A 113,862-nucleotide genomic window follows, 5' to 3' on the forward strand; every position below is an offset into this window, starting at 1 on the left:
CCCCAGGCCGCCGAGCCCACCGCGGACCCGAGCGCGCCGCCGACGAAGTACGTCGTCATGTAGACGGAGTTCAGCCGGGAGCGGGCCGCCGGGCGCAGGGGGTAGACGACGTTCTGGTTCGAGACGTGGACGGCCTGCAGGAACATGTCGGCCAGCCCGAACCCCAGGACGAAGAGCAGCAGCGACGTCAGCCACGTCGAGGCGGACAACCCCAGCAGCCCCCAGGTGAGCACGAGCCCGACGGCCCCGATCCCCGTGGTGAGCTGACCGCGACCGGCGTCGGCCATCCGGCCGGCGACCGAGGCCATCGACGCCCCCGCCACCCCGGCGAGGCCGACGAGGCCGATCTCGAGCTCCGACATCCCGAACCGCGGACCGGCCAGCAGGAACGTCGTCGTCGCGAACAGCACCGAGATCCCGGCGAAGCCCAGTCCGCCCAGCAGGGCGCGGGTCCGCAACCGCGGGAGCTCCGCGACGAGACGGGCCCCGGACCGCAGCGTGGCGAGGTAGCCGCCCGTGGCCTGCGGGACGCTGCTGGGCAGCTTGCGCCGCAGGACCACCGCGATGACCACCAGACCGACCGCGACCACGGCGTAGGGCGCGTGCCAGCCCGCGACCTGCGCCAGCGCACCCGAGACGCTGCGCGCCAGCAGGGCCCCGATGAGCAGCCCGCTCATGACCGTCCCGACGGCGCGACCCTCCCGGCCGGGTTCGGCCAGTTCCGCCGCGAAGGGGACGAGGACCTGAGCCGCGACGGAGAACACCCCCGCGATCGCGGTCCCGAGCACGAGCACGGCGTAGTTCGGGGCGAGCGCGCAGACGGCGTGCCCGGCCGCCGCGAGCAGCGCCAGGACGGTGAGCAGCCGGCGACGCTCCAGCAGGTCCCCCAGCGGGACGACGAGCAGCAGCCCGAGGCCGTAGGAGACCTGGGCCACGGTCACCAGGGCCGCGGCACGGCCGTCGCTGACGGCGAGGTCGCCCGCGATGGTGTCCAGCAGCGGCTGGTTGACGTAGTTCCCCCCGACGGTGAGTCCGGTGGCGACGGCCATGACGAGCAGGAGCGGTCGGGTCAGCACGACCCCATCGTCGTCTGCCCCGGGTACGACTGTCCAAGCGGTCGAACCGGCTCGATCGATCGCACATCGCGATCGACGGGTGCCGCCGGGGGTACCGTCGGCCGGTGACCCCCCTGCAGCTGCGCTGCGTCCTCGCCGTCGCCGACGGCCTGCACTTCACCCGGGCCGCCACCGACCTCGGCATCGCGCAGTCGGCCGTCAGCCACCAGGTCGCGACCCTCGAGGAGGAGCTCGGGACCCCGCTCTTCGAGCGCACCAGCCGACGGGTCCGGCTCACCGCGGCCGGTGAGGCGGTGCTCCCCCGCGCCCGCGCGGTGCTCGCGGAACTCGACCGGTTGCGCACCGACGTGGTCGCGGCCTCCGGCGCGATCGAGGGCCGGCTGCGGATCGGCACGATCCCCACGCTGCCCGACCTGCGGATCCACGAGGTGCTCGCCGCGCTGCACCGCAGTCACCCCGGGATCCGCGCCACCGTCACCGTGCACAGCAGCGAGGTGTCCCTGGCCCAGGTGGCGGCGGGGACCCTGGACGTCGGCGTCGCCGGGTTCCCGCTGGACTCCCCACCCACGGGCGTGGAGGTCGAGGTGCTCGCCACCGAACCGCACGTCGCCGTCGTCGCCGCCGGGCACCCGCTGCGGACGCGCCGACGGGTCCGCCTGCGCGACCTCGCCGGCCTGCCCTTCGTCGACTTCCCGGCGGGTACGGGCGGACGGCGCCAGAGCGACGAGGCCTTCACCGCGGCCCGCCTCGCCCGCGACGTCGTGGTGGAGACCGACGACCTCCCGCTGCTGCTGGACCTCGTCCGCTGCGGCCTCGGGGTGGCCCTGCTCCCGGCCTCCGCGGTGGGCCCGGCCCAGGGGGTGCACACCCTGGCCGTCACGGACGGGCCCGCCCGGCGCAGTTGCGTCCTGCACGCGGGGCCCGGGTCGTCGGCCGCGACCCGGGCGTTCCTCGCCGAACTCCGTGGGCACCTGAACCGCGAGGGTGGTTGACCACTCGCAACTCACGGTGAGAACGTTCTCAGGCCTCGACACCGACGTCTGGAGTGCTCCGTGCAGAACCTCACCCGGAAGAACCTCACCCGACGCACGATCCTCACCGGCATCGCCGCCACCACGGCCACCGGAACCCTCGCCCCCGCGGCCCGGGCCGCCGACCGGGGTTCCCCCTGGGCCGACCGGGCCGGGAGCGCCTGGCGGGCCCTGCTCGACCGCTTCAGCGTGGACGACGGCTCGGGACTGTTCCGCGAACAGCTCCCCGTGGGTCCCGACGACCCGGCGTACTCCTACGAGTGGCCGTTCTCGCAGGCCCACGTGGCGGCCCTCGACCTGATGGGGATCCCCGGCGGCGCGGGCCGTCGCTACCGCCACGACCTGCGCGATCTAACTGCGGCGCAGCAGCTCTACTGGACGAGCGCCGGAACGACCGGTCTCCCCGGGTTCGCCTCCGCCCCGCTCCCCCCGTACGCCGGCGGCGGCGACCTGTTCTACGACGACAACGAGTGGGTGGGACTGCTCGACGTCCAGGCCCACGGGATGGCACCGAACCCCACCGCCCTGCGCGAGGCGCGCAGGATCTCCGACCTCGTCGAGTCCGGCTGGGACGTCGACCCAACGCACGCCGATCCCGGCGGGGTGTTCTGGACGCAGGCGCCGTGGAGCACCGACCGCAACACCGTGTCGAACATGCCCGGGGCCGAACTCGCGCTGAGGTTGTTCCAGTTCACCGGCGAACGCCGCTACCTGGACCGCGCGCAGAAGTACTACACCTGGACCAACCGGTACCTGCAACGTCCCGACGGCCTGTACTCCGACCACCTCGGCCTCGACGGGACGATCGAACCGACGGTCTGGTCCTACAACCAAGGGGTTCCCGTCGGGGTGAACACCCTGTTCCACCGGGTGACCGGTGAGCGCAGGTACCTGCGCGAGGCGCGCCGCGTCGCCGACGCCTCGATCGCCTACTTCGTCGACGGCGGTCGCGTCGACGACCACCCGCCGTTCTTCAACTCGATCTGGTTCAAGAACCTGATGCTGCTCGAGTCCGTCGTCGGCGGCTGCACCTACCGGAACGCGATGGCGGCCTACGCGGAGCGGGTCTGGCGCCACCGCCGCGACCCCGCCACCGGGTTGTTCCACTTCCCGCACGACGGCGTGCTGGACGGTTCCACCCAGCTGCTCGAGCAGGCCGCGGTGGTGCAGGTGTTCGCGGTGCTGGCCTGGGACCCCGCCGACCACGCGACGCTGTACTGACGCGAGGCCCCTCCGGGGTGACCGGTCCGGGAACGAGAAGACCCCCCACCGCACGGTGGGGGGTCGCTCGGCGCTGCGGGGTCCTCAGGGGACGATGAGGCCCACGGTCTGGGTGCGCGCACGCTCGAAGCGCGAGGCCGCGTCCGCCCAGTTCGCGACGTTCCACCAGGCCTTGACGTAGTCCGGCTTCACGTTCTTGTAGTCCAGGTAGAAGGCGTGCTCCCACATGTCCAGCACCAGCACCGGCACCAGACCCAGGGCGATGTTGGACTGCTGGTCGTAGAGCTGGACGTTGACCAGCTTCTGCCCGATGGAGTCCCAGGCCAGGATCGACCAGCCGGAGCCCTGGATGCCCAGCGCGGTGGCGGTGAAGTGCTTCTGGAAGCCCTCGAAGGAGCCGAAGCTGTCGTCGATGGCCGCGGCGAGCTCACCGACCGGCTTGTCGCCGCCGTCGGGGGAGAGGTTGGGCCAGAAGACGGAGTGGTTGACGTGGCCGCCGAGGTTGAACGCGAGGTTCTTCTCGTGCAGGTTCACGGTGGCGAAGTCGTCGCTGGAGCGGGCTTCGGCCAGCTTCTGCAGGGCGGTGTTGGCCCCGGCCACGTAGGTGGCGTGGTGCTTGTCGTGGTGCAGCTCCATGATCGCCCCGGAGATGTGGGGTTCGAGCGCGGAGTAGTCGTAGGGAAGGTCCGGAAGCGTGTAGTCAGCCATGCGTTTCCTCTTCACTCCTCGTCAACGTGACGTGCGTGGGACGAGAGCCGGCGGCACCGACCCCGCCTCGCACCGTGACCATCGCGCAGCCACGAGGCGTGCGCAACCGGCGGTGGAAAGCGTCTCACCGCGTGATCACCCCCGGCGCGCCGGGGTCGGCCCGGGACGAGCACCTACGCTGGGGCCATGAGCACCGTGCCCGAGGCCGTCGGGGACCCGAGCCGGGACGCCCCCGCGGCCGGCGTCCCGGTCGTCGGCTTCGACCTGGACATGACGCTGGTCGACTCCAGCGACGGGATCACCGCGACCCTGCGGGCCGTGCTCGCCGAGGTCGGCATCACCGTCACCGCCGCGGACACCTGGCCCTACGCCGGGATGCCGCTCGAGCTCATCCTCGCGGGCCTCGCCCCGGGGACGCCCGCGGCGACGATCGAGACCCTCACCGCGCGCTACCGACAGCTCTACCCCTCCCTGGGGATCGCCTCGGTGCGCGCCTACCCCGCTGCCGCCGCGGCCCTCGCCGCACCGGCTGCGCACGGTGGGCGCAGCGTCGTCGTCAGCGCCAAGCACACCCCGAACGTGCACCGCGTCCTCTCGGTCACCGGCCTCGCCGGGGCGGTCGAGGACACCGACGTGACCGGCGACCTCTTCGCCGAGGCCAAGGGGCAGCGGCTCGCCGAGCTCGGAGCGACGGCCTACGTGGGCGACCACCCGGGCGACGTCCGGGCCGCGCAGGTGGCCGGAGCCGTCTCCGTGGCGGTCACGACCGGCTCCCACGACGGGGCCGCGCTGCTCGACGCGGGAGCCGACGTGGTGCTCGCCGGCCTGGAGGACTTCCCCGACTGGCTCGCCACCCACGCCGCCGACCTGCAGAACGGGAAGCGCGCGGTCCCCCTCCCCCGTTAACCTGGGGGGGACCGCCGGTACGGCGCGTCCCGGGCTCCTCGCCCGCGGGTGCACCGCAGCCGGCTCTCACGACACCGAACGCACACCCGCCGGAGCGCGCGGACACCCCGCAGCGCCCGCACCGCAAACTGGAGAAGGTTCCTGTGCCGACTGGCAAGGTCAAGTGGTTCGACGCCGACAAGGGATTCGGCTTCCTCGCCGCCGAGGACGGCGCCGAGGTCTTCGTGCACGCCTCCGCGCTGCCCACGGGCACGGCGACGCTGTCCAAGGGCAGCCGCGTCGAGTTCGGCGTCGTGCAGGGCAAGAACGGGACGCAGGCACTCTCGGTGCGCCTGCTCGACCCGGTGCACTCCGTCGCCCGCGCCACGCGGAAGAAGCCCGAGGACATGGTCCCGATCGTGGAGGACCTCATCAAGCTGCTCGACGGCGTCTCCGGCACGCTGCGCCGGGGTCGCTACCCCGACAAGAACGCCGCGGGGAAGTTCGCGACCGTCCTGCGCGCCGTCGCCGACGACCTCGAGGCCGGCGCGTGAGCGAGGACACCGCGGACACCGCGGACACCGCTCCCGGGGCGAAGAGGGCGAAGCGCGCCCGCAAGCCCTCCCTCGACGCCGCTGCCGGCGGTGCCGTCGAGCTCGCGCGCGCCGCGGCCGAGGACGTCGCCGAGGCGGGCAGCGTGGGTGAGCACCTCGACGCCTCCGCCGAGGGCGACCGCATCGTCAGCCACGCCTTCGCGTGCCTGCTGCCGGGCTACCGCGGCTGGCGCTGGACGGTCACCGTGACCCGCGCCTCCCGCGCGAAGAACGTGACGGTCAACGAGGTCTGCCTGCTGCCCGGCGAGGACGCCCTGCAGGCGCCGACGTGGCTGCCCTGGGACCAGCGCATCGCCCCCGGCGACGTCGGCCCGCAGGACACGCTGCCGCTCCGGGAGGACGACCCCCTCCTCGACCCGGGCTACGAGTGGACCAGCAACGCCGACGCCGACGAGCTCGCCCTCTGGGAACTCGGTCTGGGTCGCGAGCGCGTCCTGAACCTGGCGGGCCGCGACGAGGCCGCGACCCGCTGGTACGAGGGTGACCGCGGCCCGAAGAACGAGATCACCGAGCACGCCAAGGCGCCCTGCTCGACCTGCGGGTACTTCCTCCCGCTCGCCGGCTCGTTGCGTCAGGTCTTCGGCGTCTGCGCGAACGAGTGGTCCCCCGAGGACGCACGGGTCGTGAGCCTGGACCACGGCTGCGGCGCGCACAGCGAGACCGACGTCGAGGTCACCGCGGACGCCCCCGCCGTCCCGCTGATCGACGACCTCGACCCGGAGGGGCTGGAGCTGGTTCCCTCGGGGACGGGCGCCGACGAGCCGCTCGAGGACGGGCTCACCGCCGGAGCCGGCAGCTGACCGACGCCCACGGGGTCGATCCGTTCGGCACTGCCACCCTGCGCGCCCGCGTCCTCGCCGCCTGGAACGACTCCCCCGCGCGGCTGCGCGAGGACGCCAACGCCGAGGAGGACGCCTCCCTCGGCGCCTACCGCGACCGGCTCGTCGTCGAGCTCGCCCAGAACGCGGCGGACGCCGCGTCGGCCGCGGGCGTCGAGGGCCGGCTGCTGCTGCGCCTGCTCGACGACCCGGCCGGGGGTCCGGGCCGGTTGCTGGCCGCGAACACCGGCACCCCGCTGGACGCCGCCGGCGTGCAGGGTCTCGCGACGCTGCGGGCGAGCGCCAAGCGGGACCCGGCCACGACGGTCGTCGGCCGGTTCGGCGTGGGTTTCGCCGCCGTGCTCGCGGTCTGCGACGATCCCGCGATCCGCTCGGTCCAGGGTGCCGTCCGCTTCTCCCGCAGCGCCTCCGCCGACCTGCTGAGGTCACGGGGCTCCGCCGCGCTGGTCGCCGAGGTGGACGGTCGTGACGGTCACGTCCCGGCCCTGCGGCTGCCGTTCCCCGCTCCCGACGCAGCGGCCGTCCCCGCGGGCTACGACACCGTCGTGGAGCTGCCGCTGCGCGACGCCGACGCGCGGGACGCGGTCGAGGCGCTGCTCACGGGGTCCCTCGGGGGTGTCGACGACGTGCTGCTGCTGGCCCTGCCGGCGCTGGCCGAGATCGTCGTGGAGGTCCCGGGTGCGGCCCCTCGTCGCCTCGCCGACGTCCACGAGCGGTGGCGGGTCCTGCGCCGCAGCGGTCGCCACGACCCCGCCGACCTCGCCGACCGCGGGGTCGAGGACCGGCGGCGCCTCGGCTGGCAGCTGACCTGGGCGCTGCCCACCGTGGCGGCGGCCCGCACGCCCGGGGTCGTGTGCGCCCCGACCCCGACCGACGAGGACCTCCCGTGGCCCGCGGTGCTGGTGGCCACGTTCCCGCTGGGTCCCGACCGGCGCCGGATCGCGCCGGGACGGGCCGCGGACGTCCTCCTCGACGCCGCCGCCGACGCCTTCTGCGCGCTGCTCAGCGAACTCGCCGGCGACGGCGGGGACGCCCTCGCCCTGCTGCCCTACGGCGCCGCGGCGGGTCGCGTCGACGCCGAGCTGCGGCTGCGCGTCCTCGACCGCGCCCGGGACGCCCCCGTGCTGAGTGCGGTGGAACGCGTCGACGGCGCACCGATGCTGCTGCGGCCGAGTTCCGCGGTGGCGCTCACCGGTGCAGGAGCGGACGACCCCGCCCTGCTCGGGGCCCTCGCCCCGGCGCTGGCCGGTCTCGTGGCGGCACCGCGCGCGGTGGACCGCCTGCTCACCGAGCTCGGGGTGACGCGCCTCGGTCTGGCCGACGTGCTGGACCTGCTGCCCGGTCTGGACGCCGAGGGCAGCCGCGAGCTGTTCGCCGCGCTGGCCCCGCTCGCCGCGGACCCCTCCGCGCGGGAGGCGATGTCCGGGCTGCCCGTCCCGCTGCTCGACGGGCGACGCGTCCACGGGGCCCGCGGGACGGTCCTGCTCGACGACCCCGACCTCCTCGGGACGCAGGCCGCGCAGGTCTTCGCCGCGCACGGTCTGCGGGTCGTGGACCCGGCCGCCTCGCAGGGGCCGGCGCGGGAGCTGCTGGTGCGGCTCGGGGCCCGTGAGGGCGGGGCGTGGGCCGTGCTCACCGACCCGGCGGTGCGCGCCGCGGTGGCGACCTCCCCCGACGCCGAGGACCCCGACGAGGTCGCCGCGGCGGTCCTCGACCTCGTCGCCGCCGTCATCGGCTCCCACCCGGGCTCCGCGGCCGAGGAGGAGACGGTCCTGCGGACGGCGCGGGAACTGCCCTGGCTGGCCGACCTGGCCCTGCCCGACGTCGAGGACGACCTCGCGCCGGCCGGCGCGCTGCTGCTGCCCGGGACGCTGGCGGAGCGGGCCTTCGACCCCGACGACGTCACCCCGGTGGCTCCGGAGACGCTGCAGGAGTGGGGGTCCGACGTCCTGCGGGCCGTCGGGGTGCTGTCCGGCCCGGCCCTCACCCACGTCGCCGAACTCGACCTGAACGACCTCGAGGGAGCCGACGACGCGGGGCTGGCGGGTTTCGCCGACTACGTCGAGGACGTCTGGGCGGACCTGGTGGAGGAGGGCGAGGCCCTCGTGGCCGACGTCGTCGTCGTCCGCGACCTGGACCTGGTCCTCGACGCCTGGCCCGAGGTGCTGGCCGACCTCGCGGGGTCACCGACGGGGCTGCAGGCCCTGACCGGTCCGTGGACGCTCGGCGCGCACCGGCGTCAGGGTCTGGTGGCGTGGTGGCTGCGCCGTCACGGCCCGCTGCCCGACGTGTCCCGCGCCCCCGACGGTGCGGCCCCGCCGTGGCTGCCGCTCGCCCCGGAGTGGGTCGCGCCGCTGCCCCCGCTCGCCCGGCGTGCCCTCGGCGTGCTCCCCGACCTGGCGAGCGCGAGCGCCGACGACCTCCCCGGGTTGCTGCGGGCCAGCGCCGACTCCCCCCCGGCCGCCGTCGACCTGATGCTGCTCTGGGCCCTGCTGGGTCACTCCGCGCAGGAGGCGGTCTTCGCTGCGCCGCAACGGTTCGCCGCCCTCGACGCGGCCGGTGCGGTGGTCGTGGCCGAGGCGGACGACGTCGTCGTGGTCGACTCCCCCGCGTGGGCCCAGCGCACCGACCTGGGGCCCCGGCTGCTGGTCCCCGCCGCCGCGGCGACCGCGGTCGCGGACCTGCTGGAGATCGACCTCAGCTCCGACCGCGGCGCGGGCCGTCTGGAGCACCCTGCCGGGGAGTCGCGCCCGGTCCCCGCGACGGTCGGCGTCCTCGCCGCGGGCGTCCCGGCGACCTGGTCGCAGGTGACCTCGTTGCGGTGCGACGGACAGCCGGTGCGCTTCTGGGTGACCGCGCAGGACGAGGTGATCGCGGTCGACCCGGCCGCCGCGGCCTGCGGGCTGGCGCAGGTCGCGGGTGCGTGGCCGTTGCGCGGGGCCCTCACCGAACTCCTGACCACCGACTCACCGGCCGCCGTGCTGGGCGTGGAGCTCCCCGGCCTCCCCTGAGCGACGTCAGGCCGACGGGGGCGGGGTCCGCTTGTCGCGGCGGTGCAGGAAGGCCAGGCCGATGACGCCGAGCAGCAGACCCGCCACGCACGAGCCGAGCCAGCGTCCCTCGCCCGTGCCGCGGACCTCGGGCACCGCGAGGGCGACGACGAGCAGGACCGCCCACACCCCGAGTCCGACGAGCACGGCCCGACGGTCGTCGGTGCGCAGCGGCGGAGGCGGCGGTTTCGCCTTGGACGGCGGGAGGAACAACGGCACGGGGCCAGTGTCCTCCCCCCGCGCACGATCTGCTGGGATGACCCGCATGGCGCTTGCACCGCAGACCACGGAACCTCCCACCCAGCGAACCGCCCTCGTGACGGGAGCCAGCAGCGGCATCGGCGCCGCCACCGTGCGCGCGCTGGCGGCCGCCGGGTTCTCGACCATCGCCGCCGCCCGTCGCGTGGACCGCCTCGAGGAACTGGCCGCCGAGGTCGGTGGCCGTGCTGTCGCCCTCGACGTGACCGACGACGCATCGGTGGCCGCGATGGCCGCGCAGGTCGGCGACGTGGACGTCGTCGTGCACTCCGCCGGGGGCGCCTTCGGTTCCGACACGGTCGAGAACGGTGACCCCGAGGGCTGGAAGGCCATGTACGACATCAACGTCGTCGGGGTCCTGCGCGTCCACCAGGCCCTGCTGGACGGGATGCGCCGCGGCGGCAACGGCCACGTCGTCGTCCTGGGTTCCATCGCCGGGTTCGAGGTCTACCCCGGCGGCGGCGGCTACACGGCGGTGAAGCACGGGGTGAACGCCCTGTGCCGCACCATGCGCCAGGAACTGCTGGGCGACCCCGTCCGCGTCACCGAGATCGCCCCGGGCATGGTCGAGACGGAGTTCTCGCTGGTCCGCCTCGGCAGCCAGGAGGCGGCCGACAAGGTATACGACGGGCTCACCCCGCTGAGCGCGGACGACGTCGCCGACGTCATCGCCTTCGCCGTCACCCGCCCGCCGCACGTCGACCTGGACAAGATCGTCATGCGCCCGGTCCAGCAGGCCGACGCCGCCCACGTGCTCCGCCGGTAGGCTCGGTCGCGAACGCTCCTCACCCCGGCCGCGTCACCGTGCGCGCCGCGCCGCGACGCCACGACCCGTCGCGCCACGGCACGAGTCCCGTCACCCGCGCCGAGGAGCTCCCCGTGACCACACGCTCGATCCCGCCCGCCCCGGTCAGTTCCCGACTGGCCGGGGTGCGTTCCTCCCCCGTCCGCGACCTGCTGGCCCTGGTCGGCGACGAGGACGTCATCTCCTTCGCCGGTGGTCTGCCCGCGGCGGAACTCTTCGACGTCGACGGCCTGCGGGAGTCCTTCGTCCGTGCGCTGTCCGGTCCGGCAGGACGGCGGAACCTGCAGTACGCGGCCACCGAGGGTGACCCGGAACTGCGGGAACTCGTCGCCGCCCGGCTGACCCGCCGGGGGGTGCCCACCGGTCCCGACGACCTGCTGATCACGACGGGTTCGCAGCAGGCCCTCACGTTGCTCACGACCGCCCTGCTGGAACCCGGCAGCGTCGTCGCCGTCGAGGAACCGAGCTACCTCGCTGCGCTGCAGACGTTCTCGCTGGCCGGAGCCCGCGTCGTGGGCATCGCCTCCGACGAGGACGGCGCGATCCCGGAGTCGGTCGAGGAGGTCTTCCGGGAGCACCGCCCGAGCGTCCTGTACCTCGTCCCCAACTTCGCGAACCCCACCGGCCGGACCCTGTCCGCGCCGCGCCGGACCCGGATCGCGGAACTCGCCGCGGAGCACGGGACGTGGATCGTCGAGGACGACCCCTACGGCGAACTCCGCTACTCCGGTGAACACGTGACCGCGCTGGCCGCCGACCCCCTGCTGGCGGACCGGTGCGTGCACCTCGGCAGCTTCTCCAAGATCGGGGCGCCGGGGTTGCGGCTGGGCTGGGCCCGGATCCCGGGGGCGCTGCGCCCGGCGGTCGTCGTCGCGAAGCAGGCCGCGGACCTGCAGACCTCCACGATCGACCAGGCCGCCGCCGCGGACTACCTGGCCCACACCGACCTCGACGCCCACGTCGCCCGGGTCGTCACCGCCTACCGCGAGCGCCGCGACACCCTGCTGGCCGCCCTGGCGGCGGAACTCCCGGCCGGGAGTTCCTGGTCGCGCCCGGACGGCGGGATGTTCACCTGGGTCCGTCTGCCGGACCCCGACGCGAGCCTGGACACGGCGACGCTGCTGCCCGCGGCGCTGGCGGCGGGGGTGGCGTTCGTGCCGGGGGCCTCGTTCTTCGCCGGGGCGCCCGACCGGGCGACGTTGCGGGTGTCGTTCACGACCCACGCGCCGGACCGGATCGCCGCGGGGGTCGCCCGGCTGGGGGCGGTGCTACGCGCCGAGGATCCCCACCGGTAGCAGCGAGGCGTCCACGGGCCGCCCGAAGAGGTAGCCCTGCCCGCGGTCGCAGCCCATGTCCTGCAGCATGGTCGCCTGGAGCTCGGTCTCCACGCCTTCGGCCGTGACGACCATGCCGTGGGCGTGGGCGAGGCTGATGAGCGCCCGGACGACGGCCTCGGCGCGGTCGGAGGTTCCCAGCGGTCGGACGAAGCTCATGTCGATCTTGAGGAAGCTGAGCGGGAACCGGTCGAGGTAGGACAACGAGGAGTACCCCGTGCCGAAGTCGTCGAGGCCGACGCGCGCGCCCATGCTGCGCAGTTCCCCGAGGCTGGCCCGGGTCGTGCTGGAGAGGTCGATGAGGGTCCGCTCGGTGACCTCGCAGAGCAGGGACGTGCCGGCGGCACCGGTGGACTCGACGCTGTGAGCGAGGCGGTGCGCGAACGCGGGGTGCTCGAGGGTCTTGCCGGAGACGTTGAAGGAGACCTGGAGGTCGACGTCGGCGCGACGCCACTCCCGCAGCTGCCGCAGCGCCTCGCCGAGGACCCAGGTGTCGACGTCGACGATCAGGCCGGTGTCCTCGGCGGTGTCGACGAAGTGCTTGGGCTCCAGCAGTCCCTCGACCGGGTCCTCGAGGCGGACGAGGGCCTCGGCGGCGACGAGCCTGCGGTTGTCGCGCAGGTCGACGATGGGTTGCCAGACCACGCGCAGCCCGTCGGTGCGCAGGGCCCGGCGGACGCGGTGCTCGGCGTCGCGGCGGGCCTGGGCCTGCTCCCGCATGGCGGAGTCGTAGACGGCGACGCGGTCCCGGCCGCCGTCCTTGGCGCGGTAGAGCGCCATGTCCGCGCTGCGGAACAGGTCGTCGGCGGTGCCCTGGTGCCCGACGGCGATCCCGGCGCTGGAGGTGCACACGAAGGGTTCCGGCAACCCGGGCAGCAGCATGGGCGAGCGGAGTCGGCGGAGCAGGTCGCGGGCCATGATCGAGGCCGCCTCGGGACGGGTGATCCCCGGGACCATCACGACGAACTCGTCGCCCCCGAGGCGGGCCAGGGTCGCCCCGGGCGGGGCGGCGTCCTCGAGGCGCACGGCGACCTGGCGCAGCAGGGCGTCGCCGATCTGGTGGCCGAGGGTGTCGTTGACGAGCTTGAAGCGGTCGAGGTCGAGCAGGACGAGGGCGACGGCGTCGACGGCGGTCGCCTTCTCGAGGGCCTCCGCGAGGCGCATGTCCATGACGGAGCGGTTGGCCAGGCCCGTGAGGGAGTCGCACTGGGCGAGCCGGACGAGTTCCCCGGTCGACTTCTCCCCCGCCGAGACGTCCAGGACGAGACCCTGCACGACGCTGGAACTCGTCGTGGCCAGGGGGACGCTCATCCCGAGGAACGTGCGCTCGGTGCCGTCGGTGGAGCGGACGCGGAAGGGGTAGGGCGCGGAGGTCCCGGCGTGCGCGGCGGGGTCCTCGACCCCGGTGAAGGGGCCGCGGTCGTCGGGGTGGACGCCGGCCCGCCAGGTCTCGAGGTCGGGGTCCGGGTCGGAGGCGTTGCGCCCCAGCATCTCCCGCAACCGGTCGTCGAGGCGGAGGACCCCCGTCACGGGGTCCCACGACCAGGAGCCGAGCCCGGCGAGGCGCAGCGCTCCGGACAGCAGCAGCTGCGCGCTGGTGGACTCGCGGTCGGCGCGCTGGGCGTCGGCGGTGGCGACGAGGGCCCGCCAGGAGGCCCCGCCGGCGGCGGCGAGCACCTCGAGCGTGGGCGTGGTGGTGTCGGCGACCCCCCAGACCGCGAGGCGCGGGGCCAGCGGGTGACCGGGGACGAGTTCGACGACGGCGGACGGGGACATCCGGGTGAGGTCGCTGCCGGTGATCCGGCGGCCCTGGACGAGCAGGATGTCCCCGCGCGCGGCCAGCACCTCGAGTTCGCGGTGGCGGGAGCGGGCGACGGTCTCCAGCAGCAGGACGCGCTGGTGGCCGCAGCGGTGGACCTCGGAGACGAGCTCCTCGGCCAGGGAGGTGAGGTCCCGGGACTCCGCGAAGCGGCGCTGGGCCCGCAGCAGGGCGGCACCGGCGTTGAGGTGGGTCGTGACCGTCGTCCGCACGACCAGGTCGGACTCCTCGTCGAGGTCGACGTGCACGGAGCCGTCGTCGTGCGCCTGCTGCTCGGCGACGGCCGCCGCGGCACGTTCCAGGGCCCGTCGTGCTCTGCGGGTGGCCGAGGCCGCCGGGGATCCACTCACTCGTCCGCTCCACCCTCCGCGCCACGGGACAGGAACGCCCGCCGAACCACTACGCAACGTCACCGACTCTAACGCGCCGTAGGCCCCCACGGAAGCTCGGTGCGATTCTCACAGGTCCACCACCCAACTGGTTGCCGTTGGTAATTAGCCGCCCTAACGACTAAGCTCGACGTCGTGCCTGCCGCCCGTACCGATCCGAACCCCACTGCCCTCGACCAGCTCGCGGTGGACCTCCGCGTCTCGCTGCTGCGGACGGCCCGGCGGTTGCGGGCGCAGAAGAGCGTCGACGAACTCTCCGACGCGCAGTTCTCGGTGCTGGCGCACCTGTTCACGCAGGGTCCGCGCACGCCCGGGGAACTCGCCGAGGCCGAGCACGTGCGCCCCCCGTCGATGACCCGCACGATCGCCGGTCTCGTCGAGCAGGGACTGGTCACCCGCACCGACCACCCCGACGACGGTCGCCAGGTCCTGATCTCGGTCACCGAGCGCGGCCGGGAGGTGGTCGAGGAGACGCGGGCCCGACGCGCGGCCTGGCTGAGCCGGCGGCTCGAGAGCCTGACCGAGGCGGAACGCGCCACCCTCGCCGAGGCCGCCCGCATCCTGCGCACGGTGATCAGCGAGTGAACCAGACCTTCCGATCCCTGCGGCACCGCGACTACCGGCTGTGGGCCGGTGGCGCCGTCATCTCCAACACCGGCACCTGGATGCAGCGCGTCGCCCAGGACTGGCTCGTCATCCAGGTCCTCACCCACGGGTCGGGCACCGCGGGCGGGATCACCACGGGCCTGCAGTTCGGTCCGATCCTGGTGCTCGCGCCCATCGCGGGGACCATCGCCGACCGCTTCCCGCAGCGCCGCACGCTGATGCTGACGCAGGCGGCGATGGGCTTCCTCGGACTCGTCATGGCCGCCCTCGTGCTGTCCGGGCGGGCCGAGCTCTGGCACGTCTACGTCCTGGCCGTGCTCCTCGGCTGCGTCTCCGCGATCGACGGGCCGGTGCGCCAGACCTTCGTCAGCCAGCTCGTCCCGCGCGAGGACCTGCCGAACGCGATCGGCCTGAACTCCGCCTCGTTCAACTCCGCCCGGCTGATCGGCCCCGCCCTCGCGGGCGTCCTGATCGCCTGGATCGGGACGGGACCGGTGTTCCTCCTCAACGCGTTGTCCTTCATCGCCCCGATGTTCATGCTGCACCTGATGCGCCCCGCCCACCCCGTCCCGCGGGAGCGGGCCGCCAAGGGGACGGGAGGCATGAAGGAGGGGCTGGCCTACGTCCGGGCCCGTCCCGACCTGCTGGCGATCTTCGCCCTCGTCGGGGTCATCGGGACGTTCGGGCTGAACTTCCAGCTGACCAGCGCGCTGATGACGAGTGTGAAGTTCCACACCGACTCCGCCGGGTTCGGCCTCGCGGGGACGGTGCTGGCGGTCGGCTCGCTGGCCGGCGCCCTCGTCGCCGCACGCCGCGAACGTCCCCGCTACCGACTGGTGATCGGGGCCGCGTTCCTGTTCGGGGTGCTCGCCTCGGTGGCCGCCCTGATGCCGACCTACGCGCTCTACCTGCTCGTGCTGCCGTTCATGGGCCTGGCCTCGCTCACCCTCATGACCTCCGCCAACGCGACCGTGCAGATGAGCACCGAACCCCGCATGCGGGGTCGCGTGATGGCGATGTACATGTCGCTCATGCAGGGCGGCACCGTGATCGGCGGCCCCGTCGTCGGCTGGATGGGCACGCGCTACGGACCGTCGTGGTCGATCCTCGTCGGCTCGATCCCCTCGATGCTCATCGCGATCGCCGTCGGGATCTACCTGCTGCGCCGCGCCAGGGTCCGGGTCAGCTACTCGCTGAAGAACACCCCGCACCTGCGGGTCGTCCCGATCGACGCCGGCACCCGCGACGCCGCCGCGGCCTGACCGCTCGCCCGGCCCGCACCTGCAGCGCGACCGGGTCAGGGCACCACGTGCCAGCGACGAGGACCGAGGCCCACCCGTTCCAGACCCCGCCGTCGGGCCTCCCGGAGACGGAACACCGTGCGGCGTCGGGCAGCGGACCTCGTGTCCAGCGACGTGAACCGCACGACGACGAGGCCGGCCTGCTCCAGACCCTCCTGGCGCACGTTGTCGACGGTCGTGACGTCGAGCAGCAGGTGCCCACGACCGTCGAACTCGCCCACCGTGCCCGCTTCCTCGTCGAGGAGGTCGGGACGCCCGAGGTGGTGACCGTCCTCGTCCACGACCCGCACGTTGACCCGGGGTTCCGGCAGCCCGGCGTCCAGGCGCCAGATCATCCTCAGCTCGGTCTCCTGGGGCGAGCGCACCCCGGCCACCGACAGGTCGGCGGCAGCCCGCGCCACGGGCGCGCCGCGCAGACGGGGGTGCTCCTCCAGGTGAGCCGTCACCTCCGGACCGGTCGTCGCGCCGGTCGCCCAGAGCGCGTCGATCGCCACCACGCCTCGACGGGGCTCCCTCGACAGGCGCGCGAGGTCCACCGCCGTCCTGGTCCCACTGGTCACCGGCACTCCCCTGACCGAGGTGACCTCGTCCGGGTCCAGGGTCGACCGCAGGGTCCTGATGCCGGGACGAGGTCGCAGCTGCCGGTTCCGCGGGAGGCAGACCAGCACGGGGAGCTCGCGACCTGCGACGACACCGTCGAGGTCACGCGCTCCGTGCAGGTGAGCCGCAGCCCAGCCACCGATGACGGCACCCGGTGGCAGCAACGGGACGACGTCGAGGATCCGCCGCTCGACGCTGAACGGCACCGACGCGTCCGCGTGCACTCCGCGGAAGGGCCTGCGCACCGCCTGGGCACGCAGCCGACTGTCGGACACCCCACGGGCCAGCAGCTCGCTGCGCCGCAGGGCGGTACCGACCAGTGGCTCGGGAACGTCGCTCCGCATGCGGCGCAGCATGTCCCGGGAGGTGCCCACCACGCTCCGTCGTTGTGGACAACTCCACCGTGTGACGTTGCGACCCGCCCGAAGGCCGCGAACGGGTCGCAACGTCACACGGTGAGGGGTCCAGGGCAGGGCCGGCCCGGGGCGAGAATGGGGGCGTGCCCACCGAGCTCACCTCCGCCCTCGCCGACGTCCGCGCCCTGCTGCTCGACACCGAGCAGCTCGCCCGGGCCGTCGCGGCAGGGCGTCGCAAGGGGCTGGAACCGCCGGCGGCGGAGCGGGTCGAGGTCCGGCCGGTGCAGCTGAAGAACGGGCCGCACCTGCAGTTCACGGCTCGCACCGGTCCCGTCGTGAGCACCCGCAACGTCGCGGTGGCCGACGCGGGGGCTGCGGTGGACGAGCTCCTCTCCCAGTCCTACGGCAACCTGCACGTGGAGACGGCGGACGAGGTCGTCCAGGTCCGGATCACCAAGAAGGGCGACGCCCAGGTGCACCGCGCCCCGGCCCGGCAGGCCGCCGGACCGCAGCAGCACGACCGGAGCAAGCAGCGCCTCGTCGACCCCGACGACCCGCTGTTCCGCGTCCTCGGCGCCGGCGGCGACAAGCGCCGGCAGGTCGAGGCCTTCGTCCGCCAGCTCGCGCCGCTCACCCCCGCGGTGGTCGAGCGGTCCGGGCCGGTGCTGCGCGCGGTCGACCTCGGCTGCGGCAACGCCTACCTGACCTTCGCGGCGCACCGCTGGCTCAGCGGGCAGGCGCACGCGAGCGAGCGGGAGCTCGTGACGGTCGGGGTCGACGTCCGTCCGGACGTCGTGGCCACGGGCCGCAAGGCGGCCGCCGACGCGGGCCTGCCGGGGCTGGAGTTCACGGTCGGCTCCATCGAGGGCGCCACCCCGTTCCCGGACGCGACCCCGGACGTCGTGATGGCGCTGCACGCCTGCGACACCGCGACCGACGAGGCCCTGGCCCGCGCCGTGCGCTGGGACGCTCCCCTGGTGCTGGCCGCGCCGTGCTGCCACCGCGACGTGCAGCGTCAGATCGCCGGGCACGCCTCGCCGCTGGTGCGGCACGCGATCCTGCGCGAACGCTTCGCCGACGTGCTCACCGACACCCTGCGCAGCCTCGTGCTGCAACTGCTCGGCTACCGCGTCGAGGTCGTCGAGTTCATCGACTCCGCGCACACCCCCCGCAACGCGATGATCCGCGCCGTGCGCGCCGGCCGTCCGCAGGGTTCACGACTGGCCGAGCTGCTGGACGAGTTCGACGCGCTGACCGGCGCCTGGGGCGTGGAACCCGCCCTGGCCCGGATGCTGGCCCCGGAACTCGCGGGAGTCCGTCAGACGCTCGCGTAGGTGAGGCACTTCGTCGCACCAGAGGCCTCGGTGCCCACCTCGATGGTCGCGGCGGTGCAGCTGAGGTCGGAGTTGTGCGAGCAGTCGCTCAGCTGGCACGCCCCGACGTGGCCCTCGGCCGTCGAACCGTGCTTGGCCGGGATGCCGAGGAAGGTCCCGCAGTGGTTCGCGCCGTGGTCGCCCACGGTGATCGTCGGGGCGTGGCAGGAGACGTCAGCGTTGAACGTGCAGCCGCTGGCGGAGCACTGGTGGATCGGGGTCAGGTCCAGGTTCACGGTCGCCATGCGTCGAACGTAGCCACGCACCCGGCGCCTGACTAGGCAGGACTGCCTGTCCTCAGCACCGGCACGACGTGGTCCACGCACCGCGTCAGGGCGCGCACGTCCTCGGGGTCGACCGCCGGGAACATCCCGATCCGCAGCTGGTTGCGCCCCAGGCTCCGGTAGGGGAAGACGTCGACGATCCCGTTGCTGCGCAGCACCTCCTGCACGGCGTTCGCGTCGATCGAGGCGTCCAGGTCGATCGTCGCGACGACGTTGCTGCGCGCCGCCGGCTCGGTCACGAAGGGCTGCGCCCACTCCCGCGAGCCCGCCCAGTCGTAGACGATCCCCGCCGATTCCGCGGAGCGGCCCGCCGCCCACGCCAGTCCGCCCTGCGCGAGCATCCACTCGACCTGGTCGGCGAGCATCACCAGCGTCGCGACCGCGGGGGTGTTGTAGGTCTGGTCCTTGCGGGAGTTCTCGACCGCGATCTGCAGGTCCAGCGACGCGGGGGTCCAGCGCCCCGACGCACCGGTCTCGCGGACCCGGTCCAGCGCGGCGGGCGAGAGCAGCGCGATCCAGAGCCCACCGTCGGAGGCGAAGGACTTCTGCGGCGCGAAGTAGTACGCGTCGGTCTGCGAGACGTCGACGGCGAGGCCGCCGGCCCCGGAGGTCGCGTCGACGACGACGAGCGGACCACCCTGCGCGGGGGTCGGGCCCTCGGGGCGCAGCACGGGGGCCATCACCCCGGTCGAGGTCTCGTTGTGCGGCCAGGCGAGCACGTCGACGCCGTCGGCGACCTCCCCCAGGCGGGGCAGGGTCCCCGGTTCACCGCGCACGACGACGGGTTCGGCGAGGAAGGGTGCTGCCGCGACGGCCGCGGCGAACTTCGAGGAGAACTCCCCCAGCACCAGGTGCTGGGAACGCTCACGGACCAGGCACAGCGCCGCGACGTCCCAGAACGCGGTGCTGCCGCCGTTGCCGAGCACGACCTCGTAGCCGTCGGGCAGCGCGAACAGCTCCGCCAGACCGCTGCGCACCCGGCGCACCAGCGACTTCACCGGCTCCTGGCGGTGGGAGGTCCCGAGGACCCCCGGGCCGGCGGCGACGAGGGCGGCCACCTGCCCGGCCCGCACCTTGGAGGGCCCGGAGCCGAACCGGCCGTCGCCGGGGAGCAGCTCGGAGGGAATGCGCAGCGCGGGGTCGTCCAGGTTCACGACGCGATCCTCCCGCACGCGCGCGCCCGGCCGCGCAGGGACACCATGGCGGAGTGGACCTCGAACGCTTCGTCGCCGCCTCCGACACCACCCACGACCGGGCCCTCGCCGAACTGCGGGCCGGGCGCAAGACCTCGCACTGGATGTGGTGGGAGTTCCCGCAGCTGCTGCTGGGGAGTTCCCCGACCTCGGTGGAGTTCGCGCTCTCCGGAGCGGAGGAGGCCCGCGCCTACCTCGCCCACCCGGTGCTCGGGGCGAGGCTGCGGGAGAACTGCCAGGTCCTGCTCGACGGTGCGGCCGACGACGCCCGCGCGGTCTTCGGAGCGGTCGACGAGGTGAAGCTCCGCAGTTCCCTGACCCTCTTCGCCGCCTGCTCCGACGAGGACCTGTTCGACCTGGTCCTGGCGAAGTTCTTCGGAGGCGAGACCGACCCGGCGACCGAGCGGCTGCTGGGCTCCGCAGGCTGAGCGGCGCCGGTCAGACGAACTCCTCGAACCGCTTGCGGGCGGTGCGGACGACGTCGTCGGGGTCCTCGGCCCACCAGTGGGAGGAGAGGATCTCCACCTCCACGGGTCCGTCGTAGCCGGCCGCGGCGACCAGTCCCGACAGCCGCGGCAGGTCGATCACGCCGTCCCCCATCATCCCGCGGTCCAGCAGCAGGTCGGTGGTCCGCGGCAGCCAGTCGGAGACGTGGTAGCCCCGGACGCGACCGTGGGCCCGCGCGAGCTGCGCGTCGAGGTCCGGGTCCCACCAGACGTGGTACGCGTCGACCACGACCCCCACCCCGTCACCGAGGTCGTCGCAGAGGTCGAGGGCCTGGCGCAGCGTCACGACGACCGAGCGTTCGGCGATCATCATGGGGTGCAACGGTTCGATGGCCAGGGAGACGCCCCGGTCGCGGGCGTACGGCAGCAGGTCGGCGATGCCGTCGTGCACCCGGCCCCGCGCGGCGGCGAGGTCGCGATCGGTCAGCGGACCGCAGACCAGGACGAGGGCGTCCGCGCCCAGCGCCGCCGCCTCGTCCACGGCGGCGCGGTTGTCGGCCCGGACGTCGGCGGGGTCACCGGTGGTGAACATCCCCCCGCGGCAGACGGAACTGACGTGGATCCCGGAGTCGGCGACGAGTCCCACGGCCCGGTCGAGGCCGACGGCGGCGATCTTGTCGCGCCAGAGCGCCACGGCGCCGACGTCGTGGCGGACGCAGGCGTCGAGGGTCTCGGGCAGGCCGAGGGAGTTCACGGTGATCTGGTTCAGGCTGAGCTGCGCGGGGTCCATCGTCACTCCGTCGTCGTTGCTGGAATGCGCTTTCCCGATCAGCCTGGCACAGGGTCTCGCGCAGGGTCAACGTCACAGCCCTCCCCTGTGACGACACGCGACCCCGGGCCTTCCGGACGCCAGCGACGAGGAGGAGTCTGAGGTGGTGCTCCGTGTCCCGTCCCGTTCCGTCGTGCGCCCCCTGGTGCCCGGCCTGCTCGTCATCGCCGCCGCCACCGCGATCGCCTTCGGGGTCGAAGGGGTCCTGCACGCGCTGACCGCCTCGACGGTGGCCGTGGCGCTGGGGGCCCTGCTGCGCAGCACGGGGACGTTCCGCTCGCAGTGGCGGCCCGCGACGGGGTTCGCCTCCCGGCGCCTGCTGCGCATCGCGGTGGTGCTGCTGGGCCTGCAACTGCCGCTGGCGGGGATCGCGGCGCTGGGCTTCGGCGGGATCGCCCTCATCCTCGGCGTCGTCGTCGTGACGTTCTTCGGGACCCAGCTCATCGGCCGCGCCCTCGGGCTCCCCCCGGCCCGGTCGCTGCTGGTGGCGACGGGCTTCTCCATCTGCGGCGCCTCCGCCATCGCCGCCGTCCGCCCGGCGACGGACGCCGACGACGAGGACACCAGCACCGCGATCGCCCTGGTGACCCTCTGCGGGACGCTGGCGATCGTCTTCCTGCCGCTGCTGCGCCAGCCCTTCGGCCTCGACGTCCAGGAGTTCGGGGCCTGGGCGGGCGCCAGCGTCCACGACGTCGGTCAGGCCGTCGCCACCGGTGACCGCGTCCCCGGCGCCCTCGCCACGGTCGTCGTCGTGAAGCTCTCCCGCGTGCTGCTGCTGGCCCCGCTCGTCGCCCTCGTCGCGCTGCGGCGTCGGCGGACCGTCGGGGCCGACACCGCGCAGCGCCCGCCCGTGCTGCCGTTCTTCGTCGCCGCCTTCGTGGTGGCCGTCGCCGTGCGCGCGACCGGCGTCGTCCCCGACGCCGTGCTGGGCGACGCCCAGCGGATCCAGTCGATCCTGCTGGTCGCCGCCCTCTTCGCCCTCGGCACCGGCATCGACGTCCCGCACCTGGTGCGCACCGGTGGGCGGTCCCTCGTCCTCGGGCTCAGCTCCTGGGTGCTGGTCGCCGGGATCGCGCTGGCCGGCGTGAAACTCCTGCACGTCGGCTGAGCACGCTCAGAACAGATCGGCGAAACCCATCGCGACGAGGTTGTCGTGGGAGGTCTGCAGCGCCTCCCAGACCGTGCGGCCGTAGAGCAGGTCCTGCTCGACGAGCAGGAACTCCGCGCCGCTCGCGACGGCGACCGGGACGATCGAGGGGAAGTCGAGGTTCCCCTCCCCCACCTCCGCGAACTGCACGACGTCGCTGAACTCGCGCATGAAGGCCGCGCGGTCGCCCGCGGCGAGGGCCTCGAAGGCCGCAGGCCGGATCTCGCCGATCCGGTAGTCCTTGAGGTGCACCATCCGGACCCGGCCGGCGTACTGCTGGATGACCGCGACCGGGTTCACCCCACCGCGCTGCAGCCAGTGCACGTCGAGTTCGAGCCCCACGTTCGGCGCCCGGTCGGCGATGACGTCGAGCATGTAGCGACCATCGAACTTGAGGAACTCGATGTGGTGGTTGTGGTAGTAGAGCCGGATGCCGCTCTCCTGCAGGCGTGCCGCAGCCGCCTCGGCGCGGTCGCAGAAGTCCAGGACCTTGCCCAGCTCCGTCATGCAGTCGAAGGGCAGCATCCCGATCCGGACCATGTCGCTGCCCAGACGGCGACAGTCGGCCACGATCTTCTCGAGGTCACCCTCGAGCGCGTCGTTGGCCCCACCCGGTTGCGGGGTCAACCCGGCCGACAGGGCCGCGATCTCGATCCCCAGCTCGTCCCGGGCCTTCTCGAGCTGGACCACGTTGTCCTCGGTCATCGGGATCTGCGAGACCTCGATCGCCCCGTACCCGATCTCACGGACCCGGCGCAGCGTCTCGAACGCGCCGATCTCGGCCACGCTCTCGCGCAGCATCATCGCCTGCACACCGATCTTCGCCATGTCCTGCTCCTTCTCGGTCGATCGGATCGTTCAGTCGCGTGCGACGCACGCCTCGACCGAGGTCACCGGCCGGTGTCCCGGGCCGGGAAGAGGCCCTCCTCGGTGATGCGCTCGTTGAGCAGCTTCAGGAAGAGGTCGTCGTCGAAGTCGAGGCCGACCTCCTGCCCGGTCCAGCTCGAGAGGTGCACTGCGTTGGCCAGTCGCACCCCGAGCAGTCCGTCCGCACCGGGCGCGAGCAGCGGTTCGTCGTGCAGGACGGCGGCCGCGAAGTTCGCGAGGACGCCGACGTGCTGCTCGCCCCACTGCGAGGCGAACTCAATGGTCTCCTGGGTGTGGAACTGCGTGGAGTCCAGCTGCCCCCGGAACAGCTGCCGGACCTGGTCCATCCCCAGGCCGGCGGACAGGTCGCGTTCGGGTTCGCGCAGCCGGGTCACGGTGGCGACCTTGCTGCCCTCGACGACGATCTTCCCCGCGTCGCCCTGGATCTCCAGCCGGTCCGTGCCCACGAGGTCGTGCGTCGCGGTGACGAACACCCCGGTGGAACCGCCGCCGAAGTCGGCGAGGACGGTCACCTCGTCCTCGACGGCGATGTCGCGCTGCAGTCCGTAGGACACCTTGGCGAAGACCGACTCCGGCACCCCGCAGATCCACTGCCACAGGTCGAGCTGGTGCGGAGCCTGGTTCACCAGGACACCGCCGCCCTCCCCGCCCCAGGTGGCGCGCCAGGCGCTCTGGTCGTAGTAGCCCTGGGGCCGCCACCACGTGGTGATGATCCAGTTCGAGCGGATGATGCGGCCGATCTCACCGGCCTCGACGATCTCCTTCAGCCGGCGGTAGAGCGGGTTGTTGCGCTGGTTGAACATCACGCCGAAACGCAGTTCCGGGTGGGCCGCGGCGACGGCGTTCATCTGCTCGACCTGCCGGCCGTAGACGCCGGCGGGCTTCTCGACGAGCACGTGGACGCCGCGCTCCATCGCCGCGATCGCCAGCTCCGGGTGCAAGTAGTGCGGCACGGTCGTCACGACCGCGTCGACGTCACCGCTGTCGAGCATGGCGATCACGTCCTCGTGCGACGGCACGTCCGGGAAGTCGGTGCCGGCGACGGCGCGCCGGGCCGGGTCGACGTCGGCGATCGCGCCCAGGGTCATCCCCTCGACGCGGCCCTCGGCCACGAACTTCGCGTACATCGACCCCTGGGTGCCGAACCCGGCGATCCCGATCCTGACGGTGGTGCTCATGCGGACGTCCTCCTGTGCGAGCTGGTCGTGGGTGTCGGGGGTCTCACGCCGGCGGCGGGAGGGGAGCGTCGCGCAGGCGGTACAGGACCTCACCGGCGTGCGGTTCCACGAACGTGTCCGGATCGGCGAGGAACTCCGCGACGTCCACGCTCGCCGGGTCGAGGTAGCCGAGGTTCACCGCCCGGGCGACGTCCTCCGGGATGCCCGTCGCCAGCGTCACGGTGACGCGGTTGCGTTCGCCGTGCTCGGCGTCCCAGGTCCCCTGCCCGCGCAGGTGGGTGGAGTGCGCGAGGTCACCCCACGGCTGGTCGGAGAACCTCTCCCACTGCCCCGTGAAGTAGTCGCGGTTGTGGTACCCGATCTCGGTGATGTGCGGGTGCATGACCGACACCTGCGTGATGTGCGGCGCGTAGAGGATGAGTTCGCCCCCGTCGGCCACGACGGGTTCGAGCTTGTAGAAACCCTTCGCGGCGGTCCAGAGGTCCTCGTACTTCTCGGGGACGATCGAGAGGACGCGCCGGAACGGCCGGTCCAGGTAGGTGACGTGGGTCTGCGTGGAGACCTCGGCGCAGGCGGCCCAGGCGTCCTCGGGCGTGCCGAAGGCCGCGGCGTGCAGCACGTCGGTGCCGGACGCGACGACGAGGCACAGGGCGAGGCGCTGCGCGGGGACCATCGCCGCGGCCTCGTTGATCAGGGCGCGCACGGGGGTGACCCCGCGGCTGCCGATCATCGCGGCGCTGGTGATGAGCGCTCCCACCCAGTGCGAGACGTCGATGACCTGCTGCCCCGACACCCCGGGGAAGAAGTACTTGTTGCCGCCGGAGAACCCCACGACCTCGTGCGGGAACACCGGCCCCACGACGAGCGCGACGTCGGCCTCGGCGACGAGGCGGTTGATCGCCACCTCGACGTCCGGCCCCGTCAGCAACCCCCCGGTGAGTTCGGCCAGGCGCTGCGCGGGGATCGTGCCGAGGGTGGTGAACGTCGCCGGGTCCCACGAGGCGTGGTTGACGACGTTCCACCCCGGGTAGACCGCCTCCGGGTCACCGACCGGGTGGCCGAGGTGGCGGGCGAGCTGCTCCTCGCTCATGCCCTGGTGGGTGCCGAGGGCGATCACGACGTCGACGCTGCTCGCCCGATCGGCCAGGCCCGCGTGCACGGCCCGCAGCAGCTGCGGCAGCGGGCAGCTCCGGGTGGCGTCGGGGACGACGAGGCAGACCCGCTTCCCGTCGACGTCGGTGCGGGTGACGACGTCGCGGACGAAGGCGTCGACGGCGGCGGGGTCGAGGCGTTCGCCCGGGCCGCCGATGACGTCGGCGCGGGTGGGATCACCCGGGTCGGTGCCGTAGCTGTCCGCCCACTCTGGTCTCGCGGTGACGTTCACCCGCCGAGCCTGGATCTCGGCACCCGGGGCTGTCGAGGGGGGACGCCCTGCGGTGGCAACTCCCGGCAACTAGTGGCCCGCGGCGCGGCGACCGGGCTCAGGTTGACCCATGTCGTCGCCCACGCCCGCTGCGCCGCTGCAGCTCGATCCCGACCGCCTGCTGCCCGCGGACCCCGTCCGCCGGGAGATCGCGCGGCGGCTGCACGCCCAGGTCTCGGGGTTGCCCATCCTCTCCCCCCACGGCCACGTGCCGGCGGCGTGGCTCGCCCACGACACCCCCTTCGGGGACCCGACGTCGCTGCTCATCACCCCCGACCACTACGTGACGCGGATGCTGCACTCCCAGGGCGTCCACCTCGGCGACCTGGGGGTGGGCACCACCCTGGACGGCGACGGGGCCCGCCGGGCGTTCCGGTTGCTCTGCGAGAACTGGTCCGCCTACCGCGGGACCCCGGTGCGCTACTGGATGCAGGTCCAGCTGGTGGAGCTCTTCGGCGTGGACGTCCGCCCCTCGGCCGACACCGCCGACGAGATCTACGACCGCATCGCCGCGACGCTCGCGACCCCGCAGTTCCGGCCCCGAGCCCTGTTCGAGCGGTTCGGCGTCGAGGTCCTGGCCACGACGGACGACCCGTGCGACGACCTCGCCGACCACCGGCTGCTGGCGCAGGACCCGACGTTCACCGGCCGGGTGGTCCCCACGTTCCGGCCCGACCGCTACCTCGAGGTCGGCGCGCCCGACTGGAACAGCCACGCCGACCGCCTGCACGAGGTCTCCGGGATCGACACCGGCGACTTCCGGGGGTTCCTCGCGGCGCTGCAGGACCGGCGCGACCACTTCCGCGCCCACGGTGCCGTGTCGGCCGACCACAGCCACGTCGACGTCCGCACCGACAAGCTCGACGTGGGCACGGCCGCCGACCTCTACGCGCTGGCGCGCAAGGGAGAACTGGCCGAGGCCGAGGCGACGACGCTGCGCCGCCACCTGCTCTGGGAGATGGCGCGGATGTCGTCGGAGGACGGCCTCGTCATGACCCTGCACCCCGGGGTGTGCCGCGACCACCACGGCCCGACCGCGCGGGAGTTCGGCAAGGACGTCGGCGCCGACATCCCCGTCCAGGTCGAGTTCACCCGCGCGCTGCGGCCGGTGCTGGAGGACTTCGGGACGAACCCCGGGTTCCAGCTGGTCCTGTTCACCCTGGACGAGACGACGCTCTCCCGCGAGATCGCTCCGCTGGCCGGTTTCTACCCCGCGGTGCACGTCGGGGCGCCGTGGTGGTTCCTCGACGCCCCCGACGCGATCGGCCGGGCCCGCGCCGCGGTGACCGAGACGGCGGGGTTCTCCAAGTCGTCGGGGTTCATCGACGACACCCGCGCGTTCTGCTCGATCCCCGCCCGCCACGACATGGCGCGCCGTCTCGACGCCGTCCACCTCTCCACCCTCGTCGCCGACGGTCGGCTCGAGGAGGACGAGGCGGCCGAGACGATCGTCGACCTCGTGACCCGCAACCCCCGGAAGGCGTTCCGACTGTGACCCGCACCCAGACCGTGCGCCTGTCCCGCGACCTGCCCGGGATCCCGCCCGCGCCCCCGGTGCGCATCGTGCACCTGGGGCTGGGGAACTTCCACCGCGCCCACCAGGCCTGGTACACCGCGCACGCCACCGACGCCGCGGAGTGGGGCATCGCCGCGTTCACCGGCCGTCGTCCCGACGTCGCGGTCCGCCTCGCCCGCCAGGACGGGCTCTACACGCTGCTCGTGCGCGGGGCCGACGGCGACCACGCCGAGGTGATCGGCTCGCTCGCGCAGGTGCACCCCAGCACCGACCACGTCACCTACCTGGACCTGCTGCGCCGCCGCGAGACGGCGATCGTCACGATCACGGCGACCGAGGCCGCCTACCTGCGCACCGGCGACGGGCACCTCGACGTCGAACGCCCCGACGTCGTCGTCGACCTGCAGGCCCTGCGCACCGACGTCACCGCCCCGGTGACCACCCTGCCGGGGCGCCTCGTCGCGGGTCTCGCCGCCCGTCGGGCGGCGGGAGCCGGGCCGGTCACGCTGCTCTCCTGCGACAACCTGGCGCACAACGGGGCCGTGACCGCGACGGTCGTCCTCGAGCTGGCGGAACTCCTCGACGGCGGTCTGCACGCGTGGATCGGGGCGGAGGTCGACTTCGCCGACTCCATGGTCGACCGGATCACGCCCGCGACGACCGGGGAGGTGCTCGCCACCGTGACCGCGCTGACCGGGGTCACCGACGAGGCGCCCGTCCCGACGGAGCCGTTCTCCGAGTGGGTCGTCAGCGGACGCTTCCCCGCCGGTCGACCGGCCTGGGAGAGCGCCGGGGTGACCTTCGTCGACGACGTGACCCCCTACGAACGGCGCAAGCTCTGGCTGCTCAACGGGTCGCACTCGCTGCTGGCCTACGCCGCGAGCGTGCGGGGCCACCGCACCATCGCCGACGCCGTCGCCGATCCGGAGTGCCGGGGCTGGGTCGAGGAGTTCTGGGACGAGGCCTGCCGTCACCTCGACCTCCCTGCCGAGGAGCTCACCGCGTACCGGGCGGCGTTGCTGGAGCGCTACGCGAACCCCGGGGTGCGGCACCTGCTCGCGCAGATCGCCGCCGGCGGTTCGCTCAAGCTGCCGTTGCGGATCGTCCCCGCCCTGCTGGCCGAACGCGCTGCCGGCCGGTCACCGGTGGGCTGCGCGACCGCGATCGCGGCGTGGGTCCTGCACCTGCGGGGCGTCGGGGCGCCCGTCGACGACCCGTCGGCGGACCGGGCGGAGCACGCTGCGGCGCAGGGGGTCCCGGAGGTCCTGGACCTGCTGCACCCCGGGCTCGGGGAGGACCGCGAGCTCGTGGAGCTCGTCGCGTCACGCCTCGCGGCGCTGACCCCGACGGACTGAGGTCGCCGGGCGCCGGCCGGGACGTGAGCCGGCGTGGGGGCCGGTGGACCCGCGCACGACGAGCCAGGCCGGCAGCAGGACGGGTTCGCCGGTGAGTCCGTCGAGAGCACCACCGACGGGGCGGACGCTGCCGGAGGCCACGTGCGCGACCCCGGTCGCGCCGATGTCCACCAGCGGGGCCGCGATCGACGTCAGTCCGACGAGGTCGGCGTCCACGATGTTGTCGAACCCGATGACGCTGACGTCCTGCGGGACACGGCGCCCGCCCGCGGTCACCGCCTTGAGGAACCCGATGGCCATGAGGTCGTTGTAGGCGATGACCGCGGTGGTGGGCCGCCTCCCCCAGACCCGCGCGGCCTCGGCCCCCCCGCGCAGGGTGGGCAGGTTCGCGCCGATGCGGACGACCCGCAGGTCCAGCTCCAGACCCGCCTCCTGCAGACCGCGCCAGCGGGTCCCGTCCGCGTAGGAGTTCTCGGGCCCGGCGAGGTAGGCGATGGAGGAGTGTCCCCGCTCCACGAGGTGCTCGGCGGCCTTCTTGACGGCCCGGACGTTGTCGCTGAGCACCGAGGTGACCGACCCGACGGAACGGTTCAGCACGACGACCGGCCGACGCTTCGCCACCGCCCGGATCGCCTGGTCGCTCAACCTGGAGGAGGCCAGGACGAAACCGTCCACCGTCGCCTCCAGACGGGCCAGGGCCTGCGCCTCGGCGTGCTCGGACTCCTGCGTCTCGACGATCGCCAGGGTGAGGTCGTTGCGGGCCGCGGTCCGCTCGGCCCCGCGGATCATCCCGACGAACACCGGGTTGGCGATGTCGGCGACCACGAAGGCGAGCACGCCCGTCCCGCGGGCGGACATCGGCAGCAGCGTCCGCGAGGACCGGTACCCCAGCCCGGTGGCCACCCGGCGGACGTGTTCGGCGGTGCGGAAGCTCACCCGCCCGGGCTTCGACAGCGCCCGCGACACCGTCGAGGCGGACACCCCGGCGGCCGCCGCGACGTCGTAGATGGTGACGCCGGCGTCGCGGGCCGGCTCGGGAGGTTCAGGGGACGCCCGGGGCGCGAGCTCGTCCACGTCGCCACCTCCGGTCCCCCGTCGCCCCGTCGCACCGCGGTTGCGGGCGACCGTAGCAACTCCTGGCAACCGTGGTGGTCCCCGCTGCCCCGGGTGGCTTGAATGGGGTGCAGGACCGTCCGCGTGCGGTCGCCCGAGCGAACCGGAAGGAACCGCGATGCCCAGCTCGTCACCCGTCCCCCCCGACCGGGACGGGGTGCCCGGCCCGCTGGCGCGCTGCTTCGAGGGCATCGAGCGGCTCGGCGTCGCGTTCTCCGGCGGGGTGGACTCCTCCGTCGTGCTGGCGGCCGCGGCGCGCACGCTGGGGGCGGCGCGGGTGACCGCCGTCCTCGGGGTGTCCCCGAGCCTGCCCGCGAGCGAACGGGTCGCGGCCCACGACGTCGCCGCCCACGTCGGGGTCCGGGTGCTGGAGGTCGCGACCCGCGAGGGCGACAACCCCGCCTACCGCGCCAACGGGCCGGACCGCTGCTTCCACTGCAAGGACGAGCTGTTCCAGCGGATCGACGACGACGTCGTGCTGGCCCACGGGCTGGACGCCGTCGCCTACGGCGAGAACGCCGACGACGCCCGGCGTCCCGACCGTCCGGGGTCGAGAGCCGCTGCAGCGCACCGGGTCCTGCGCCCACTGGCCGACGCCGGCATGGACAAGGCGCAGGTCCGCGCGCTCGCCCGGGCCTGGGACCTGCCCTGCGCCGACAAACCCGCCGCGCCGTGCCTCGCGTCACGCATCCCGCACCACCAGGAGGTCACCCCGGCCAAGCTCGCCCAGGTCGAGTCCGCCGAGGCGGCGCTGCACGCGCTGGGGTTGCCGGACGTCCGGGTCCGCCACCACGGCGAGATCGCCCGGCTCGAACTGCACCCCAAGGACCTGCTGCGCGCGGCCGGCGAGCTGCGCCCGGAGGTGCTGAGCGCCGTGCGCGGGGCGGGGTTCCGCTGGGCGACCCTCGACCTCGCCGGGATGCAGTCCGGGGCGTTCACCCTGGAGGTGCTGCAGCGTGGCTGAACCGCTCCCCGACCCGCCCTCCGACCCGCTGGCCGGGATCGCCGAGCTCGACCTGGACCGCGGAGCGCGGCGCGGGTACCCCGAGGCGGTCTACTGCGCCGGCAAGACCCCCGAGCAGGTGCGGCGCATCGCGACCGCGCTCGCCGGGCGTCCCGACGTCACGACGTTGTTCACCCGGGCCGGTGCCGGGCACGCCGCCGCCGTCCTGGACGTCCTGCCCGACGCGTTCCACGACGAGAGCGCCGCGTTGCTGGCCTGGCCGCCGACGCGGCCGGAACCGCGGGGCGGTCTCGTCGTCGTGCTCGCCGCGGGGACCTCCGACCTGCCCGCCGCGCGGGAGGCGCACCTCACCGCGGGCTACCTGGGCCGGCGCAGCGAACTCGTCGTCGACGTCGGCGTCGCCGGGCTGCACCGCGTGCTCGCGCGCCTCGACCTGCTCCGCCGGGCCCGGGTGATCGTCGTGGCCGCCGGGATGGACGGCGCGCTGCCCAGCGTCGTCGCCGGGCTCGTGAGCGCCCCGGTCGTCGGGTTGCCGACCTCCGTCGGCTACGGCGCGGCGTTCGGCGGGCTCGCCCCGCTGCTGACCATGCTGAACTCCTGCGCGCCGGGCGTGAGCGTCGTGAACATCGACAACGGTTACGGCGCAGGTCACCTGGCCGCACAGATCGCCGCACCCCAGGAGGACGGGGCATGACGCACGCGTGGATCGACGCCTCCGCCGGCATCGCCGGGGACATGCTGCTCGGCGCCCTGCTGGACGCCGGCGCCTCGCTGGGCGCCGTCCGGGGCGCCGTGGCCGCGGTCGTGGGGGACGCCGTGGCGATCTCGACGGCGACCGTCACCCGGGCCGGGTTGCGGGCCACGAAGGCGGAGGTGGACCTGCGCGACGAGGACCCGCCGCACCGCAGCTGGTCGAGCATCGAGGGGATGCTGGCCGGCGCGGGGCTCACGGACCGGGTGCGCGACGACGCCACCGCGGTGTTCGCGCTGCTGGCCCGGGCCGAGGGCCACGTCCACGGGGTGCCCGCGGCCGACGTGCACTTCCACGAGGTCGGCGCGCTCGACTCGATCGCCGACGTCGTCGGCGTCTGCGCCGCGCTGCACGACCTGGGGATCACCACCGTGAGTTCGGGAGCCGTGGCCCTCGGCTCGGGACGGGTCCGGGCCGCGCACGGCTCGATCCCCGTCCCCGTCCCGGCCGTCGTGGAACTCTCCCGGGGCCGGCGGGTGCTGGCCGGCGGTGAGGGCGAACTCACCACCCCTACCGGGATGGCCCTCCTCGCGGCGCTCGGCGAGGACGAGGACCTGCCCGGGCTGCGGGTCACGGGGTCGGGCACCGGGGCGGGGACGCGCGACGTCGCCGGGCGTCCGAACGTGACCCGGGTGGTCGTCGGGACGCGCACGGCCGCAGCGGTTCCGCGTCGCCGCGGGGTCCAGCTCGAGGCGAACGTCGACGACCTCGACCCCCGGTTGTGGCCGGGGGTCCTCGCGGGGTTGCTCGCCGCCGGCGCCGACGACGCGTGGCTCGTCCCCGTCCTCATGAAGAAGGGCCGCCCGGCGCACGTCCTCACCGTGCTCGCCGCCCCCGAACGCGCCGACGCGCTCGAGGCGGAGGTGGTCGCGAGCACGTCGACGCTGGGCGTGCGCCGCAGCGACTGCACCCGGTTCGCGCTGCCGCGGGGCTGGGTCGACGTGGCGGTCGAGGGCGGGAGCGTCGCGGTGAAGGTCGGCCACGCCGACGGGATCGTCCGGCAGGTGATGCCGGAGTTCGACACCGTCGTCGCGCTGGCCCGGGCGAGCGGCCGGCCGGAACGCACCACCCTGACCGCCGCGCTCGCCGCCGCGGCCGACGCCGGGTGGGTGGTCGGCGCTCCCCCACCCCCCGGCGCCGTCCTGCGCGACGCGCCCTGATCAGGCCCGGGCCAGGCGGAGGGTGAGGATCTGGAAGGGCCGCAGCGAGACGCTCGCCCCGCCGTCCTCCACGCTCGTCACGCCTTCCTCTCGCGGGCGTTCGAGCAGATCGACCTCGGTGACCGAGGCGACCGGGAAACCCCAGGTGAGCCGGGCCCGCTCGCGGGCCCCCAGGGACTCGTAGAGCCGGACGACGACGTCGCCCGACCCGTCCTCGGCGAGCTTCACGGCCTCCACCACCACGCCGGGGACGTCGACGGCGACGAGCGGTGCGACCGGGCCGGCGCCGGTGACGACCCGTTCCGGCAGGTTCTGCCGGTACCCCTCGCGCACGGCGTCGGCGATGTCCGCCCCCACCACGAGGGAGTACTCCAGGACGTGACGGCCCTGGTCGGTCTCCGGGTCCGGCGAGAGCGGGGCCCGCAGCAACGACAACCGCACCGTGGTGCCGGGGCGGCCGTCGGTCACGACCGAGCGGGTCACGTCGTGACCGTAGGTGGCGGAGTTCGTCACCGCGACGCCGTACCCGGCCTCCGCGACGTGCAGCCAGCGGTGCGCGCAGATCTCGAACCGGGCGGCGTCCCAGCTGGTGTTCTCGTGGGTCGCCCGGAACACGTGACCGAACTGGATCTCGGAGGCGGAGCGGTCGGCGTGGACGTCGAGGCCGAAGGCCGCCTTGAGCATCGCCTCGCGCTCGTGCCAGTCGACGTCGAGGGTGTAGGCGATGCGGGACTCCCCGCGCGGCAACCGGATCGTCTGGACGAGGGTGCTCGCACCGGTGGACCGGGTGACGACGATCCTCGCCCCCTCCCCCTCGTCGGCGTGCAGCTCGACGGAGTCGGCCTCGACGAGGTCGCGCACGACGTGGCGGTAGTGCGCGTCGACGTCCCAGGCGTCCCACTTGTTGGGGGTGTCGCGGTGCAGCTGCAGCAGACCGGCGTGCGTCCCCGGCAGCAGCACCTCCCGGTCGGCGGCGAGGTCGAGGACCGAGGTGACGTTGCCGGCCGCGTCGACGCGCACCCGCAGCACCCCGTTGTCCAGGACGGTGTCCGGACCGTCGGAAGTCGACGTCACGACGGCGGCGGAGGGTTCCGCGACGCCGAGACCGAGCGCGGGCACCCCGGTGCGCGGGTGCGGGGTGGGGTTGGCGACGAGCGCGGTCGTGCCCTCCCCCGCCACCGTCGCCAACGAGGTCGCGACGATCCCTTCGAGTTCCGCGCTGACCCGGGCGTGGGTGGCCGCGGCCTCGCGGTGCACCCACGCGATCGAGGAACCGGGCAGGATGTCGTGGAACTGGTGCAGCAGCACCGTCCGCCACAGCTCCTGCAACCTCGCCGCGGGGTACTCCGCTCCGTGCCGGACGCTCGCCGTGGTGGCCCAGAGCTCGGCCTCGCGCAGCAGGTGCTCGTTGCGCCGGTTGCCCTGCTTGGTCTTCGCCTGTGAGGTGTACGTGCCGCGGTGCAGTTCCAGGTACAGCTCACCGGACCAGACGGGCCGGTCGGGGTAGTCCGCCTCGGCCGTGGTGAAGAACTGGCGCGGTGAGTGCAACGAGACCCGCGTCGAACCCTCCAGGTCCCTGAGGCGGTCGGCGCGGGAGAGCATCTCGCGGGTGGGGCCACCGCCGCCGTCGCCCCAGCCGAACGGGACGAGGGACCAGCCGGCGCGGCCCTTCTCCTGGTAGTTCCGGGCGGCGTGGGCGAGTTCCTTCGCCGAGAGCTCGGAGTTGTAGGTGTCGACGGGCGGGAAGTGGGTGAAGATCCGGGTGCCGTCGATGCCCTCCCAGTCGAAGGTGTGGTGCGGGAACTTGTTGTCGGTGTTCCAGGAGATCTTCTGGGTGAGGAACCAGCGGACCCCGGCGAGCTTCATGATCTGCGGCAACGCGGCCGAGTACCCGAAGGAGTCGGGGAGCCACGCCTCCTCGGTGTCGATCCCGTACTCGCGGGCGAAGTACCCCTTGCCCTCGAGGAACTGGCGGACCATGGCCTCGGACCCGACCATGTTGGTGTCGGACTCGACCCACATGCTGCCGACGGGGACGAAACGTCCCTCGGCGATGCGCCGCTTCACCTTCTCGTGCACCTCGGGGCGGTGCTCGGCGATCCAGGCGAACTGCTGGGCGGAACTCATGGCGTAGACGAAGGAGGGGTGCACGTCCATCAACTGGGTGACGTTCGCGGCCGTCCGCGCGACCTTGCGGACCGTCTCGCGCAGGGGCCAGAGCCACGCGGAGTCGATGTGCGCGTGACCGACGGCGCTGACCCGGTGCGCCGAGGCGCGGGCCTTCGCGGCGAACAGCGGAGCGAGCACCGCCCGCGTCCGGGCGGCGGAGCCGGCCACGTCGTGCGGGTCGAGGGCGTCGAGCGCCAGGTCGATGCCCCGCAGGAGTTCGTAGCGCCGGGCGTCCTCGAGCGGGAGTTCCAGCATCAGCCCGCCGAGGACCTCCAGGTCGCTCAGCAGTTCGGCGACCTCGACGTCGCGCACGCAGAGGTCGGCGCGGGCCAGGACGTAGAGCGGGTCCCTCGGGGCGGTCAGCACGTCACCCATCGGGGAGGGGTCGAACGCCCGGCCGCCGCCACCGAGCACGTCGGGGTTGGCCGCGGCCTCGACGAAGAACTCGAACGTCGTCGTCCCGGCCGGCACCGGGATCCAGGTCGAGAGCGGGTTGATGGACTTCACCGGTTCGCCCGCCGACGTGTAGACGAGCCCCTCCGCCTGGAACCCCACGTTGCGGGCGTCGGTGCCCAGGTCGAACACGACCTCGACCTCACGCCCGGCCCAGTCCGCCGGGACCTCCCCGCGCAACCGGAACCAGGTGGTGCTCCAGGGCGGTCCCCAGGCCTCCCCCACGGCGAACTCGCCGTACGTGGCCCCGAGGCCCTCCTCGATCGGGACGGGTTCGCCCGGTGCGGGCCAGGCGGCCACCTCCACGGGCAGGGACAGGGTGTGCACGGCGGGCGCGATGCGCTGCACGACCGCTCGTTCCAGACGGGCTTCGGTGACCTGACGCTGGTCGTGCACGACGTCCTCCTCGACGGTCCTTCTTCAGCTGCCGAACTCCGCGAGTTCGACCGGAACGGTGATGCGGCGTGGGGCGGACGTCTCACCGGACAGCCGCTCGGTGAGCAGCCTCGCCGCCCGGCGACCGACGTCGACGGGATCGTAGGTCACCAGGGCGACCCGGTCCACGAGGACCTCGGCGAGTTCCACGGTGTCGAAACCTGCGAGGACGACGTCGGCCCGCGCCCGGTGGACGGCGAGCAGCGCACCGACCGTCATCCGGTTGTTGTCGCAGAACAGCGCGGTCGGCGGTCGCGACAGCGCGAGGAGCCCGTTCGTCGCGGTCCTGGCCTCGTCGCTGCTGTGGTGACCGAACCGGAGCAGTTCGGGCTCCTCACCGATCCCCGCCGCCTTGAGCGCCGCGCGGAACCCCGCGTACCGGCGGGATCCCGGACCGGACCGCTGGTCGCCGCCGACGTAGCCGATCCGGCGGTGCCCCCGCTCCAGCAACCACGTCGTGAGACGCCGGCTGCCGCCGGAGTTGTCCAGCAGGACGACGTCACCCCGGACCCCGCGCGGGAGGCGGTCGACGAAGACGACGGGGGCGCGCTCGGCCAGCGCGGCGTAGTGGCCGTCCGCGTCGTCGGCCCCCGGAACGATCAGGACGCCGTCCACCCGGCGGCTCAGCAGTTCGGCGACGATCTCGCGTTCCCGGGCCCGGTCCCGGTCGCCGTTCGCGTCGCGACCGGTCGAGAGCAGCAGCATCACGTACCCCGCGCCGGCCGCGACGAGTTCGACCCCGTGGGCCAGGTCGGCGGAGAAGGGGTTCGTGAGGTCCTCGACGACGAGGGCGATGGTCGCGGTGCGCTGCCCCGGTCGGAGCGTGCGGGCGCTCTCGTTGCGCAGGAACCCCAGGCTCGCGACGGACGCCTCGACCTTCTCGCGCGTCCCCGGGTCGACGTACCTCTCGGCGTTGACGACCCGCGAGACGGTGCTGACGCTGACCCCGGCGTGCGCTGCGACGTCACGCATCGTGGGCGGACGACCTGGACCCACCACGACCTCCCTGCTGCCCTGCGAACGTTTCCAGAGCCTTCGGCGACAAGGTAGCCGATGGTCGTCCGCGCGTCAGCGGGTTCGCGGCGCCCTGTCCCACCCGCGCCCGGGGCCCGCCCCCGCGCGAGCCGCCCGTGCGGCATCCTGGACGGGTGGAGGTCGACGACGTACGTATACCCGGCGAACGAGCCTCCCATCCCGGTCCGGTGACCGACGCCGAGGACGAGCGGCCGGGCGGTGCCACGACGCACGGCGGGGTGACGAGGTGATGGCGTGACGGTCCACCTCGGCGGCGGCGGGGACGAGCACGACGAGGCGCTGCTGTGGGACGAGGTGTTCCTGCCGGGTCGCCGCGTCGCCCTCTGGCCGTTCGCGATGGCTCCTGGGGCACAGCGCGACGGCAGCGTCCGCTGGTTCCGCGCCGCGCTGGCCGCCCGGGGCGAGTTCACGGTGCAGGCGTGGGGCGTGGGCGAGGACGACGGGGACGGCGACCTGACCGGGGTGGACGTGGTGGCCGTCCCGGGCGGCAACACCTTCGACCTGGCTCGGGAGATCCGGCAGCGCGGCCTCTGGCCACCGTTGCGGACGTTCCTCGACGACGGCGGGCTGGTCTACGGCAGGAGCGCGGGAGCCGTCCTGCTCGGCGCGGACATCGCGATCGCGGAGGGGCTGGACCCGAACCACGCCGGCGTCACCGACACCCACGGGTTCGACCGCGTCGCCGGGGCCGTCCTGCGGCCGCACCACGAGCCCTCGCTCACGGTGGAACTCCGGCACTGGTCCCGCAGCCGCGGTCGCGTCGTGATCGGTCTCCCCGAACGCAGCGGTCTGGTCAGCGACGGGACGCGGGCCCGCGTGGTCGGTCCGGAGCCGCTGCACCTCTTCACGCCCGACGGCGCGGACCGTGAGCTCCCCGCGGGAACCACCTGGCGACTGACGGGCGGTTGAGCCGCGGGGATACCGTGGTCCCGTGGAAGACCCCGCTGCCCGTCGTGTCGACTACGGCACCACGTCCTTCGACGAGTCGACCCTCGCCGCGACACCGCTCGCGCAGTTCCAGGACTGGTACTCCGCCGCCGTGGCCGCCGACGTGGTCGAACCCAACGCGATGGTCGTGGCGACGGTGGACGCCGACGGTGTCTCGGCCCGCACCGTCCTGCTCAAGGCCGTCGACGGCCGGGGGTTCGTATTCTTCACCAACCAGCGTTCCCGCAAGGCCCGCGGGATCGCCCACGACCCGCGGGTCTCGCTGCTCTTCGGCTGGCACGGCCTGCACCGTCAGGTCTCCGTCCGTGGTGTGGCCGAGGAGGTCCCCCGGGCCGAGACCGGGGCCTACTTCGTCAGCCGGCCCTACGGTTCCCGCATCGGGGCCTGGACGAGCGAGCAGTCGCAGACCGTCCCCTCCGCCGCGGCGCTGCACGCGCGCGAGGCGGAACTGCGGGAACGCTGGCCGGACACCGGTTCCGCGGACGACGTGCCGGTGCCCCCGCACTGGGGCGGGTACCTCGTGCGGGCCCGGGAGGTGGAGTTCTGGCAGGGCCGCACCTCCCGGTTGCACGACCGGCTGGTCTTCGTGGCCGACGCCGGTCCGGCCCCCCTGGACGACGCCGGGCCCTGGCGGGTCGAACGTCGCCAACCCTGAACTCCCCGGGGGACTGCGGGTAACGTTGCGGCATGGAGAGGACGTTGCACACCCGCCTGCACGAGGACGCGGTCGAGGACTACGACCGGTTGCACGCCAGGGTTCCCGACGACCTCCTGCATGCCCTGGCCGAGGCCGGGGTGCGCGACTGGCGGATCTGGCGCGACGGCTGCGACGTCTTCCACTGGCTCGACGTCGAGGACTACCAGGTGATGCGCGAACACCTCCGGGACCACCCCGCGAACCTGGCCTGGCAGGCGCGGGTGACCCCCCTGCAGTCGGCGGCCGACGACTACTCCGGCGGGGACGACGGCCTGCCGTTCGTGTGGAGCTTCCGGGACCAGCAGCGCGGGAACGGCTGACGTGGCGCTCACCGACGAGGCCATCGAGCAGATCAAGCAGATGATCCTCGGCGGGGAGCTCCGCCCGGGTGACCGGTTGCCCCGTGAGGCGGAACTCAGCGCCGCCCTCGGGCTGTCCCGCAACTCCCTCCGCGAAGCCGTCCGGGCGCTGGCCCTCATCAACGTCCTCGACGTCCGGCAGGGTGACGGCACCTACGTCTCCAGCCTCGAACCCGGGGTGATGCTGGACGCCGTGACGTTCGTCGTGGACGTCCAGCGCGACGACTCGCTGCTGGAGTTCCTCGAGGTCCGGCGGCTCCTCGAACCCGCCGCGACGTCGATGGCGACGACCCGCATGGACGATGCCGAGATCGCCGCACTCGCCGACCTGCTCGACGAGCTGGGTCCCGACCCCACCGTGGAGGACCTGGTCGCCAACGACCAGGAGTTCCACCGACGGATCGCCCTGGGGTCGGGGAACTCCGTCCTCGCCTCCCTCATCGAGAGCTTCTCCGGCCCGCTGCACCGGGCCCGCGTGTGGCGCGGGCTGACCCAGGAGTCAGCGACGACCCGGACCCTCGACGAGCACCGCGCCATCCAGCAGGCGATGGCCACGCGCCGCCACGACGTGGCCCGGGCCTGGGCCGAGGTCCACGTCGCGGGCGTCGAGCAGTGGTTGCGGTCGGTCAGTGCCGACCGCGGTGGCGGCGGACCGCTCCCGCCCGGCTGACCGTCACGCCAGGTCGAGGTCCACCACGACCGGACCGGGCACCGTCGTGGTGGGGACGTCGAGCACGACCCGGCCGTCCTCCTCCCGCGCCGGCACCGGGGTGCCGTCGGGCAGCCGGGCCGAGGCGGGCGAGAGCGAACCGGCGGGGACGTCGAGGGTCACCGGGCCGCTCGCGTCGACGACGGCGTGCACGACGTCGCCGCTGCGGGTGAAGCGGACCCACGGCTCCTCCGAGGCGGAACCCTCCGTCCACGTCGTCGTCCCGTGCACCGCGGTGGAGTTCAGCTCCATCCAGTCCCCGACCTGTTCGAGGCAGCGCCGCTGGAGTTCCGGGATGCGACCGGCCTCGTCGGGGCCGACGTTGAGCAGGAAGTTCCCGCCGCGGGAGACGACGTCCAGCAGGTGGCGCACCGCACCCGGCCCGTCGAGGTAGTGCGAGGCGTCCTCGACCTGGTTGTAGCCGAACGAGTAGCCGATCCCGCGGCAGTTCTCCCACACGCCCTGCGACTCGGCGTCGCGACCGGCCTGGTACTCGCTCGTCCGGAAGTCCCAGTGCGTCAGTCCCCAGCGGTCGTTCACCACCCCGTCGGGCACGGCGGCGTAGTACTGCTCGAGGATGCGGGCGAAGCTCTCCGGGCCGTCGGGTTTGCCGGCGTCGGGCCACTCGATGTCACCCCAGAGGACGTCCGGGGCGTACTTCGCGATGAGGTCGGCGACGTGGGCGAAGGCGTAGGAGTTGTACGCCGCGTCGACGGGGCGGTTCTCCAGCAGCGGGTCGCCGTCGTGCGGGGCCAGGTCGGTGAAGTGCCAGTCGAGGCCGCCGGAGTAGTAGGTGCCGAACTTCATCCCGGCGGCGCGGGCGGCCGCGGCGAACTCGGCGACGATGTCCCGCCTCGGACCACGGGCCACGGTGTTGCGGGTTCCCGTGCCCGGGGCGTCCCACAGCGTGATGCCGTCGTGGTGCTTGGTGGTCGGGACGAGGTACCCCGCACCCGCGCGCCGGAAGAGCGCCACCAGGTCGGCCGGGTCGAACTCCGACGCGGACCACTCGTCGAGGAACTCGTCGTAGGGCTGTCCGCCGTGCACCTCCGCGTGGTGCTGCTGGGCGGGCGAACCCTCGAGGCGGATGGTGTTGGCGTACCACTCGGCGTAGGGGTTGTGCTTCATCCACTCGTGGGGGTCGATCGTGCCGAGCTCGCCGATGGGTTCGGCCCAGGCCGGCACCGAGTAGGCACCCCAGTGGACGAAGATGCCGAACTTGACGTCCCGGTACCACTGCGGGACCTCGCGTTCGAACTTCCGGTACAGCTCCGGACGCTGCGGGGCGTCGGTGAACATGGCCACGGCGTGGTTCCTCTCAGAGGGGTTGCAGCTGGTAGGTGGAGACGGCGTTCCCGGCCAGGACGGCGTCGCGTTCGGAGGTCGAGAACCCGCTCAGGAGTTCCCGGGTGCGGGACACGACGCCGGCGTGGTCGTCGGCGAGGGTGCTGACCGGCCAGTCGGTCCCGAAGACCAGCCGGTCCGGGCCGAAGACGTCGACCAGGTGGGCGACGGCGACGGGGAGGAGTTCCTGGTGGTCCAGGGTGAAGAGCCCGGAGAGCTTGCCGACGACCTGCGGGCGGCGGGCGAGCTCGCGGACGCCCGCCTCCCAGACGCCGTAGTCCTCGGTACCCATCGGGGGTTTGGCTCCGTGGTCGAGGACGAAACGACCGTCGGGCACCGCGTCCACGAGCCTGGTCGCGGACGCGAGCTGGTCGAAGCGCACGAGCAGGTCGGTCACCAGCCCCGCACCCGCGGCCGACCGCGCACCGTCCAGCACCCCGGGACGGGCGAACCAGTCCGGGTCGGCCTCGTCCTCGACCTGGTGGCGGACCCCGACGAGGAGGTCGCCCCCCGGCCCGTCCCGGAGTTCCGCGACCTGCCCCGCGACGTCGCCGGTCGGTTCCACCCAGCCGACGACGCCGGCGACGAGCCCCTGCGACGCGGCCGCGGTCGCGAGGAACTCCTGCGTCTCGGCGAGGTCGGAGACGGTCTGGACGAGCACGGTGCGGTCCACCCCGGCCGACGCCGTCACCTGCCGCAGGTCCTGGAGGGTGAAGGGTTTCGCCAGTTCGTCCACCATCCACGGGTACGTGCGGACCGCTGGGTCCCAGAGGTGGTGGTGGGCGTCGATCACCGACGTCACGCGGCGGCCTCCGTCGGTACCGGCATCCCCGCGGGCAGCAGGCGTTCCCGCTGCAACGTCTCCCAGGCCTCCGGGGGCACCGGGGTGTCGAAGAGCGCCGCGTTGCGGGCGACCTCTGCCGGGGAACGCATCCCCAGCACGAGCGAGGCGACGCCCGGGTGCGCGGAAGCGGCCTGCACGGCCACCGCCGGCAACGTCGTCCCGTGCTCGCGGGCGACCACGGCGATCCGCCGCGCCTGCTCCAGCAGTTCCGCCGGTGCCGGTGCGTAGGCGTAGGTGGCCTCGGCCGGCGGGTCGTCGTGGGCCAGGATCCCCGACGCGAACACCCCACCGAGGACGACGGCCGTCCCTCGGCGCACCGCCGCCGGCAACAGGTCGACCAGTGCGCTGGCGTCGAGCAGGTGGTAGCACCCGGCGACGAGGACGACGTCGAGGTCGAACTCCTCGAGGAACCGGGTCGGGAGTTCCGTCTGGTTCATCCCGACGCCGACGCCGGCGATCAGTCCCTCCTCGCGCATCCGCAGGAGTTCCGGGAAGGCCCCGGCCCGGGCCTCCTCGACGTGGTCGTCGGGGTCGTGCACGAGGGCGACGTCGATGCGGTCCAGCCCGAGACGTTCCAGGCTCTCCTCCACCGACCTCCGCACCCCCGCCGCGGAGAAGTCCCAGACCCGCTCGAAGGCCGCGGGGACGTCGAACCCGCCCTCGTCGTCGCGCCCCCGGGCGGGTACCGGTCGCAGGAGTCGCCCCACCTTGGTCTCCAGCACGAACTCATCGCGGGGCCGCTCGCGCACCGCCGATCCCACCCGCTGCTCCGACAGCCCGAGGCCGTAGTGCGGTGCGGTGTCGACGTAGCGGATCCCGGCGTCCCAGCAGGCGTCGACGGTCGCCCGGGCGGTGTCGTCGTCGACGGCGGTGTAGAGGTTCCCGAGGGCGGCCGCGCCCAGTCCCCAGTGCCCGAGGTCCAGCACGTCACACGCTCCGCGCGGACAGACGGAGCGTGTGCATGCCACCGTCCACCGCCAGCGCGACGCCGGTGGTGGCCGAGGACCGCGGGTCGGCGAGATGGACGATCGCGTGCGCGACCTCCTCCGCGCTCACCAGGCGCCCGGTGGGCTGCCGGGCCTGCAGCGCAACCCGTTCGGCGGCCGGGTCGGCGCTGGCGTCGAGGAGGCGCTGCACCCACGGCGTGTCCGCGGTCCCCGGGTTCACGCAGTTGACCCGGATCCCGTCGGCCAGGTGGTCCGCGGCCATCGCGAGGGTGAGCGCCTGCACGGCGCCCTTGGTGGCGGAGTAGACGGCGCGCTGCGGCAGCCCCGTCCACGCCGCGATGGAGCACGTGTTCACCACGGCGGCGTGCTCGGAGGCGCGCAGGGCCGGCAGCGCGGCCCGGGTGGTGCGCACGATGCCCAGCACGTTGACGTCGAACACGCGGTGCCACTCCTCGTCGTCGTTGTCGGCGACGCTCCCGGTGGCTCCGATCCCCGCGTTGTTGACCAGGACGTCGAGCCCGCCGAGGGTCTCGACGGCCTCCGCGACCGCCGCCCGGACGGAGGCGTCGTCGGAGAGGTCGGCCACCACCGAGGTGAACCCCTCGGCGGGGTCGCGGTCGAGCACGACGACCCGCGCCCCCTCCTCCTCGAAGCGCGCGGCCGTGGCCGCGCCGATCCCCGAGGCGCCCCCGGTCACCAGCACCCGCAGTCCGTCCATCCCGCTCACGCCGGTACCTCCGTCGTGACGGGGCGCCACTCGGCGCCGTCCGGGAAGGCGAAGTGCTGCAGGGTCTCCGGGTGGATCTCCGCGCTGAAACCGGGGTTCCGCGGTGCGTGGTAGCACCCGCCGGAGACGTCGACGGGGTCGACGAAGTGCTCGTGCAGGTGGTCGACGTACTCGATCACCCGGTCCTGCGTGGTTCCCGCGACGGCGACGAAGTCGAACATCGACAGGTGCTGCACGAGTTCGCACAACCCCACGCCACCCGCGTGCGGGCAGACCGGGACGCCGAACTTCGCGGCGAGCAGCAGGATCGCCACGTTCTCGTTGACCCCCGCGACGCGGGCCGCGTCGATCTGCAGCACGTCGAGGGAACCGGCCTGCAGGAGCTGCTTGAAGACGATCCGGTTCTGCACGTGCTCACCCGTGGCGATCTTCACGGGGCTCACGGCCCGGCGGATCGCGGCGTGGCCGAGGACGTCGTCGGGGCTGGTCGGTTCCTCCACCCACCACGGGTCGAACGGCGCGAGCGCCCCGATCCACTCGATCGCGGGTCCGACGTCCCATCGCTGGTTGGCGTCGACGGCGATCCGCACGTCCGGTCCGACGGCCTCCCGCGCGATGCGCATCCTCCGCACGTCGTCCTCGACGTTCCCGCCGACCTTCAGCTTGATCTGGGTGAAACCCTCCTCGACGGCCTCGTGGGCGAGCCGCACGAGCTTCTCGTCGGAGTAGCCGAGCCAGCCGGGCGTCGTCGTGTAGGCGGGGAAACCACTGCGCAGCAGTTCCTCCCGGCGGGCAGCCCGCCCCGGTTCCGCGGCGCGCAGGATCTGCAGCGCGTCGTCGCGGGTCAGCGCGTCGGTCAGGTAGCGGAAGTCGACGAGCGCGACGAGCTCCTCCGGGGACATGCGCCCCAGCAGGTCCCACAACGGCAACCCCGCCCGTTTGGCCCGCAGGTCCCAGAGCGCGTTGACGACCGCGGAGATCGCCATGTGCATGACGCCCTTCTCGGGACCGAGCCAGCGCAGCTGGGAGTCGTCGACGAAGGACTTCCACGTGGCGCCCATGTCGTCGAGCACCGCGTCGACGTCACGGCCGAGGAGGTGGCCGGCGAGGGCTTCGATGGCCGCGACCTGCACGTCGTTGCCGCGGCCGATGGTGAACGCGAAACCGTGCCCCTGCAACCCGTCGGCGGCGTCGGTGCCGACGACGAGGTAGGCGGCGGAGTAGTCCGGGTCGGGGTTCATCGCGTCGGAGCCGTCGAGGTCGCGCGAGGTCGGGAAGCGGACGTCGTGCGTCGTGAACGTCGTGAACCGGGCCATCAGGCCGCCCCCACCGTCTGCCGCATGCGGCCGAGGCCGTCGATCTCGCACTCCACGACCTGCCCGGCCCGCAGGTACGGCTTGGGGTCCGGCCGCCCCAGGGCCACCCCCGCCGGGGTTCCGGTGTTGATGACGTCGCCGGCCTCGAGCACCATGAACCGGCTGAGGTAGCGAACGAGCTCACCGATCCCGAACACCAGGTCCTTCGTCGTACCGTCCTGACGGAGTTCACCGTCGACCCAGCACCGCAGGCCCAGCGACGTCGGGTCGGGCACCTCGTCGGCCGTGACGAACCACGGACCGAGCGGGTTGAACGTCTCGCAGTTCTTCCCCTTGTCCCAGGTACCGCCCCGCTCGAGCTGGAACTCCCGTTCGGAGACGTCGTGCGACACGACGTAGCCCGCGACGGCGGCCAGCCCCTCCTCGGCGGAGTCCAGGTAGCGTACCCGGCGGCCGAGGACGACCCCGAGTTCGACCTCGTAGTCGGTCTTCACGCTGCCCCGCGGGACGAGGACCTCGTCGAAGGGGCCGATCACGGTCGAGGGGACCTTGAGGAAGACGACGGGTTCTCCGGGCACCTGTGCACCGGTCTCGGCCGCGTGGTCGCGGTAGTTCAGCCCGATGCAGACGACGGCGCCCGGTCGGGGGATCGGGCTGCCCACCCGCTCCCCCGCGACGTCGGTCGGGGCGGCGTCCGCGAGGGCCGCGCGAGCCCGGACGAGGTCCTGATCGGTCCACGCGGTCCGCGGGTCGAGCACGTGCGACAGGTCCACGTGGCGGCCGTCCCCGAGCAGGGCCACGGGCCGTTCCGAACCCGGTGCTCCGATGCGCATGATCTTCATGGTTCTCCTAGTGCGTTGGTGGTTCAGCGGCCGCCGAGGCCGGACAACGCGATACCGCGTACGAGGTACTTCTGCAGGACGAGGACGAGCAGCACCGTCGGGGCCATGGAGATCGTCGCAGCCGCCATCAGCAGCTGCCACTCCTGCCCGTTCTGGCCGAGGAAGAGGTTGAGGCCCAGGGGGACCGTCGTCGTGGACGTGTCGTTGGTGATGATGAGGGGCCAGAGGAAGCTGTTCCAGTAGCCGATGAAGGTGAACACCGCGAGCACCGCGAAGGCCGGCGCCGCGATGGGGACGATGACCGCGGTCAGGATGCGCCAGTGACCCGCCCCGTCGATCTTCGCCGCCTCCTCGAGCTCGAGGGGGATGGTGAGGAAGAACTGGCGCAGGAGGAAGGTGCCGAAGGCGGTGAAGGCCCAGGGCAGGATGAGCGCCTGGAACGAGTTCACCCAGCCGAGTTCCTTCATGATCAGGAACATCGGGACGACGACGACCTCCTGCGGCACCATGAGCGTCCCGAGGTACAGCAGGAAGACCTGCTCGCGGAACCGGAACCGGAGCCGGGCGAAGGCGTAGGCCGACATCGCCGAGGTCACCAGCGTGATGAGCGTTCCGGCGACCGCGACGAACAGGGTGTTGAGCATGAACCGTCCGAACGGCAGGTAGTTCGCGGCCTCGGAGTAGTTCCCGAAGAGCAGGTGGCCACCCAGCAGCTTCGGTGGGGTGGAGAAGACCTCACCCCCGGACTTCAGCGAACTCGCGACCATCCAGACCAGAGGCATGAGGAACAGCAGGCCGACCAGGGTCAGCAGGACCTGCGAGACGATGCGCCGACCCCGGTGGCGCGGGCGGGAGTTCAGCGGACGCGGCGAGCGCGTCCGGACGACCGGCGGGTGCGAAGTGGAGGTGTCACTGGTCATAGTGGACCCACTTCTTCTGCCCGATGAACTGGATCGCGGTCACGATCATGATGAAGACGAAGAGGACCCACGCGATCGCGGAGGCGAATCCGAGGCGGAAGAACTGGAAACCGCTCTGGTAGAGGTACATCACCAACGTCGTCGTGCTGTTGCCCGGGCCACCGCCGGTGAGGACGTAGGACTGGGTGAACACCTGGAAGCTGGAGATGAGCGTCAGCACCGTGGCGAAGAAGATGCTCGGCGACAGCAGCGGGAGGACCACGCTGAAGAAGCGGCGCACCGCTCCGGCCCCGTCGATCTCGGCCGCCTCGACGAGGTGGCTCGGCACCGCGTCGAGGGCCGCGGAGAACACCAGCAGGTTGTACCCGAACCCCTGCCAGACCGACATCATGACGACCGCGGGCATCGCCCAGGACGAGGACCCCAGGAAGTTCGGGGCGCCGACGCCGAACAGGCTCTTCATGGTCGAGTCGATCAGCCCGTTGGGAGTGAGCAGCAGACCGAAGACGACGGCGTTGCCCACCATGGGCGTCACGGCCGGGATGAAGAACAGGACGCGGTAGAACCGCCGGCCGGCGATCCGGGGGGAGATCCAGACGGCGAGGCTCATCGAGACCACGATGTTGACTGGGACGTAGAGCACGACGAAGAGCAGGGTGTTGAGGATCGCCGTGCGGAACGTGTCGTCGGTGGTGAAGAGTTCGACGTAGTTCCCGAACCCGGCGAACGACGGTGACCCCAGGACCGGCCAGTCGAAGAAGCTCATGGCCAGCGAGGCCACGACCGGGAAGAGCGTGAAGGCGATGAACCCCAGTGCCCCCGGGGCGAGGAACCCCAGGGCCGCCCGGCCGTCACCCTTCCTCAGTCCCCCGGGTGGTCTCGCCCGACGGTGCGTCTCCTCGCCGGGGACGATGACTGCTGGAACCGCCACGTCCGCCTCCTACTTGGCCTTGCCCTGGGCCTGGACCCGGGTGAGGAGGTCGTCGACCGTGCTGTCCCCGTTGAACGCCGATACCGCGTAGCGGCTGTAGGTGTCGTTCACCTGGGTCCAGGTCGCGGTCGTCTTGTAGGGGACGGAGTTCTCGATGGAGTAGTCCATGACGGCCTTGGCGTCACCGACGTCGTTGCCGTCGTACCAGGCCTGCTGCTGCGCAGTCCGGGCCGGGAACGCCCGCCCCTGCTGCCCGAGGTAGGACTCGGCGTCGGTCCCCGTGAGGATCGAGACGGCCTTGGCTGCCTTCTTCGGGTCCTTGGCTGCGGTCGAGACCCCGAAGCCCGAACCGGCCGTCTGCGTCTTCGACCCCATGGCTCCCGCGGGGACGGGTGCGATCCCGACCTCGAACTTCGCGGTCGCCTTGGCGTTGATGAGGCTCCAGGGGCCGTCGATGTTCATCATCGCGTTCCCGGCCAGGAACTGGTTGGTGGCGGCGGCCGACGAGTTCCCCGCGGGCAGCGGGGCGGCGACCTTCTCCTTCACGATGAGGTCGCGGTACCACCCCAGCGTCGTGCGCCAGGCGTCGTTGTCGACGTCGAGCTCACCGGCGTCGTCGACGGCCGCCTTCCCGGACTCGCTGAGGACGAACGGGATGACCGCGTCGATGCTCGTGCTGGCGAAGTAGCCGTACTTCCCGTCCGTGGTCAACGCCTTGGCGGCGGTCGTGAAGTCGTCGGTGGTCCAGCCCTCCGCCGGCAGCGGGAGCCCGGCGGCCTGGAACGCGGTCTTGTTGTAGAAGACCACGTAGGGGCCGAAGTCGTAGGGCAGAGCGACGAGCTTGCCGTCCACCTTGAGCCCGTCGAAGATGCTGGACTCGAACGTGTCGTCGGCGATCCCCAGGGTCTCGAGCTGGTCGTCGAGCGGGACGAGCAGCTGGGCGAACTGCGGTGCGCGCAGGGACTGCATGCCCAGCAGGTCGGCCGAGGCACCGCTGGCGGCCTGTGAGGTGAGTTTCGTCCAGTAGTCGTTCCAGGCCGCGGTCTGGAACTCCACCTTCGTCGACGGGTCGGCCTCGGTGACGAGACCGGCGACGTGCTTCCAGGCGTCGACCTCCTGGGTCGAGCCGGACCACATGAACCAGCTGAGGGCGTCACCCTCGGAACCGGAGGAACCCTGCGACCCACCACCGCAGGCCGACAGGGCGGCGAGGGCGCCCACCCCACCGGCGGCGGACAGCAGCGATCGACGGGAGAGGGAGAAGTGCGGAGCGGACATGAGAAGACTCCATGACGTCGGTGTCACCGCGGCGAAGACCGCGCGAAGCCCCGAGCTAGACCTCGGATGTCTGAAGCCTCTACCTGGTGATCGTCACTGTCAAGGGACAGTCTTGCGCCGTTCGCGTTCCGGGACATCGGATGTCTCACCGCGAATGATCGCATCGGGAAGCCGGAACGACACCGAGCGCAGGACGTCGTAGAGGAGGGTCAGCGCCTTCCAGCGCCACCGTTCACCAAAGCGGTAGTCCGCCGCGGGCACCAGCCGCAGCGCCAGGTCCGGCCGCTGCTGCAGGAGGTAGCGGCGGGCCCGCAGCGCGTGCAGCGGAGAGGAGGCGATGGCCACCCGTCCACCCCGCTGCAGCTCCCCGAGGGTGAGCTCGACGTTCTCCCAGGTGGTGCGGGCTGCGGTCTCGAGCACGATCCGGTCGGGCGGGACGGCGAGGTCGTCCCGGGCGTGCTCGGCCATCACCGCGGCCTCGCTGCGACCGTGGTCCCCCGCGAAACCGGAGAACACCAGACGCGCAGCGGGTGCGGTCCGGACGGCGATCTCGGTGCGCCAGCGCTGCAGGGGGTGCAGCGAGCCGTCACGACGGGACGGGCAGCCGAGGACGAGGACGACGTCGGGTGCGCCTCCTCCCCCGCCCGCCGGGAACCCCCGCCGCGAGGCGATCCGGTGGGCGGCCTCGACGACGAGGAACACCCCGGCACCGAGGCCGGCCGCGGTCAGCGCTGCCTGGCGTAGGACAGGACCACCGCCCCGCTGTCGAACGTGCGCGAGCCGGTCGCGTCGAAGGCCCGGACGGAGAACCCGCCGGAGAAGACCCGGATCCCGTCACCGGCGACCACGGGGTACACCTTGAGCACCAGGTCGTCGACCTCCTCGGCCAGGGCGCCGGCGAGTCGTCCACCACCGGCCAGCCAGACCCCCAGACCGTCCTCGGCCTTCAGGCTCCGGACGGTCGCGAGCGCGTCCGCGGTGCCCTCCACCGCCGGGTCCTGCGGGCTGCGCGTCGTGGACGCGACGACCTGGCGCAGGTGGGCGTAGGGACTGCCGATGCCCGCCTCGAGCGCGGGACGGTAGGTGTCCCAGCCCATCACGACGGTGTCGAAGCGGAGGTTGGGCAGCTCGTCGATCCCCATCGCCCGCCGCGCCGCGCTCGGCAGGACCTCGGGGTGCTCGGCGACCATCTGCGCGACGTGGTCCGCGCTGACGGGGAAGAAGTCGAACTCACCCGCGGGCCCGGCGATGAACCCGTCGAGGGTCGTCCCGACGTGGTAGGTGAGGCGTCGCACCCGACCACCCTCTCCTGATCACGCGGGGAGGGCAAGGACGGCCCTCACCCCTCCTGCCGGGCCAGCACCCGCCCGAGGATCGCGAGCCCTTCGCCGAACCGCTCCGGTTCCGGTCCGGAGTAGTTCACCCGCACGAACGGCCCCGCCGGTTCGGCCGGGAACCACTCGTCACCCGCCGCGACCACCACGCCCTCCGCTTCGCACTCGCGCACCAGGCGCTGGACGTCGGTGCCCTCGGGCAGCCGGGCCCACAGGTTGAGGCCACCGGCGGGGACCAGCGCCAGGTGCGCCGAGGGGACCCGGCGCTGCAGTTCCTCGACCATCAGGTCCCGCCGGGCCCGCAGGTTCCCCCGCATCGTCCGCAGGTGGGTGCGCCAGCCGGGAGCCGTCACGACCTCCAGGGCCACGGCCTGCAGGAAGGCGCTGACGTAGACCGACTCGGCGAGGCGGTCGGTGAGGATGCGCTCGCGGGCCGGTCCGCGGGCCACCAGCGCTCCCACCCGCACGGCCGGCGACACGCTCTTGGTCAGCGACCGCAGGTAGACGACGTGACCCGCGTCGTCCCGGGCGGCGACCGGCGACACCTCACCCTCGACGGCGAAGTCGTGCGCCCAGTCGTCCTCGACGAGGAAGGCGTCGTGGGCGCGCACCACGTCGAGGACCTGGTCGGCCCGTTCCGCGCTCCACCGCGCTCCGGTGGGGTTCGCGAACGTGGGCTGGGCGTAGAAGGCACGGGCGCCGGTCTCGGTGAAGGCGCGGGCCAGGTCGGCCGGGTCCGGCCCGTCGGGGCCACCCCGGACCGGGACGACGTCCACCCCCGCCTGGGCCGCGGCCAGCAGGGCACCCCAGTAGGTGGGGGACTCCACCAGCACCGGGTGCCCGGAACCCACGAGCGCCCGGAACACCGAACTGAGTCCGCTCTGGGTTCCCGGCAGGACGACGACGTCACGCGCCGCGGGCGGGGTGGTCCCGGCCGGGGTGACCGCCGCGAGTTCCCCGGCGAACCAGGAGCGCAGGTCGGGGTCGCCCGCCACCGACGACCGCGTCCACCCCGATTCGCTCCGGCCCACCCGGGCGAAGGCGTTGCGCAGCAGCCGTTCCGGCAGCAGGTCGCGGGCCGGGTAGCCGGAGTGCAGGGCGATGGCGTCCGGGTCGGCGGAGCGCATCGGCGCCGACACGGCCGGCGGTCGGGTGTGCGGGGCCCGCAGGGCCGCCGTCTGCCAGCCGTAGTCCGCCGGGCGCACGGCGGGTCGGGCCCGGACGAAGGTGCCGACCCCCGGCCGGGTCTCGATGAGGCCGGCGGTGGTCAACTGCCGGAACGCCTTCTGGACGGTCACGGGGCTCACCCCGAACCGTGCGACGAGCTCACGGTTCGACGGCAGCCGCGATCCGGGGGAGGCGGTCGCCACCCACGCGCGCAGGCTGTCGGCCACCGTGACGGTGCTATCGTCGACCATGAGCATACAGAGTAACGCTATCAAGGTTCCGCGCCAGGTGTTACCGCGTGCGCCGGCCGCCGGTGGACTGCTCTGGGGCGGCCTCGGTGTGCTCGCCTTCTCCTTCACCGTCCCCCTCACCCGCATTGCGGTGGGCGGGCTGGCCCCGTTGTTCATCGGTTCCGGGCGCGCCGTCGTGGCGGCGGTGCTCGCCGGCCTGGCCCTGCGGGTGACCCGGGCCGCGCGCCCGACCCCCCGGCAGTGGCTGCGCCTCGCGGCCGTCGCGGGCGGAGTGGTGGCCGGGTTCCCGCTGCTCACCTCCTTCGCCCTGACGAGCACCCCCGCCGTCCACGGTGCCGTGGTCATCGCCGTGCTGCCGGCCGCGACCGCGGTGATGGCCGTCCTGCGCACCGGCGAGCGACCGCCGACGACGTTCTGGGTCACCGCCGCGATCGGAGCGGCCGCCACCGTCGGCTTCGCGGCCGTGCAGGGCGGTGGGGCGGGCGGGTTGCACCACGCCGACCTGCTCCTCCTGGGGGCCGTCGCGGCCGCGGCGATCGGCTACGCCGAGGGCGGGCTGCTGGCGCGGGAACTCGGGTCGTGGCAGACGATCTCCTGGGCCCTGCTGCTGGCCTCACCGGTGATGCTCGCGCTGACCCTCGCCTCCGCGGTGAGCACTCCCCCGGCCGCCACGGCCGGGCAGTGGGCCGCCTTCGGCTACCTCGCCGTGGTGAGCACGTTCCTCGGGTTCTTCGCCTGGTACCGCGGTCTGGGCATCGGCCCGATGACCCGGGTCAGCCAGGTGCAACTGGTGCAACCCGTCCTGACCATCACCTGGGCGGCTCTGCTGCTCGGGGAACCCCTGACCGCGACGACGGCCGTGGGCGGACTCCTCGTCATCGGCTCCGCCGCCCTCGCCGTCCGCTCGCGGACCCGATCGTGACAAGCTGTCACGAGCCGATGACCGACCCGTCCACGGAACCCAGAACAGGCGCGACGATGAACTTCGAGCAGTCCGACAAACTCGCGAACGTCCTCTACGACGTGCGCGGGCCGGCCCTCAGCCGCGCGCAGCAGCTCGAGGACGCCGGACACCGGATCCTCAAGCTGAACATCGGCAACCCGGCCCCGTTCGGGTTCGAGGCTCCCGACGAACTGCTCCAGGACATGATCGCCAACCTGCCCGTCGCGCAGGGCTACAGCGACAGCAAGGGCATCCCCTCGGCCCGCCGCGCGGTCGTCCAGTCCAGCCAGCTCAAGGGCGTCCCGAACGTCGGCGTGGGCGACGTCTACATGGGCAACGGGGTCAGCGAACTCATCGTCATGGCGATGCAGGCGCTGCTCAACGACGGCGACGAGGTCCTCGTCCCCGCCCCCGACTACCCGCTGTGGACGGCGGCGGTCAGCCTGGCCGGTGGTCGCGCGGTGCACTACCTGTGCGACGAGTCGGCCGGCTGGGAACCCGACCTCGACCACCTGCGCGCGCAGGTCACCCCCCACACCAAGGCCCTCGTCGTCATCAACCCGAACAACCCCACCGGTGCGGTGTACGGGCGACCCGTCCTCGAGGGGATGCTGCAGGTGGCCCGCGAGTTCGGTCTGCTCGTCCTCTCCGACGAGATCTACGACAAGATCCTCTACGACGACGCCGTGCACGTCTCGACGGCCTCGCTCGCCCCCGACCTGCTGTGCATCACGTTCAACGGGTTGTCGAAGGCGTACCGGGTCGCGGGTTTCCGGTCCGGCTGGATGTACCTGTCGGGACCCAAGCGGCACGCACGGGGTTTCATCGAGGGACTCGACCTGCTGGCCAACATGCGCCTGTGCGCCAACGTCCCCGCGCAGTACGTCGTGCAGGCCGCGCTGTCCGGGCACCAGTCGATCAACGACCTCGTCCTGCCCGGTGGTCGCCTCGCCGAACAGGCGCACCGCACGTGGGAACTCCTCAACGAGATCCCGGGGGTGAGCTGCGTGAAACCCCGCGGCGCGCTCTACTGCTTCCCCCGCCTCGACCCGGAGGTCCACGAGGTGAAGGACGACTACCAGCTCATCGTGGACCTGCTGGAGTCCCAGCACGTCCTCGTCGTGCAGGGCACCGGGTTCAACTGGCCCAAACCCGACCACTTCCGGATCGTCACCCTCCCCCGGGTCGAGGACCTGGAGAGCGCCATCGGACGGATCGGCACGTTCCTCACCGACCGGTTGTCCTCGATGGCGTGACCGCCCCCCGACGAACCGCCCGGCGCGGCGCACGGGTCAGCCACCCGTGCGCTGCCGCCAGGCCGTGAGGGCGAGCAGCAGCACGACCGCCTGGTCGGGCACGGTCACGTCGAGCCCCGTGCACTCAGTGATGCGCCGGAGCCGGTTGAGCACGGTGTTGCGGTGGCAGAACGTCCGCTCCGCCGTCACCGCGACGGAACCCGTCGCGGTGAAGGTGTCGAGGGTCTCCAGCAGTCGGTCGCGCTCGGGTGGGGTGAGGGCGAGCAGGTCGTGCAGCACGTCGTCGGCCACGTCGTCGCGGATCGCCCCCAGCGCGCGGGCCGCGACGGCCAGCGCGTTGTCCGCGGGCCGCACCGGTCCGGTCGCCCCGGCCGGCAGCGCCCCCGCGACCTGCTGGGCCACGCGGACCGCCCGCGGCAACCGGGCCAGTCCGCGGGCCAGCGGACCGACCCCGCAGGGCACCGAGCGCAGCACCGCGGGGACGGCGGCCCGCCCCGCGGCGACCTCGTCGGCGGGCCAGGTCCCCCGGGGCCGCGTCGCCAGGACGACGGTCCCGCCGCGCCACTCGTGCAGTCGCACACCGGCGGAGTTCCCGACGAGCCCGGCCACGGCCGTGCGGGAGGGCACGAACGCGCAGAAGACGTCGTCACCGACCCCGGCGCCCAGCACCGCGGCCGCCCGGCCCAGCAGGTCTCCGTCCTCACCGTCGGAGTCCAGGAAGGCCTCGACGATGCGCCGGCGGTCCCGGTCGCGTTCGTAGGCCAGAGCGGTCGCCGCCTCGTGGTAACCGATCTGCACGTCGTTGGAGTGCTCCTCGACGGCCTGCCACAACTGCACCGGCAACGTGACCGCGGCGACCAGCGCCTCGGGCGTCAACCGGTCGGCGAGTTCCTCCCACACGACGCGGAAGTGCAACCGCGTCCCGGTGGTGACGGCCGAGAGCGGGACGTCGATCTGCGCCCGGTGCCGGCCCACCGCGTGGGAGAGCTCCACCAGACGGTCCGGGACGGGCAGGTCCACGAGCCGTCGCAGCACCCGTTCGTAGGTGTTGACCCCGTCGTCGAGGAGCCGGGCACGCTCGACGGCGCCGTCGGCGTAGGGCACGACCTCCATCAGCTGGGTGACGAAGCGTTCGGCCAGCGCGTCGACGTCGCCGAGCAGTTCCAGCAGGACCGAGCGTACGGCCGCCGTTTCGGCCGCGTTTCCGGTGCTGTGCATGTGCACACCCTAGCGAGGTGAAACCGTGTCGCGGCGTTCTTGTGGGACGTCGGCCCGGAGGGGAATCCTCTGAACCCAGACGTTCCCCCTCGAGCAGAAGGAGCGGTGCCATGACGACGCTGCGCGTCGCACTGGTCCAGGCCGCCTGGACCGGCGACAAGGAGAGCATGATCGAGGCGCACGAGGAGTACGCGCGCCAGGCCGCCGACGCCGGTGCGCAGATCGTGTGCTTCCAGGAACTCTTCTACGGTCCGTACTTCGGGATCACCCAGGACAGCAAGTACTACGACTACGCCGAGTCCGTTCCCGGCCCCACGGTCAAGCGGTTCCAGGCCCTGGCCGCGGAACTCGGCCTCGTGATGGTCCTGCCCGTCTACGAGGAGGAACAACCCGGCGTCCTCTACAACACCGCGGCCGTGGTCGACTCCGACGGGAAGTACCTCGGCAAGTACCGCAAGCACCACATCCCGCACCTGGACCGGTTCTGGGAGAAGTTCTACTTCCGCCCCGGCAACCTGGGCTATCCCGTCTTCGAGACCTCCGTCGGCAAGGTCGGGGTCTACATCTGCTACGACCGGCACTTCCCCGAGGGCTGGCGCGCCCTGGGTCTGGCCGGCGCCGAGATCGTCTTCAACCCCAACGCCTCCAAACCCTCGCTGTCCAACCGGCTCTGGGAACTCGAGCAGCCCACCGCGGCCGCCGCCAACGGGTACTTCGTCGCCGTCCCGAACCGGGTCGGGGCCGAGACCGGTGAGTTCGGCGACGACGCGGTGCCGTTCTACGGGACCAGCTACATCGCCGACCCGATGGGGAACTTCGTGGGCGAGAAGGCCGGCAGCGAGAACCCGGAACTGCTGATCCGCGACCTCGACATGGACCTCATCCGCACGGCCCGCACCGACTGGCAGTTCTACCGCGACCGTCGCCCCGACTCCTACGGCGACCTGGTCCGGCCGTGACCACGGGACGGAGGACCCTCGTCGAGAACGGCACCCTGGTCTCCTCGACGGGGGCCGTCCCCACCGACGTGCTGATCGAGGGCGAGACCGTCGTGGCCCTGCTGGCCCCCGGGTCCTTCGCGTTCGAGGTGGACACCCGCATCGACGCGACCGGCTGCTACGTCCTGCCCGGCGGGGTCGACGTGCACACCCACATGGAGATGCCCTTCGGCGGGACCGAGGCGAGCGACACGTTCGCGACGGGAACCCGCGCCGCGGCCTGGGGTGGCACCACGACGATCGTCGACTTCGTCGTCCAGCGCACCGGCGAGGTCGTCGAGCGGGCGCTGGAGACCTGGCACGCCAAGGCGGCCGGGAACTCCGCGATCGACTACGGGTTCCACATGATCCTCGGTGGCGTGGACGAGGGCTCGCTCACGGCGATGGACTCCCTCGTCGCCCACGAGGGCATCACCAGCTTCAAGCTCTTCATGGCCTACCCGGGGGTGTTCTACTCCGACGACGGCCAGATCCTGCGGGCGATGCAGCGCGCCACCGACAACGGCGCCACGATCATGATGCACGCCGAGAACGGCACCGCCATCGACGTCCTCGTCCAGCAGGCCCTGGCCCGCGGCGACACCGACCCCGTGTTCCACGGCACCACCCGCCCCGCCGCGCTCGAGGCGGAGGCCGTCAACCGGGCCATCGCCCTCGCCGGCGTCGCCGGCGGGACCCCCCTCTACGTCGTGCACGTCTCAGCCTCCCAGGCGCTGGAACGCATCGCGACCGAACGTGCGAAGGGTGCGAACGTCTTCGCCGAGACATGCCCGCAGTACCTCTACCTGACGCTCGAGGACCACCTGGGAGCCGGCGGACCGGGGAGCTTCGAGGGGGCCAAGTACGCCTGCTCCACCCCCCTGCGCTCCAGGCACGAACCGCACGCCGCGGACCTGTGGAGAGGTCTGCGCACCGACGACCTCGCGGTGGTCTCCACCGACCACTGCCCGTTCTGCTTCAAGGACCAGAAGCAACTGGGCCGGGGGGACTTCTCGAAGATCCCCAACGGCATGGGCGGGGTGGAGCACCGGATGGACCTCGTCCACCAGGGCGTCGTCGACGGGCACCTGTCGTTGCAGCGCTGGGTCGAGACCTGTTCCACCACGCCGGCCCGGATGTTCGGGATGTACCCGCGCAAGGGCACCGTGTCTCCCGGTTCGGACGCCGACGTCGTGGTCTACGACCCGGCCGCGACCACCCGGATCTCGGCCGAGACCCACCACATGAACATCGACTACTCGGCCTTCGAGGGTTTCGAGCTGACCGGGTCCGTCCGCACCGTCCTGTCCCGCGGTGCGGTGATCGTCGACCGCGGGACGTACTCGGGCAGCCCGGGTCACGGGAGGTTCGTCCCCCGCGGCCTGTCCCAGTACCTGCGCTGAAAGGAGAACGCGATGGACTTCGGCGTCGTGCTGCAGACCACCCCACCCGCCTCCCGGGTGGTCGACCTGTCCCGGATCGCGGAGACCTACGGGTTCTCCCACGTCTGGACGTTCGACTCCCACGTCCTGTGGGAGGAGCCCTACGTCATCCACTCCGCGATCCTGCAGGCCACCCGCAAGGTGGTCGTGGGACCGATGGTCACCAACCCGGCCACCCGCGAGTGGTCGGTGACGGCCTCGACCTACGCGACGTTGAACGAGATGTACGGGCCGCGGACGATCTGCGGCATCGGGCGGGGGGACTCCGCCGTGCGGACGTTGTCGGGGAAACCCACGACGCTGGCGACACTGCGCGAGTCGGTCCACGTGATCCGGGAACTGTCCAACGGCCGGCCCGTCGAGCACCGCGGCCAGACCGTGCGGTTCCCGTGGGCGACCGACCACGGAGCCGGCCGGCAGACCGAGGTGTGGGTGGCCGCCTACGGCCCCAAAGCGTTGCAGCTCACCGGGGAGGTCGCCGACGGGTTCATCCTGCAGCTCGCCGATCCCGACATCACCGCCTGGACCATCAGGACGGTGAAGGACGCGGCGGCGGCCGCGGGCCGTGACCCCGAGACCGTGAAGATCTGCGTCGCGGCCCCCGCCTACGTCACCGACGGCAGCCGGGTCGGCCTGGACCACGCCCGGGAGCAGTGCCGCTGGTTCGGCGGGATGGTCGGCAACCACGTCGCCGACATCGTCGAACGCTACGGCAGCGACAGCAACGTCCCGACGGCGTTGACGGACTACATCGCGGGCCGCGAGGGCTACGACTACAACCAGCACGGACAGGTCGGCAACACCCACGCCGACTTCGTACCCGACGAGATCGTCGACCGGTTCTGCCTGCTCGGCTCCCCCGCCGAGCAGATCGCCCGGCTGCGGGACCTGGAGGACCTCGGGGTGGACCAGTTCGCCCTGTACCTGCAGCACGACGCCAAGGAACAGACGCTGCGCGCCTACGGCGACCTCGTCCTGCCGGCCCTGGCCGAGACCGTGACGGCGGTCTCGTGACCGGACTCCTGGCCACGACGGCGGCCACCGCGGAAGCTCCCGTCCCCGGTCGGCCCACGGACCGGGTCCGGGCCGGGCTGCGGCGCACCGGGATGGCTCTGCTCGGCGTCGTCGTGCTCCTGGCGTTGTGGGAGCTCTACCGAGCCGTCGGCCCGGTGCAGGGGGTCGAGGTCGGCGGGCAACGCGTCCTGCCCCGCGCCGACCCCCGGTCGATGCCCGGGGTCCTCGACGTGCTCGCCACCCTCGACCAGCAGGAGGTGTCCATCCCGGGCTCGCGCACCGTGGCGGTCGCCGTGGTGGCCTCGGCCTGGCGGACGTTCACGATGGCCGTCGGGGGCTGGCTGCTCGGCGGCCTCGTGGGAGTCGTGCTGGCCGTCCTCATGCAGCGCTCCCGCCTCGCCGAACGGGGACTGCTGCCCTACGTCGTCCTCAGCCAGACCGTCCCGATCATCGCCATCGCCCCGCTCATCGCCGGCTGGGGCGGCAAGCTCCAGCTGACCCCGACACTGGCCTGGCAACCCTGGATGTCCGTCGTCGTCATCTCCGGCTACCTGGCGTTCTGCCCGGTGGCACTGGGCATGCTGCGCGGTCTGCAGGCGCCCACGAGCGCCTCGGAGGAACTGTTCACGAGCTTCGCCGCGACCCACCGCCAGACGTTGCTGCGGTTGCGGTTCCCGGCCAGCGTGCCGCACCTCGTCCCCGCGCTGCGCCTCGCCGCGGCGCAGGCCGTCGTCGGCGCGATCGTCGCGGAGATCTCCACCGGCACCCGCGGCGGGATCGGTCGGCTGATCCTCCAGTACGCCCAGCAGGCCACCTCGGCCCCCGGCCGCCTCCACGCGGCCATCCTCGGCGCGGCCCTGCTGGGGTTGCTCGCCGCCGGGCTCGTCTCGCTGCTCGACCTGTTGCTCCTGCGTCACGGAGGCAAACGATGACCCCCGCGGCCCCCGCCGTCCAGATCTCGCACCTCGACCAGCGGTTCACCACCGCCCGCGGCGAGGTCCACGCCCTCTCCGGCATCGACCTCACGATCGAACCCGGCGCGTTCGTCTCGCTCATCGGACCCTCCGGGTGCGGCAAGTCGACGTTGCTGCGCTGCATCGCGGACCTCGTCACCCCGACCGCGGGTGAGGTCCTCGTGGGCGGGGTGTCGGCGCACCGGGCGCGACTCGCCCACGGCTACGGGATCGCGTTCCAGCAGGCGGGACTCCTCGAGTGGCGCACCGTGCAGCGCAACGTGGAACTCCCGCTGGAACTGCACGGGGTCGGCAAGGCCGAACGGGCCGAACGCGCCCGGTACCTCCTCGACCTCGTGGGGCTCGCCGACTTCGCCCGCATGAAACCCGCGGAACTTTCCGGCGGCATGCAGCAACGCGTCGCGATCGCCCGGTCGCTGGCGGAGGAACCCCCGCTGTTGCTCATGGACGAACCCTTCGGCGCCCTCGACGAGATGACCCGCGAACGCATGCAGGCGGAACTCCTCGCCATCCGGGAACGCACCGGGACGACCGTCGTGTTCGTGACCCACTCCATCCCCGAGGCGGTGTTCCTCTCGACGCAGGTCGTCGTGATGTCACCGCGGCCGGGTCGCATCGTCCGGGTCGTCGAGGTGGACCTCCCCGCCCGGGACGAGGACGCACGCGAGCACCCCGCGTTCTTCACCGGGATCACCGCCGTCCGCGAGGCCCTGCGGGGCAGGGAGTCGCCGGCGGCGGCGCTGCACGGGGACGACCGGTGACGCAGTTCCCGAGGTCCCTAGCCCCACCGGTCGTCGTCGGGGTCGCGGTCCTGCTGCTCTGGCAGTCCGTCGTCGTGGCCGGCCGGATCGCGACGTTCGTGCTGCCGTCACCGGTCGCGATCACGCAGGCGTTCGGCGCCGTCGCGGGGGACGTCGTCCAGGCCGCCGCCGCCACGGGGACGACCGCGTTCACGGGCCTCGTGGCGGGTTCCCTGGCCGGGGTCGTCGCCGCCCTGCTGGCGGCCCGGTTGCGCCTGTTCGACGAGGTGCTCAGCCCCTTGTCGGCCGCGGCGAACGCCATGCCGATCATCGCGCTGGCCCCGGTGTTCAACGCGATGTTCGGTTCCACCAGTCCGGTTCCCCGCCGCCTCGTCGTGGCCGTCGCGGTGTTCTTCCCGTTGTTCGTGAACACCGCGCGAGGGTTGCGCCGCATCGACCCGGTGCACGCGGAACTCATGCGCTCCCTCGCCGTCTCCGGCTGGGCCGTCACCCGGTACGTGCGGTTGCCCGGCGCGGTGCCCTTCGCGTTCACCGGGTTGCGCCTGGCGTCCTCGTTGTCGGTCATCGCGGCGGTCGTCGCCGAGTACTTCGGCGGTCGGCAGGACGGACTGGGTTCGCGCATCACCTCGGCCGCCAGTGCCACCGCCTACCCGCGGGCCTGGTCCTACGTCCTCGGGGCCGTGGCCCTCGGCCTCGTGTTCTACCTGGTCGCCCTGCTCCTGGAGCGACTGCTGTCCCCCACCACTCTCACCAGGAGGCCCTCGTGAACCACCCCACCCGCCGTTCCGCCCTGCTCGCCGGGGCCGGTGCCGCGACGGCCGCCGGGCTCGCCGCCTGCGGGAGCGCCGACCAGGAGACGTCGTCCGGTGCCGCCGCGAGTTCCGGGAGTTCCGGTTCGACCACGGTCAAGCTGCAACTGCAGTGGGTCACCCAGGGACAGTTCGCCGGGTACTTCGCGGCGCTCGACCAGGGCTACTACTCCGACGAGGGGCTGGACGTCCAGATCCTCGAGGGCGGGTCCGACATCGTGCCGCAGACCGTCCTCGCCCAGGGCCAGGCCGACTACGCCATCGCCTGGGTCCCCAAGGCCCTCGCTTCCCGCGAACAGGGCGCCGCCATCACCAACGTCGCCCAGATCTACCAGCGGTCGGGGACCCTGCAGGTCTCCTTCACGAAGACCGGCATCACCGCGGTCGAGGGCCTCAAGGGCAAGAAGGTGGGGAACTGGGGCTTCGGCAACGAGTACGAACTCTTCGCCGCGATGACCGCGGCCGGACTCGACCCGAGCTCGGACGTGGAACTGGTGCAGCAGCAGTTCGACATGCTCGGTCTACTGCAGGGTGACATCGACGCGGCGCAGGCCATGACGTACAACGAGTTCGCCCAGCTCCTCGAGGCGGAGAACCCGGACACGGGTTCCCTCTTCACCGCGGCCGACTTCAACGTCCTGAACTGGAACGACGTCGGCACTGCGATGCTGCAGGACGCGGTCTGGGCCAGCACCGAGAAGCTGGCCGACACCGCCTACCAGCAGCAGACCGTCAAGTTCCTCAAGGCTTCGATCAAGGGCTGGGTCTTCGCCCGGGACAACCCCGAGGAGGCGCGGGACATCGTCGTGGCCAAGGGGTCGACGCTCGGGGCGAGCCACCAGTTGTGGCAGGTCAACGAGGTCAACAAGCTGGTCTGGCCGGCGGCCGGCGGGGCCGGGCTCATCGATGCGACCGCCTGGGAGCAGACCGTCCAGATCGCCATGGACACCAAGAACGCCGAGGGCCAGACCGTCATCACCAAGGAACCCGACGAGGACGCCTGGACCAACGACTACGTCCAGCAGGCCCTCGACGAGCTGACCTCCGCGGGCGTCGACGTCAAGGGCGCGGCGTTCGCCCCCGAGACGGTGACGCTGGCCGCCGGCGGCGCCTGAACCCCTCCTCCCGACGCGGACCGGGAGGCGATGACCACGTGTTCCAGGCCCGGCCGGTCCGGCGCCTCCCGCACCTCCGCCACGGTGAACCCGTGGCGGAGGAGGGAGGAGCGCAGCTCGGCCGGGCCGCGGAAGCGCAGCGTCGACTCGGAGGTCAACCGCTCGCCGTCCGCGAAGGTGAACACGGTGCGGAAGGTCACCAGCGGCGGCGTGGCCGCCAGCAGCTCGAACTCCGTGCGGACGGTCCCCTCCCCGGGGACCGTCCGCACCTGCGGCGGTCCCGACCAGGTCCGCCAGTCCTCGGCCTCCGGGCGCCTGGTCTCGAAGACCAGGTGGCCGCCGGGCCGCACCGCCCGGGCGAGTCCCCGCAGCGCCGCGTCCCAGTCCTCGTTAGTGACGAACACCTGGGCCACGTTGCCGGTCATCACGGCCAGGTCGCACCCGAGCGCGGGAAGCTGCGCCGCCTCCACGGGCAGCCACGTCACGGCCGAGGTCCCCGGTCGAGCCCGGGCGACGCCCAGGCTCGCGAGCGCCGGGTCGGCGCCGGCCACCTCGTACCCCTCGGCCACCAGCAGGGCGGCCAGGACACCCGTCCCGCACCCCACGTCCAGGACGTGGTGGGCGCCGAGCTCGCCCGCGAGGGCGACGTAGGGCACCAGGTCGGGGCGGGGGTGGTCGAAGACGTCGTAGAGGGCGGCCAGGCGGGGGTGGGCGAAGATCGGGTCCGGCACGCTCCGAGCCTGGCGCGGTCGACTCCGCGCCCGCACCGGGTTTTCGGTGGAAGCCGGGCCCGCCCCGTGGCAGGGTCCGGGTACCGATCGGGAGGAGCAGGCCGTGGCCGTCGCGCGTTTCAAGGACCTCTGCCTCGACGCCCTGGACCACCAGGCGCAGGCCGACTGGTGGTGCGCCGTCCTGGGCTACGTCCGGCACGAGTCCGGTGACGGCCCGCGTGATCCGACGTGGCCGGTCCCGTTGCGCGACCCTTCCGGTGCGGGCCCGTTCCTCTGGGTCAACCCCGTCGAGGAGCCCAAGACGGTGAAGAACCGGATGCACCTCGACGTCGTCGGGGACCTCGCCGGCCTCCTCGCGGCCGGGGCCACGATGGTGCGGCCTCGCGCCGAGGACCGCCCGTGGGACGTGCTGGCCGACCCCGAGGGCAACGAGTTCTGCGCCTTCCGCCCGGAGGCGTAGTCGCGCTCGGACGTGCGGTGGTGGCGGGGCGGGGATAGGCAGGGGGCATGGACGCCAAGGACATCCTGCTGGACGGCTACGGCCGCATCTCCCCGCTCGTGCACGCAGCGGTCGACGGCCTGGACGAGGACGCGCTGAGCGCCCGCCTCGATCCGGGGGCGAACTCGATCGCGTGGCTGGTGTGGCACCTCGCTCGGGTGCAGGACGACCACGTCAGTGACGTCGCCGGGCACGAGCAGACCTGGACGGCGGACGGCTGGGCGGAGCGCTTCGCCCTGCCGTTCGGACCGGGTGAGACGGGGTACGGCTTCGACGCGGACCAGGTGGGTCAGGTGCAGGTGGGCGCCGAACTGCTGACGGGGTACCTCGACGCGGTGCAGGCGCGGACGGTCGACTTCCTGGGCGGACTCTCCGAAGCTGACCTGGACCGGGTCGTCGACGACGCGTGGGACCCGCCGGTGACGTTGGGGGTCCGCCTGGTCAGCGTGCTGGACGACGACCTCGAGCACGCGGCGCAGGCGGCCTTCGTGCGGGGGGTGCTGGAGCGGCGCTGAAGCCCCCGGAACGCAACGATCCCCGCCCCAGCCGAAGCTGGGACGGGGATCGTAGGACGGTCAGACCGTCAGCGTCTGAAGATCAGAGACGCGTGACGTTCGAGGCCTGGGGGCCCTTGGCGCCCTGGGTCACCTCGTACTCGACCTGGTCGTTCTCTTCCAGGTTGCGGAAGCCGTTACCGGCGATCGCGGAGTAGTGGACGAAGACGTCCGGGCCACCGTCGGTCGGGGCGATGAAGCCAAAGCCCTTTTCGCCGTTGAACCACTTGACAGTTCCCTGAGCCATGATGGCCTCCTCAAGGTGTACGCCCCACCGCAGTGGAGCTCGTCGCCGAGGGGCTGACCTGGTCTGGAAAGCGTGCTGGACCCTCGAGTGAATCCCGGGGCGCAAAAGCACGTCGAGAAACTGCGACTAGGAAGAACTTAGCACGATCGGGCCTGATGTCCAGTCCCCGTGCTGCACTCTCCTCAGCCGGCGCGCAGCTGCGACACGAGCGGGCACCGGAACGGGTCGCGAGCGGCCAGGCCCACGTCGTTGAGGTACGCGACGATGTCCTTGAGGGCCTGCGGCAGCGAGGTCTCGGTGTAGTCGATGCCGTGCTCGGCGCAGAAGCGGCGCACGAACGGCTGGACGGCGCGCAGGTTGGGCCGGGGCATCGAGGGGAACAGGTGGTGCTCCACCTGGAAGTTGAGACCACCCATGAAGAGGTCGACGAACCAGCCGCCGGAGATGTTGCGCGACATCAGCACCTGGCGGCGGATGAAGTCGACCTTGGTCTCGCGCGCCACGATCGGCATGCCGACGTGGTTGGGCGCGAAGGCGCCGCCCATCGAGACGCCGAAGGCCGCCATGTGGACACCGAAGAACGCGGCTCCGCGGGCCGGCCCGAGCAGCAGCACGAGCGCGGCCAGGTAGACGCCCCAGTGGACGACGATGAGGGAGGCGTCGATCCAGCGCTTCTTGGCCCGGCGGCCGCTGATCAGCGACTTCGTGGAGTCGACGTGCAGGTTGAGCCCGGCCAGCAGCAGCAGCGGGTAGAACCAGTAGCCCTGCTTGGCCGTGGCCCAGCGCAGGACGCCCCGACGACCCGCAGCGGCCTCCTCGTGGAAGGAGACGACCTCGGACTCGATGTCGGTGTCGATCCCCCGGGCGTTGGGGGCCTGGTGGTGCTTGGTGTGCTTGCCCATCCACCAGCCGTAGCTGAGACCCGTCAGCAGCGCGGCGAAGATCCGGGCCGCCCACTCGTTGCCGCGGTGCGAGGCGAAGATCTGCTTGTGCGCCCCGTCGTGGCCGAGGAAGGCGAACTGGGTGAGGACCAGGGCGAGCGGCGCGGCGACCAGCAGCACGAGCCAGGAGTCCCGGAGCAGGAACGCCCCCGCGACGACGGCGAGGAAGGCGACCGTGGTGAACGCGATGCGCCACCAGTAGTGCCCCGTCCGCCGGCGCATGAGGCCCGCGTCCTGGACGGCCGCGGTGAGTGTCGCGTACGGGGTGCTGCGGCGCGCCCGTGCGGGCGGTGGCTGCACCGGGTCGGACACGGACTCGGTCGTGGGCATGGTCGTCACTGGTCTCCTCGCGGGCGTTCAGAGGGGCACCGGGCGGCGCGTCCTCGCGCAGTGCCCGGGATGCGGACCCGTGACAGACACAGCGGTGTGGCTCGTTCAGCGCTGCGACCTCCCGCAGCGAGCCCCACGGTAGGCCAACGAGTGGAACCCCCCATCGGTGCCCACGCCGACGCCTTTAGGCTTCTGCGGTGCCGTTTGCGAGCCCTCGCGACTGTGACGGCACGCAGGGCACCGCGCACAGGAGAGAGCCGCACCAGTGAGCCAGTCCACCGAGCCCGACGCGTCGACCCCGGCCGAGGAGGCGACGAGGGAACAGGTCGCCCTCGAGGACGCTCACGTCGGGACGCTCTACGACCGGCTCGACGTCCTGCGCGCCCAGACCGCCGAGCAGCTCGCCGACGTCCGGCGCACCCTCGCGACCGGCACCCACCAGAGCCGCTTCGAGCGCGACGCCTTCGCGACCCTCTACGAGGACCGCCTCTCCCAGCTGTGGTCGGTGGAGAACCGGCTCTGCTTCGGGCGCCTCGACCTGCAGCCCGGCACCGAGGACCCGCGCCGCTACGTCGGCCGGCTCGGCCTCGCCGACGACCGGGGCAACCAGGTGCTCGTCGACTGGCGGGCGCCCGCGGCGCAGGACTTCTACCAGGCCACCGCGGCCGCTCCCCGCGACGTCGTCCGGCGCCGGCACCTGCTCACGGCGGGCCGCCACGTCACGGGCGTCGACGACGAGGTGCTCATCGCGGCCGAGGGTGAGCGCACCACGGGTGACGCGGCCCTGCTGGCCGCCGTCACCGCCCCCCGCACCGGCCGCATGGGCGACATCGTCGCCACCATCCAGGCCGAGCAGGACCGGGTCATCCGCGCCTCCGAGCGCGGGGTCCTCGTCGTCCAGGGCGGTCCGGGGACCGGCAAGACCGCCGTGGCCCTGCACCGGACGGCCTTCCTGCTCTACACCCACCGCGACCGCCTCGCCCGCAGCGGCGTCCTGCTGCTCGGCCCCAGCCCGGTGTTCCTGCGCTACGTGGAGCAGGTCCTGCCCGCGCTGGGCGAGACGGGCGTGGTGACCGCGACGCTGGCCGAGCTGTTCCCCGGGGTGCTCGCCCGGGGCGGGGACTCCGCCGCCGCAGCCCGGGTCAAGGGCTCGCTGCGGATGGCCGAGGTCCTCGACGCGGCCGTCGCCGACCGGCAGCGGATCCCCGCCCGACCGCTGCGCTTCGACCTCGACGGCACCCGGATCATGCTGCGTCCCGACGCCGTCGCCTCGGCCCGCGCCCGCGCCCGGCGCGGTCGCAAACCGCACAACCTCGCCCGGGTGACCTTCGTCCGCGAGGTCCTGAACACGCTGGTCAACTCCCTCGCCCGCGCCCGCGGCGCCGACCTGGGCGAGGAGCGCGACGACCTCGTCACCGAACTGCGCGAGCACGTCGACGTCCGGCGCGAGGTCAACCTCTGCTGGATGCCGCTGACCCCGCAGAAGGTGCTCGCCGGTCTCTACCGCAACCCGGACCTGCTGGAACGCATCGCGCCGCAGTTGTCGGCCACCGACCGCGCGGCCCTGCACCGCGAGGACGCGAGCGCCTGGAGCGAGGCCGACGTGCCCCTGCTCGACGAGCTCGCCGAACTCCTCGGCCCGCTGGAGGAGTCCGCGAACCAGGCTCGCCGCGACGCCGACCGCGAGGAGCAGGTCGCCTACGCGCGCAAGGTGCTCGAGGACTTCGAGGCCTCCGGGGTCGGCAACCCCCTGGTCAGCCCGGAGCTGCTCGCCGACCGCTTCTCCACCGACGGACCGGTGGGCACCGTGGCCGAACGGGCCGCGCTGGACCGGACCTGGGCCTACGGCCACGTCGTGGTCGACGAGGCGCAGGAACTCTCCCCGATGGCCTGGCGCCTCGTCGAACGCCGCTGCCCGTCGCGTTCGATGACCCTGGTCGGCGACGTCGCCCAGACGTCGAACCCCGCCGGGGCGCGCAGCTGGGCGCAGGCGCTGAAACCCGTCGTCGACGACCGCTGGCGGCTGGAGGAACTCACCGTCAACTACCGCACGCCCGCGAAGATCTCCCGGGTCGCCGCCGACGTGCTGCGCTCCGCGGGGATCTCGGCGAACCCGCCGACCCCCGTCCGCGAGGGCGACCACGACCCCGTCGCGATCCCGCTGACCTCCGGGGCGGACGTCGTCGAGGTCGTCCGGGCCCGCTTCGCCGACCTGGACGAGGGGCGGGTCGCCGTCATCACCGCCGAGGTCGACGGAGCTCTGGGCTCGGACGCGCTGCGCGCGGCGATCTCCGCCGTGCTGCCCCGGGGGGCGGTCGCCGCCTCCCCCGACGACCTCGACGCCGCGGTGTCGGTGCTCGACGTGCACCGGGCCAAGGGCCTGGAGTTCGACGTCGTCGTGCTCGTCGAACCCGCGGCCGTCCTGCGCCGTCCCCGCGGCGCCAACGACCTCTACGTCGCCCTGACCCGCGCGACCCAGGAACTCCACGTCCTGCACGCCGAACCCCTCCCCGCCGGCATGGAGTCCCTCGCCTGACCGGCAGGGTGGGCCATGATCGCGGCATGAGCGACAAGCCCGGGGTGGCCGTCCTGCTGACCGGTGGAACCATCGGCAGCGGTGGTCACGACGACCTCGACCGCCTCGACTACGTCGACCTCGGGCACGTCCTCACCGACGAGGAGGCGCTGCCGCTCTACCGCTTCCCCGACGACGTGGACGTCTCCCCGCGCCGGGTCCGGCGGATCCCGAGCACGGCCGCCGACGAGGGGTTCTGGGCGGAGCTGCGCACCGCGGTGCTGACCATCGCGCGGGAGGAACCCGACGTCGCCGGGGTCGTCATCACGCACGGCACCGCGACGCTGGAGGAGACCGCCTACGTCCTGCAGCTCACGCTGGCGAGCGACCTGCCCGTGGTGCTCGTCGGGGCGCAGCGCCCACCGACGGCCGTCGGTTCCGACGCCCAGGTGGGGCTCGCCAACGCGATCCGGGTCGCGGCCTCGCCGTCCTCGCGCGGGCACGGGGTGCTGGTCGTCATGGACGACCGGATCCTGTCGGCGCGCGACGTCCTCAAGACGTCGAACTCGGGTCTGGACACCTTCCGCGCCCGTGACCACGGCGCTCTCGGCGACGTCGACCCCTACGGCGGGGTCTGGTTCTACCGCAAGCTGCTGCGCCGCCACACCACGTCGTCGCGCTTCGCCGCGCAGGCCCAGCCGGTGTGGCCGCGGGTGGAGATCGTGCCCGTCTGGGCCGGCGCCGACGCCCGGGTGGTGGAACGTCCCGTCGCCGACGGCGCTCGCGGGCTGGTGGTCGCCTCGTTGCCGCCGAGCATGAACCCGCCCGCCGTCGAGGTCGCGATCCAGCAGGCCGTCACCGCCGGGGTCGTCGTGGTCGCGAGCAGCCGCGCGATCACCGGCCGCGTCACGCAGCGGCACGCCTTCGACGAGCGTGGACTCGTCGGCAGCGACACGCTCTCCCCCCAGCAGGCCCGCATCCTGCTCTCGCTGTGCCTGGCGGCGGGTCTGGGGCACGAGGAGATCGTCGAGGCGTTCGCCACGCACTGAACCCACCCCGCGGGTCGTAACCTCTCCGAGTGCCGAAAACCCCTGCCCCGGCCACGACGACCGCGGACGGGTCGGTCGGCTGGTCGCGTCCCCTCGCGCTCGTCGTGGCCCTGGCGTTCTTCATGGAGAACCTCGACGCGACGATCCTCACCACGGCGACGCCCTCGATCGCGAGGGCCTTCGACGTCGTCCCGGCCGACCTCGGGCTCGCGGTCACGGCGTACCTGGTCGCGGTGGCGGCGTTCATCCCGTTCGGCTCGTGGGCGGCGGACCGGCTCGGGGCACGGCCCGTGTTCCTGGTCTCGATCGTGGTGTTCACCCTGGCGTCGGTGCTCTGCGCGGCCTCCGACTCCGTCGCGACCCTCACCACCGCCAGGGTCCTGCAGGGCATCGCCGGCAGCATGCTCGTCCCGATCGGGCGGCTGGTGGTCCTCAGCGGAACGGCCAAGTCGGACCTCGTGCGCGCGATCGCCTACCTCACGTGGCCCGCTCTCGTCGCCCCGGTCATCGCCCCGCTGCTCGGCGGGATCCTCACCGAGTACGCGGGGTGGCCGTGGATCTTCTGGGTGAACGTCCCCGTCGGGATCGTGCTGGCCCTGGCCGCGTGGCGGATCGTGCCGCAGGTCCCCCGCCGGCGGCGCCCGCTGGACGGGGTCGGGCTCGTGCTGCTGGTGGTGGCCGTGAGCGCGCTGGTCCTCGGGATGGAGTTCGTGGCCGACGCGTCGACGACGTTCGCGGGGGCCGGTCTGCTCGTCGGGTCGGTACTCGTGGGGACCCTCGCGGTGTTCTGGTTCCGGCGTGCCGCGCACCCGGTGCTCGACCTGCGCCCCCTGCGCATCCCGACGTTCCGCGCCTCGAACTCGGCCGGTTCGGTCTACCGCGGGGTCGTCAGCGCCGCCCCGTTCCTGCTGCCGCTGCTGCTGCAGGAGGGTTTCGGGTGGACTCCCGTGCGGGCCGGGGCGATGTTGATGGCGGTGTTCGCGGGGAACCTCGGGATCAAGCCCGCGACGACCCCGTTGGTGCGCCGGTTCCGGCTGGTGCCCATCATCGTGGTCGCGACCTGCGTGCTGGCCGCGTCGTTCGTGGCGGCGGCGCTGCTGCGTCCGGGCACCCCGGAGATCGTCGTGGCGCTGGTGTTCCTCGTGTCCGGCGCGGCCCGCTCGGTGGGTTTCACCGCTTACAACACCCTGCAGTTCGCCGACGTCCCCGGGGCCCAGATGAGTCCCGCCAACGCGGTGGCCTCGATCAGCAGCCAGCTCGCGACGGGGGTCGGGATCGCCGTGGCGGCCCTGCTCGTCCGGGCGGCGGCCGGCCTCGCCCCCGACGGTGACGCCGCCTCCGCCTACCGCGCCGCGCTGGTGGGGATGGCCGTCCTGGGCCTGCTCAGCATCGTCGAGTCGGCGTCGCTGCCCCGCGGTGCGGGTGACGCCGTCCGCGCGGGACGGCGCTGATCAGCGGCCGGAGGACGCGCGTCCGCCGAGGACGTCGTCGAGGAGACCGGGGAGACCGGCGGGGACGATCGTCTCGGAGGTGTAGCGCAGGTCCGCGGCGCTCCACCAGCGGTGCCCGAGGTGGTGGTCGACCTCCCAGTCGGTGAGCCCCGCCTCGATCGCACCGCGTGGGCTCCGGCCGGCGAAGACGTGCTCCTGCGCATCGCCGGAGACGTCGCCGGCGAGCGGGACGACCTCGACGTCCACGACGGAGGCCTGTTCTCGCAGGTGCCGGACGGCCGCCGCCGCGGGGCCCTCGTCGGCGCCGACGTCGCCGCCGGGCGTCGTCCAGACGTGACCTCCCCCGGGCAGCCCCGTCCGCAGGAGGAGGACCCGCCCGTCGTCGTCGACGAGCAGCACCCGGGTGGTTCGTGCGTGGCCCACCCGGGCAGCCTACGAAACCTGGCCGACGCCGGGCCGTCAGCGCGTGAGGAACAACCGCACGGCCAACGCCAACCCGGCCACGGCGATGACGGTCCGCAGCACCCGCGGGTCGAGGCGCCGCACGATGACCGGCCCGATCCGGCCCCCCACGACGCACCCGAGGCCGAGGAGCAGCGCCGCCCACCAGTCCACCGGCCCGAACACCGCGAAACCGACGGCGGCGACGGTGTTCGCGGCCCCGGTGAGCACGTTCTTCAGCGCGTTGTTGCGGGCGAGGGACTGGGCGTGCAGCACCTCGGAGAGCGCGAGCATCAGCACCCCGGCGGCGGCGCCGAAGTAGCCGCCGTAGATCCCGACGAGGAAGATCGCGACGAGGGCGGCGGGGTTGCCCGGGGAGAGCCGACCGGGCTGCAGCTGCTTGATCCGTGGTTGCAGCAGGATCGTCACCGAGGCTCCGGCCACGAGGAACGGGACGACCACCTCGAACGCGTCCGGCGGGAGGGTGAGCAGCAGCACGCAGCCCACGGCGCCGCCCGCCGCGGCGATCGGCAGCAGCCGCTTCAGCCGGGCGCCCTGACCGGAGAGCTCGGGTCGGGAACCGGCCGCCGTGCCGGCCGTGACCCCGAGCAGGGCCATCGAGTTGGTGACGTTGGCGGCCAGCGGGGACAGCCCGGTCAGCAGCAGCGCCGGGTAGGAGACGAGCGAGGCGAGCCCCGCCGTGCTGCCGACGAGCCCCGCCAGCACCCCGGCCAGCAGGAGCAGCGGGATCTCGACGGGCGACACGTTGCCCGATCCAACCAGTGCGTCCGGGTTCACCGGACCTCGGTGCCTGCGGGGCCTCCCCCGGTGTCGGTGGTCTGTGCTGTGCTGTGCGCGTGACGACCTCCGACAGCGCCGTTGACGTCTCAGCCCATCCGACGCTCACCGCCGAGGAACTCGAACCCCGCCTCGCCGCGCACCGCTCCGAGCTCAGGGGCTACTGCTACCGGATGCTCGGTTCCGCCTTCGACGCCGAGGACGCCGTCCAGGACACGATGGTCCGGGCGTGGAAGAGCATCGACGGCTACGCGGGCCGGTCGGGCCTGCGGTCCTGGCTGTACCGGATCGCCACGAACGTCTGCCTCACGATGCTCGAGAACCGGAAGCGGCGCGCACGGCCGATGGACCTCTCGGCCACCGCGTGGGCGCCGGTCGAGGCGTCGCTGCAGCGCAGTCAGCCGGAGGACACCTGGCTGGAACCGATGGTCGACGACCGGGTGCTGCCGGAAGCCGGCGACCCCGCCGACATCGCCGTGGCCCGGGAGTCGATCCGCCTCGCCTTCGTCGCGGCGCTGCAGCACCTGCCCCCGCGTCAGCGTTCGGTCCTCATCCTGCGCGACGTCCTGCGCTGGAAGGCGGAGGAGGTCGCGAACCTGCTCGACACGACGACGGCGTCGGTGAACAGCGCGTTGCAGCGGGCCCGGGCGACGCTGGCCGAACGCCCCGACGTGGAACGCACCGAGCCCCTCGACGACAGCCACCGCACGTTGCTGGAGGACTACGTCCGGGCCTTCGAGGCCTACGACATGGACGCCTTCGTGAAGCTCCTCGCGGCCGACGTCACGCAGAACATGCCGCCGTTCGACCTGTGGCTGGAGGGCGCGCAGGACATCACCGCCTGGATGCTCGGCCCCGGCCACCAGTGCCGCGGGTCGAAGCTGGTCCCGGTGACGATGAACGGGTCCCCCGCCTACGTCCACTACAAGCCGATCGGGGCCGACGGCGAGCTCGTGCCGTTCGCCGTGCAGGCCCTGGAGCTGGCCGAGGGGAAGATCGTGCGGATCACGTCGTTCCTGGACACCCGGCTCTTCGACCTCTTCGGCTTCCCGCAGGAGCCCCCGGCCTGATCAGCCCATCGACTTCCGGCCGTCGACGGCCTCGCGCAGGAGGTCCGCGTGACCGGCGTGCTGGGCGACCTCCGCGAGCACGTGGACGAACACCCGCCGGGTGCTCCACTGCCCCGGCTCGAACCAGGGTGCCTCCGGCAGGTCGTGCGCGAGGTCGAGGTCGAGGGTCCGCACGAGCTCGTCGGTGCGGGCGGCGACGGCCGCGTAGTCGGCCAGCACGCCGGCGACGGTCTCCCCGGGGAGCATCCGGAAGGAGTCGGCCCGCGCCTGGACGTCGGTGTCCGCGAAGGACGGCAGCCCGCCGGCCCCGTTCACGGCGAAGTCCGCCCACTGGGCCTCGGTCTGCGCGACGTGCTTGACCAGGCCCCCGAGGCACAACTCGCTCACGGTGGTCCGGGCCGCCGCCTGCTCGTCGCTCAGGTCGGTGAGGGTCTGGGTGAAGAGCCACCGGTGCTTGGTCAGGGCGGCCAGGAGGTCGTCCCGTTCGCCACCGGGAGCCGGAGTCCGTGCGGAGTCGCTGGTCATGGCGGCACGGTAGGGCCGGGGTCCGACACCACGCCTAGACTTCGCCCGATGCCTACGGCCCCTGCTCCGCGCACCCTCGCCGAGGACCTGCGCTCGCGCGCGGACGAGGACCTGGTGGTCCTGTTCTCGCAGCGACCCGACCTCGCCGCGCCCCTGCCCACGTCCTCGACGGCCCTGGCGACCCGGGCGACGACGCGGGCGAGCACCCAGCGTGCGCTGGAACGCCTGGACACCCCGGCCCTGCAGGTCGCCGAGGTGCTCGCGGTGCTGCCGGACCCGACGAGCGTCACCGCGGTCTCGAAGGCGTGGGGGGCGCGCGCCAACGACGTCGTCGCGCACCTGCGCCGCACCGCGCTGCTCTGGGGACCCGACCGCCGCCTGCACCTCGTCTCGGCCGTGCGCGAACTCCTCGGCCCGCACCCGGCGGGGCTCGGCCCGACGCTGGCCGACGCCCTGGGCCGTCGCTCCCCGCAGCGGCTGGCGGAACTGCTCGAGGACCTCGGTCTCGAGGTCAGCCACGACCCCGAGGTCGCCCTCACCCGCCTCGGGGAGCACCTCGGCGCTCCCGGCACGGTCGAGCAGGTGCTCGCCGACGCTCCCGAGGGGGTCAGGACGGTCCTGGACAAGCTGACCTGGGGACCGCCGACGGGTGCCGTCGAACGCGCCGACCGCCAGGTCCGGGCGGCGACGTCGACGGGGCCGGTGGACTGGTTGCTCTCGCGCGGGCTGCTGGCCGTGTCCGGCCCGGGAACCGTCGTGCTCCCCCGCGAGGTCGGCCTCGCGCTGCGCGGAGGTCGCGTGCACCGCACCCCCGACCGACGCCCGCCCGAACTGAGCACGACGACGCGACGCCACGAGGTCGTGCTCGCCGGTGGGGCCGAGGCCGCCGCGGAGGCGTGCCGCCTCGTCGACGAACTGGGCCGGTTGTGGGGTGCCGCGGGGCCGTCGGTGCTGCGCGCCGGTGGTCTCGGCGTGCGCGAGCTGCGACGGACGGCGAGCGCCCTCGAGGTCGACGAGTCCACGGCCGCACTGGTCGTGGAGACGGCCTGGGTCGCCGGGCTCGTCGCCGACGACGGCGAGGTCGAACCGCGGTGGCTGCCGACACCGGCCTACGACACCTGGGTCGAGGAGGACCTGCCCTACCGCTGGGTGCACCTGGCCAGTTGCTGGCTGGCGAGCACCCGGGTGCCCGCGATGGTCGGCAGCCGCGACGCCAAGGACGCCGCCCGCAACGCGCTGGGCCCGGACCTCGACCGCGCCTCCGCCCTCGTGGTGCGGCGCGCGGTGCTGAGCGAGCTCGCCGCGCTGGCGCAGGACGAGGTGGCGGCGACGGAGACGTTGGCGGCGCGGTTGCGCTGGCAGTCCCCGCGGCGGGCGACGAAGCTGCGCGACGACCTCGTGGGCTGGACCGTCAGGGACGCGTCCTGGCTGGGGGTCCTGGGGGCCGGTGCCCTCTCTCCCGCGGGCCGGGCCCTCCTGGTGGACGACGAGGAGGGGGCTGCCGCGGCGCTGTCGGCGGCCCTGCCGACGCCGGTGCGCGAGGTGCTGCTGCAGGCGGACCTGACCGCGGTGGCCCCCGGGCCCCTGGAGACCCACCTGTCCCGGCGGCTGGAGTCGCTGGCCCGGGTGGAGAGCCGGGGCGGCGCGACGGTCTACCGCTTCGACCCGACGTCGGTGCGCCACGGCCTCGACGACGGTCAGACGGCCGACGAGGCCCTGGCCTTCCTCGCCGCGTTGTCCTCCACGGGTGTCCCGCAGCCGCTGGAGTACCTGGTCCGCGACGTCGCCCGCCGCCACGGCCGGGTCCGGGTCGGGCGTGCGGGGTCCTACGTGCGCGCCGAGGACCCGGCCCTGCTCGCGGAGCTCGTCGCCGACAAGCGCTGCGCGGCGATCGGGTTGCGGATGCTGGCCCCGACCGTCCTGGCCAGCCCGGCCGATCCGGACGAAGTCCTGTCCGTGCTGCGTCAGGTCGGGGTGGCCCCGGCGGCCGAGGGCCCCGACGGCGAACTCCTGGTGCGGCGGACGACGGCGATGCGCTCGGGCCCGCGCCCCTCGCCCCGCCCCGTGACGGGTGAACCGCCCGCACCGGGCGCCGCGCTGCTCGCCGCGGCCGTCCAGACCGTCCGCGCCGGTGACGAGGACGTGGCGGAGCTGGAGCGACGCCGCGAGCGCACCCGGGACGCCCCGCCGCTGCCGCCGATGGACCCGACGACGTCGCTGGCCGTGCTGCGCGACGCGGTGGGACGGCGACGACCGGTGTGGATCGGCTACGTGGACGCGTCCGGCTCCACGAGCCGGCACCTCGTCGAACCCCTGGGGGTGGAGGGCGGGCGGATCACCGCGTTCGACCACGAGCAGCGCTCGGTCCGCTCCTACTCGGTGCACCGGGTCACCGGTGTGGCCGAGGCGCAGGCCTGAGCGGAGGCTCGTGTCGGAGAGGTGAGCTAGCGTCGTAGCGCACGACGACCAGATCGAGGACACCCCACGGGAGCGCGAACCAGCATGAGCGACAGCGGTCAGGGCGACGGACAGCGTTCCTGGTGGGAGAAGCCCGACCAGGAACCCCCGGCGCAGGACCCCTACCGGGCGGGCGCCACCCCGTCCTCCGCCGAGGACGCGCACGACCCGTACCGGTCGACGCCGCCGGCCGCGGACGCCCCGACGCAGGCCCACCCCACCGCGCCGCCGACGGAGAGCCTCCCGCGCTACGGGCAGCCGAGCAGCCCCTACGGGCAGCCGGGTCAGTCGGATCAGCCGTCCTCGCCCTGGTCGCAGCAGTCCCCGCCGTCGTCCTCGCCCTACGGGCAGCAGAACGGCCAGCCCACGGGCTACGGGCAGAACCAGCAGTACCCGTCGAGCTACCCGGGCCAGCAGCAGTACCCGAACCCGTCCTACCCGAACCAGCAGTACCCGAACCAGTACGGCAGCTACGGCGCCCCGCAGCAGGCGCCGGTCGCGGGCATGGCGCACGCCGTCCTGTGGACCGCCGTCGGCGGGCTGGTGCTGATGTTCACGGGTCTGGGCTGGATCGCGGCGATCGTCGCGCTGGCCCTCATCCCCCGGGCCCGTCGCGAGATCATGGAGGCCAACGGCGCCAAGCGCGGTCTGGGGTTCCTGCTCGCGGGGAAGATCTGCGCGTGGGTGAACATCGGTCTGACGGTCCTGGGCCTGATCGGGCTCGCGATCATCATCGGGATCGGCACCAACGGCGGGTTCGACAGCAGCTCGACGTTCGACTCCAACTCCGTGAGCGTCCTGTTCACGCACTGACCGGAAGTACCAGACCCCCTGCGGAGTTGACCACCAGGTGACCGACGGACCCCTCATCGTCCAGAGCGACAAGACCCTGCTGCTCGAGGTCGACCACCCGCGCGCGAGTGCGTGCCGGGCGGCGATCGCTCCCTTCGCCGAACTCGAACGTGCCCCCGAGCACGTCCACACCTACCGGTTGACGCCGTTGGGGCTGTGGAACGCCCGCGCCGCGGGCCACGACGCCGAACAGGTCGTCGACACCCTGCTGGAGTTCTCCCGCTACTCCGTCCCGCACGCGTTGCTGGTCGACGTGGCCGAGACGATGGCCCGCTACGGCCGGCTGCAGCTGGTGAAGGACGAGGAGCACGGCCTCGTCCTGCGCTCCCTCGACGCTCCCGTGCTCGAGGAGATCCTGCGCAGCAAGAAGGCCTCGCCGCTGCTGGGGACCCGCATCGCCCCGGACACCGTCCTGGTGCACCCGAGCGAACGCGGGAACCTCAAGCAGGTGCTGCTGAAGCTGGGCTGGCCGGCCGAGGACCTCGCCGGGTACGTCGACGGTGAGGCGCACGCGATCGACCTGGCCGAGGACGGCTGGACCCTGCGGCCCTACCAGGCCGACGCGGTGGACAACTTCTGGCACGGCGGGTCCGGGGTGGTCGTGCTGCCCTGCGGGGCCGGCAAGACCCTCGTGGGGGCGGCCGCGATGGCCAAGGCCCGCGCGACGACGCTGATCCTCGTGACCAACACCGTCTCGGCCCGGCAGTGGCGCGACGAGCTGCTCAAGCGCACCTCGCTGACCGAGGACGAGATCGGCGAGTACTCCGGGGCCCGCAAGGAGATCCGCCCGGTGACGATCGCGACGTACCAGGTCGTCACGACGAAGCGGAAGGGTGTCTACCCGCACCTGGAGCTCTTCGACGCCCGCGACTGGGGACTCATCCTCTACGACGAGGTCCACCTGCTGCCCGCGCCCATCTTCCGGATGACCGCCGACCTGCAGGCCCGTCGCCGCCTCGGGCTGACGGCGACGCTGGTGCGCGAGGACGGCCGCGAGGGCGACGTGTTCTCCCTCATCGGTCCCAAGCGCTACGACGCCCCGTGGAAGGACATCGAGGCGCAGGGCTACATCGCGCCCGCCGACTGCGTCGAGGTGCGCGTCACCCTCCCCGACTCCGAACGCCTGGCCTACGCCACGGCCGAGGACGACGAGAAGTACCGGTTGTGCTCGACCTCCGCGTCGAAGTCCCGGGTGGTGGAGAAGCTCGTCGCGCAGCACAAGGGCGAGCCGACGCTGGTCATCGGTCAGTACATCGACCAGCTCGACGACCTCGGGAGGCGTCTCGACGCGCCCGTGATCAAGGGCGAGACGACGGTCAAGGAACGTCAGCGCCTCTTCGAGGCGTTCCGCCACGGCGAGATCACGACGCTCGTCGTCAGCAAGGTCGCGAACTTCTCGATCGACCTGCCGGAGGCCAAGGTCGCGATCCAGGTGTCGGGCTCGTTCGGGTCGCGCCAGGAGGAGGCCCAGCGCCTCGGCCGGGTGCTGCGGCCCAAGGGCGACCACGGCTCGGCGCGGTTCTACACCGTCGTCTCCCGCGACACCAAGGACCAGGACTACGCCGCCCACCGGCAGCGCTTCCTGGCCGAGCAGGGCTACGCCTACCGGATCGTGGACGCCGACGACATCGACGGTGGCGTCCCCGACGCCGACGGGGTCCTGCCCGGGAACTGAGGCGGCGCGGCTAGAGCGGAGCCAGGCGCGGGGCGGGTGTCACCGGGGCCATCGGGTCCACCGCCGGGGTCGGCACGAGGGCCGGGACCGCGCGCCCGCGCTGGGCCAGGGCGGCGAGCAGCAGGTCCGCGGGCTCGGGGCGGGCGTCCTGTCGTGCCTCGAGCCAGCCCAGCAGCCCGTCCGGACGGTTGGTGATGACGCCGTCGACCCCGGCCTCGACCAGCACCCGCCAGAGCGCCGCCTCGTTCACGGTCCACGGCCACACCGCCAGGCCGGCGGCGTGCAGTTCGGCCACCGCGGCGGGCCGGGCGGCCAGACAGGTGACGGACGGGTTGCAGGCGATCACGCCGAGGTCGCGGCGCAGGGCACGTCCCTGGGCGAGGGCGTCGGCGTCGAGGTCGTCGAGCAGGATCGCGCGGCGCACCTGCGGCGCCACCTGCTGCACGGTCATCAGCGTGTCCACCTCGAAGCTCTGCAGCACGACCTGCTCGAGGGCACCACTGCGGCGCACGTCCCGCAGCACCCCCTCGACCTCCGCACGGCCCCAGACGCCCTTCAGCTCCAGCAGCAGCTGGGCTCCGGGGTGCTCGGCGAGCAGGTTCAGCAGGTCCGCCAGCAGGGGGACGCGCTGGCCGCGGTAGGCGGTGGAGAACCAGGAACCGGCGTCGAGTCGGGCCAGCTCGGCGGGGCCGAGGTCGGACACCCGGCCGCTGCCCCCGGTGGTGGCGTCGACGTCGTCGTCGTGGATGAGGACGGCCGTGCCGTCGGCCGCGGGGTGCAGGTCGGTCTCGACCATGTGGGCACCGCACCGCAGGGCGGCCTCGAACGCGGCGAGGGTGTTCTCCGGCGCCACGGCGGAGTACCCGCGGTGGGCGATCACGAGGGGCAGGGCCGGCGAGGGGGCGTCGACCGGGAAGCGGCTGTCGAGGGTCACCAGGGGTCTCCGCCCTGCTGGGAGCGAGCACCGAGGGGTTGCCCGGCGCGTGTTCGAGGAGCCTTCGGCACGCCTGTGGGGGACCTGAAGCCGCGCCGGGGCCACCTCACCCGTCCGCAGGAACGGACCTGCGCCGGGTGAGGCACCCCCGTCGGGACGTCAGGCGGAGACGCCGGAACCCTGGCTCGCGACGTCGATGAGGACCTTCCCGACGGCGTCGCCCTCGACCGCCTCGTGGGCGGCGGCCGTCTGCGCCAGCGGGAAGCGCAGCAGGGGCAGACCGTGCTCCTCCCCCACCGGCAGCGCGCCGTCGCGCAGGGCGGCGGTGACGTCCTCCGCCGCGGCGGCCAGCGCCTGCGCGCCCATCGTGTACATGAGGATGAACTGCAGCCGGGTGTTGAGGACCATGTTCGCGCGGATGTCGACGCGCACGTCGTCACCGCCGTTGTTCGCGTAGCTGGCGATCGAGGCGCGCGGACGGACGACGGCCTGGTCCAGCTCGAGGTTCGGCGCGAGGGCGACCTCGACGACGAGGTCGACCCCGTCGGGGGCGATCGCACGGATCTCCGCGGCGGGGTCTCCCTCGCGGTAGTTGACGACGTGGTGGGCGCCGGCGGCAGTGGCCAGTCGCGCCTTCTCGGGTCCGCTGACGGTGGTGATCACCGTGGCCCCGGCCCAGCGGGCGAGCTGGATCGCCGCGTGCCCGACGGCGCCGGCGCCGCCGGAGACGAGCACGACCCGCCCGTCGAGCGCTCCGGGGGCCAGCCGTCGCGGGCCGTCCTCGGCCACGGTCAGGGCCCGGTGCGCGGTGACGGCCGGCACCCCCAGCGACGCGCCCACGTCGAAGGAGACCCCCTCGGGCAGCGGGGCCACCCGCTCGGCGGGCAGCACCGTGAACTCCTGCGCGGTACCCGTGGGGCGGCCGTGCGCGGCCATGCACGTCCACACCCGGTCGCCCACGGCGAAGCCGGTCACGCCCGGGCCGACGGCGTCGACGACCCCGGCACCGTCCTGGTTCGGGGTGGTCTCGGCGAAGGCGAGGGGCTGCCCGTCGCCGCTGCCGCGCCGGGACTTCCAGTCGGTGGGGTTGACCCCGGACACCACGACACGCACCCGGACCTCGCCGGCGCCGGGCTCGGGGACGGGGCGCTCCTCCAGGCGCAGGACGGAGGCGGGACCGGTCTCGGAGTACACGATGGACTTCACCTCGAGGCGAACCCCGCCCGGCCGCTCACTGTTCCGCTCAGGGTTCCGCTCAGGCCTGTTCCAGGCCCCGTCGTCGCAGCAGCGGGGCGAGGTCGGCGTCGCGGCCGCGGAACTCCCGGTAGGCCTGCAGCGGGTCGACGCTGCCGCCGCGGGACAGGACGGTCGCCCGGAAGTGCTCGCCGTTCTCCCGGCGCAGCCCGCCGTTCTCGGCGAACCACTCCACCGTGTCGGCGTCGAGGACCTCGCTCCAGACGTAGGAGTAGTAGGCCGCGGCGTACCCGCCACCGAAGACGTGGTGGAAGTAGGTGCTGCGGTAGCGCGGCGGGACGGTGTCGAGGGCGACGCCGGCGTCCTGCAGCGCGCGGGCCTCGAACGCGCCGACGTCGTCGGGGGTCGCGTCATCGAGGGCGCCGGGGGCGACGCGGTGCCACGCCTGGTCCAGCAACGAGGCGGCGAGGTACTCGGTGGTCCCGAACCCCTGGCCGTAGCCGCGAGCGGCCCGCAGACCGTCCACCGCTCCCTCCGGGAGGGGTTCGCCGGTCTCGACGTGGCGGGCGTAGCGGGCGATGACCTCGGGTTCGAAACCCCAGAACTCGTTGACCTGGGACGGGAACTCCACGAAGTCGCGGGGGACGCTGGTCCCGGAGAACCGCGGGAAGTGCACGTCGGAAAGCAACCCGTGCAGGGTGTGCCCGAACTCGTGGAAGAGGGTCTCGACCTCGTCGACGCTCAGCAGCGCCGGGTCGCCCAGGGCGGGTTTCGCCACGTTGAGGCAGTTCATGACGACGGGGCGCTGCCCCAGCAACCGCGACTGCTCGACGAAGGAACTCATCCACGCCCCACCGCGCTTCGTCGCCCGCGCGTAGGGGTCGAACAGGTACAGGCCCAGCGGACCGTTCTCGTCGGAGACCTCGAAGGCCCGCACGTCGGGGGAGAACACCGGGACGTCGGTGCGTTCGGTGAAGGTCAGCCCGTAGAGCGCCGTGGCCGTGGCGAACACCCCGTCGACCAGGACCCGTTCGAGGTCGAACCACGGTCGCAACGCCTCGGCGTCGACGGCGAAGCGCTCGCGCCGCAACCGTTCCGCGTAGTAGGCCCAGTCCCAGGGCTGCAACGGCCCCGTCTCGCCATCGGCGAGCAGCAGGTCGGCGATTTCCGCCTCCTCCCGACGGGCGTTCGCGACGGCGGCGGGGGCGAGACGGCGCAGCATCCCGACGGCGGCCTCGACGTCGCCCGCGGTCTCGTCCGCGACGACCCAGGAGGCGTGGTCGGGGTAGCCGAGCAGGGCGGCCCGTTCGGCGCGCACCGCCGCGATGCGCACCAGGACCGCCCGGGTGTCGTGCGCACCGCCGCGGCCCCCGCGCTGCACCGAGGCCTCGTGGACGAGTCGGCGGGTCTCCCTGCGGCGCAGGGACTCCAGCACGGGCTGACCGGTCGGGAGGACGAGCGGCACGAGGTAGCCGCCCCGCTCCCCCGCCGCGCTCGCGGCGCGGGCCAGCTCGCTCGGGGCCAGCCCGTCGAGCGCGTCGGCGTCGGTGAGGTGGACGGCGAGGGCGTTGGTGTCGGCGAGCAGTTCGACGTCGAACCGCGTGGTGAGCCGGGACAGTTCCTCGTTGAGCTCCCGCAACCGGGCGGCGTCGGCCTCCTCGAGCAGCGCCCCGGAGCGGGCCGCGTCGCGGTGCAGCTTCTCCAGCAACCGACGCGGCTCCCCGTCGAGGTCGAGGGAGGTGTCCTCGTGCATCTCGCGCACGCGGGCGACGAGACGCGGGTCGAGGCGGACGGCGTCGTGGTGGGCGGAGAGCCGCGGCGAGAACTCCTCCTGCACCGCCCGCAGCGCGTCGTCGGCGTCGGTCCCGACGAGGTTGAAGAACACCGCCTCGACACGGCCCAGCAACTGCCCGGCCGACTCCAGCGCGTCGAGGAACTGCGTCGGGCTCAGGTCGGCGGCGAGCAGCGCGTCGACCTCGCCGAGGTGCTCGGCCATCCCGGCCTCGAAGGCCGGGGCGTAGTGCTCGACGCGGATCCGGTCGAAGGGCGGCACCGCGAACGGCAGGTCGCTGGGGGCGGCGAACGGGTTCTGCGGATCGAGGGCCATGCCCCGATCCTCCCCGATCACCCCCGCGGCGCCACCAGGGACGTCACGAGGCGGTCGAGTTCGGCGGCGGGGTCGGGGGTCAGGCCGCAGTGCACGGGCGAGGTCTGCAGCACGGTCGAGCGGGGGGCGACGAGCCAGCGGAACCGGACGCCCTTCGCCTCGGTCGTGGGGGCCCCGCCGCGGGGGTCCCCGGCGCAGACGGCCTCGAGCGCCGCGAGGTGGCGGGTGACGGCCTCGACGTCGAGGTCCGGGGCCAGCGCCCGGGCCCGGTCCACGTCGAAGGCGGTGCGGGCCTGCAGGTGTTCCAGCGCGCGGCACCACAGCACGACGCCGGCGTTGACGAACTCGGCCCGCTCGACGCGGGGGACGACGCGGACGACGGCGTACTCGTAGACCTCCAGTGCGGGGACCTCCAGCTCAGCCACGGGGCACCTCCGCCTGGACCCGGGCCAGTTCCGAGACCCAGGAGGGGCCGGCGAGGCGGGCGGTGAACCAGTCGAGGTAGGCGCGGCGCAGGTCCTCGACGGAGTCGAAACCGGGTTCGTCCTCGAGCCAGCCGTCGGGGACCTCGTCGACGGCGGCGCGCAGGACGTCGGGGGACAACGCCGCGGCGCAGCGCCCGGCGACGTCGGTCACCGCCGCCGCGGCGCGCAGCAGCAGGTGGTCCTCGGCGTGGCGCAGCGGCCGGTCGGTGCTCGCGGCGGCGCGCGGCCAGTCGTGGTGGAAGTAGAGGGACGCACCGTGGTCGATGAGCCAGGGCCGGGCGCCCCACCACAACGAGTTCGGGTTGCGCCAGGAGCGGTCGACGTTGAGGACGAAGGCGTCGAACCACAGGACGCGCGCGGCCCAGTCGGGGTCGACGGGGTCCACCGCGGGGTCGAAGGAGAGCGCACCGGGCAGGAAGTCCATCCCCAGGTTCTCGCCCGGGGAACGCAGCAGCAGGTCCTGGACCTCCTCGTCGGGCTCACCCCGCCCGATGACCGGGTCGACGACGGCGACGACGAGTTCGGGGACGGCCAGGCCGAGCGCACCGGCGAGGTGCGCGGCGAGGACCTCGGCCACGAGCACCCGCCGGCCCTGCCCCGCGCCGTGGAACTTCACGACGTAGGTCCCCAGGTCGTCGGCCTCGCAGAGCCCGGGGAGGCTCCCGCCCTCCCGCAACGGCGCGACGTAGCGCGTCGCGGTCACCTTCCTCAGCACCCACAGATCTTCGCACCCCGACGCGCACGGGGCTCCGGGCGAGTCCCCAGGTCCCTCCCAGGGTTCGGGCGCAGAATCGTGGCCGTGAGATCTACGAGTTCCGCCCCGGAGGCCCGGCTGCTGGTGGTCGACGACGAGCCGAGCATCCGCGAGCTGCTGGCCACCAGCCTCCGCTTCGCCGGCTTCGAGGTCGCCTCGGCGGGTGACGGTGCCGAGGCGCTGAAGCTGGCCGAGGACTTCCGCCCGGACCTCGTGGTCCTCGACGTCATGCTGCCCGACGTCGACGGCTTCACCGTGACGCGCAAGCTGCGCGAACGGGGACGGCTCGTCCCGGTGCTGTTCCTCACCGCCCGGGACGACACCGCCGACAAGGTGGCGGGGCTCACCGTCGGCGGCGACGACTACGTGACGAAGCCCTTCAGCCTGGAGGAGGTCGTGGCCCGGATCCGGGCCGTGCTGCGCCGCACCGGCGGGGCCGAGGGCGCCGACACGGGGCGCCTGGTCTTCCACGACCTGGAACTCGAGGAGGACTCCCACGAGGTCCGCCGCGGCGGACGCGAGGTGGAGCTCTCCCCCACCGAGTTCAAGCTGCTGCGCTACCTCATGCTCAACCCGAACCGGGTGCTCTCCAAGGCCCAGATCCTCGACCACGTGTGGGACTACGACTTCAACGGCGAGGCGGGGATCGTGGAGAGCTACATCTCCTACCTGCGACGCAAGCTGGACACCGAGGGTCTGGAACCGCTGATCCACACCAAGCGGGGCGTCGGGTACGTCCTGCGCGTCGCGCAGACGGTGGGATGAGGTCGCCCGCGGACCGGGTGCGGTCCGCGAGGGGCAGGGTCCTGGCGGCCGAGGCGCACCTGCCGTTGCGGGTGCGCCTGCTCTGCATCGTGGTGCTGCTGCTGGTGATGGCGATGACGGTGACGAGCCTGGTCTCGTTGCAGCTGCTGCAGAACAGTCTGCGGAGCCAGGTCGACGAGGAGCTGAGCACCAAGGGCGTCGCGGCGATCAAGAACGCGTTCCCGGCCTTCAACCAGTCCTCTCCCCAGGACCGGTTGCTATCGGACTACTACGTGCAGATCGCGGACGCGGACGGTGCGAACCCCTCCGAGTGGTGCACCTCCGACGACTCCGAGCACTGCTCGGAGCGGCCTCTCCTGCCCGCGCTGACGAACGCCTACGTGGCGGCGAAGCAGGGGAAGCCGTTCACGGCGACCGATGAGGGCAGCGGTGACCCGTGGCGGGTCCTCCTCTTCGCGGGCTCCTCGAACGGGACCCGGGTGAACATCGCGGTCGCCCTCCCGCTCGCGGGTGCGACCCAGACGGTGGCCGACTTCCGGGTCACCGCGCTGGCCGTCGCGATCGCGGTCCTCGTCCTCGGTGGGTTCGCCGCCGCCCTGGCGATCCGGCGCAGCTTCCAGCCCCTGGACGACATCGAGCGCACCGCGTCGGCCATCGCGGCCGGTGATCTCTCCCAACGGGTTCCGGACCACCCGCAGAGCACCGAGATCGGCCGTCTGTCGAGCGCGCTGAACACGATGCTGACCCGGATCGAGGCGCTGTTCCACTCCCAGCAACGTTCCGAGGAGCAGATGCGGCGCTTCGTCGCCGACGCCAGCCACGAACTCCGCACGCCGCTGGCCGCCATCCGTGGTTTCGCCGAGCTGTACCGGCAGGGCGCGGTGCGCGAACCCGACGACGTCGCCCACGTGATGGAACGCATCGAGGGCGAGTCGACGCGACTCGGTCACCTCGTGGAGGACCTGCTGCGCCTGGCCCGGCTCGACGAGGCGCAGCGGCGCCGGAGCGCGACCCGGGAACCCGTCGACCTCGCGGTGGTCGCCTCCGACGCCGTGCACGACGCCCGGGGGTTGGCGTCGGACCGTTCGGTGCGTCTGGTGGGGCTCGAGGACGGCGTGGGCCCGAACTCCGCGATCGTGCTGGCCGACGAGTCCGGGATGCGCCAGGTCCTGACGAACCTGCTGGGCAACGCCCTGGACCACACCCCCGCCGGGACGCCGGTCGAGGTCGCCGTGGGCCGGCTGATGGGCCCGTCAGGTCCGGAGTCGGTGGTGGAGGTGCGCGACCACGGGCCGGGGCTGACCCCGGAGCAGGCGGACCGGGTCTTCGAGCGCTTCTACCGGGTCGACTCCTCGCGACGCCGCGGGACGGGTGGCGGGTCCGGGTTGGGCCTGGCGATCGTCTCGACGATCGTGGAGGTCCACGGTGGGACGGTGGCCGTCGCGCCCACGGAGGGTGGTGGGGCGACCTTCCGGGTACGGTTCCGCGCCGACAGCCCCACCAGCACCGTCCCGCCCGAGGAACCGGTCGAGGACGACCCTCCGTCCCCGATCATTCACAGCTAGGTTCCAGCTGACTCCGGGTTCACCTGCAGCCCGGTGTCCGTTACTAGAGGTGCGAGCGCGGACCCCGCGCCCGGAACGACCAGCAGACGCCCGACTCGCAGAGGTGAATCAGGATGAACGGCTCCGACGAACGTCAGACCCCCGACGGCAACGGTCACGCCCCGTCCGGCGTGGCGACCGGCGGAGCCTTCCCCGGCACTGTCGTCACCACCCAGGCCCGCGGCAGCGACGAGAACCGCGGCTGGGGCGAGAACTCCCCCACCCAGCCCCAGCAGTGGGACTGGAACCAGGCCGGCTACGGCCAGCCCCCCCAGGGTGAGCAGTCCGGCCACCAGTACGGGCAGCGCGACCCGTGGACGACCCCCGGCGGTCCGACCCCGCCCAACGGCAACGGCGGTGACGACCACGGCCGGGGCGGGGGCGGTGGCGGGCGCGGCCCGCGTCGTTCCCCGGGCTGGTTCGGGGTGGCCGGGGCCGCGCTGGCCGGTGCCGTCGCCGCGAGCCTGCTGACCGCGGCCGCGGTCGGCGCCTTCGGCCAGGACACCTCCGCCTCCGGGTCGGGCGCCTCCAGCTCCTCGTCCAGCTCCGCCCAGATCCAGGGCGTCAGCGAGACGACCGTGAACTGGCAGGCCGTCGTGAGCGCGGTCGCGCCGAGCGTCGTGGCCGTCACCGTCGAGGGTTCGGCGGGCACGGCCGAGGGGTCCGGCATCGTCTACGACGCCTCCGGCTACATCGTCACCAACAACCACGTCGTGTCGGGTCTGGGCACGGGGGCGACGATCACCGTCACCCTCTCCGACGGCCGCGAGTACAAGGCGACCATCAAGGGCACGGACACGGCGACCGACCTCGCCGTCATCCAGCTGAGCGACCCGCCGAGCGACCTCAAGGCCGCGACGTTCGCCGACTCCGACGACGTGGTCGCCGGCCAGGCCGTGATGGCGCTGGGCAACCCGCTGGGCCTGTCGGGCAGCGCGACGACGGGCATCGTCTCGGCCCTGGACCGCCCGGTGCTCACCCAGGCCGAGGACGAGAGCCAGTCGCAGAACCCCTTCGGTCAGCAGCAGCAGCAGACGACCGGTGAGACCGCGGCCACCAACGCCATCCAGACCGACGCCGCGATCAACCCGGGCAACTCCGGCGGGGCGCTGCTGGACTCCTCCGGCAAGGTCATCGGGATCAACTCCTCGATCGCCTCGTTGAGCTCGAGCTCCAGCGCGACGCAATCCGGCAGCATCGGCCTGGGCTTCGCCATCCCCTCCAACGAGGTCAAGATGATCGCCGACCAGCTCGTGAAGTCCGGGACGGCGCAGCACGCCTGGCTGGGGGTCAGCCTCTCCGAGAACCCCGCCACGGTCACCGTCGGCGACGTGACCCGCGAGGGCGCGGAGGTGGCCGACGTGACCAGCGGCGCTCCCGCCGCCGCCGCGGGCGTGCAGAAGGGTGACGTCATCACCGCGGTCGACGGGCAGACCGTCGACGGCTTCGAGTCCCTCACCGCGACGATCCGCGGCAAGGCCGTGGGCAGCTCCGTCGAGCTGACCGTGGTGCGCAACGGCGCCGAGCAGAAGCTCACCGCGACGCTGACGGCACGCGCCGAGAACTGATCCCGAACGCCTGACGGCCCCGCTCCCGGACACCCGGGGGCGGGGCCTGCTCGCGTCAGGCGTCGGGTGCGACCAACGGTGACCACCAGCGCTCCGCCGGGACGGCGAGGACGCCCTCCCCGACGCAGACCCCGTCGTGGACCACGACGGTCCCGGCCGGCGTCCGGCTCCATCGGCGGCGGAAGCCCCGCACCCGGCCGGTGAGCTGCGCGACCTCCACCAGGTCCGGGCCGGTGACGAGGTAGTGGGTGCCGTGCGGGAGCGGGACGACGTCGGCGCGGACGACGTCCACGCGCACCCCGTCCTCCACCCCGCTGGCGAGGACCTTCTCGCCCCGCCGCTTCGGGGTGCGCAGGCCGGCGGACTGCAGGCGGCGCAACAGCTCCCGGGTGCTGACCCGGGTGGCGCCGGCGGCGACGGCCTCCTCGACGCGCTCCTCGGGGACGTCGTAGTGGTCGCCCTCGAAGGCTCGGCGGGGGATCCCGAGGCGGGCCGCGAACGCGTGCAGCTCCTCGGTGGAGGTGTCGCTGGCGAGGTGGGCCCACCACCGGCCGTGGCCGGGGAAGCGCGCGGTGTCGACGAGGACGGTCACGCGCGGGCCGTCCGTGCGTGCACAGGGTGCGACCACTGCTGGACCAGGCGCGGATCTGTGGACAACGCGGCGGTACTCCCCCGGTGGCGACCTACGTTCCTCGTGCGCCGGGTCGTCCGGTCGCTCACGAGTCCGCGGGCGTGTCCCGCGGGGAGGAGGATCCCATGAGCCGGTTCGAGGTCGACAGTGCACGCGTCCAGCAGGCGAGCGCCGCCGTCGCCGTCTCCTCGGGCAACGTCGCCACCGAGGTCGAGGGCATGATGCGGCACCTGCTGGACCTCGAGTCGTGCTGGAAGGGCAGTGCGGCGTCGAGCTTCCAGACCCTGACGCAGCGGTGGCGCCTCACCCAGGACCAGGTGCGGACCACGCTGGAGGAGATCCAGCAGGCGCTGGCGCGGGCCGCGCAGCAGTACGCCGACGTGGAGTCGGCCAACGCCCGGATGTTCACGGCCTGACGCAGCGGAGGCCCCGCGCTCGGTGCGCGGGGCCTACCGGTGGTTCGCCTCGATCAGGCGGCGTGCGAGAGCGTCGTCGTCTGCGCTCCGGGGACGCTCCAGCGCATCTCCAGGTGCCGACGGCCCGACGCGTCGCGGACCTCGACCCAGTGCGCGGTGGGCGTAGCACCCGTGGTCAACGTGGCCTTGGTCTGAGTGTTGTTCATGTGCCACCTCCTGTTCATCTTCCGTTCACTTTACCGGTCACTGGAGGATCGGCAAGCCACGGCGGAACTTCACACGTAGTGACCTGTCCCACACGAAAGATCACCTCCCCCCGGGAACGGGTCCCCCGACGCACCCCGCCGTACCCTTGGTGGGTGACCCCTGTCGATCTCGGTGTGCCCCGCCTGCGGCGCAGCCCGAGCACGGACGCCGACGCCCCGCGCTTCGCGACGGGGGCCCTGGTCGACCAGCACGGCCGGACGGCGCGCGACCTCCGGGTCTCCCTCACCGACCGCTGCAACCTGCGCTGCCACTACTGCATGCCCCCCGAGGGCCTGCCGTGGCTCGAACGCAGCCGGGTGCTGGACGACGAGGAGACCATCCGGTTGATCCAGGTCGCGGTGCGCGACCTGGGCGTCCACGAGGTGCGCTTCACCGGCGGGGAACCGTTGCTGCGCAAGGGTCTGGAGCGGATCGTGGCCGCGACCACCGTGCTGCGCACCGACACCGGGGAACCCGTCCGCACGTCGCTGACCACCAACGGCATCGGTCTGCACCGGCGGGCAGCGGCCCTGGCCGAGGCGGGACTGACCCGGGTGAACGTCTCCCTGGACACCCTGCGTCCCGACCGCTTCGCCGAGATCACCCGGCGCGACCGCCTCGCCGACGTCCTGGCCGGCATCAGCGCGGCCGCCGCCGCCGGCCTGGCCCCCGTCAAGGTGAACGCCGTGCTGCTGCGCGGGACCAACGACGACGAGGCCGCCGACCTGCTCCGCTGGGCCCTGGAGGGCGGCTACCGGCTGCGGTTCATCGAGCAGATGCCGCTCGACCCGCACGGCACCTGGCGCCGCGAGGACATGATCACGGCCGAGGAGATCCTGGCCGCCCTGCAGGCGGAGTTCACCCTGCTGCCCCGTCCGGACAGCGCGCGGGGGGCGGCACCGGCCGAGACCTGGGACGTCGTCGGGGCCGACGGCCTGCTGGGCGACGTCGGGATCATCGCCTCCGTCACCCGGCCGTTCTGCGGGGACTGCGACCGGACGCGGCTGACCGCCGACGGCCAGGTGCGGACCTGCCTGTTCTCCAGCACGGAGACGGACCTGCGCGACGCGATGCGCTCCGGTGCGGACGACGCGAGCCTGGCCGCGACGTGGCGGGCGGCGATGTGGGGCAAGCTCCCCGGCCACGACATCGACGACCCGGCCTTCCTGCACCCCACCCGGCCGATGAGTGCGATCGGTGGCTGAGGAGGTGGACGAGATCTCGGTGCTGGTGCGCTTCTTCGCCGGCGCGGCCGCGGCCGCGGGCGTGGAGGAGGAGAAGGTGGTCGTCCCGGCCGGGGCCACGGTCGGCTCCCTCGTGGAGACCCTCGCGCTCCGCGGCCCCGAACTGGCCCGGGTGCTGGCCGCCTCCAGCTTCCTGGTCGAGGCCGTCTCGGCGCGTCCGGAGGACGCCCTCGCCGACGGCGTCACCCTCGACGTCCTGCCCCCATTCGCCGGGGGCTGAGCTCAGCGGCCGAGCCGGGCGATCGAGCCGGCCAGGTGCACCCGCATCGCCGCGCGAGCGGTCTCGGCGTCGCCGCGTTCGAGCGCGCCCAGCACCGCCTCGTGCTCGGACACCACCTGCTCCAGCGATCCCGGTTCACCGGCCAGCCGGGCGCTGGGCATCGCGATCATCGGCTCGCCCAACGTGCCCACCAGGTCGGCCAGGTACCGGTTCCCGGACGCGACGGCGATCGCGTGGTGGAAGTGGAAGTCCGCGCCGACGGCGTCCGCCGCCCGGTCCTGGGCGGCGGCGAACGACCTCGCCGCGCGGCGCACGACGGCGAGCTGCTCCTCGCTGCGCCGGGTGGCGGCCAGGGCGGCCGCCTCGGTCTCCACCCCGAGGCGGAACTCCAGCAGCTGGACGCGGTCGGCACGGGAGCCGCCGATCTCGGGCGCGAACGTCCGCCCGCTCGGCCGGGCCAGCACGAACGACCCGCGTCCCTGCTGGGTCTCGACCAGGCCGGCGGCCTGCAACCGCGACATCGCCTCGCGCACCACCGTGCGCGACACCGAGAACTCCCCGACGAGCTCGCTCTCGGAGGGGACGGGCCGTCCCGGGGCGAGGTCGCCGTCGACGATCCGGGCGCGCAGGACGTCGACGAGGGCCTGGGTGCGGGTGGTGGTGCGGGTGGTCACGAGATGCCGAACTCCACGGAGTCGGTCGTCCACGCCCGGGCCTGGTCGGTGAGGGTGAACCCCAGCCCCGGGCGGTCCGGGACGACCATGCGCCCGTCGACGGTCTCGAGCCGTTCCTCGAAGAGCGGGTTCAGCCACTCGAAGTGCTCCACCCACGGCTCCCGCGGGTAGGTCGCCGCGAGGTGCAGGTGGATCTCCATCGCGAAGTGCGGCGCGAGCTGCAGCCCCGCCTGGTCGGCGAGGGCGGCGAGGCGCAGGAACGGGGTGATGCCGCCGATGCGGGGGGCGTCGGGCTGGATGACGTCGGCGGCGCCGTGCTCGATGAGGGCGATGTGCTCACCGACGCTGGAGAGCATCTCCCCCGTCGCGATCGGGGTGTCGAGCGCGCGGGCGAGGTCGGCGTGCCCGACGGCGTCGTAGGCGTCGAGGGGTTCCTCGATCCAGACCAGGTCGAACTCCTCCAGCGCGCGCCCCATCCGCAGCGCGGCGGGCCGGTCCCACTGCTGGTTGGCGTCGACCATGAGCGGGACGTCGGCCCCGAGGTGCTCGCGCACGGCGGCGACCCGGCGCAGGTCCTCGCGCTGGTCGGGCTGGCCCACCTTGATCTTGATGCCGCCGATCCCGGCCGCGAGCGACTCGTCGGCGCGGGCCTGCACCTGCGCCAGCGGAGCGTGCAGGAACCCACCGGAGGTGTTGTAGGCGCGGACGGAGTCGCGGTGGGCGCCGAGCAGCTTCGCCAGCGGCAGCCCGGCGCGCTTGGCCTTGAGGTCGTAGAGGGCGATGTCCAGCGCCGCGATGGCCTGCGTCGCGACGCCGCTGCGTCCGACGGAGGCTCCGGACCAGAGCAGCTTCGTGTAGACCCTGGCGATGTCGTTGGGGTCCTCGCCGAGCAGGTCGGCGGCGACCTCGCGGGCGTGGGCGTACTGCGCCGGCCCACCGGCGCGCTTCGAGTAGCTGAACCCCGTCCCCGAGAAGCCCTGGTCGGTGCTGATCTCGGCGAAGAGGAACACGATCTCGGTCATCGGCTTCTGCCGGCCGGTCAGGACCTTGGCGTCGCTGATGGGCGTCGGGAGCGGCAGGGTCGCCGTCGAGAGCTTCACGTGGCGGATGCGGTCGGGGACGTAGTGCGCCTGGACCCGTGGTGCGGGTTCGTCGACGAGGGTCACGGAACTCAGCTCCTTCGCTGTCGGTCCACTCATCGTACGAGTCGATCGACTCGTACGACAAGCCGTCAGCCCAGGAAGGGTTCGAGGTCGAACGTGCCGTTGCGACGCCGGAACTCCCCCGCCGTGTCCGGCCACAGCAGCGTCAGCCGGCCGCTGCGCTGATCGACGTACCAGCTCGAGCACCCGCCCTGCAGCCACACCGAACGCGCCGCCATCGCGTCGACGTCGGCGGTGTAGGCCTGCTGCGCGGCCCGGGAGACCTCCAGCACCCGGCCCCCACCCTCGAGGTGGTCGAGGGCACCCAGCAGGTAGCCGAGCTGGCTCTCGATGACGTGCAGGGCCGAGTTGTGCCCCAGGCTCGCGTTCGGGCCGTCGAGGACGAACAGGTTCGGGAACCCGTGCACGACGGTCGAGGCGTGCGACACCATCCCCTCCGCCCACGCCTCGTCCAGGGTCAGCCCGTCCCGCCCGACCACGCGGCGCGCGTAGGGCTGACGGGTCGCGTGGAACCCCGTCGCCAGCACGACGACGTCGAGGTCGTGGCGGGACCCGTCCACGGCGAGCGCGCTGCGCCCCTCGTAGCCGGCCAGGGCGGGCGCCAGGGTCACGTCGTCGCGACCCAGCGCGGGGTAGAAGTCGTCGGAGAGCAGGACGCGTTTGCAGCCCACCTCGTAGTCGGGGGTCAGCGCCGCGCGCAACGCCGCGTCCGGCACCTGCGCCGCGAGGTGGTCCAGCGCCCTGCGCCGCAACGCCTCCAGCGCGGACGGGACCAGCCGACGGGCGGCCAGACCACGCTCCATGTCGGTGAACGTCTCCTCCCGCACCGCCGCCGGGACCCGCGGGTCGGCCGTGAACTCCGCGAGTTCCGCGGCGCTGTAGGCCCGGTCCCCGCGCGGCACGACGTAGGGGGCGCTGCGCTGGAACACCGTCAGGTGCGCCGCGTCGGCGGCGAGCCGCGGCACCACCTGCACCGCCGAGGCTCCCGTCCCGACGACCCCGACCCGGGCGCCCGCGAGGTCGAGGGAGTGGTCCCAGCGCGCGGTGTGGAAGACCGGCCCGTCGAAGGCGTCGAGGCCGGCGGGCACCCGGGGTTCGGTGAGCCGACCCGCCGCCAGCACGAGGACCCGGGCGCGCACGGTCCCGGTGCTCGTCGCGAGCACCCAGTGGTCCTCCTCCCACCGGGCCCGGAGGACCTCGGTCCGCAGCCGGACGTGGTCGGCGACCTCGCGGGCGCAGGCCCGCAGGTACTCCTGGATCTCGGCGCCGGGGGCGAACACGCGCGACCAGTCGGGTTTCGGGGCGAAGGAGTAGGAGTACAGGTGCGACGGGACGTCGCAGGCGACCCCCGGGTAGGTGTTGTCGCGCCAGGTCCCGCCGACCTCCTCGCCCCGTTCCAGGACGACGAAGCTCTCCCGGCCGCGGCGGGACAGCTGCAGGGCGGCACCGAGACCGGCGAACCCCGCCCCGACGATCGCTACGTCGATCATGGACGGACGGGGTCCCCGTAGCGCGTGGTGCGTTGCCGCAGTGGACGTCCCAGCCGCTCCGCCAGCGCCGTGGCGTCCGCCCGGGTCAGCGTCGTGCCCTGTTCCTGCCCGGCCGAGGGGTCCAGCGAACCGTCCAGCAGCAACCCGCCCAGGTCGTCGGCGCCGCCCCGCAGCAACTGCTCGGTGAGTTCCAGGCCGTGCTTGGGCCACGCGGCCTGGACGTGGTCGATGCGGCCGTCGAGCAGCAACCGCGCGACCGCGTGCAACGCCCGGACCGCCCGCGGCGAGGGGCCTGCCGGCGAGGGCATGGCGATGAACTCGGTGAACCCGTGGGTGCGCGCGGCGGTGTCGGCCAGCAGCCGGAGGTGGGCGACCTGCTGGGCCGGGGTCTCCGGGCCGCCGTGGACGAGCGTGCTCGTCGAGCTCAGTCCGACCTCGTGGGCGGTGGTGACGACCTCCAGCCAGCGGGCGACCGGCAGGTCCGCGACCCCGCCGTTCAGCACGGTCCGCACGTCGTCGTCGAGGACCTTCGCGGCCGTCCCGGGCACCGAGCCGAGCCCGGCGTCGCGGGCGGCGAGCAGGAACTCGCGGACGCTGGAACCCCGGCGCCTCGCGGCGTCGAGGACCTCCGGCACCCGGAAGGCGTGCAGGTGGATCCCGGGCGCGGCGGACGCGACCGCCTCGACGAGGCGCAGGTAGCCCTCGGCCCCGCCGACGGCCGGCACCGCGCCCTGGACGCAGACCTCGGTCGCCCCCAGCGCGGCGGCCTCCTGCACCAGGTCGCGCACGTGGCCGGGGTCCGCGCCGACGAGGGTGCCGTCGAGGTTGCGGTTCACCACGAACGTCAGCGCGTCACCCAGCCGGTCGCGCCGGACCGCGTCGGCGAGCGCGGCGAGCCCCTCGAGGTCCTCGCCGTCGGCGGCCAGCAGGGCCACGGCCTCGGCGTCGGTCAGCGCGTGGTGGTCGCGCGCGGCTCCCGCGAGCGCCGCACGGACCGAGACATCGGGAACGGGCACCGCAGGAGGCTAACCGCCGCCGGTGGCCTCAGGGGCAGGCGACCCACTCGGAGGTCCCGTCGGTGAAGTGCTGGTGCTTCCAGACCGGCAACCGGTCCTTGACCTCGTCGACGAGACGCGCGCACACCGCGAACGCCTCCCCGCGGTGCGCGGCGGAGACCGCGACGGCGAGGGCGACGTCACCGATGGCGAGGTGGCCGAGGCGGTGGCTCACGGCGACGGCGTCGACGGGACTGTCGGCGACGACCTCGGCGACCACCGCGGCGAGCACGTCGGCGGCGCTGGGGTGCCCGACGTACTCGAGCTCGCGCACCGGGGCACCGTGGTCGTGGTCGCGGACCACGCCGGCGAAGGTGACGACCGCCCCGGCGGCGCGGTCCCCCACGAGGCGGGCGTGCTCGTCGACGTCGAGGGGCTCGGTGCTGACGGCGGTCCGCACGACCCGACGGGCCGGGACGGACAGCCGCGACGCGTCGGGCCGCGCGCCAGGAGTCGATGCGGTGCTCACGAGAACGAGGGTAGGTGTTTCGCGACCCGGCACCGTGGGAGAGACTCCCCCGGTGACGCACGTGAGCGGTTGGCGGGTCGTCGTCCCCGTCAAGGGCGGAGGTGAGGCGAAGTCCCGCCTCGCCCTGCCCGGTCCCGCACGCCGGTCCCTGGCGCTGGCGATGGCGCTGGACTGCCTCGCCGTCTGCCTCGGGACACCCGGGGTCGGCCTGGTCGTCTGCGTCAGCGACGACCCCGACGTCACCGCCGCCGCCCGCGCGACGGGGGCGGTCACCGTCTCCGCGAGTCGTCCCGGGTTGGGGGCCGCGATCGAGGCCGGTGTCGCCTGCCTGGACCGGGGCCCCACCGCCGTCCTGCTCGGCGACCTGCCCGCCCTGCGACCGGAGGACCTCGCCGCCGCGCTGGCGGAGGCGCTCGCCCTCCCCGGGCCGGCACTGGTCACCGACGCCGACGGGCGGGGCAGCGTCCTGCTGGCCGACCGGGACGGCGCGCCCCCGCACCGCTTCGGCCCGGACTCGGCCCGGGCCCACCGGGCGGCCGGAGCCCGCGCGCTGACCGCGCCCTACCCGTCGTTGCGGCGCGACGTCGACACCGTCGACGACCTGGCCGAGGCCCTCGCCCTGGGGGTCGGCCCCCGCACCGCCGCCGTCCTCGCCTCCGCAGCGATCCCCCTGCCCTGAACCGCAGCCCTGAACCGCAGCACCGGAAAGGCACCATGAGCAACCCCCTGCCGTCCCCACGCCGCCGCCACGCGGCGCCGGTCAGCGCCGCCCCCACGGCCGCCGAGATCACGGACGCCCTCGCCGTCGCCGCCCGCGGCGAGCTCGACGCCGGGCACGCCGAGGTCCTGCTGCACGCCCGCGGTGACGACCTGCAGGCCCTGTGCGACCTCGCCGGGCCCGTGCGCGACGAGGCCATGGCCCGGGCCGGACGCCCCGGGGTCGTCACCTACTCCCGCAAGGTGTTCGTCCCCATCACCCGGTTGTGCCGGGACCGCTGCCACTACTGCACCTTCGCCACCGTCCCCGGTCGGCTGCCCGTGCTGTTCCTCTCCGAGGACGACGTGCTGGAGATCGCCCGCGACGGTGCGGCGATGGGCTGCAAGGAGGCGCTGTTCACCCTCGGGGACGCCCCCGAGGACCGCTGGCCCGCGGCCCGCGCGTGGCTGACCCAGCGGGGTTTCTCCTCCACGCTCGACTACGTCCAGCACCTGGCCCGTCGCGTCCTCGACGAGACGGGGCTGCTGCCGCACCTCAACCCCGGTGTCATGTCCTACGAGACCCTGCTCGCCGCCAAACCGCTCGCCCCCTCGATGGGGATGATGCTCGAGACGACGTCGAGCCGGTTGTGGACCGAACCGGGGCAGGTGCACTACGGCTCCCCCGACAAGGACCCGGCCCTGCGGATGCGGGTCCTGCGCGACGCCGGCCGGGCGGGGGTGCCGTTCACGACGGGGATCCTCGTCGGCATCGGCGAGACCCTCGCCGAACGCGTCGACTCGATCCTGGCGATCAGGGACGTCATCGCGGAGTTCGACGGGATCCAGGAGGTCATCGTCCAGAACTTCCGCGCCAAGGACGACACCGCCATGCGCGGGGAGGAGGACCTCGGCCACGGCGAGTACCTCGCCACGATCGCCGTCTCCCGCTTGCTGCTCGGGCCGGGCGTCTCGCTGCAGTCCCCGCCGAACCTGTCCGACCCGGGCCAGCGCGAACAGCTCCTCGCCGCCGGTGTCGACGACTGGGGCGGGGTCTCCCCCCTCACCCCCGACCACGTGAACCCCGAACGTCCCTGGCCGCAGCTCGACGACCTCGCCGAGACCACCCGGGCCGCGGGTTTCCGCCTCGCCGAACGGCTCACCGCCCACCCGCGCTTCGTCCTCGACGCCCTCGCCGGCGGGACGCACTGGATCTCCCCGGAACTCCTGCCGACCCTCGCGGCGCTCGCGGACCCGGAGACCGGGCTCGCCGTGGAGTCGGCGAGACCCGTGGGAAGGTTGGCCGCGTGACGTTGGAGATCCCGCCCCCCACCGACGCCGAGGTCGCGATGGCCCGGTTCGTCGGGGCCCAGCTCGTCCCCGACGGCCGACCCCAGGTCGAAGAGTTCCTCAACCACGAGGAGACGCAGTCCCTCGACGTGCTGACCGCGCACGACTGCCCGTCGCCGGGTTTCACCTCGGTCTCGACGATCTCGCTGCACCGTTCGCCGAACCTGGTGAACGGCAACGACATCCGGGTCGAGCTCGTGACCGTCCTGGAGGGGGTCGAACCCCGCCTCGCGACGGGGTTGCTCGTCGCGTCGTCGTTCACGGCGATGGGGGAACCCTGGCCGCTCTCGCCCGGGGTCGTCTTCCCCGGCATCGTCGCGGACCTCCTCGGCGGCCGCACCGAGCACCTCGTGTTCACCGCCCCGGGGAACTTCCCCCGGTTGCAGCGCTGGAGGCTGGAGGCCGACGAGCTGCAGCCGGGGACGGACGTCTACTGGTTGCAGGCCGTCCCGATCCACGAGGTGGAGCGGAAGTACCTGCTGGCCCACGGCCTCGACGCGCTGGAGAACCGGTTCGCCGAGGCGGAGATCGCGTTCTACGACGTCGGACGCGACCCCGTCGCACTCTGAGGCCCGCGGTCACCGGGGGGCACTACCGGTCCGCCTCCGGCAGCAACCGCGACGGTGCCTTCGCGGCCCAGGCGTCCTGCAGGGCCTCCTCCAGGTCCGCGTCGTCCACCGCGTCGAGGGCGACGAGGTAGGCGGCGTACCCGGCGAAGTGGGGGATGTCGAAGAACCCCACCCGCCCCTGCGCCAGCACGGACTCCTTCTCCCCCAGGTCCTCGCAGGCGATCGCCAGGATCGGGCCGGCGGGGACGGGATCCGGGCCGAACCGCTTGACGTCGGCCTTGGTGAACGGCCGCTCCCAGGTGAAGCCCTGCCCGGCCACCGACCAGGCCCGGCGGCCGAAGCGCTGCCCCACCTCCACCTCGGGCAGGGCGGAGGCCAGGCGGTGCACGTCGTCGTAGGTCGCCACGGGCCGGTCCTCCGGTCGCGAAGGGGTCAGGGGTGGGTGAGGCCGATCCGGTCGGTGTAGGCGTTCGCGAACTTCCGGCCGGGGTCGTGGCTCGCGACGAGGGCGCGCATGTCGTCGAAGCGCGGGTAGAGGCTCGCGAGGCGGTCCGCGGAGGCCGCGAACAACTTGCCCCAGTGGGGGCGCACGTCGAACGGCGCCAGGGCCGCCTCGACCTCGGCGACGGCCGCGATGACCTCGGCCTGGCGCTGCTTGTAGGTGAAGTGGAACGCGACGGTGTCGCGCTGGTAGGCGCTGGAGAGCCACAGGTCGTCGGCGGCGACGGTGCGGATCTCGCACATGTGCAGCAGGGGGGCGATCGAGGGGCCGAGGTCGCGCAGGGCCGCGATCACCCCGAGCGCGTTCTCCCGGGCCACGAGGTACTCGACCTGCAGTTCCTCCCCGTTGCTCGGGGCGAAGCTGAACCGGAAGTGCGGCAGCCGTTCGTGCCACGGGCCGGGGATCCCGAGCTGCTCGGTGGCGTTGCGGATGTCGACCTCGGGCAGCGGGTGCAGGGGTTCGCTCGCCCGGTGGGCGCCGAAGAGTTCGGTCGGGGCGTCGGCGCTGTCACTGACGCGGGTCTTCAGCCACACCTGGGTGGTGTCGCTGCCGATCCAGTTCGTGTAGACGCTGACGCTGTAGGCGGCGGAGGTGACCGCGTCGAAGTTCGCGGTGAACGCCTCGAACGACAGCCCCGAGTAGACGTCCTGGCGGACCTCGTAGGTCGGGAGCACGTCGAGCTCGAGGTGGGTCACGATCCCCAACGAGCCGAGCGCCACGACGCTGCCGGGGAACTCCGCGTCGCCGCGTTCGACCCGTCGCACGTCGCCGTCCGCGGTCACCAGCTCCACGGCGCGGACCGCGCCGGCGAGGTTCCGCGTGCCGTCACCCGAGCCGTGCGTCGCGGTCGAGACACCCCCGGCGACGCTGATGTGCGGCAACGAGGCCATCGTCGCCAGCGCGGCCCCGGAGTCCTGCAACCGCTGGGCGAGCACGCCGTAGCTGGTGGCGGCGCTGACCCGGGCACTGCCCGCGGCGGAGTCGACCTCGACCTCGGTCGGGAGGTCCTCCAGGGTGACCATGTCGCCCGGGGAGTCCGCGATGTCGTTGAAGCAGTGCCGCGTTCCCACGGCCCGCACGCGGCCCGTCGACGCGACCACGGCGCGCAGCTCGTCGAGGGAGGTCGGGCGGTGCAGGGTGCCCGCGCTGTAGGCGTAGTTGCGGGCCCAGTTGACCCCGGGGGCGGTGGTGGACGACGTCGTCGTCGAGGTGCTCACGGGAAGACGGTAATCGATGGAACCCCGGCTGCCGACGTCACCGGACGACGTCGTAGACCAGCTTCGTGATGCCGTTGGGGTAGGTCTGCGACTCGCGGACGGTGAGCAGCTGCTTGTCCTTGTCGGTGGTGCTGAACAACCGCTTCCCGGCGCCGAGCAGGACGGGGAAGACGAGCAGGTGGTAGCGGTCGACGAGGCCCGCGTCGGCCAGGGAGGCCCCCAGGGTGGCGCTGCCGTGCACGGCGATCGGCCCGCCCTCGGTCTCCTTCAGCGCGGCGACGTCGTCGACCGAGCGCAGGACCGTCGCGGGCCACCGCGCGTCGTCGTGCTCCAGCGTCGTCGAGACGACGTAGCGCGGCATGGCGTTGTACGCGGCGAAGTCGTCCATCGTCGGCCAGACCGGGGCGAAGGCCTCGTAGCTGGTGCGGCCCAGCAGCAGCGCGGTCGTCTCCCCCATCTCGCGACCCTTGATCTCGTAGGCCGCCGGGTCGAAGGCGATGTCCTGGAACGTCCAGCCGGCGTTGCGGTAGCCGGGCTCTCCGCCCGGGGCCTCCACGACACCGTCGAGGGAGGTGAAGGCGGTGACGATGAGGGTGCGCATGGTTCTCCTGGGTCGCGTCCTGCAGTTCTGCCCATCTGACCGCACGCCGCCCCGGAAGTCATCGCCCCCTGCGCACCCCGTCCCCCGGCTCGCTCAAGCCGCACCCCCCCGGGGCCGATGTTCACCCGGTCGGCTCTGGTGGAGTCGGCTCCACACGAGTAGAGGAACGATCATGGGGAAGTTGCGCGACCTGAACATCGCCTCGAAGTTGTTCGTCGGCTTCGGCGTCGTCTGCCTGCTGCTGGCCGCCGTGGCGGCCCTCGGCATCTCCCGCCTGAGCTCCTCGCAGGCGACGGTGACGTCCCTGTCGAACGTCGTCGTGCCCGGCGTCCAGAGCATCGGGACGGTGAAGTACGCCTTCGCCCAGTCCAGGGTCGACCTGGCCTCCTCCGCCCTGGCCCGCGACGCGGCGGCGACCACCTCCGCGCTGCAGGCGGGTAGCGCCGACGACGCCCAGCTCGACACCGCGTGGAAGGTCTACCTGGCCACCGAACCGGTCTCGAGCCCCGCTGACCGGGCGTCCTTCGTCGCCGACCTCGCCTCGTACCGCACCGCCCGGGAGAAGTTGATCGCCCTGGCGAAGGCCGACGACCAGGACGGCTTCACCGCCGCACGCGACGCCGACACCCTCCCGTTGGCTCGGAAGATCAACACCACCCTGGACCGCATCCAGAAGGCGGAGACGGACAACGCCACGGCCACCGCGCAGCAGGGTGCCCAGAGCTACCGCGCCGCCGTGGTCCTCCTCGTGGCGGTGGGCGTCCTCGCCCTCGTCCTCGCCACGGTGGTCGCCGTCGTCGTGGCCCGCTCCATCGCCGGCCCGCTGGGCCGCGCCCTCACCGTCGTGCGAGGTCTCGCGCAGGGACGCCTGGACCAGCGGGTGGGCTACAGCGCCAAGGACGAGGTGGGCGAACTGTCCGGAGCCCTCGACGTGACCATGGACCGCCTCACCGAGACGATGCGCCGCATCGCCGACAACGCCGCCACCCTCGCCGGCTCCTCCGAGGAACTCACCACCGTCGCCACCCAGCTCTCCTCCGGCGCCGAGGAATCCGCCACCCAGACCCAGGTCGTCTCCGCCGCCACCGAAGAGATCTCCGCCAACATCTCCACCGTCGCCGCCGCCGGAGAACAGATGACCTCCGCCATCCGCGAGATCGCCACCTCCACCGCCGAAGCCTCCGCCACCGCCGCCTCCGCCGTGCACGCCGCCACCGGAGCCAGCGAAACCCTCGACCGCCTCTCCGCCTCCTCCCGCGAGATCGGCGACGTCGTCAAGCTCATCACCTCCATCGCCGAACAGACCAACCTCCTCGCCCTCAACGCCACCATCGAAGCCGCCCGTGCCGGGGAGATGGGCAAGGGCTTCGCCGTCGTCGCCGGGGAGGTGAAGGAACTGGCCCAGCAGACCGCGCGGGCCACCGAGTCCATCGTCACCCGCGTCAACGCCACCCAGACCGACGCGGCCGAGGCGGCTTCCGCGATCGCGGAGATCACCGAGGTCATCGCCCGCATCGACGGCCTGCAGGCCACCATCGCCGCGGCGGTGGAGGAGCAGTCGGCGACGACGTCGGAGATGGTGCGCAACGTCACGGAGGTCTCCTCGGGGAGTCAGGAGATCGCGCTGAACATCTCCGGCATCGCCGCTGCGGCGGATCAGACGACGGCGGGGGCGACCCACACCGCCACCACCGCCGGGGAGGTCTCGCGCGCCGCGATCGAGCTCAACGAGCTCGTCGGCTCCTTCACCCTCCCCCGCGTCTGACCGCACGCCACCCCGGAAGTCATCGCCCCCCACCGCACGGGCACACCCATCGGTGTCACCACGTGAGGTACCTGATCGGTGTCCCGAAGTGGGCGCCTGGGCGCCCGCATCGTCGCACCGACACCGCCCTCCACGTGATGACAGCGATGGGTGCGACCGAGCGGCACGGGAAACGCCACGAGGGCGGCCTCCCGGTGGGGAGACCGCCCTCGTGGGTGGTGCAGGTGCTACGGAGTGGCTGGACTCAGAAGTCCATGCCGCCCATGCCGCCGTCGCCACCGGCCGGGGCCGCAGAGGCCTTCTCCGGCTTGTCGGCGATGACGGCCTCGGTGGTGAGGAAGAGCGCCGCGATGGAGGCGGCGTTCTGCAGCGCGGAGCGCGTGACCTTCACCGGGTCGTTGATGCCCGCGTCGAGCAGGTCCACGTACTCGCCGGTCGCGGCGTTGAGGCCGTGTCCGGTGGGCAGGTTGCGCACCTTCTCCGCCACGACGCCGCCCTCGAGGCCGGCGTTGATGGCGATCTGCTTCAGCGGAGCCTCGATCGCGACCTTGACGATGTTCGCCCCGGTCGCCTCGTCACCGACGAGCTCGAGCTTCTCGAAGGCCAGCACGCCGGCCTGGATGAGGGCGACGCCACCACCGGCGACGATGCCCTCTTCGACGGCAGCCTTCGCGTTGCGGACGGCGTCCTCGATGCGGTGCTTGCGTTCCTTGAGCTCGACCTCGGTCGCCGCGCCGGCCTTGATGACGGCCACGCCGCCGGCCAGCTTGGCGAGACGCTCCTGCAGCTTCTCGCGGTCGTAGTCGGAGTCGCTGCGGTCGATCTCGGCGCGGATCTGGCCCACGCGACCGGCGATGGCGTCGGCGTCGCCGGCACCTTCGACGATGGTGGTCTCGTCCTTGGTGACGACGACCTTGCGGGCGCGGCCCAGCAGGTCGAGGTCAGCGGTGTCGAGCTTGAGGCCGACCTCCTCGGAGATGACCTGGCCACCGGTGAGGATGGCGATGTCGCCGAGCATGGCCTTGCGGCGGTCGCCGAAGCCCGGGGCCTTGACGGCGACGGACTTGAAGGTGCCGCGGATCTTGTTCACGACCAGGGTCGCGAGGGCTTCGCCCTCGACGTCCTCGGCCACGATCACGAGCGGCTTGCCCGACTGCATGACCTTCTCCAGCAGCGGGAGCAGGTCCTTCACGGTGGAGATCTTGGAGTTGAGGATGAGGATGTAGGGGTCCTCGAGCTCGGTCTCCTGACGCTCCGCGTCGGTGACGAAGTAGGGCGAGATGTAGCCCTTGTCGAAGCGCATGCCCTCGGTGAGCTCGAGCTCGAGCCCGAAGGTGTTGCTCTCCTCGACGGTGATGACACCTTCCTTGCCGACCTTGTCGAGCGCCTCGGCGATGAGCTCGCCGATCGAGGCGTCACCGGCGGAGATCCCGGCCGTGGCCGCGATCTGCTCCTTGGTGGTGACTTCCTTGGCGGCGGCGACGAGCTGCTCGGTGACAGCCTCGACGGCCTTCTCGATGCCGCGCTTGAGGCCCATCGGGTTCGCACCCGCGGCCACGTTGCGCAGACCCTCGCGGACGAGCGCCTGGGCGAGGACGGTCGCCGTCGTGGTGCCGTCGCCGGCCACGTCGTCCGTCTTCTTGGCGACTTCCTTGACGAGCTCGGCGCCGATCTTCTCGTACGGGTCCTCGAGCTCGATCTCCTTGGCGATGCTGACACCGTCGTTGGTGATCGTGGGGGCGCCCCACTTCTTCTCAAGGACGACGTTGCGGCCCTTGGGGCCGAGCGTCACCTTGACCGCGTCGGCGAGCTGGTTCATCCCGCGCTCGAGACCACGACGGGCCTCTTCGTCGAAGGCGATGATCTTGCTCATGCCTGGTTTTCCTCCCAGAAGACGGGCGGTGGGCGGTCGGTCGGGTGCCCGCGACGGACGGCCGACCTGAACCGGGGTCACGTCCCCCAGCGCCTGTCGACCTCACCGGACCGGCCAGGGAGCTTCGCTCCCGGGTCGAGTGCAGTTGTCACTCTCGACTCGAGAGTGCCAACGCCAATGTTGGCACTCTCACCCCCCGAGTGCAAACCCCCGAGGCCTCGGACGGCACGGCGACCGCGGGCGGGCTGGTGCCCGGCCTCCGGGAGGACCGGGGGCCGGGCACGGTCACGCCGGGGACGCCGCGCCGGGTCAGCGCCGGGTCAGACGGCGCGGACGCTCTCGGCCTGGGGACCCTTCTGGCCCTGCCCGACCTCGAACTCGACGCGCTGACCCTCCTCGAGGGAGCGGTAGCCGTCGGCCACGATCGCGGAGTAGTGCACGAACACGTCCGCCCCACCGTCGTCGACGGTGATGAAGCCGAAGCCCTTCTCGGAGTTGAACCACTTCACGGTGCCCTGAGCCATTGCCTTCTCCTGGTGGTGCAGCGAGCGGAAGAACGGCGCCGGCGGGCACCGGAGCCGGGTCTCACGCTGCCCGCGGCGACGAGAGCCGAGGGCGACGCCCGACGTGCGTCCCCCGAGAGGACGTGTTCGTCGAACTGATCGACCGGGGCTCAGGTTAGTGCGGGGAGGGGCTGGTGGGACAGGGTTCGAGGAACCTCGTCTTCACGAAACGGTCACGTCGCCCTCACCGCGGCAGACCCCCGAGAGGCGTCGCTCAGAGCACCCGGCCGGCGACGTCCAGCAGCGGACCGGCCACGGACCGGACCGCGACCGCGAGACCGCCGACGACGAGGGCCGCGACCAGCAGCCAGACCAGGACGAGCACGGCGACACCGACCGGCCCCCGACGGGTCCGGTGGGCCCCGCGTCGGGCGAGGAGGTGGGGCGAGTGCCCGCGACGAGCGCTCAGGGCTGCACGCCGAGACGGCGGGCCGACCGGGCGCGCTGCCGGCTGGTGCGCATCCGGCGCAGCCGCTTGACCAGCATCGGGTCGTGGGCAAGGGCGGCCGGGGAGTCGATGAGGGCGTTGAGCAGCTGGTAGTAGCGCGTGGGCGAGAGGTCGAAGAGCTCGCGAACGGCCTGTTCCTTGGCGCCGGCGTACTTCCACCACTGCCGTTCGAAGGCCAGGATCTCGGCGTCGCGGCGACTCAGCCCGTCGGGCAGCCCCCCGGGCTGCTCCTCGAGGGACGGGACGTCTCGCTCGATGCGCGCCGATGCGTCGTTCCGCTCCACGTCATGACCCCTCTCACCACGGCCTCCGGAACCGGGGGCCGGGCAGGAGTCTAAGAGCGCATCACACCCGTGTCGTTCACCTCGGCGGGCGCGTCCGGGCTCGGTACCGTCCCGTGCGTGACTCCCGCCGCAGCGCCCCCACCCGCCCCTCGCTTCCCGCGCACGGACGACGATCCGGCCGGACTCGGCCTCGACGACCTCGACCCGGGCTGGGCCCGTGCCCTGGCGGGGGTCCGCGACGACCTGGTGCGGCTCTCCAGTGCGCTGGCCGCCGAACCCGCGCCGTGGCTGCCCGCCCCCGAGAACGTGCTGCGGGCGTTCCGGGAGCCCTTCGACGGCGTCCGGGTGCTCCTGGTCGGGCAGGACCCCTACCCCACCCCCGGACACCCGATCGGGCTGAGCTTCGCCGTCGAGCCGCACGTCCGGCCCCTGCCGCGCAGCCTGGTCAACATCCACAGGGAACTCCTCGCCGACACCGGCGTGCAGGCGCCCGCGCACGGCGACCTCTCCTCCTGGTCGCGGGCCGGGGTCCTGTTGCTGAACCGGGTGCTGACGGTGCGCGCGGGCGAGTCCGGGTCGCACCGCAGGCTCGGCTGGCAGGCCGTCACCGACGCGGCCGTCCGGGCCCTGGCCGACCGGGGTGGACCGCTCGTGGCCCTGCTCTGGGGTCGCGACGCGCAGACGGTCGCTCCCCTGCTGGGCGGGGTGCCGGTCGTCACCGGGGTGCACCCCAGCCCGTTGTCGGCCTCGCGGGGGTTCTTCGGTTCCGCTCCGTTCAGCCGGGTCGACGAACTCCTGCGGGCCGAGGGGGGCGACGGGATCGACTGGCGGCTGACCTGAACCCCGGGGCGTGCGGCAGGATCGCGCCATGACCGCGACGTTGCACAGCACCCCCTTCGGCCGGACGCGACGTGGAGAACCCGTCGAGCGGTGGGAGCTGCGCCTGCCCTCCGGGGCGAGCGCCGCCGTCCTGACCCGCGGCGCGACCCTGCAGCAGGTCCGCGTCCCCGACGCCTCCGGCCGGATCGGCGACGTCGTCGTCGCCCTGCCCGACCTCGCGGCCTACGAGGCCGCCGACGGCTACCCCGGCGCCGTCGTCGGACGCGTCGCGAACCGCATCGCCGGCGGACGCTTCCGGGTCGACGGGGTGTCCTTCGCGGTCCCCGCCAACGACGGCGCGAACGCCCTGCACGGGGGTTCGGAGGGTTTCGACCAGCGCGTGTGGACCGCCACCGAGGTCTCGGTGGACGGGGTTGCCGGGGTGCGGATGTCGTTGCGCAGCAACGACGGCGACATGGGTTTCCCGGGCGCGCTGGACACCTCGGTCACCTACTCCCTGCGCGAGGACGGGGGTTCGGTGACGTTGCGCCTGGACTACGTGGCGACCGCGGACGCCGCCACCCCGGTGAACCTCACGAACCACGCCTACTTCGCCCTCGACGGCGCGGGCCCCGTCGAGGACCACGTCGTGCGGCTGTCCGCGTCGCGCTACCTGCCGATCGACGCGAACCTCGTCCCGACCGGTGAACTCGCCCCCGTCGAGGGCACCCCGTTCGACTTCTCCAGCCCGACCCGCATCGGCGAGCACCTCCGCGACGCGGACGAGCAGCTCCTCACCGCCGGCGGCTACGACCACTGCATGGTGCTGGACGGCCCCGGCTCCCTGCGGCCGGTGGCCACCGTCTCCGGCCCGCGCAGCGGACGTTCGCTCGAGGTCCGCACCGACCTGCCGGGCCTGCAGTTCTACACGGGGAACTTCCTGACCGGCGCGTGGCGGACGATCGAGGGCCGGCCCGTGCGGCAGGGCGACGCCCTCTGCCTGGAGACGCAGCTGCTGCCCGACGCGGTGAACCAGCCGCTGCTCGGGGATTCCGTGCTGCGCCCGGGTGCGGAGTTCACGACGACCACCGAGTACTCCTTCTCCGTGTGATCACCGCCACCGCGGACCGGTGACCCCCTAGAACGAGGCCAGCAGGTCCGCCACCGCCGGCCGTTCGTCGTCGGCGAGCGCCAGCAGCACGAGACGCAGCGGGTCCAGCCCCCGCAACGGCACGAAGGCGATGTCGTCGGAGCGGTGGCCGGCGGCGACGACCTCCGCGGTGATGGCCATCGCCCGTCCGGAGGCGACGAGGGCGAGCATCTCCTCGACGTTCTGGGCGGGCGGACCCACGACCCGGGGGACCGCGCCGGAGGGGCGGGGCTCGACGAGCCACACCTCCCGGTCGTACCCCGCGTCGACGATGGGCTCGTCGTCGAGGTCGGCGATGTCGATCGAGGTCTCACCGGCCAGCCGGTGCCCGGCCGCGAACACCGCCACCCGCTGGGTGTCGGCGACGTTCACCGCACGCACCCGCGCGTCCAGCACCTCGTCCGGGCCGGCGTTGAGGAAGACCACGTCGACCCGGCCGTCGGCGAGGCTCGCGACCTCCTGCCCCCAGGGGACGTGGCGCAGCACGACGTCGAGGTCCGGGCTCTCCTGGGAGGCCTGCACCAGCCGGGTCGAGACCCAGCGCGGGGTCGAGGTGCCGATGCCGACGGCCAGCCGTTCGCGTTCGCCCTCCTCCGCGATGCGCCGCGCGCGCACCAGCGCCCGGTCCAGGAGTTCGGTGATCCGCGTCGCGTCGGCGACCAGCGCCTGCCCGGCGGGGGTCAGCGCGGACCCCTCGCGGGCCACGCCCCGCGCGTCGCGGAGCACCAGCCGGCCCCCGACGAGCTGCTCCGTGCGCGCGATCGCCTGACTCAGCGCGGGCTGGGAGACCTGCAGCGAGACAGCCGCTCCGGTGAAGCTGCGTTCCCGGGACACGGCGAGCAGGTAGCGCAACGAGCGCACGTCGAGCTCGCCGCCGCTGCGTCCTGCACCACGCTGATCCACGGGATGGATGCTCTCAGAAGGAACGCTTGTGCGACACGTGGCACGTTCGCGCCTACGTTGAGCAGGGTGCGTTCCCTGACCGCCCTGCCCAAGGTGCACGTGCACGCCCACCTCGACGGGTCCTACCCGCGCGAGGCCGTGCTGGCCCTCGCCCGCCGCCGTGGTGCCCCGCTCGACCTGCCCGTGCGGGGCGGTCCCGCCGCCACCGGGGAGGGCTGGTCGGACGTCTGGGCGTTCTTCGAGGCCTACGGCCGGGTGCCCGCCCTGGTGGCGGACCTCGACGACCTCGCCGGCCTGTGCCGCGCGCTCGTCGCCCAGGAGGCGGCCGAGGGCGTGGTCTACCTCGAACCCGCGATCGAACCCCAGCTCTACGCCCCCCGGCTGGGGAGCCTGCGCGAGGTGACCCGGGTCGTCGTCGACGCCCTCGGCGAGGCCGGACGGGAGCACAGCGTGGAGGTCGGTTCGATCCTGACGCTGAACACCGACCAGGACGAGCCGATCGCCGCCGAGCTCGCCGCGGTCGCCGCCGAGTTCGCCGGCCGCGGGGTGACCGCGTTCGGGACGGCCGGGTTCGAGGAACCCTCGGGCCTGCAGCGCTTCACCGGGGCGGCCGCGACGGCCCGGGCGGCGGGTCTGCCGGTCGTCGCGCACGCCGGGCAGACGGGCGGCTGGGAGTGCGTCGCGGAAGCGATCGACGTCCTGGGCGCCACCCGCATCTCCCACGGCGTCCGCTCGGTCGAGAACCCGGCCTTCGTGCGCCGACTCGCCGACGAGGGCATCGTCCTCGACGTCGCCCCCGTCTCCAACGTGGCGCTCGGCATCGTCCCCACGCTCGCCGCGCACCCCGCCCCGGTCCTGCACGCCGCGGGCGTGGGGGTCACCCTGAACGCCGACGACCAGCTCTGGTTCGGTCGCGGCGTCAGCGACCAGTACGCCGTGGCGCGCGAGGTCTGGAAGCTGAGCGACACCGAGCTGGCGGCCCTGGCCGGGCACGGTCTGCGGATCGAGGGCATGAGCCCGGCGACCCGGCACCGGCTCGGCGCGGGTCTCCTCGACTGGCTGGAGCGCAGCCCGGCGGGCGTCCCCACGTGAGGCACCCGCACCACCTGCTCCTGAGCGCCTTCGAGATCAACGGTCCCAACCTCACCAGCCAGGGGTTGTGGGCCCACCCGGAGCAGCACACCGACCGCTACCTCGACCTCGCGCACTGGACGTCGCTGGCCCGGCTCCTGGAGGACGGGGGTTTCGACCTGCTCTTCCTGGCCGACTCCCCCGGCTACCCCGTGCTCGAGGGCCGCACCCCGGCCGTGACCTTCGAGCAGGGGGTCGAGATGCCGACCAACGACCCCCTGCTGCTGGTCCCGGCGATGGCCGCGGTGACGAGCCGGCTCGGGTTCGCGGTGACGTCCTCGACGAGCCTGGAGGGCCCCTACCCGAACGCCCGGCGGTTCGCGACGCTGGACCACCTCACCCGTGGGCGCATCGGCTGGAACGTCGTGACGACGTCGGCGGGGGTGGTCAGCGCGCTGCACGGACGCGAACCGCTGCCCCGCCACGACGAGCGCTACGACATCGCCGACGAGCACCTCGACCTCAGCTACCGGTTGTTCGAGGGCAGCTGGGAGGACGCCGCCGTGCTGCACGACAAGGCGACGCGGCGCTACGCCGACGCGCGTCGCGTCCACGAGGTCCACCACCACGGCCGCTACTTCCGCTCCGACGGCTACTTCAAGGTCGAGCCCTCCCCGCAGCGCACCCCCGTCCTCTTCCAGGCCGGTGCCAGCGAACGCGGTCGGGAGTTCGCGGCCACCCACGCCGAGGTGGTGTTCCTGCAGGGCCGCGACGCCGGGACGCTGCGCCGCCAGGTCCTCGACCTGCACGCCCGGGCCGCCCGGCACGGACGCGGCCCGGGGTCGCTGCGCACCCTCGTCGGACTCACGGTCGTGCTGGGACGCGACCGGGACCACGCCCGCTCCCGCCTCGAGGAGTACCTGTCCTGGGTCGACCCGGAGGCCGCCCGCGCCTACTACGCCTCGATGACCGGCATCGACCTCGCCGCCCTCGACCCCCGCGGGAACTTCTCCGACGTCCGCACCGAGGGCGGGCGGACCCAGGTGGAGCGCTACCGGGGTGAGACGGTGGCCGACGCACGCGCCGACTTCCTGCGCTTCGGGATGCGGGAGTTCGTGTTCACCGGCACGGCGGGCGACGTGGCCGACGCCATGGAGGCGCTGGTGCGGGAGACGGGGATCGACGGGTTCAACCTCACCCCGTTCGTCGTACCGGGCTCCTACGCGGAGTTCTGCGAGCAGGTCGTCCCCGAACTGCGTCGGCGGGGCACGCTGGCGCCACCACCCGGTCGCGACGCCCCAGGCCGTACGCTGCGGGAGGTGGTCTTCGGTCCGGGCCGCACGAGGCTGCCCGCCGACCACCCCGCGGCCCGGTACCGCCATCCTCCCGAGGAGTCGACGTGAGCGAGATCCCCGCCACCCCCGAGACGAGGGTGGGCGGTGTCGACGTCGAACTGAACGGCATCAACACCGTCGCCGAGTCCGAACGCCACGGCAGGCCACGCGACCTGTTCTGGCCGTGGTTCGCCGCCAACGTGTCCGTCCTGGGGGTCAGCTACGGCTCGTTCGTCCTGGGTTTCGGGATCTCGTTCTGGCAGGCCACGGCCGTCTCGATCGCCGGGGTGTTCCTGTCCTACGTGATCGTCGGCCTCGTCGCGATCGCCGGGAAGCGCGGTTCGGCGCCCACGATGACGTTGTCCCGCGCGGCCTTCGGGGTCGACGGGAACCGCCTGCCCTCGTTGGTGTCCTGGCTGCTGACGCTGGGCTGGGAGACGTCGCTGGCGGCCGTCGCGGTGCTCGCGACGGCGACCGTGCTGGACCGCCTCGGAGCAGGTGGGGGCACGGGCACGAAACTCGTCGCCCTCGTGATCGTCGTCGGGCTGATCGTGCTCGGCGGAACCCTCGGGTTCAAGGTCATCATGCGGATGCAGCGCTGGATCACGGTCGTCACCGCGGTGCTGACGGTCCTCTACATCGTCTTCGCGGCCGACTCCATCGACCTGGACGCCGTGAACGCCCTCCCGGCCGGGGACGCCGCGGCGGTCGTCGGGGCGTTCATCCTCGTGATGACGGGTTTCGGTCTCGGGTGGGCCAACGCCGCGGCGGACTACTCCCGCTACCTCCCGCGCGAGGCCTCCAGCGGCGGGGTCGTGTTCTGGACGACGCTGGGTTCCTCGCTCGGCCCGGGCGTGCTCCTCGTGTTCGGCGCGCTCGTCGCCGGGTCGTCGAAGGACCTCAGCGGCCGGATCGCGGCGGACCCCGTGGGGGCGCTCACGGACATCCTGCCGACGTGGTTCCTCGTCCCGTTCGTCGTCGTCGCCGTCCTCGGCCTCGTCGGCGGAGCGGTCATGGACATCTACTCCTCCGGCCTGGCGCTGTTGAACGTCGGACTCCGGGTCCCCCGGCCCGTGGCGGTCCTGATCGACGCCTGCCTGATGATCGCCGGGGCCGTCTACATCGCGTTCTTCTCGCAGGACTTCCTGACGCCGTTCCAGGGGTTCCTGATCACCCTCGGCGTCCCGATCGCCGCCTGGGCGGGGATCTTCCTCGCCGACCTCTCGCTGCGCCGCGGTGACTACGCGGAGGCGGAACTCCTCGACTCCCGCGGGCGCTACGGCTCGGTGCGCGGCCTGTCGGTGATCACCATGGTCGTCGCGACCCTCATCGGTTGGGGTCTGGTCTCGAGCTCGGTGTCGTGGCTGTCCTGGCAGGGCTACCTCCTCGCCCCCCTCGACCTGGCCCACCGGGTGCCGCCAGCCGGTGGCGAGGACGGCTACTGGGACAGCAACTGGGCCTACGCCGGCCTCGGCGTGGTCATCGCCTTCGTCCTCGGCTTCGCCGCCGTCGTCCTGGGCGGGCGCCGCGCCGTCGCCCTCCAGGAGGAGCGCGCCTGACGCTCGTCGCGGGGGGATCGTTGACTCCACGGTCCCGCAGAGTGGGACCGTGGAGTCAACGATCCCTCCCGGCAGAGCTCAGCCGCGCTGGACGGAGACCTTGGGCGGGGTCTGCAGGGTCTGGGCGATGACGCAGTAGCGCTCGGCCAGCGAGATCATCTTGGCCTCGGTCGCCTCGTCGGCGTCGGAGGTGAACGTGAAGGTCAGGGTGACGTCGGTGATGCCCACGGGCACCTCGCGCGAGACGCCGAGCGTGCCGCGGGCGTCCCAGTGCGCCTCGGCGGTCACCGACGCGTTGCGCAGCTCCACGCCCATGGCGGTGGCCACGCTGCGCAGGGTCACGCCGGCGCAGGCCGCGACGGCCTCGCAGAGCATGTCGGCGGAGCACGCCTCGGTCCCGTCGCCCCCGGCGGCGGGGTGCAGCCCGGCGCGGGTGGTGCCCGCGAACCCGTCGACCGACACGCCGATGGACTGCCCGTCCAGCACCGCCACGGCCTTCGCGGGAACCAGCGCCTTGGCCGGGTCCTCGCGGTAGGCGTCCTTCAACGGCTTCTGCAGGGCCCTCAGTTCGGTCGAATCCACCGGGCGAGCTTAGGCCCCCGCGGGGCCGGCCCCGCAACACCCGCGAAGATGCTGCCGTGAAGTGGACCACTGCCGTCAGCAAGCTCGCCGACGTCGCCCAGGGGTGCGAGCACGCGAACTCGTTGCCCGCCGAGCTGCACCTCTTCCGCGCCGAGGAGGCGTGGGTCTTCGGCGCCCTGCTCGGGCCGCAGCAGGACAGCGAGGACCCGGCGTTCGTCCGGGTCGCCGTCGTCGTCGACCTCCCCGAGGACGAGTGCGCGCTCTTCAGCCGACCGCAGGCCGGTGAGTTCTGGCTCAACGCGTCCGGACTGGCGAAGAGCCCCGTCCAGGTCCTCTTCCGGTCCGCGCAGGCCCCGGTGTGGAACCACCTGGTCGAACGGCCGGTGCGGTTCTGGGCCCGGGAGGAGGGCCTGGACCACGAGGCGCTCCTGCAGCTGCGCAACGGCGACGGCGAGGCGCTGCGCCCTGAGACGCCCACGGACGGGGAACTGCGCGAACGTCTCGACCGCGACCTGCGCGCGAGCCTCGAGGCACTGCGCCGCACGACCACCGACTACGACGGGAAGCGCTGGGCCCGGGCCAACCACAAGAAGCTCGGCGACGCGCTGGCGGACGTCGCCCTGGGCCTGCTGAGCCTGCAGGACGCCCGCGACGCTCTGGGCGCGAATAGTCTGGACGCGTGAGCGACGAGAAGCTGACGTACCGGCTGCTGACCGGCCCCGACGACCGATCCTTCTGCGAGAAGGTCACGGCGGCCCTGGCGGAGGGCTACGTCCTCCACGGCAGTCCCTCGATCACCACGACGGACGGGCGCACCGTCGCCGCGCAGGCCGTCGTCCTCCCCCACGTCCTGAGCCGACCCGGTGACGGCGGTGCGGCGTGACCGAACGCCTGCGCTGAGACGCGGGCGGTCCCGCGGCCGGGCTGATCACCGGCGCGCGGGGGCGATTTGACGGGTTCGACGACGGGAACCTACGGTTCCCCCACGGTCATGAGTGACAGCGACAAGCCCTGGCTCGTTGTCCGGCAACCCTCCCCCGCGGCGGGGTGCCCCAGGTGAAGACCAGGCCGGACGACCCCGTCCGGCAAGCGCGGAGCAACGCACGTCGTCGATCACGGGGTGCTGCGAGCCGCGCGCCCGCCGTTCGACCACCGGAGTGCCACCGTGTCCAGCCCCGCCCCCGCCCTGCCCGACAAGCCGAAGCGCCGCGGCCTCCTCATCGGGATCGTCGCCGCCGTCGTCGTCGTGGTCGTGGTGATCGTCGCCGTCGTCCTCGGGACCCGCAAGGACGACACCGCGACGACCGCCGCCGCCGGTTCCGCCCCGGCCCAGACCGTGAAGATCGGCGTGGCCGACAAGTCGCTGGACTACTGGAAGACGTACGTGGGCCTGGCGAAGTCGAAGCTGAACGTGACGGTCGACCTGGTCAACTTCTCCGACTACAGCCTGCCGAACCCGGCGCTGTCGCAGGGCGAGGTCGACCTCAACCAGTTCCAGCACATCCAGTACCTCGCGAACTACGACGTCACCGCCGGGGACGACCTGCAGCCCATCGGTGCGACCGCGATCTACCCGCTGCCGCTGTACTCGACCACGGCGAAGAGCCCGTCCGAACTCCCCGAGGGCGCGAAGGTCGCCATCCCGAACGACGACATCAACCAGGCCCGCGGCCTGCTGGTGCTGCAGTCGGCCGG

110 protein-coding genes, 1 pseudogene and 1 riboswitch (1 of these 112 only partly in view) are annotated in these 113,862 nt (G+C 73.0%); of the genes and pseudogenes, 58 read left to right on the forward strand and 53 right to left on the reverse strand.

Annotation, left to right across the window (positions count from 1 at the left end; all coding sequences use genetic code 11):
• Nucleotides 1-1,076 (reverse strand): MFS transporter (locus AC0I8G_RS13750; RefSeq protein ID WP_471730409.1); only part of this gene is annotated, 1,076 nt, incomplete at its 3' end.
• 104 nt (nt 1,077-1,180) lie between these two features.
• Between AC0I8G_RS13750 and AC0I8G_RS13755 the strand changes: the two genes are divergently transcribed.
• Nucleotides 1,181-2,068 (forward strand): LysR family transcriptional regulator, encoded by an 888-nt coding sequence (locus AC0I8G_RS13755; protein WP_471730410.1) that lies wholly within the window; start codon nt 1,181-1,183, stop codon nt 2,066-2,068.
• A gap of 60 nt (nt 2,069-2,128) precedes the next feature.
• Nucleotides 2,129-3,328, forward strand: a complete 1,200-nt coding sequence (locus AC0I8G_RS13760; protein WP_471730411.1) for a glycoside hydrolase family 76 protein — start codon at nt 2,129-2,131, stop codon at nt 3,326-3,328.
• A gap of 84 nt (nt 3,329-3,412) precedes the next feature.
• On the opposite strand, the gene AC0I8G_RS13765 is transcribed toward AC0I8G_RS13760, so the two are convergent.
• Nucleotides 3,413-4,036, reverse strand: a complete 624-nt coding sequence (locus AC0I8G_RS13765) for a superoxide dismutase (protein ID WP_328295278.1) — start codon at nt 4,034-4,036, stop codon at nt 3,413-3,415.
• Nucleotides 4,037-4,222: 186 nt separating this feature from the next.
• Here AC0I8G_RS13765 and AC0I8G_RS13770 point away from each other — a divergent pair, with 186 nt between their 5' ends.
• From AC0I8G_RS13770 to AC0I8G_RS13785, 4 genes are all read left to right on the forward strand, one after another.
• A complete protein-coding gene (locus AC0I8G_RS13770; RefSeq protein ID WP_471730412.1) occupies nt 4,223-4,942 on the forward strand; it encodes an HAD family hydrolase in 720 nt (239 codons plus the stop codon).
• 143 nt (nt 4,943-5,085) lie between these two features.
• Nucleotides 5,086-5,475 carry a cold-shock protein gene (locus AC0I8G_RS13775; RefSeq protein WP_380157520.1) on the forward strand — a complete coding sequence of 130 codons (390 nt, stop codon included), beginning with the start codon at nt 5,086-5,088 and terminating at the stop codon, nt 5,473-5,475.
• The gene (locus tag AC0I8G_RS13780) at nt 5,472-6,335 is read left to right on the forward strand and encodes a DUF3027 domain-containing protein (RefSeq protein ID WP_471730413.1); all 864 of its coding nucleotides are present in this window, start codon (nt 5,472-5,474) and stop codon (nt 6,333-6,335) included. Before AC0I8G_RS13775 ends, AC0I8G_RS13780 begins: the two co-directional genes overlap by 4 nt.
• Before the next feature lie 38 nt (nt 6,336-6,373).
• A complete protein-coding gene (locus AC0I8G_RS13785) occupies nt 6,374-9,385 on the forward strand; it encodes a sacsin N-terminal ATP-binding-like domain-containing protein (RefSeq protein WP_471730561.1) in 3,012 nt (1,003 codons plus the stop codon).
• A 6-nt stretch (nt 9,386-9,391) separates the two neighbouring features.
• Here AC0I8G_RS13785 and AC0I8G_RS13790 read toward each other — a convergent pair whose 3' ends face one another.
• On the reverse strand, nt 9,392-9,643 hold the full coding sequence (locus tag AC0I8G_RS13790) for a DUF2530 domain-containing protein (RefSeq protein WP_471730414.1): 252 nt from the start codon (nt 9,641-9,643) through the stop codon (nt 9,392-9,394).
• A gap of 46 nt (nt 9,644-9,689) precedes the next feature.
• On the opposite strand from AC0I8G_RS13790, the gene AC0I8G_RS13795 reads away from it, so the two are divergent.
• Nucleotides 9,690-10,448, forward strand: coding sequence for an SDR family NAD(P)-dependent oxidoreductase (locus AC0I8G_RS13795; RefSeq protein WP_471730415.1), 759 nt, complete (start codon nt 9,690-9,692; stop codon nt 10,446-10,448).
• 113 nt (nt 10,449-10,561) lie between these two features.
• Complete coding sequence (locus AC0I8G_RS13800) at nt 10,562-11,782, forward strand: aminotransferase-like domain-containing protein (RefSeq protein WP_471730416.1); 1,221 nt, start codon at nt 10,562-10,564, stop codon at nt 11,780-11,782.
• Here AC0I8G_RS13800 and AC0I8G_RS13805 read toward each other — a convergent pair.
• Entirely contained in the window at nt 11,756-13,990 is a 2,235-nt protein-coding gene (locus AC0I8G_RS13805) for a putative bifunctional diguanylate cyclase/phosphodiesterase (RefSeq protein WP_471730417.1), read from the reverse strand. The genes AC0I8G_RS13800 and AC0I8G_RS13805 overlap by 27 nt on opposite strands.
• Nucleotides 13,991-14,164: 174 nt before the next feature.
• Between AC0I8G_RS13805 and AC0I8G_RS13810 the strand changes: the two genes are divergently transcribed.
• Nucleotides 14,165-14,614 carry a MarR family winged helix-turn-helix transcriptional regulator gene (locus AC0I8G_RS13810; protein ID WP_471730418.1) on the forward strand — a complete coding sequence of 150 codons (450 nt, stop codon included), beginning with the start codon at nt 14,165-14,167 and terminating at the stop codon, nt 14,612-14,614.
• Nucleotides 14,611-15,897 carry an MFS transporter gene (locus AC0I8G_RS13815; RefSeq protein ID WP_471730419.1) on the forward strand — a complete coding sequence of 429 codons (1,287 nt, stop codon included), beginning with the start codon at nt 14,611-14,613 and terminating at the stop codon, nt 15,895-15,897. Before AC0I8G_RS13810 ends, AC0I8G_RS13815 begins: the two co-directional genes overlap by 4 nt.
• Before the next feature lie 35 nt (nt 15,898-15,932).
• On the opposite strand, the gene AC0I8G_RS13820 is transcribed toward AC0I8G_RS13815, so the two are convergent.
• Nucleotides 15,933-16,913: a hypothetical protein gene (locus tag AC0I8G_RS13820; RefSeq protein ID WP_471730420.1), complete on the reverse strand. Its 981-nt coding sequence runs from the start codon at nt 16,911-16,913 to the stop codon at nt 15,933-15,935.
• 122 nt (nt 16,914-17,035) lie between these two features.
• On the opposite strand from AC0I8G_RS13820, the gene AC0I8G_RS13825 reads away from it, so the two are divergent.
• On the forward strand, nt 17,036-18,226 hold the full coding sequence (locus tag AC0I8G_RS13825; RefSeq protein WP_471730421.1) for a class I SAM-dependent methyltransferase: 1,191 nt from the start codon (nt 17,036-17,038) through the stop codon (nt 18,224-18,226).
• Here the strand turns inward: AC0I8G_RS13825 and AC0I8G_RS13830 are convergent.
• Together AC0I8G_RS13830 and serC are read right to left on the reverse strand one after the other, a co-directional pair.
• The gene (locus tag AC0I8G_RS13830) at nt 18,211-18,510 is read right to left on the reverse strand and encodes a DUF1540 domain-containing protein (protein ID WP_328295268.1); all 300 of its coding nucleotides are present in this window, start codon (nt 18,508-18,510) and stop codon (nt 18,211-18,213) included. The genes AC0I8G_RS13825 and AC0I8G_RS13830 overlap by 16 nt on opposite strands.
• A 32-nt stretch (nt 18,511-18,542) precedes the next feature.
• Nucleotides 18,543-19,703, reverse strand: coding sequence for a phosphoserine transaminase (serC, locus tag AC0I8G_RS13835; RefSeq protein ID WP_471730422.1), 1,161 nt, complete (start codon nt 19,701-19,703; stop codon nt 18,543-18,545).
• 53 nt (nt 19,704-19,756) lie between these two features.
• Here serC and AC0I8G_RS13840 point away from each other — a divergent pair, with 53 nt between their 5' ends.
• On the forward strand, nt 19,757-20,170 hold the full coding sequence (locus AC0I8G_RS13840) for a DUF1810 domain-containing protein (protein WP_471730423.1): 414 nt from the start codon (nt 19,757-19,759) through the stop codon (nt 20,168-20,170).
• A 10-nt stretch (nt 20,171-20,180) separates the two neighbouring features.
• Here the strand turns inward: AC0I8G_RS13840 and AC0I8G_RS13845 are convergent, their stop codons facing one another.
• Nucleotides 20,181-20,978: a sugar phosphate isomerase/epimerase family protein gene (locus AC0I8G_RS13845; protein ID WP_471730424.1), complete on the reverse strand. Its 798-nt coding sequence runs from the start codon at nt 20,976-20,978 to the stop codon at nt 20,181-20,183.
• A 142-nt stretch (nt 20,979-21,120) separates the two neighbouring features.
• Between AC0I8G_RS13845 and AC0I8G_RS13850 the strand changes: the two genes are divergently transcribed.
• A complete protein-coding gene (locus tag AC0I8G_RS13850) occupies nt 21,121-22,125 on the forward strand; it encodes a YeiH family protein (RefSeq protein WP_471730425.1) in 1,005 nt (334 codons plus the stop codon).
• Nucleotides 22,126-22,131: 6 nt separating this feature from the next.
• Here the strand turns inward: AC0I8G_RS13850 and AC0I8G_RS13855 are convergent, their stop codons facing one another.
• The 3 genes from AC0I8G_RS13855 to AC0I8G_RS13865 all read right to left on the reverse strand — a co-directional run bounded on the left by AC0I8G_RS13855 (nt 22,132) and on the right by AC0I8G_RS13865 (nt 25,614).
• Nucleotides 22,132-22,992: a sugar phosphate isomerase/epimerase family protein gene (locus tag AC0I8G_RS13855; protein ID WP_471730426.1), complete on the reverse strand. Its 861-nt coding sequence runs from the start codon at nt 22,990-22,992 to the stop codon at nt 22,132-22,134.
• 62 nt (nt 22,993-23,054) lie between these two features.
• Complete coding sequence (locus tag AC0I8G_RS13860) at nt 23,055-24,230, reverse strand: Gfo/Idh/MocA family protein (protein WP_471730427.1); 1,176 nt, start codon at nt 24,228-24,230, stop codon at nt 23,055-23,057.
• Nucleotides 24,231-24,273: 43 nt separating this feature from the next.
• Nucleotides 24,274-25,614 (reverse strand): lactate racemase domain-containing protein, encoded by a 1,341-nt coding sequence (locus tag AC0I8G_RS13865; protein ID WP_471730428.1) that lies wholly within the window; start codon nt 25,612-25,614, stop codon nt 24,274-24,276.
• A gap of 109 nt (nt 25,615-25,723) precedes the next feature.
• On the opposite strand from AC0I8G_RS13865, the gene uxaC reads away from it, so the two are divergent.
• Nucleotides 25,724-27,148, forward strand: coding sequence for a glucuronate isomerase (gene uxaC, locus AC0I8G_RS13870; protein WP_471730429.1), 1,425 nt, complete (start codon nt 25,724-25,726; stop codon nt 27,146-27,148).
• The gene (locus AC0I8G_RS13875) at nt 27,145-28,524 is read left to right on the forward strand and encodes a mannitol dehydrogenase family protein (protein ID WP_471730430.1); all 1,380 of its coding nucleotides are present in this window, start codon (nt 27,145-27,147) and stop codon (nt 28,522-28,524) included. The genes uxaC and AC0I8G_RS13875 overlap by 4 nt, the downstream gene beginning before the upstream one ends.
• Here AC0I8G_RS13875 and AC0I8G_RS13880 read toward each other — a convergent pair.
• Nucleotides 28,492-29,598 (reverse strand): LacI family DNA-binding transcriptional regulator, encoded by a 1,107-nt coding sequence (locus tag AC0I8G_RS13880; RefSeq protein WP_471730431.1) that lies wholly within the window; start codon nt 29,596-29,598, stop codon nt 28,492-28,494. The genes AC0I8G_RS13875 and AC0I8G_RS13880 overlap by 33 nt on opposite strands.
• 157 nt (nt 29,599-29,755) lie before the next feature.
• Here AC0I8G_RS13880 and larE point away from each other — a divergent pair, with 157 nt between their 5' ends.
• The 3 genes from larE to larC are packed head-to-tail and all read left to right on the forward strand — an operon-like array spanning nt 29,756 to nt 32,512.
• Complete coding sequence (larE, locus tag AC0I8G_RS13885) at nt 29,756-30,601, forward strand: ATP-dependent sacrificial sulfur transferase LarE (RefSeq protein WP_471730432.1); 846 nt, start codon at nt 29,756-29,758, stop codon at nt 30,599-30,601.
• Complete coding sequence (gene larB, locus AC0I8G_RS13890; RefSeq protein ID WP_471730433.1) at nt 30,594-31,295, forward strand: nickel pincer cofactor biosynthesis protein LarB; 702 nt, start codon at nt 30,594-30,596, stop codon at nt 31,293-31,295. Before larE ends, larB begins: the two co-directional genes overlap by 8 nt.
• A complete protein-coding gene (gene larC / locus AC0I8G_RS13895; RefSeq protein ID WP_471730434.1) occupies nt 31,292-32,512 on the forward strand; it encodes a nickel pincer cofactor biosynthesis protein LarC in 1,221 nt (406 codons plus the stop codon). The genes larB and larC overlap by 4 nt, the downstream gene beginning before the upstream one ends.
• Here the strand turns inward: larC and AC0I8G_RS13900 are convergent, their stop codons facing one another.
• Nucleotides 32,513-35,530 (reverse strand): alpha-mannosidase, encoded by a 3,018-nt coding sequence (locus tag AC0I8G_RS13900; RefSeq protein WP_471730435.1) that lies wholly within the window; start codon nt 35,528-35,530, stop codon nt 32,513-32,515. It lies immediately after the preceding gene.
• Between the two features lie 24 nt (nt 35,531-35,554).
• Nucleotides 35,555-36,541 (reverse strand): LacI family DNA-binding transcriptional regulator, encoded by a 987-nt coding sequence (locus AC0I8G_RS13905; RefSeq protein ID WP_380261494.1) that lies wholly within the window; start codon nt 36,539-36,541, stop codon nt 35,555-35,557.
• A gap of 297 nt (nt 36,542-36,838) precedes the next feature.
• Here AC0I8G_RS13905 and AC0I8G_RS13910 point away from each other — a divergent pair, with 297 nt between their 5' ends.
• The 4 genes from AC0I8G_RS13910 to AC0I8G_RS13925 are packed head-to-tail and all read left to right on the forward strand — an operon-like array spanning nt 36,839 to nt 39,278.
• On the forward strand, nt 36,839-37,513 hold the full coding sequence (locus tag AC0I8G_RS13910) for a Type 1 glutamine amidotransferase-like domain-containing protein (protein ID WP_471730436.1): 675 nt from the start codon (nt 36,839-36,841) through the stop codon (nt 37,511-37,513).
• A 22-nt stretch (nt 37,514-37,535) separates the two neighbouring features.
• The gene (gene pdxH, locus AC0I8G_RS13915) at nt 37,536-38,207 is read left to right on the forward strand and encodes a pyridoxamine 5'-phosphate oxidase (RefSeq protein WP_471730437.1); all 672 of its coding nucleotides are present in this window, start codon (nt 37,536-37,538) and stop codon (nt 38,205-38,207) included.
• 32 nt (nt 38,208-38,239) lie between these two features.
• Complete coding sequence (locus AC0I8G_RS13920) at nt 38,240-38,569, forward strand: L-rhamnose mutarotase (RefSeq protein ID WP_471730438.1); 330 nt, start codon at nt 38,240-38,242, stop codon at nt 38,567-38,569.
• A gap of 1 nt (nt 38,570) precedes the next feature.
• Complete coding sequence (locus AC0I8G_RS13925) at nt 38,571-39,278, forward strand: FadR/GntR family transcriptional regulator (RefSeq protein WP_471730439.1); 708 nt, start codon at nt 38,571-38,573, stop codon at nt 39,276-39,278.
• Between the two features lie 3 nt (nt 39,279-39,281).
• On the opposite strand, the gene AC0I8G_RS13930 is transcribed toward AC0I8G_RS13925, so the two are convergent.
• The 12 genes from AC0I8G_RS13930 to AC0I8G_RS13985 form a co-directional block, all read right to left on the reverse strand.
• Nucleotides 39,282-40,622 (reverse strand): alpha-L-fucosidase, encoded by a 1,341-nt coding sequence (locus AC0I8G_RS13930; RefSeq protein ID WP_471730440.1) that lies wholly within the window; start codon nt 40,620-40,622, stop codon nt 39,282-39,284.
• Between the two features lie 13 nt (nt 40,623-40,635).
• Nucleotides 40,636-41,463, reverse strand: coding sequence for an amidohydrolase family protein (locus tag AC0I8G_RS13935; RefSeq protein WP_471730441.1), 828 nt, complete (start codon nt 41,461-41,463; stop codon nt 40,636-40,638).
• On the reverse strand, nt 41,460-42,431 hold the full coding sequence (locus AC0I8G_RS13940) for an aldo/keto reductase (RefSeq protein WP_471730442.1): 972 nt from the start codon (nt 42,429-42,431) through the stop codon (nt 41,460-41,462). Before AC0I8G_RS13940 ends, AC0I8G_RS13935 begins: the two co-directional genes overlap by 4 nt.
• Before the next feature lies 1 nt (nt 42,432).
• Nucleotides 42,433-43,179: an SDR family NAD(P)-dependent oxidoreductase gene (locus tag AC0I8G_RS13945; protein ID WP_471730443.1), complete on the reverse strand. Its 747-nt coding sequence runs from the start codon at nt 43,177-43,179 to the stop codon at nt 42,433-42,435.
• Nucleotides 43,176-44,495 carry an L-fuconate dehydratase gene (locus AC0I8G_RS13950; RefSeq protein ID WP_471730444.1) on the reverse strand — a complete coding sequence of 440 codons (1,320 nt, stop codon included), beginning with the start codon at nt 44,493-44,495 and terminating at the stop codon, nt 43,176-43,178. Before AC0I8G_RS13950 ends, AC0I8G_RS13945 begins: the two co-directional genes overlap by 4 nt.
• Nucleotides 44,495-45,337: a fumarylacetoacetate hydrolase family protein gene (locus AC0I8G_RS13955; protein WP_471730445.1), complete on the reverse strand. Its 843-nt coding sequence runs from the start codon at nt 45,335-45,337 to the stop codon at nt 44,495-44,497. Before AC0I8G_RS13955 ends, AC0I8G_RS13950 begins: the two co-directional genes overlap by 1 nt.
• 23 nt (nt 45,338-45,360) lie before the next feature.
• A complete protein-coding gene (locus AC0I8G_RS13960; RefSeq protein WP_471730446.1) occupies nt 45,361-46,257 on the reverse strand; it encodes a carbohydrate ABC transporter permease in 897 nt (298 codons plus the stop codon).
• The gene (locus tag AC0I8G_RS13965) at nt 46,247-47,188 is read right to left on the reverse strand and encodes a carbohydrate ABC transporter permease (protein ID WP_471730447.1); all 942 of its coding nucleotides are present in this window, start codon (nt 47,186-47,188) and stop codon (nt 46,247-46,249) included. The genes AC0I8G_RS13960 and AC0I8G_RS13965 overlap by 11 nt, the downstream gene beginning before the upstream one ends.
• A gap of 9 nt (nt 47,189-47,197) precedes the next feature.
• A complete protein-coding gene (locus AC0I8G_RS13970) occupies nt 47,198-48,466 on the reverse strand; it encodes an ABC transporter substrate-binding protein (protein WP_471730448.1) in 1,269 nt (422 codons plus the stop codon).
• A gap of 99 nt (nt 48,467-48,565) precedes the next feature.
• Nucleotides 48,566-49,168: a YdcF family protein gene (locus AC0I8G_RS13975; RefSeq protein ID WP_471730449.1), complete on the reverse strand. Its 603-nt coding sequence runs from the start codon at nt 49,166-49,168 to the stop codon at nt 48,566-48,568.
• A gap of 23 nt (nt 49,169-49,191) precedes the next feature.
• Nucleotides 49,192-49,761 (reverse strand): dihydrofolate reductase family protein, encoded by a 570-nt coding sequence (locus AC0I8G_RS13980; protein ID WP_471730450.1) that lies wholly within the window; start codon nt 49,759-49,761, stop codon nt 49,192-49,194.
• A 44-nt stretch (nt 49,762-49,805) separates the two neighbouring features.
• Complete coding sequence (locus AC0I8G_RS13985; RefSeq protein WP_471730451.1) at nt 49,806-51,218, reverse strand: aminotransferase-like domain-containing protein; 1,413 nt, start codon at nt 51,216-51,218, stop codon at nt 49,806-49,808.
• Here AC0I8G_RS13985 and AC0I8G_RS13990 point away from each other — a divergent pair.
• Both AC0I8G_RS13990 and AC0I8G_RS13995 read left to right on the forward strand, forming a co-directional pair.
• Nucleotides 51,217-52,140, forward strand: a complete 924-nt coding sequence (locus tag AC0I8G_RS13990) for a DMT family transporter (RefSeq protein ID WP_471730452.1) — start codon at nt 51,217-51,219, stop codon at nt 52,138-52,140. The two genes, AC0I8G_RS13985 and AC0I8G_RS13990, sit on opposite strands and share 2 nt — an antisense overlap.
• Before the next feature lie 56 nt (nt 52,141-52,196).
• Nucleotides 52,197-53,417, forward strand: coding sequence for a pyridoxal phosphate-dependent aminotransferase (locus AC0I8G_RS13995; protein ID WP_380261555.1), 1,221 nt, complete (start codon nt 52,197-52,199; stop codon nt 53,415-53,417).
• A 36-nt stretch (nt 53,418-53,453) separates the two neighbouring features.
• On the opposite strand, the gene AC0I8G_RS14000 is transcribed toward AC0I8G_RS13995, so the two are convergent.
• Complete coding sequence (locus AC0I8G_RS14000) at nt 53,454-54,635, reverse strand: PucR family transcriptional regulator (protein WP_471730453.1); 1,182 nt, start codon at nt 54,633-54,635, stop codon at nt 53,454-53,456.
• A gap of 110 nt (nt 54,636-54,745) precedes the next feature.
• On the opposite strand from AC0I8G_RS14000, the gene AC0I8G_RS14005 reads away from it, so the two are divergent.
• From AC0I8G_RS14005 to AC0I8G_RS14035, 7 genes are read left to right on the forward strand one after another with little or no spacing between them, the layout of a single operon-like run.
• Nucleotides 54,746-55,594 carry a nitrilase-related carbon-nitrogen hydrolase gene (locus AC0I8G_RS14005; RefSeq protein ID WP_471730454.1) on the forward strand — a complete coding sequence of 283 codons (849 nt, stop codon included), beginning with the start codon at nt 54,746-54,748 and terminating at the stop codon, nt 55,592-55,594.
• A complete protein-coding gene (gene hydA / locus AC0I8G_RS14010) occupies nt 55,591-57,015 on the forward strand; it encodes a dihydropyrimidinase (protein ID WP_471730455.1) in 1,425 nt (474 codons plus the stop codon). The genes AC0I8G_RS14005 and hydA overlap by 4 nt, the downstream gene beginning before the upstream one ends.
• A 12-nt stretch (nt 57,016-57,027) precedes the next feature.
• Nucleotides 57,028-58,068 (forward strand): TIGR03842 family LLM class F420-dependent oxidoreductase, encoded by a 1,041-nt coding sequence (locus AC0I8G_RS14015; protein ID WP_471730456.1) that lies wholly within the window; start codon nt 57,028-57,030, stop codon nt 58,066-58,068.
• Complete coding sequence (locus AC0I8G_RS14020; protein ID WP_471730457.1) at nt 58,065-59,000, forward strand: ABC transporter permease; 936 nt, start codon at nt 58,065-58,067, stop codon at nt 58,998-59,000. Before AC0I8G_RS14015 ends, AC0I8G_RS14020 begins: the two co-directional genes overlap by 4 nt.
• Nucleotides 58,997-59,803: an ABC transporter ATP-binding protein gene (locus tag AC0I8G_RS14025; protein WP_471730458.1), complete on the forward strand. Its 807-nt coding sequence runs from the start codon at nt 58,997-58,999 to the stop codon at nt 59,801-59,803. Before AC0I8G_RS14020 ends, AC0I8G_RS14025 begins: the two co-directional genes overlap by 4 nt.
• Nucleotides 59,800-60,570: an ABC transporter permease gene (locus AC0I8G_RS14030; RefSeq protein WP_471730459.1), complete on the forward strand. Its 771-nt coding sequence runs from the start codon at nt 59,800-59,802 to the stop codon at nt 60,568-60,570. The genes AC0I8G_RS14025 and AC0I8G_RS14030 overlap by 4 nt, the downstream gene beginning before the upstream one ends.
• Nucleotides 60,567-61,727 carry an ABC transporter substrate-binding protein gene (locus tag AC0I8G_RS14035; RefSeq protein ID WP_471730460.1) on the forward strand — a complete coding sequence of 387 codons (1,161 nt, stop codon included), beginning with the start codon at nt 60,567-60,569 and terminating at the stop codon, nt 61,725-61,727. The genes AC0I8G_RS14030 and AC0I8G_RS14035 overlap by 4 nt, the downstream gene beginning before the upstream one ends.
• Here the strand turns inward: AC0I8G_RS14035 and AC0I8G_RS14040 are convergent.
• A complete protein-coding gene (locus AC0I8G_RS14040; protein ID WP_471730461.1) occupies nt 61,625-62,458 on the reverse strand; it encodes a class I SAM-dependent DNA methyltransferase in 834 nt (277 codons plus the stop codon). The two genes, AC0I8G_RS14035 and AC0I8G_RS14040, sit on opposite strands and share 103 nt — an antisense overlap.
• A gap of 103 nt (nt 62,459-62,561) precedes the next feature.
• Between AC0I8G_RS14040 and AC0I8G_RS14045 the strand changes: the two genes are divergently transcribed.
• Complete coding sequence (locus AC0I8G_RS14045) at nt 62,562-62,918, forward strand: VOC family protein (RefSeq protein ID WP_471730462.1); 357 nt, start codon at nt 62,562-62,564, stop codon at nt 62,916-62,918.
• Nucleotides 62,919-62,965: 47 nt separating this feature from the next.
• Entirely contained in the window at nt 62,966-63,472 is a 507-nt protein-coding gene (locus AC0I8G_RS14050) for a mycothiol transferase (protein ID WP_471730463.1), read from the forward strand.
• An 82-nt stretch (nt 63,473-63,554) separates the two neighbouring features.
• On the opposite strand, the gene AC0I8G_RS14055 is transcribed toward AC0I8G_RS14050, so the two are convergent.
• Nucleotides 63,555-63,758, reverse strand: a complete 204-nt coding sequence (locus AC0I8G_RS14055; RefSeq protein WP_012086670.1) for a cold-shock protein — start codon at nt 63,756-63,758, stop codon at nt 63,555-63,557.
• A 182-nt stretch (nt 63,759-63,940) separates the two neighbouring features.
• The gene (locus AC0I8G_RS14060) at nt 63,941-65,029 is read right to left on the reverse strand and encodes a fatty acid desaturase family protein (RefSeq protein WP_328295233.1); all 1,089 of its coding nucleotides are present in this window, start codon (nt 65,027-65,029) and stop codon (nt 63,941-63,943) included.
• A gap of 265 nt (nt 65,030-65,294) precedes the next feature.
• Here AC0I8G_RS14060 and AC0I8G_RS14065 point away from each other — a divergent pair, with 265 nt between their 5' ends.
• The 3 genes from AC0I8G_RS14065 to AC0I8G_RS14075 are packed head-to-tail and all read left to right on the forward strand — an operon-like array spanning nt 65,295 to nt 70,044.
• Complete coding sequence (locus AC0I8G_RS14065) at nt 65,295-67,565, forward strand: HelD family protein (RefSeq protein WP_471730464.1); 2,271 nt, start codon at nt 65,295-65,297, stop codon at nt 67,563-67,565.
• 26 nt (nt 67,566-67,591) lie between these two features.
• A complete protein-coding gene (locus tag AC0I8G_RS14070; RefSeq protein WP_471730465.1) occupies nt 67,592-68,593 on the forward strand; it encodes an asparaginase in 1,002 nt (333 codons plus the stop codon).
• Between the two features lie 29 nt (nt 68,594-68,622).
• A complete protein-coding gene (locus AC0I8G_RS14075) occupies nt 68,623-70,044 on the forward strand; it encodes an MFS transporter (protein WP_471730466.1) in 1,422 nt (473 codons plus the stop codon).
• Here AC0I8G_RS14075 and AC0I8G_RS14080 read toward each other — a convergent pair whose 3' ends face one another.
• Together AC0I8G_RS14080 and AC0I8G_RS14085 are read right to left on the reverse strand one after the other, a co-directional pair.
• A complete protein-coding gene (locus AC0I8G_RS14080) occupies nt 70,045-70,467 on the reverse strand; it encodes an NUDIX domain-containing protein (RefSeq protein WP_471730467.1) in 423 nt (140 codons plus the stop codon).
• Nucleotides 70,468-70,503: 36 nt separating this feature from the next.
• Entirely contained in the window at nt 70,504-71,250 is a 747-nt protein-coding gene (locus tag AC0I8G_RS14085) for a sulfite exporter TauE/SafE family protein (RefSeq protein ID WP_471730468.1), read from the reverse strand.
• A gap of 92 nt (nt 71,251-71,342) precedes the next feature.
• Here AC0I8G_RS14085 and AC0I8G_RS14090 point away from each other — a divergent pair, with 92 nt between their 5' ends.
• Entirely contained in the window at nt 71,343-72,353 is a 1,011-nt protein-coding gene (locus AC0I8G_RS14090) for a sigma-70 family RNA polymerase sigma factor (RefSeq protein ID WP_471730469.1), read from the forward strand.
• Here AC0I8G_RS14090 and AC0I8G_RS14095 read toward each other — a convergent pair whose 3' ends face one another.
• Nucleotides 72,354-72,878: a DinB family protein gene (locus AC0I8G_RS14095; protein WP_471730470.1), complete on the reverse strand. Its 525-nt coding sequence runs from the start codon at nt 72,876-72,878 to the stop codon at nt 72,354-72,356. It abuts the gene before it with no gap.
• A gap of 48 nt (nt 72,879-72,926) precedes the next feature.
• On the opposite strand from AC0I8G_RS14095, the gene AC0I8G_RS14100 reads away from it, so the two are divergent.
• The 3 genes from AC0I8G_RS14100 (at nt 72,927) to AC0I8G_RS14110 (ending at nt 77,862) form a co-directional block, all read left to right on the forward strand.
• The gene (locus AC0I8G_RS14100) at nt 72,927-75,296 is read left to right on the forward strand and encodes a helicase-associated domain-containing protein (protein WP_471730471.1); all 2,370 of its coding nucleotides are present in this window, start codon (nt 72,927-72,929) and stop codon (nt 75,294-75,296) included.
• An 84-nt stretch (nt 75,297-75,380) separates the two neighbouring features.
• Complete coding sequence (locus AC0I8G_RS14105; protein ID WP_471730472.1) at nt 75,381-76,148, forward strand: DUF4190 domain-containing protein; 768 nt, start codon at nt 75,381-75,383, stop codon at nt 76,146-76,148.
• A gap of 37 nt (nt 76,149-76,185) precedes the next feature.
• Nucleotides 76,186-77,862 (forward strand): DNA repair helicase XPB, encoded by a 1,677-nt coding sequence (locus AC0I8G_RS14110; RefSeq protein ID WP_380261426.1) that lies wholly within the window; start codon nt 76,186-76,188, stop codon nt 77,860-77,862.
• Between the two features lie 10 nt (nt 77,863-77,872).
• On the opposite strand, the gene AC0I8G_RS14115 is transcribed toward AC0I8G_RS14110, so the two are convergent.
• From AC0I8G_RS14115 to AC0I8G_RS14135, 5 genes are all read right to left on the reverse strand, one after another.
• Complete coding sequence (locus AC0I8G_RS14115; RefSeq protein WP_471730473.1) at nt 77,873-78,796, reverse strand: glycerophosphodiester phosphodiesterase; 924 nt, start codon at nt 78,794-78,796, stop codon at nt 77,873-77,875.
• A 159-nt stretch (nt 78,797-78,955) separates the two neighbouring features.
• Nucleotides 78,956-80,002, reverse strand: a complete 1,047-nt coding sequence (locus AC0I8G_RS14120; protein WP_471730474.1) for an NADPH:quinone reductase — start codon at nt 80,000-80,002, stop codon at nt 78,956-78,958.
• A 49-nt stretch (nt 80,003-80,051) separates the two neighbouring features.
• Entirely contained in the window at nt 80,052-82,097 is a 2,046-nt protein-coding gene (locus tag AC0I8G_RS14125; protein WP_471730475.1) for a M3 family metallopeptidase, read from the reverse strand.
• 17 nt (nt 82,098-82,114) lie between these two features.
• A complete protein-coding gene (locus AC0I8G_RS14130; protein ID WP_471730476.1) occupies nt 82,115-82,522 on the reverse strand; it encodes a DUF3037 domain-containing protein in 408 nt (135 codons plus the stop codon).
• A complete protein-coding gene (locus AC0I8G_RS14135) occupies nt 82,515-83,297 on the reverse strand; it encodes a HipA family kinase (RefSeq protein WP_471730477.1) in 783 nt (260 codons plus the stop codon). Before AC0I8G_RS14135 ends, AC0I8G_RS14130 begins: the two co-directional genes overlap by 8 nt.
• Before the next feature lie 84 nt (nt 83,298-83,381).
• Between AC0I8G_RS14135 and AC0I8G_RS14140 the strand changes: the two genes are divergently transcribed.
• The 3 genes from AC0I8G_RS14140 (at nt 83,382) to AC0I8G_RS14150 (ending at nt 87,273) form a co-directional block, all read left to right on the forward strand.
• Nucleotides 83,382-84,101, forward strand: a complete 720-nt coding sequence (locus AC0I8G_RS14140) for a response regulator transcription factor (protein ID WP_380261414.1) — start codon at nt 83,382-83,384, stop codon at nt 84,099-84,101.
• A complete protein-coding gene (locus tag AC0I8G_RS14145; RefSeq protein ID WP_471730478.1) occupies nt 84,098-85,666 on the forward strand; it encodes a sensor histidine kinase in 1,569 nt (522 codons plus the stop codon). Before AC0I8G_RS14140 ends, AC0I8G_RS14145 begins: the two co-directional genes overlap by 4 nt.
• Nucleotides 85,667-85,779: 113 nt before the next feature.
• A complete protein-coding gene (locus AC0I8G_RS14150) occupies nt 85,780-87,273 on the forward strand; it encodes a S1C family serine protease (protein ID WP_471730479.1) in 1,494 nt (497 codons plus the stop codon).
• A 55-nt stretch (nt 87,274-87,328) separates the two neighbouring features.
• Here AC0I8G_RS14150 and AC0I8G_RS14155 read toward each other — a convergent pair whose 3' ends face one another.
• Nucleotides 87,329-87,865: a DUF4031 domain-containing protein gene (locus AC0I8G_RS14155; protein WP_471730480.1), complete on the reverse strand. Its 537-nt coding sequence runs from the start codon at nt 87,863-87,865 to the stop codon at nt 87,329-87,331.
• A 164-nt stretch (nt 87,866-88,029) separates the two neighbouring features.
• On the opposite strand from AC0I8G_RS14155, the gene AC0I8G_RS14160 reads away from it, so the two are divergent.
• The gene (locus AC0I8G_RS14160; RefSeq protein WP_471730481.1) at nt 88,030-88,320 is read left to right on the forward strand and encodes a WXG100 family type VII secretion target; all 291 of its coding nucleotides are present in this window, start codon (nt 88,030-88,032) and stop codon (nt 88,318-88,320) included.
• Nucleotides 88,321-88,373: 53 nt separating this feature from the next.
• On the opposite strand, the gene AC0I8G_RS14165 is transcribed toward AC0I8G_RS14160, so the two are convergent.
• Complete coding sequence (locus AC0I8G_RS14165; protein WP_471730482.1) at nt 88,374-88,526, reverse strand: hypothetical protein; 153 nt, start codon at nt 88,524-88,526, stop codon at nt 88,374-88,376.
• Nucleotides 88,527-88,679: 153 nt separating this feature from the next.
• Here AC0I8G_RS14165 and moaA point away from each other — a divergent pair, with 153 nt between their 5' ends.
• Nucleotides 88,680-89,771, forward strand: coding sequence for a GTP 3',8-cyclase MoaA (gene moaA / locus AC0I8G_RS14170; RefSeq protein WP_471730483.1), 1,092 nt, complete (start codon nt 88,680-88,682; stop codon nt 89,769-89,771).
• A complete protein-coding gene (locus AC0I8G_RS14175) occupies nt 89,764-90,030 on the forward strand; it encodes a MoaD/ThiS family protein (protein ID WP_471730484.1) in 267 nt (88 codons plus the stop codon). The genes moaA and AC0I8G_RS14175 overlap by 8 nt, the downstream gene beginning before the upstream one ends.
• A 2-nt stretch (nt 90,031-90,032) precedes the next feature.
• Here AC0I8G_RS14175 and AC0I8G_RS14180 read toward each other — a convergent pair whose 3' ends face one another.
• From AC0I8G_RS14180 to AC0I8G_RS14200, 5 genes are read right to left on the reverse strand one after another with little or no spacing between them, the layout of a single operon-like run.
• On the reverse strand, nt 90,033-90,704 hold the full coding sequence (locus tag AC0I8G_RS14180) for a FadR/GntR family transcriptional regulator (RefSeq protein ID WP_471730485.1): 672 nt from the start codon (nt 90,702-90,704) through the stop codon (nt 90,033-90,035).
• Complete coding sequence (locus AC0I8G_RS14185) at nt 90,701-91,903, reverse strand: L-talarate/galactarate dehydratase (protein WP_471730486.1); 1,203 nt, start codon at nt 91,901-91,903, stop codon at nt 90,701-90,703. Before AC0I8G_RS14185 ends, AC0I8G_RS14180 begins: the two co-directional genes overlap by 4 nt.
• A 32-nt stretch (nt 91,904-91,935) precedes the next feature.
• Nucleotides 91,936-93,357 (reverse strand): flavin-containing monooxygenase, encoded by a 1,422-nt coding sequence (locus tag AC0I8G_RS14190; protein WP_471730487.1) that lies wholly within the window; start codon nt 93,355-93,357, stop codon nt 91,936-91,938.
• The gene (locus tag AC0I8G_RS14195; protein ID WP_471730488.1) at nt 93,354-94,373 is read right to left on the reverse strand and encodes an FO synthase; all 1,020 of its coding nucleotides are present in this window, start codon (nt 94,371-94,373) and stop codon (nt 93,354-93,356) included. The genes AC0I8G_RS14190 and AC0I8G_RS14195 overlap by 4 nt, the downstream gene beginning before the upstream one ends.
• A 28-nt stretch (nt 94,374-94,401) precedes the next feature.
• The gene (locus AC0I8G_RS14200; RefSeq protein ID WP_471730489.1) at nt 94,402-94,881 is read right to left on the reverse strand and encodes a molybdenum cofactor biosynthesis protein MoaE; all 480 of its coding nucleotides are present in this window, start codon (nt 94,879-94,881) and stop codon (nt 94,402-94,404) included.
• 52 nt (nt 94,882-94,933) lie between these two features.
• On the opposite strand from AC0I8G_RS14200, the gene cofC reads away from it, so the two are divergent.
• From cofC to AC0I8G_RS14215, 3 genes and pseudogenes are all read left to right on the forward strand, one after another.
• A complete protein-coding gene (cofC, locus tag AC0I8G_RS14205) occupies nt 94,934-95,560 on the forward strand; it encodes a 2-phospho-L-lactate guanylyltransferase (RefSeq protein WP_471730490.1) in 627 nt (208 codons plus the stop codon).
• A 35-nt stretch (nt 95,561-95,595) separates the two neighbouring features.
• A pseudogene (gene cofG / locus AC0I8G_RS14210) lies at nt 95,596-96,876 on the forward strand (7,8-didemethyl-8-hydroxy-5-deazariboflavin synthase CofG); the annotation flags it as partial.
• 8 nt (nt 96,877-96,884) lie between these two features.
• Nucleotides 96,885-97,496: a suppressor of fused domain protein gene (locus tag AC0I8G_RS14215; protein WP_471730491.1), complete on the forward strand. Its 612-nt coding sequence runs from the start codon at nt 96,885-96,887 to the stop codon at nt 97,494-97,496.
• A 22-nt stretch (nt 97,497-97,518) separates the two neighbouring features.
• Here AC0I8G_RS14215 and AC0I8G_RS14220 read toward each other — a convergent pair whose 3' ends face one another.
• From AC0I8G_RS14220 to AC0I8G_RS14230, 3 genes are read right to left on the reverse strand one after another with little or no spacing between them, the layout of a single operon-like run.
• Nucleotides 97,519-97,902: an MmcQ/YjbR family DNA-binding protein gene (locus AC0I8G_RS14220; RefSeq protein ID WP_471730492.1), complete on the reverse strand. Its 384-nt coding sequence runs from the start codon at nt 97,900-97,902 to the stop codon at nt 97,519-97,521.
• 26 nt (nt 97,903-97,928) lie between these two features.
• Nucleotides 97,929-99,215 carry a D-arabinono-1,4-lactone oxidase gene (locus AC0I8G_RS14225; RefSeq protein ID WP_471730493.1) on the reverse strand — a complete coding sequence of 429 codons (1,287 nt, stop codon included), beginning with the start codon at nt 99,213-99,215 and terminating at the stop codon, nt 97,929-97,931.
• A 37-nt stretch (nt 99,216-99,252) separates the two neighbouring features.
• Nucleotides 99,253-99,816 (reverse strand): dihydrofolate reductase family protein, encoded by a 564-nt coding sequence (locus AC0I8G_RS14230; protein ID WP_471730494.1) that lies wholly within the window; start codon nt 99,814-99,816, stop codon nt 99,253-99,255.
• Between the two features lie 172 nt (nt 99,817-99,988).
• On the opposite strand from AC0I8G_RS14230, the gene AC0I8G_RS14235 reads away from it, so the two are divergent.
• Entirely contained in the window at nt 99,989-101,581 is a 1,593-nt protein-coding gene (locus AC0I8G_RS14235) for a methyl-accepting chemotaxis protein (protein ID WP_471730495.1), read from the forward strand.
• Between the two features lie 244 nt (nt 101,582-101,825).
• Here the strand turns inward: AC0I8G_RS14235 and groL are convergent, their stop codons facing one another.
• From groL to AC0I8G_RS14250, 3 genes are all read right to left on the reverse strand, one after another.
• Nucleotides 101,826-103,454, reverse strand: coding sequence for a chaperonin GroEL (gene groL, locus AC0I8G_RS14240; RefSeq protein WP_328295197.1), 1,629 nt, complete (start codon nt 103,452-103,454; stop codon nt 101,826-101,828).
• A gap of 320 nt (nt 103,455-103,774) precedes the next feature.
• Nucleotides 103,775-103,978 (reverse strand): cold-shock protein, encoded by a 204-nt coding sequence (locus AC0I8G_RS14245; RefSeq protein WP_328295196.1) that lies wholly within the window; start codon nt 103,976-103,978, stop codon nt 103,775-103,777.
• Nucleotides 103,979-104,422: 444 nt separating this feature from the next.
• Nucleotides 104,423-104,722: a DUF3263 domain-containing protein gene (locus AC0I8G_RS14250; protein ID WP_380261551.1), complete on the reverse strand. Its 300-nt coding sequence runs from the start codon at nt 104,720-104,722 to the stop codon at nt 104,423-104,425.
• 144 nt (nt 104,723-104,866) lie between these two features.
• On the opposite strand from AC0I8G_RS14250, the gene AC0I8G_RS14255 reads away from it, so the two are divergent.
• Both AC0I8G_RS14255 and AC0I8G_RS14260 read left to right on the forward strand, forming a co-directional pair.
• Nucleotides 104,867-105,589, forward strand: a complete 723-nt coding sequence (locus tag AC0I8G_RS14255) for a uracil-DNA glycosylase (RefSeq protein WP_471730496.1) — start codon at nt 104,867-104,869, stop codon at nt 105,587-105,589.
• 28 nt (nt 105,590-105,617) lie between these two features.
• Complete coding sequence (locus AC0I8G_RS14260) at nt 105,618-106,679, forward strand: aldose epimerase family protein (protein ID WP_471730497.1); 1,062 nt, start codon at nt 105,618-105,620, stop codon at nt 106,677-106,679.
• A gap of 27 nt (nt 106,680-106,706) precedes the next feature.
• Here AC0I8G_RS14260 and AC0I8G_RS14265 read toward each other — a convergent pair whose 3' ends face one another.
• Nucleotides 106,707-107,621, reverse strand: coding sequence for a LysR family transcriptional regulator (locus AC0I8G_RS14265; RefSeq protein WP_471730498.1), 915 nt, complete (start codon nt 107,619-107,621; stop codon nt 106,707-106,709).
• 66 nt (nt 107,622-107,687) lie between these two features.
• Here AC0I8G_RS14265 and add point away from each other — a divergent pair, with 66 nt between their 5' ends.
• From add to AC0I8G_RS14280, 3 genes are read left to right on the forward strand one after another with little or no spacing between them, the layout of a single operon-like run.
• Nucleotides 107,688-108,713: an adenosine deaminase gene (add, locus tag AC0I8G_RS14270; RefSeq protein ID WP_471730499.1), complete on the forward strand. Its 1,026-nt coding sequence runs from the start codon at nt 107,688-107,690 to the stop codon at nt 108,711-108,713.
• Nucleotides 108,710-110,095 (forward strand): NtaA/DmoA family FMN-dependent monooxygenase, encoded by a 1,386-nt coding sequence (locus tag AC0I8G_RS14275; RefSeq protein ID WP_471730500.1) that lies wholly within the window; start codon nt 108,710-108,712, stop codon nt 110,093-110,095. Before add ends, AC0I8G_RS14275 begins: the two co-directional genes overlap by 4 nt.
• On the forward strand, nt 110,092-111,585 hold the full coding sequence (locus AC0I8G_RS14280; RefSeq protein WP_471730501.1) for a purine-cytosine permease family protein: 1,494 nt from the start codon (nt 110,092-110,094) through the stop codon (nt 111,583-111,585). The genes AC0I8G_RS14275 and AC0I8G_RS14280 overlap by 4 nt, the downstream gene beginning before the upstream one ends.
• Before the next feature lie 78 nt (nt 111,586-111,663).
• Here the strand turns inward: AC0I8G_RS14280 and AC0I8G_RS14285 are convergent, their stop codons facing one another.
• Nucleotides 111,664-112,167, reverse strand: coding sequence for an OsmC family protein (locus AC0I8G_RS14285; RefSeq protein ID WP_380261372.1), 504 nt, complete (start codon nt 112,165-112,167; stop codon nt 111,664-111,666).
• Nucleotides 112,168-112,223: 56 nt separating this feature from the next.
• Between AC0I8G_RS14285 and AC0I8G_RS14290 the strand changes: the two genes are divergently transcribed.
• The 3 genes from AC0I8G_RS14290 to AC0I8G_RS14300 all read left to right on the forward strand — a co-directional run.
• On the forward strand, nt 112,224-112,850 hold the full coding sequence (locus AC0I8G_RS14290; protein ID WP_471730502.1) for a DUF7711 family protein: 627 nt from the start codon (nt 112,224-112,226) through the stop codon (nt 112,848-112,850).
• Nucleotides 112,847-113,050, forward strand: coding sequence for a DUF1737 domain-containing protein (locus AC0I8G_RS14295; protein WP_471730503.1), 204 nt, complete (start codon nt 112,847-112,849; stop codon nt 113,048-113,050). The genes AC0I8G_RS14290 and AC0I8G_RS14295 overlap by 4 nt, the downstream gene beginning before the upstream one ends.
• A gap of 104 nt (nt 113,051-113,154) precedes the next feature.
• A riboswitch (SAM riboswitch) is annotated at nt 113,155-113,265 on the forward strand.
• 67 nt (nt 113,266-113,332) lie between these two features.
• Nucleotides 113,333-113,862, forward strand: the 5' portion of a protein-coding gene (locus AC0I8G_RS14300) for a MetQ/NlpA family ABC transporter substrate-binding protein (RefSeq protein ID WP_471730504.1). 427 nt of this gene lie beyond the right edge of the window; only the first 530 of its 957 coding nucleotides appear in the window; it begins with the start codon at nt 113,333-113,335; its stop codon lies off the right edge, out of view.

This window comes from Kineococcus sp. AC630, assembly GCF_979255925.1.

Excerpts from the sequence above, each read along its gene's own strand:
- AC0I8G_RS13765 (WP_328295278.1), bottom strand. The coding sequence starts at position 4,036 with ATGGCTGACTACACGCTTCCGGACCTTCCCTACGACTACTCCGCGCTC.
- AC0I8G_RS13770 (WP_471730412.1), top strand. The coding sequence starts at position 4,223 with ATGAGCACCGTGCCCGAGGCCGTCGGGGACCCGAGCCGGGACGCCCCC.
- AC0I8G_RS13795 (WP_471730415.1), top strand. The coding sequence starts at position 9,690 with ATGGCGCTTGCACCGCAGACCACGGAACCTCCCACCCAGCGAACCGCC.
- AC0I8G_RS13830 (WP_328295268.1), bottom strand. The coding sequence starts at position 18,510 with ATGGCGACCGTGAACCTGGACCTGACCCCGATCCACCAGTGCTCCGCC.
- AC0I8G_RS13845 (WP_471730424.1), bottom strand. The coding sequence starts at position 20,978 with ATGGACCCCGCGCAGCTCAGCCTGAACCAGATCACCGTGAACTCCCTC.
- AC0I8G_RS13855 (WP_471730426.1), bottom strand. The coding sequence starts at position 22,992 with ATGGCGAAGATCGGTGTGCAGGCGATGATGCTGCGCGAGAGCGTGGCC.
- AC0I8G_RS13860 (WP_471730427.1), bottom strand. The coding sequence starts at position 24,230 with ATGAGCACCACCGTCAGGATCGGGATCGCCGGGTTCGGCACCCAGGGG.
- uxaC (WP_471730429.1), top strand. The coding sequence starts at position 25,724 with ATGTCGTCGCCCACGCCCGCTGCGCCGCTGCAGCTCGATCCCGACCGC.
- larE (WP_471730432.1), top strand. The coding sequence starts at position 29,756 with ATGCCCAGCTCGTCACCCGTCCCCCCCGACCGGGACGGGGTGCCCGGC.
- larC (WP_471730434.1), top strand. The coding sequence starts at position 31,292 with ATGACGCACGCGTGGATCGACGCCTCCGCCGGCATCGCCGGGGACATG.
- AC0I8G_RS13905 (WP_380261494.1), bottom strand. The coding sequence starts at position 36,541 with ATGCGTGACGTCGCAGCGCACGCCGGGGTCAGCGTCAGCACCGTCTCG.
- AC0I8G_RS13920 (WP_471730438.1), top strand. The coding sequence starts at position 38,240 with ATGGAGAGGACGTTGCACACCCGCCTGCACGAGGACGCGGTCGAGGAC.
- AC0I8G_RS13950 (WP_471730444.1), bottom strand. The coding sequence starts at position 44,495 with ATGGCCCGGTTCACGACGTTCACGACGCACGACGTCCGCTTCCCGACC.
- AC0I8G_RS13955 (WP_471730445.1), bottom strand. The coding sequence starts at position 45,337 with ATGAAGATCATGCGCATCGGAGCACCGGGTTCGGAACGGCCCGTGGCC.
- AC0I8G_RS13960 (WP_471730446.1), bottom strand. The coding sequence starts at position 46,257 with ATGACCAGTGACACCTCCACTTCGCACCCGCCGGTCGTCCGGACGCGC.
- AC0I8G_RS13970 (WP_471730448.1), bottom strand. The coding sequence starts at position 48,466 with ATGTCCGCTCCGCACTTCTCCCTCTCCCGTCGATCGCTGCTGTCCGCC.
- AC0I8G_RS13990 (WP_471730452.1), top strand. The coding sequence starts at position 51,217 with ATGAGCATACAGAGTAACGCTATCAAGGTTCCGCGCCAGGTGTTACCG.
- AC0I8G_RS13985 (WP_471730451.1), bottom strand. The coding sequence starts at position 51,218 with ATGGTCGACGATAGCACCGTCACGGTGGCCGACAGCCTGCGCGCGTGG.
- AC0I8G_RS13995 (WP_380261555.1), top strand. The coding sequence starts at position 52,197 with ATGAACTTCGAGCAGTCCGACAAACTCGCGAACGTCCTCTACGACGTG.
- AC0I8G_RS14000 (WP_471730453.1), bottom strand. The coding sequence starts at position 54,635 with ATGCACAGCACCGGAAACGCGGCCGAAACGGCGGCCGTACGCTCGGTC.
- AC0I8G_RS14005 (WP_471730454.1), top strand. The coding sequence starts at position 54,746 with ATGACGACGCTGCGCGTCGCACTGGTCCAGGCCGCCTGGACCGGCGAC.
- AC0I8G_RS14015 (WP_471730456.1), top strand. The coding sequence starts at position 57,028 with ATGGACTTCGGCGTCGTGCTGCAGACCACCCCACCCGCCTCCCGGGTG.
- AC0I8G_RS14025 (WP_471730458.1), top strand. The coding sequence starts at position 58,997 with ATGACCCCCGCGGCCCCCGCCGTCCAGATCTCGCACCTCGACCAGCGG.
- AC0I8G_RS14050 (WP_471730463.1), top strand. The coding sequence starts at position 62,966 with ATGGACGCCAAGGACATCCTGCTGGACGGCTACGGCCGCATCTCCCCG.
- AC0I8G_RS14055 (WP_012086670.1), bottom strand. The coding sequence starts at position 63,758 with ATGGCTCAGGGAACTGTCAAGTGGTTCAACGGCGAAAAGGGCTTTGGC.
- AC0I8G_RS14060 (WP_328295233.1), bottom strand. The coding sequence starts at position 65,029 with ATGCCCACGACCGAGTCCGTGTCCGACCCGGTGCAGCCACCGCCCGCA.
- AC0I8G_RS14070 (WP_471730465.1), top strand. The coding sequence starts at position 67,592 with ATGAGCGACAAGCCCGGGGTGGCCGTCCTGCTGACCGGTGGAACCATC.
- AC0I8G_RS14095 (WP_471730470.1), bottom strand. The coding sequence starts at position 72,878 with ATGACCAGCGACTCCGCACGGACTCCGGCTCCCGGTGGCGAACGGGAC.
- AC0I8G_RS14100 (WP_471730471.1), top strand. The coding sequence starts at position 72,927 with ATGCCTACGGCCCCTGCTCCGCGCACCCTCGCCGAGGACCTGCGCTCG.
- AC0I8G_RS14105 (WP_471730472.1), top strand. The coding sequence starts at position 75,381 with ATGAGCGACAGCGGTCAGGGCGACGGACAGCGTTCCTGGTGGGAGAAG.
- AC0I8G_RS14125 (WP_471730475.1), bottom strand. The coding sequence starts at position 82,097 with ATGGCCCTCGATCCGCAGAACCCGTTCGCCGCCCCCAGCGACCTGCCG.
- AC0I8G_RS14145 (WP_471730478.1), top strand. The coding sequence starts at position 84,098 with ATGAGGTCGCCCGCGGACCGGGTGCGGTCCGCGAGGGGCAGGGTCCTG.
- AC0I8G_RS14150 (WP_471730479.1), top strand. The coding sequence starts at position 85,780 with ATGAACGGCTCCGACGAACGTCAGACCCCCGACGGCAACGGTCACGCC.
- AC0I8G_RS14160 (WP_471730481.1), top strand. The coding sequence starts at position 88,030 with ATGAGCCGGTTCGAGGTCGACAGTGCACGCGTCCAGCAGGCGAGCGCC.
- AC0I8G_RS14165 (WP_471730482.1), bottom strand. The coding sequence starts at position 88,526 with ATGAACAACACTCAGACCAAGGCCACGTTGACCACGGGTGCTACGCCC.
- AC0I8G_RS14185 (WP_471730486.1), bottom strand. The coding sequence starts at position 91,903 with ATGAGTGGACCGACAGCGAAGGAGCTGAGTTCCGTGACCCTCGTCGAC.
- AC0I8G_RS14190 (WP_471730487.1), bottom strand. The coding sequence starts at position 93,357 with ATGATCGACGTAGCGATCGTCGGGGCGGGGTTCGCCGGTCTCGGTGCC.
- AC0I8G_RS14230 (WP_471730494.1), bottom strand. The coding sequence starts at position 99,816 with ATGCGCACCCTCATCGTCACCGCCTTCACCTCCCTCGACGGTGTCGTG.
- AC0I8G_RS14235 (WP_471730495.1), top strand. The coding sequence starts at position 99,989 with ATGGGGAAGTTGCGCGACCTGAACATCGCCTCGAAGTTGTTCGTCGGC.
- groL (WP_328295197.1), bottom strand. The coding sequence starts at position 103,454 with ATGAGCAAGATCATCGCCTTCGACGAAGAGGCCCGTCGTGGTCTCGAG.
- AC0I8G_RS14245 (WP_328295196.1), bottom strand. The coding sequence starts at position 103,978 with ATGGCTCAGGGCACCGTGAAGTGGTTCAACTCCGAGAAGGGCTTCGGC.
- AC0I8G_RS14260 (WP_471730497.1), top strand. The coding sequence starts at position 105,618 with ATGACCGCGACGTTGCACAGCACCCCCTTCGGCCGGACGCGACGTGGA.